This is a genomic window from Caloramator mitchellensis (assembly GCF_001440545.1).
Taxonomy (GTDB): domain Bacteria; phylum Bacillota; class Clostridia; order Clostridiales; family Caloramatoraceae; genus Caloramator; species Caloramator mitchellensis.
This window is the reverse complement of the sequence record NZ_LKHP01000003.1, coordinates 1-115,343: the sequence shown is the minus strand read 5'-3', so window position 1 is coordinate 115,343 and position 115,343 is coordinate 1. Positions and strand designations below refer to the sequence as shown.

Below are 115,343 nucleotides of genomic sequence, written 5' to 3'. Positions count from 1 at the left end.
TGTGACTCAGGATATTCACCTCTAATGTAAATAAATCCCTTTGGTGAATTAAGAATATATGCAGCAATGGTCATTCCTTCAATTAGCATCAAAGGAAGATGGTCCAATATTACTTTATCCTTAAAAGTTCCAGGCTCGCCTTCATCTGCATTGCATATTATATATTTGGGGTTCTTTTGAATTTGATAAGCTTGTTCCCATTTTACACCTGTTGGATAAGCTGCCCCACCTCTTCCTTGAAGTTTTGATTTTTTTATTTCTTCAATTGATTCTATAGGACTTTTGCCCATTGCAATCTTAAGCGCCTCAAACCCTCCGACAGAAACATATTCTTCTATGGAATCAGGTTTTATCTTTCCTGCATATTCGGTAATTAAATTTAATGTTTTCGTCATTAGTTTCCCTCCGTTTCAATAATTAAATTGAATTGTTTCTGTAATCCATAACTATCTGTTGAATTTTTTCTTTATTGAGATTTCCATAGACTTTTTCGCCTATTTTTATGGCTGGGGCAACATCACATGCTCCAATGCAGCTTGTATATTGAAGCGTAAACAAATTATCTGGTGTCGTCTCACCCATTTTAATATTTAAAATTTCTTCAAATTCCTTCACAACATCTTTAGACTTATTTACATGGCAAGGTGCGCTTTTGCAAATTTCTATAACATATTTGCCCCTTGGCTTGATTGAAAACATCGAGTAGAAGGTAATAACGTCATATACCTTTGTGTATGGTATTTTAAGCTCCTCAGCAATTAATTTAGCCCATTCCATATCGATGTAGTTTCTGTCCGTAAGCTTCTGAACCTCTAGAAGAATCATAACAAGCTTTTCTTTTTCCCTTTGATACTTCTCAATAATTCCCATGATTTTTTCTTTGATTTCTTGATTAACCATACTGACACCTCCTGTTTTTTTAGACATTTTGGGGACAGTTCATTCACAAATTAAACTTTTTGATTTACCAATTTTGTAATTTTAGACTTTGAAAACTTCACTTTAAATTCTCGCTTGTTAAAAAAATAATTTTTTATCGCATGCTAAAAGGCTCTGATTTCTGAACTGCTTGGCCAAGTTAATAATTTAAATGAACCGTCCCCATTAATAATTTTCGAATTATCGTTAATTTTTTATCTTAATTTTTAAATTATTTTAAATATTCTGTAAATTATATCCATAAATATAGGGACAATTCAAATAGCAAATGAACTGTCCCCAATCTCATGTCAATCATAAATCAAAAATTTATATTAGAAATGAACCGTCCCCAAGCTTTCCCATGCTTATTTGCTGAGTTTCATGCCTTCCTTTAATGCGTTGATGTTCAATTCATGCATCTTTGCGGGAAGGTTTTCTTTAATAACAGCCTCCCAGTCGAGGTTTTCAACTCCGAGTGCTTTTATAAGTGCGCCAAGCAGAACGATGTTTTGTGCCTTAATGTTGCCAAGGTTTTCTGCCACTTGAGCAGCGTTAAATACAACCACATTTTCGACTGTTTTCTTGAGCTTTTCAATTATATTATCTGGGTAAGTTTCTTGCCCAACCAAAACGGATTGCGGATATATTTCATAGTCGTTAACGACCAAAGTGCCACCCTTTTTAAGATATTTTATCCATCTTGCAGCTTCCAGCTTTTCAAAAGACACTATTACATCCGCTTCTCCATCTCCTATAAGCGGTGAATATACCTTTTCGCCAAATCTTACCTGCGTAGTTACGCTGCCGCCTCTTTGAGCCATGCCATGAACTTCGCTCATCTTAACATCATATCCGTATTTTACAAGCCCCTCGGTCAATATTTTTGATGCAAGTATTATTCCCTGTCCTCCAACACCTACGAATAATAAGCTCTTTATCATGTTACTCACCTACCTTTTCCATTGCGTCAAATTTACATACCTGCATACATACGGTGCATTGGTTGCACATGTCCTTATCTATTGTAATCATACCGTTTCTATTTGATATTGCAGGGCAGCCAACTCTCAAACAAGCCTTGCACTTTTTACACTTATCCTGATTTATCTTCACGTATTTGCCTGCTCTTTTCTTCATAACATCCTTCAATAGAGCGCATGGCTGCTTTGTTATAATTACAAAAGGTTCGGTTGCATTGTATGCATCCTTAACCGCCTTTTCTGTTTCATCAAGCTTGTAAGGGTCTACCACTCTGATGTTTTCTTCCTTTATTCCAACAGCTTTAACAATTCCCAATATATCTATAACAGGCGCTATATCTCCCTTAAGTGTTTTACCTGTTCCTGGGTTTTCCTGATGCCCAGTCATTCCAGTTATGCTATTATCGAGTATAACCGAAACAATTGGGCTGTTATTATAAACAGCATCCACAAGCCCGGTTATTCCTGAATGGAAGAATGTTGAATCGCCAACAAATCCAAATATCTTATTCTTTCTTCCGCCCATCATAGCCGCTTTCTCAAATCCTATCGCAGCTGAAATTCCTGCTCCCATGTCGATAACTGTGTCGGTAACATTAAGAGGCGGCATCATCCCAAGAGTATAGCAGCCAATATCTCCTGTTGCAATTATATCCTTGTGTTTGCTTACGGCATAGAATATTCCTCTATGAGGACAACCAGGACACAATACAGGTGGTCTATTTGGAACGTTTATCTCAACATTATATAATTCCTTTTCGCCTGTCCCTAAAAGCGCTTTTCTTATTATGTCTGGGTTCAATTCGCCACAAATAGGAATCAATTCTTTACCTGTGCACTCTATACCCATCGCCTTAACGAATGTTTCGATATATGGCTCGTTTTCTTCTATTATATAAAGCTTGTCTACCATGCTTGCAAATTCTTTTATTAATTTATCAGGAAGCGGGAATGTGAATCCAAGTTTTAAGTATGACGCATTTTCTCCAAATACTTCCTTTGCATATTGGTATGAAACGCCGCTTGTTATAATACCAATCTTTGTATCTCCCATTTCGATTCTATTAAGCGGAGTATTGTTTGAATATTCCTGTAGTTTTTTTAATCTTTCTTCTACTTCAACGTGCTTAACTCTTGCATGTCCAGGAATCATAACGTATTTTTTTATGTCCTTTTTATATTCCTTAACCCCAACCTCAACTCTATCTCCAAGTTCCACGATAGATTTTGAATGAGCGATTCTTGTTGTAATTCTGAATAAAACGAGCGTATCGAACTGCTCGCTAATTTCATATGCTATTTTAATATAATCTTTGCACTCCTGGCTGTCGGATGGCTCAATCATAGCAACCTTTGCATGCTGTGCATATAGTCTGTTGTCCTGCTCATTTTGCGAGCTGTGCATTCCTGGGTCATCAGCAGATACTACAACAAATCCTCCGTTAACCCCTTCGTAGGCCATAGTAAACAGCGGGTCTGCTGCAACATTAAGTCCAACGTGCTTCATCGCAGTCAATGCCCTTGCCCCTGCAATCGATGCTCCTGCCGCAACTTCAAATGCCACCTTTTCATTTGGCGACCATTCTGCGTAGATTCCATCGTAAAGTGCTACATTTTCAAGTATTTCTGTGCTTGGTGTCCCTGGATATGCCGCCGCAACTGTGCAGCCGGCTTCAAAGACGCCTCTTGCAATGGCTTCGTTGCCCGTCATAATTTTTTTCATCTTGACTCCTCCTCAATTAGAATTAGCAATTAAACTTCCAAGTGCTATTGAATAAAGCTTTGATTCGTGCGTGTCTGCCCTTGAAACAAGAACAATAGGGCATTTTGCTCCAACGATTATTCCTGCTGATTTTGCCTTTGCAAAATATGTCAAGCTCTTACCGAGCATATTTCCAGATTCGATGTTTGGAACAAGAAGTATGTCAGCTTCACCTGCAACTGGGCTTTTTATACCCTTGTGAGCTGCTGCTTCCTTTGAAATTGCGTTGTCAAGAGCAAGCGGCCCATCTATTACGCAATCTTTAATTTGTCCTCTTTGGTTCATCTTTGAAAGTATTGAAGCATCTATTGTAGCCTGCATGTCAGGATTTACAACTTCAACAGCACAAAGAGGTGCAACATGGATTGGGTTTATGTTAAGAGCTTTTGCAACCTTAACAGCGTTTTGCACTATTTGAACCTTTTGAGTTATATCAGGATAGGTTACCATCCCGCCGTCGGTTAAAAGAATTAGCTTGTGGTAGGTTTCAACGCTATAAACCATAACATGGCTTAAGAGGTTGCTTGTCCTAAGACCAATTTCCTTATCAAGCACAGCTTTTAAAAGGTCAGCCGTTCCTATAAGCCCCTTCATCAAAAAGTCTGCAATACCCTGGGATACTAATGATACTGCAACCCTTGCGCTTTCTTTTAAATCTTTAACGTCTATTATTTCATAGTTGTTCAAATCTATATTATTTTCGCCGGCTATTTTTTTGATGTCTTCAGCGTCTCCAACTAAAACTGCATCTATAAGTCCAAGGCTTCGAGCGTTTTCCACTGCAAGTAAAACTTCAATATCGTTTGCAGCTGCAACTGAAAGCTTCATTTTTTTACGACCTTTAACCGCTTCTAATAATTCGTCAAAATTCTTAATCATAATCACGCCTCCCTTCACTACAATTATATTCTATCAAACATTTTTAATTTTCGCAAAATTTTTATTTGTTAAATTATTAAAATATTATACTTTTTAATTAAAATGCTATAAAATATATTTGAGGTGATTTAAATGGGAGAAGCAATTTTGAATTATTTTATGCATAATGGGAAAATTTATGAAACTTTGTTATTCAATGAGATTTATAAAGAGGTGAATCCTGCTATATATGAGGTTATTAGGATAATGAATGGAAAGCCTCTTTTTTTTGAGGAGCATTTTGATAGGCTGAGAAATTCAGCGTGGCACTTAAACAGGGATTTGGATATTAATTTAGAGGATTCAAGAGAAAAAATATATAATTTGGTGACGATAAATGAAGTGATGAATAATAATATAAAAATTGTTATAAACAATCTTGATGATCCTAATGTTTATTTGTATTTTATAAAATCGGAATATCCGACCGATGAGATGTATAGATTGGGTGTTAGGACTATTTTATATGAAGCAGAGAGGAAAAATCCCCATGCAAAGGTGATTTATAAGGATATGCGTGAAGAAATTAATATGAAGCTGAAGGAAACTGGCTGTTATGAGGCGCTATTGATGAAAAAAAATGGTGAGATAACCGAGGGCAGCAGGTCGAACTTGTTTTTTATTAAGGGAAATAAGGTTTTTACTGCGCCGACGAGGGATGTTTTGGTGGGCATAACTAGGCTTAAGATAATGCAATTGTGCAGGGAAAAGGATATTGAAGTTGTTGAAATGCCAATTTATGTTGATTCGCTGGAATATTTTGATGCTGCATTTTTAACCGGGACATCTCCGAAGGTTTTACCAATTAGCCATATTGGGGATTTGAAATTTGATGTAGAATGCGGATTGTTAAGGGAGATTATGAAGCTTTATGATGAGAAGATAGATAAATATATGGGGACGGTTCATTAAATTTATGAAAAATGCTTGTTCTATTTTTTAAGTTTGGGGACAGTTCATTTGTTTTATGAACGTGGACAGGCATTTCGAGTTTGAGGGACAGTTCATTTGATTTATGAATATAGACAAGCAATTCTAATATTTCAAATGAACTGTCCCCCATTATAGAATAAATGATGCCTTCAAAGCAAAAACTAATTTTGGAGGTGCATTTTATGATTTGTGCTGAAGTAACTGTTTATCCGTTAAAGCACAACAATCCTGAAAGCGTTATTAACAACTCAATTAGAGTCTTACAAAATGAAAATGTAGATTATAAAGTTGGCTCAATTTCTACACATCTGCATGGACGAGAAGAGGATGTTTGGAGAGGATTAAAGGAAATGTTTGACACAGCTCAAGAAGCTGGAGAAGTTAACATGGTTGTAACGATTTCAAATGCTGCTGATTGATATTGTTATCCGGGAATTAATTTTTTTCCCGGATTTTTTTGTGAATATTGCTCTTCCATTAGGGGGACAGTTCATTTGTTATATAAAAAAGATTGTGGTAATTATAAAGATAAAATTAAGGGACAGTTCATTTGTTTTATGAATATAGACAAGCAATTTTGATATTTCAAATGAACTGTCCCCAAACTATTGTGCAAGAATTTAAATAAATGCTATAATTACTATAATCAATCTGAAAGAGGTGGGGTTATGAGGAAAACTAATGTAACATTGTATATTGTGGCGGCTGTTTGTTGGTTAGGCGCTGCAGCGTTTGTTATAAAAGCAAACAATATCAAAATGGGCATTTTATATTTGGTTTTAGCAGCAATGAACTTTGTATTAGCTTATGTTTCAAACAAAAAGCTTGGAGCTTCAGAAAACAAAACGAAGCTTAGAAAATGAAAATTTTAGAATTTGATTTGTTAGTTGTTATTTATTCCATTTATTTTCACGAATATGAAGCTATAAACGGGTTACAATATATAGTGTAAAGGGGACGTAGCAGTTGAGCTAAGACTTATATATGATCCGAAAGGGTCGTATATGGGTCGACCAAAGGTTGCATGTGGGTCCTGGCAGGCTCACATGCAGCCGGAGGGCAGATTCTGCATGGTAGGGAAAAGCTTTATTGCAGTCGAACTTAATTTGATTGTAATAGGGTTCCAACCTATCATGCAGGGTCGAGCAAAGATTATCCAGGGTGTCGTAGGCTTAATATGGCTTAGGTTCTAGCAATCTACTAGTGCTAGTGCTTGCATGCAGCCGAGAGGTTGCATGCAGGTGCGTAGATATCCTGGATGGTCGAACAAACCATCATTATAGGTGGTGAACTGCTCTATCATGGTCGGAAGATCATGGTTGGGTAATAAGCTATCTATAGTGGTGCAAGATAGATTGCTACGTGCCCTTTATTATTTTTTGCTTGAAAAGGTTTATGGGGACAGTTCATTTAAAATATTTCTTTGGACAAGAATTTTTAAATTTATTAATGAACTGTCCCTAAAATTTTATTTATTGCCCCCTCATCAGATGACTGAGCAATCATTAATATTTGTCTCATATGCCCAATCATCGAAGCAATGTTTCTCGTCTATCAGGAGCATCGTTCATCCTATATTTTTCAATATATTTTTGAAAATCCCAGCTTTCAATAAACTTTTTTGCACTAGTATAACCAGAGTTGAAAAGCTTAAGTTTTTTTGAAGCAGACAAATCAAAGTCTATCGTTTTAACATCCATACTTGGTATTGTTATAGTTCTTACAAAATCTTTGTTTTTTATATATCGCAAATCGTTTTCTTCAATCATTGTAGCAATAATATCTAAAGTATATCTTATTATATTGCTCCCATCATTCTTTTCCTCTGTCAAATTAGGTTCAACTAACTTAAATCCAAATGTTGGCCATCTTGGAACTCCTTCGACATCAAAAATCCACACTGGAAAATTGCTTAATACACCTCCATCAACAATATATGAAAATTTGTGATTATATTCTAATTTGACAGGTTTAAAAAAGAAAGGTATGCTAATACTCATTCTTACAGCTTTAGCTATATCAAACTCCATTGGGTCTATGCCATATTTTTTCAAATCATCAGGTAAAACCAAAATTTCCTTTTTTGTAATGTCTGTTGCAATTATTTTTAATAAAAATTCACCGTCTTTATAAACATCTTTAAATTTCCTTACTCCTTTGACTTCAAGCAAAACGCTAATCCAATCTTCAAAATAGTCCCCTGAATAAACTCCCTTTTCAAAAATAATACCTGCTGCTGACCCTACAATTGGTATCGACTGAATTGAATCTTTGTCTAATATTCTCCTAAAATCAAAATTCATTAGTATTCGCTTGATTTCATAAGCACTATACCCGGCCGCCAACAAAGCGGCAATAATAGCGCCCGCAGACGTTCCTGCAACTTTTTTTACTTTGTATCCAATGTCCTCTAGGTAACACAATGCTCCAACTATTCCAATCCCTTTAACTCCCCCACCTTCAAAAACTGCATCGAAAAACATTTAATCACCCATCTTTTTATCTATTCACATATTAAAATATGCAAATTTTTAAAATTTGACACCACAGGGACAGTTCATTTGAAAATTAACTTTCTAATAATCTGATTTGTGTGACACTTATGTTCAAATGCTAGGGACAGTTCATTAAAATCTTAACTTTTTAGGTTGTTAAAACTTATAAAGATAATTCATGCCAAATTAATAGGGGGACAGTTCATTTGGAATATAACTATTTCTTGCTTGTCCGAACTAATTTTACAAATGAACTGTCCCCATAAAAAAATTCCCATGAAAAATTCGTTTGCATTTCATCGCTGCTTGTCTAGATTTATAAAAGAGATGAACTGTCCCCCATAATTTCTTATGCTTGTCTAGAGTAACATAGTTAATGAACCGTCCCCGCAGAGAGTAATCCCACAGAAATCCTCCATATATTCCACAAAGCATGTCCTGAGTAATATAACAAATGAACTGTCCCTACGTAGCCCAAATATTCCCCATATAAAAAGGAATATTAACTTTTGTGTAGAATAATTTATATTAAGATAAAATTTGGAGGTGGGGAGATGAAGAAAAAAAATTTCGCAGGAATTATCATGGCAGTGATTTTTATTTTGAGCAATCTCATTTTTTTATTGCCATTAAGGCAAACGTTTGCTCAGTCTAAAACAAAGTTAATAATTCATTACGCCAAGGACCCAAACACAGATAAGGATTGGAATCTGTGGATTTGGCCCTTTGGTCAAGAAGGCAAAAAATACGAGTTTACTAAAACAGATGATTTTGGACCTTATGCGGTTATTGAATTCCAAGAAAAGTATGACAAAGTGGGTTTTATTGTCAGAACGGATAATTGGGATAAAGACGTTGCAGAGGACAGATTTATCGAAAAATTTAATAACGGTATTGCCGAAATTTGGCTATTGCCTGGGGACCCTCAGATTTATTATTCTAAACCTAATACCACAGCTTTTAGAAAAACAACTTTAGGAGAAAAAACCAAGGTTACGGTTCATTATTATCGTTACGATGGAAATTATACTGGTTGGAACTTATGGGTTTGGCCCTTCGGGAAACAAGGCTCAGGCTACAAATTTACATCTGAAGATAAATTTGGCAAGGTTGCGACATTCTACGTTGAAGGAACAGAAGGGGTTGATAAAATTGGGATAATAACAAGGCGAAGCACGGATGATAATCAATGGGCAGAAAAGGAGTTTGGGGACAGGTTTATAACTAAATTTAATCAGGACGGTTCAGCAGAAATTTGGCTCGCACAGGGCGATGAAAGAATTCACTACTCACCTTCCGAAATTGACTTAAGTCCTAAATTAGTTTCCGCTACCATTGACGATATAAACATTATAAACGTTGAAACTAATATACCTTTCACTATAAAGAATGATAAAAAAGAAGATGTTTCTGTTAAAGTTGATGGAAAATCACTTGATATTTTAAGTGTTGAAATAGACAAAAACTCAATTATGCAAAATAACACTTCAAGAAAACTTTCAATTAAGCTTAAAGACAAGCTCCCACTTGACAAGGTCATTACTGTAGAAAAAACTGGCTTTTTAAAAATAAATGCAACCTATGGAAGGGTTTTTAACTCTAGCGAGTTTGATAAACTTTACTTTTATGATGGTTCTGACCTTGGAGCTAATTATACCCAAAGCAGCACATCGTTTAAGTTATGGGCTCCAACTGCTTCAGATGTCAAACTTGTATTTTATGAAAAATGGGACGATAAACAAGGCAAAGAATTTAGTATGCAAAAGCAAGATAAGGGAATTTGGTCATACACATTCAATGGTGATGCAAATGGATTTATATATACCTATAAAGTTAGAATAGGCAACAATTGGAATGAAGCTGTAGACCCATATGCAAAGACTGTTACAGCCAATGGAGACAAAGGAGTAGTTATAGACCTATCAGCAACAAACCCTGATAAATGGGAGCCAAATAAAAAGCCAACACTAAAAAACGCTGTTGATGCAATAATATATGAACTTCATGTTAGGGACCTTTCAATGCATCCTCAGAGTGGAATAACAAACAAAGGAAAGTTCCTTGGCCTTTCCGAAACTGGAACAAAGGGGCCTAATGGGACTTTAACAGGACTAGACCATATAAAGGATTTAGGTGTAACACATGTTCAACTATTACCTATATTCGATTACGCAAGTGTCGACGAAACATCGAATAAACCGCAATTTAACTGGGGTTATGATCCTAAGAATTATAACGCTCCAGAAGGTAGTTACTCAACTAATCCTTTTGACCCAATAGCTAGAGTTAAGGAATTAAAAACTGCTATACAAACTCTACATGATAATGACTTAAGAGTTATTATGGACGTTGTTTACAACCACATGTTTAGTGCAGATGCATCAAATTTCAATAAAATTGTGCCTGGCTATTTCTTTAGGACAGGAGCCGACGGAAAACTTACCAACGGTTCTGGTTGTGGAAATGATACTGCTTCGGAAAGAAAAATGATGAGAAAATTTATAATCGATTCTGTTACTTACTGGGCAAAAGAATACAATATAGATGGATTTAGGTTTGACCTTATGGGACTTCACGATATCGAAACCATGAATGAGGTAAGAAAAGCCCTTGATAAGATTGACACATCTATAATTATTATAGGCGAAGGATGGAACTTAAACACTGCTCTTTCACTAGAGGAAAAGGCATGTCAAAAAAACGCATACAAGATGCCAAGAATCGCCCACTTTAACGATACAATAAGAGATGCAATTAAAGGCAGCGTATTCGACCATGCTGATCCTGGTTTTGTTAACGGAAAAGAATATACAGAGTTCAAGGTAAAATCGGGCATTGTTGGTGGAATTGAATATTCCGGCCAAATTTACACCTGGGGCAGAATAGAGCCCGATCAATCCGTAGTTTATTGCGAAGCACACGACAATAACACTCTATACGATAAGTTGAAATTTACTAATCCAGATGCTTCTGAAGAGCAGATTAAGGCAATGCACAAACTTGCCGGGGCAATAGTTTTAACATCTCAAGGAATACCTTTTATACATGCCGGCCAGGAATTTATGAGGACAAAGCAAGGTAACGATAACAGCTACAATGCAAGCGATGAAATAAATATGTTGGATTGGATGAGAAAGGCTGAAAATATGGATGTTGTTGAGTATTATAAGGGACTAATTAAACTTAGAAAAGAACACACTGCATTTAGAATGACAACATCTGAAATGATTAAATCCCACCTTAAATTTTTAGAAACTCCCAAAAATGTAATAGCATATACTCTAGGTGATAACGCGAATGGAGACTCTTGGAAAACAATTGTTGTCGCCTTCAATGGTAATGACAGCAAAGCTTCGATAAAGCTACCATACAGCGGAAAATGGGCGGTTGTCGTAAACGGAGAAAAATCAGGAACAGATGTAATCGAGACATTCAATGGCAGTAATCTAACGCTTCCAGCTAAAACAGCTTATGTATTATATTACAAAGGTAAAGACAACACGGTTTTATACTCCGCTATAATAATTGGGCTAATAACTGGGGTCGCTGCAGTATATTTTTCAAAGAGAAAGTAAGGTCTGGGGACAGTTCATTTGAAAATTAACTTTCTTATAATCTGATTTGTGTGAAACTTATTTCAAATGTCCAGGGACAGTTCATTAGAATCTTAACTTTTTAGGTTGTTAAAACTTATGAAGATAATGCCGAATTAATCAGGGGACAGTTCATTTGGAATATAACTATTTTTGCTTGTCCAAACTAATTTTTTAAATGAACTGTCCCCATAAAAAAATTCCCATGAGAAATTCGTTTGCTTTTCATCGCAGCTTGTCTAAATTTACAAAAGAGATGAACTGTCCCCCATTATTTCTTATGCTTGTCTAGAGTAACATAGTTAATGAACCGTCCCCATGGAAATCCCACAAAAATCTCCCATATATTCTGTTAAAGCATGTCCTGAGAAATAAAACAAATGAACTGTCCCTATGAAAACAAAGTAGCATGTCTAGATTAATAAAACAAATGAACCGTCCCCATATGACTGTCCCCATATGAAAAAAACCCCTAAATGATAGGGGATTCGGTTTCTTTGCACCAGCGGGTCGTCTGGCAAATACTAAGGTTTCTAGGGCAAAAACGGCACATACACTGTAAATCATCAGCGCTGCAATTGCCAGTTTTATATTCATTGCATTTTTTACAGTTGCTGTTTATTATTCTTTTTATTTCTTGCATATTCAACCTCCACATGTTAAATATTCTTAATATTTTTGTCACATAATTGTCACAAAAAAGGAGTAATATAAAATTGGAAAATAGTGAAAGGGGGTATATCATGAAAAGAAAAATTGCTTACATGGTATCGGCACTATTAATTGTAACATCTTTAGGCTCAGTTGCAAGCGCTAAATCAGCGTCGTCTAACAAAAATCTTCTATTCAAGACTAAAACTTTTGTAGCAAAAGAGTTCAAAAACAAAGATGGAAAGATGTTCTTTAAATTCAAGACAAGATGCGATGTTGCTAATCCGTTTGGTGAAAAATTCAATAATTTAACTTTGGAGCAGAAGAAGGAATTAATCAAGAAACACTTTGAAGAAAAAATTAACCTCGCTGTTAAAAACGGTAGATTAACCCAAGAGCAGGCTGATAAAATTTTAAAGGAATTCCAGGAAAAGCTTAATGCTTGGGATGGAAAAACACCTATGATGTTTAAAGAAAGGCTCGGCGGAAAATTTGACGTTAATTTTGACAATTTAACTCTTGCTGAAAAGAAAGATTTGGTCACAAAGCATTTCCAGGATAAGCTCAACTTCCTAGTAAAGAACGGGAAAATTACCCAGGAGCAATCTGATAAAATGCTAAATGAATTAAAAAATAAGCTTAATAGCTGGGACGGAAAAAGAGAAACACTAAGAGAAATTAAAAGGAGTATATGGGAGCTATATAAACCTTCAACATCTACTACTAAATTATAAAAAGTGCCATCTTACAATGGCACTTTCTTTATATTTAATATTTTCCATTTAATCCCTTCACCCGCAAGTATAAAAATAACTTTAAGATTCTACAAGTAAAATCATCACATGCTAAAGTTCAAAACAAATTGCCCAAAATACAAATCAAGGTGAGGTTAATCCTCACCCATATATTAAATCTTTACTCAAACATTATCTTCCCATACCCTGGCATCGGCCACAGCTTCTCCTCCACCAATGTTTCCAGGTTATCAACGGCATCCCTTAAATTCTCCATCTGAACAAAAACTTCGTCCCTTACAAACCTTGCCTTACAATATGAATCATCCTCAAATTTATCCGCCTTCTCTATTAGTTCAGCAAGCTTAGCACTATTTTCATCAACAGATTCAATCTGCTTTGCTACCTCAATGAATTTATTCTTTATAACATCCAATCCAATTCCCAATCCAGTTTCATTTATTGCATTATATGATTTTGCTATATTTTCAGCATACTTTATTACCACAGGATAAATATCCTTTGTAACAATGTCAACCATAGTTTTAGCTTCAATCAGCACCTGTTTAATATAGGTCTCAAGCAGAACTTCATATCTTGAATGAATCTCAGTGCTATTCAAAACCCTATGCTTTTCAAAAAGCTCTATTATCTTGTCGCTAACATAATATTTTGCAGCATCGACAGTAGATTTTAAATTAAGCAATCCTCTTCTTTCTGCTTCTCTTACCCATTCTTCCGAATACCCATCACCATTGAATATAATTCTTTTATTGTTTATTGCAACTTCCATTAATATATTTTTTACTTCCTTAACAATTTCGCTATTGTCTACCCTCTCCAACCTGTCTGCAAATTTGCAAAGTTCTTCAGCAATTATAGTATTAAGCGCAGTAACAGCATCGGATATGGACGCCGAAGAAGGAACCATTCTAAATTCAAATTTATTCCCCGTAAACGCAAAAGGCGAAGTTCTATTTCTATCAGTCGTATCCTTTTTCAGAACAGGCAATGTCAAAACTCCCGTTTCAAGCTTTTCTCTACCCTTTGAGCCTATTATTTCACCCTTTTCTATCTGCTCCCATATATCAGTCAATTGCTCCCCTAAAAACATCGATATAATAGCCGGCGGTGCCTCACTTGCTCCAAGTCGATGGTCATTTCCCGTGCTTGAAGCAGAAATTCTTAAAAGCTCTTGATACTCGTCAACCCCTTTAATAAATGCTGCTAAAAACAACAAAAATTGAAGATTATCATGAGGAGTCTTTCCTGGGTCTAGCAGATTAATTCCTTCATTTGTTACAAGCGAATAATTAACATGCTTTCCTGAACCATTCACACCTTTAAATGGCTTTTCGTGTAAAAGACAAACAAGCCCATGCCTATTAGCAACCTTCAAAAGTGTCTCCATAATTATCTGATTTTGGTCAGCTGCAACATTTGCATTCGTGAATATTGGTGCAATCTCATATTGATTTGGAGCAACTTCCTTATGCTTAGTTCTTGCCGAAACCCCAACCTTCCAGAGCTCCTCGTCAATCTCCTTCATGAAAGCTGCTACCTTTTCATTTATACTTCCAAAATAATGGTCCTCGAGTTCCTGCCCTTTAGGCGGCTTTGCACCAAACAAAGTTCTACCAGCATAAACTAAATCCTTGCGTTTCTTATATATTTCTTTATCTATCAAAAAATACTCCTGCTCGGCTCCAACCATAGGAACAACTCTAAGAACACTCGTATTTCCTAACAATTTAAGCACCCTTACTGCCTGCTTAGAAACTGCCTCCATAGACCTTAAAAGAGGTGTCTTCTTGTCAAGCGCCTCTCCTGTATATGCACAAAAAGCAGTCGGAATATATAAGGTCGCTCCACCTTCATCCTTAACAACAAAAGCATAAGATGTGCAGTCCCATACAGTATATCCTCTTGCTTCAAACGTTGCTCTTATACCACCATTTGGAAAACTTGATGCGTCAGGTTCGCCTTTGATAAGCTCTTTTCCCGAAAATTCAGTGATTGCATTGCCTTCTTTATTAGGAGATATGAATGATTCCAATTTCATGGCTGTTCGACCATTCATCGGCTGAAACCAGTGTGTGAAATGAGTTGCACCCTTTTCGATAGCCCAATCCTTCATCGCGTTTGCCACAACCTCAGCAACCTCTGCTTCAAGTGGCAGACCTTCATCTATCGTTTTTCTCAGCTTACTATAGATGGATTTAGGAAGTCTCTCCCTCATAACGATGTCATTAAAAACATTAACACCAAAAAACTCTGTAATAGTTGACATTGCATCATCCCCTTTAAATTATTAAAATCGAATATATTTATATTATTTAAAATTATGATTCAAACTATGTCGAATTTTATAAAACATTGTTCTAAATACTTTGCATAAAACACATATAAATATAATAATATTATAATATGCAAATTTCAATGTATAATTTATTAATTTTTTGAAAATTAGAGTTAAAAAAAATTAGGATTGCAAATTGCAATCCTAATTTTATGATAATCTTATTCTCTTTCCCTTTGTTGCTTTATTATGAAGCTTAGGTATTGTCAATGTCAAAACACCGTCTTTGTAATCCGCCTTTGCTTCTTCTGATTTTACTTCAGATGGAAGGGATATAACTCTTGAAAATTTACCGTGATACCTTTCACTTCTTCTAATGGATTCTTCATTATACTCTGCCGTCCTTCTAATTTCACCACTGATTCTTACCTCGTCGTCATATACAGTTATGTCCAAATCTTCTTTACTTATTCCTGGTATATCTGCTACAACTTTAACTTCATTTTCCGTTTCAAAAACATCAACCCTCGGTCTTTCATAAAATTCTATACTTTTGAAAACATCATCTACATCTCTTCTCAATCTTTCCAAATCATTAAATGGATTAAATGGTATCAAACTCATTATATCACCTCCATTTTTAGTATTTTACGTTCTCAAAAATTTTAAACATAATTAAACGGCCATTTTATTACTATATTTCCCACATCTATCCCCAAAATACCCTATAATCCTGTTATCGCACTTTAAAACTGCAACTTCACACATATTAGGACATCCGTTACATTCAAAACTAGCGGTAACATAATTTTCTTCGGCAATTTCAAACCCCTTAAAATATGTTCTGCCAGCCTTTTCAACGGTCTCTCTTGCAAGTATTGCAGCACCAATTGCTCCCATCATATTGTAATGCTCCGGAACAACTACCTCAATATTCAAAGCCTTCTCAAAAGCTCTTTTCATACCCTTATTAGCAGCAACACCACCCTGGAAAAATACCTTTTCTTTAATTTCTTTACCTTTTCCAACATTGTTTAAATAATTTCTAACAAGAGCCTCACAAAGGCCTCCAACTATGTCCTCAACTGAGAATCCAAGCTGCTGCTTATGAATCATATCTGATTCAGCAAAGACAGCACATCTTCCGGCTATCCTTACTGGATTTTCCGACCTTAAGGCATAATCCCCAAACTCCTCTATTGCAATCTCCAACCTCTCTGCCTGTCTATCAAGAAATGAACCTGTCCCTGCAGCACAAACAGTGTTCATAGCAAAATCAGTTATTATCCCATCGTTGAGGGTAATTATTTTCGAGTCCTGCCCTCCTATTTCAATAATTGTCCTAACATCTTTATCGATACTTAAAGCAGCAACAGCATGAGCTGTTATTTCATTTTTCACTACATCTCCACCAATTAAAAAAGCTGCAATATTTCTTCCGCTTCCAGTTGTTCCAGCAGCATAAATATCTTTGCTTTCAACTTTTTCTTTTATAATCTTAAAACCTTCAAGTATAGCCTTAATCGGTCTGCCCTTTGTCCTTAAATAAAGGCTCTCGATCACATTATTATTTTCATCAATAACCACGATATCAGTGCTAACAGAGCCAACATCAACTCCTAGACAATACATGATTCCTTCTCCTTTCTAAAAGGTCTATAAATGCCTCAAGCCTTGTCTGATATCCAGCTTCACCGGTCATCTCATCAACTACAAGACTTAAAATAGGAAAATTCTTATCCCTCGATACCGAAGGCAAAATTGACTTTGACACAATCTCTGGCATGCAGCCTAATGGGAAGATTTGTATTGCCCCATCAAAACCCTCCTCATGGGCAAGTATAGACTCTCCTATACACTCCTGACCATGCCCACCAACGCCATACGGAAGATAATCCTTAGCAGATTTTCTTATCTTTTTTGCAGTTAAACCAAATGGGCTCAAAATGACTGTATTATAAAACCACCAACTTGGACTTAAAGTTCTCTTTGAGTGGACTCCCAATTCCATCAGTTTATCCTCGATGTATAAATTAGAAAAGGGTTCAATAATGGTATAAATTTCACCAATGATAGCAACTTTTAATGGATTTCTATTCTTCTCAATTTGGACATTATCCATCTTAATATGATATTCCTTTAAAATTTCAATTGCTCTTTTAGGGTTGTTAGTCCTTAAAAGCTCCTTTTTGCATTCGTTCAATATTTTTTTGCAATCCCCTTTATTTATCTCGTATCCTGCCAATTTATGCGCCTTCGCCTCTAAATCATCGATAAGCGTAATTATTTTATATGCATTCATAAGGGCCATATATTTTTCATGCTTTTTCTTTGGACTAGCATCAGTAATCTTTTTTATTCTCCTTTTTAGTTCATCAAATCCAATATCGGAAGGCATATCAAAAACAATAAAATCAAGGTTATGCCCAATCTTATTCAATAATTTCATTTGAAGTTCACCATATTCTCCAAAACGGCATGGCCCACAACTTCCAGTTAATATAACTGTATCAGCGCCTTGTCTGATGCTTTGAATATAATTCCCAAGCATAATTTTAAATGGTAGGCAAATCTCCTCTGGTGAATAAAGAGTTCCAATTTCAAGAGCTTCTTTATTATTTAGCGGTGGAATTACATAATCTATCCCAAGTCCATCAAGCAAAAACTTTGCAGCAATATATACATTGCCCATGTGCGGAAAGGTTATTTTCAAGCCATTTCACCTCTTTTCCTTTTCTTCCTCTGAAGCATATCTACAAATGCCTCGATGCGTGTATCAAACCCTGCTTCCCCAGTATGTTCATCTATTTTAAGAAGTAAAAATGGAAACTCATCTATTTTATTCTTAATTAACTCAATTATTACTGAATCCAAACCACATGCAAAAGATGAAAGATATATTATTCCGTCAATTAAATTGTTATCAATAGCACAAGAAACAAATCCATAATGCTCCCTTGCAAATGTCCAGAACGGACGTTTAAAAAGCTTTTTAACTTCATTATTCTTAACCTCATCATCTATCTTTTCCTGGGTAATAACTCCAACACCAAATCCATGTAACTTTTTAATTAAATTCATATTAATAAAATCATCATAAATATTATATTGATGACCAACCAATGCAACTTTTAATTCAAAGTCATTATCATCGATGCCTTCATCATAGTGATTTTGAGCTTCAATAGCCCTTTCAAACGCTACATTTATTTTATTGATATTTTTTGTAATCATCCTACCAGTATCGTAAGCCCAATTATAAAACTTATCGATTGAATATAGGTAAATTGGAGATTTTGTAATTCTAGGGAGTCCTTCTATATTGTGATATACCATTTCAGGAATTCCACAGAATTTTGGGCAGATAAATTCTCTTTCTTTAATCTGCATAATCCTTGGCACAACAATTAAATCGCATTTATCTTTTATTTTAGCTACATGTCCATGGAAAATCTTTACAGGTAAACAAGCCTCATCAACACAAAGTTTAACCCCCATATCAAGGACTTCTTTATTTGTATCCGGAGATACTAATACCTCTGCCCCCAGCTCCTCAAAAAATGTGTGAAAAAACGGCTTATACTTGTAATACAAAAGCCCCTTTGGTATTCCAACTATCATTTAATCACCTGCTTTTTAAAAAAACTTACACCTATTTATTATTGACAAAAATATAAAAATTATTCACCGTCTCTGGGGACAGTTCATTCAATTTATTACAATTTTACTTCTTAATAATAAAAATTTAGGGACAGTTCATTTAAAATATTAACTTTTAGTGATTACCACAAAAGTAATATTTGAAATGAACTGTCCCCATATTATTTTAACTTTAGCATCACAGGGCAGTGGTCGGAACCTAAAACATCAGTTAAAATTTTTACATCAGCAACCCTCTCAATTAAATTATCTGAAACAAAATGGTAATCAATTCTCCAGCCAACGTTTTTCTGCCTTGCGTTAAACATGTAGCTCCACCACGTATATTCAATTTTTTCTGGATAAAGATATCTATAGGCATCGACAAAACCTTTATGCAAGAATTTATCCATATATTCTCTTTCAATCGGTAAAAACCCCGAGCTTTTCTCGTTTGACTTAGGATTTTTTAGGTCAATTTCGTTATGAGCTGTATTGTAATCACCACAGATTATCAATTTCTTGCCTTGGTCTAATAATTTTTTACTATAGTCCATAAGGGCATCGTAAAACCTAAGTTTATAATCAAGCCTTTCATCACTCATCTTACCATTAGGAAAATAAATATTGAACAATGTAAAATCATCATATTCAGCGATGAGTATTCTCCCTTCTCTATCGAATTCATCAATTCCAATTCCATATGCAATCTGATTAGGTTCAGTTTTCGAAAAAATTGCCACTCCACTATAACCCTTTTTCTCAGCGTAGCTAAAATATGTATAATATCCATCTAAATTTTTTATTTCATCATCTAGTTGGTCCTCTTGAAGCTTTGTTTCTTGAATGCATAGAATATCTGGATTCTCGCTACTCAAAAAATCAAAAAATCCCTTCTTTGCAATAGCTCTTAAGCCATTTACATTCCACGTGTATATTCGCATAATATTCTCCCCTTTTAAGCGTAATTAGAAATAATTTTTACCATATTAAAATTTTATCAGATATTTTATATTAATCAAAGACGATATTTATTTTCTGATAATATTTTTTATCTATAACTTCAAGTCAATTGTTTACTTGTTAATGAACTGTCCCCTAAATTTCGCATTAATAAAAATAAATATTATCTTGTTCAAAGTTTAAATACAAATGAACTGTCCCCTTGAATTTGCTTGTCCAAAATTTAAAACTTTAATGAACTGTCCCAGTAAAGCATATAATTTAGTAACAAAAATATATATTTTGAATATATTAGTAGTGAATTATTATTTTGGTGGTGCTATGGATGTCGTTTTCATCAAGGGAGTTGTTAGCACGATTAATTAGATGTGAAGCTGAAGGAGAAGGCGAAATGGGTATGAAGGCTGTAGCATCTGTGGTTATGAATCGAGTGAATGTCACCTATGGTGAATATAGAAGAGTTGGCCAAGGAGATTTAAGAAAGATTATTATGCAGCCCCGCCAATTTACCTGCTGCATGACCAAGGTCTATGGACAAATTAATTACCAAAACATTTGGGCCAAACCTCCAACTGATTATCATTATTGGATAGCAGATTGGGCCTTATCTGGTCAAAAACTCCCTGGAGTGGGTTTTGCACTATGGTATTATAATCCATTCAAACCTAATTGTGCATATTTCTTTCCTATAACAAAGACTGGAAGATATGTCACAAGAATTGCTCAACATTGTTTTTATAATCCTACTGAATTGTATGCTCAAACTTAATATAATAATTAATTTTAAGGGGGTCTATTATGTCTAAAAAAGAAACACAATCAAATGAATTTAAGGAAATGAACTATTTAAATCCTCCAATCTACAACCCATACTTTAATTGTCCGTTTGAATATTATAGACAACAGCCTTTTGATGCTGTCCCAGCAGAAGATTCACAAATGGAACCAACGCTCAAGGATATCGCTTATACGCAGGCATGGCTTAGAACGCAGGTTGGAAAAAGAGTTAAAATAGAATTTTTAATTGGAACACAGATGTGGATTGATAAGGAAGGAACTTTGCTTGAAGTTGGTATTAGTTATGTTGTCTTAAGAGAGTCAAGCACAAACCATAAAGTAATGTGCGACCTATATTCAATAAGATTTGTAACAGTTTTCGATTAAGGCTTGCAGATGCAGGCCTTTCTTACTTTTAGTGTGACCCTTTTTTGTCCCTTGCTGCACAAAGTTGAAGATTTATAAACGAAAAGTAAAGGTAACTGATAAGTAGCACTTAATGGACTTGTGACTTGAGACTTTTGAATTTTGAATTTTGCATTTTGACTTGAGACTTGTGGCTTAAGATTGAGATTAAAAAAGAAAATTAAGTGTTCATTGGCTTTGTCCTAATTGTCAAACAAATCAAGAACTCAAGAAATCAAGTGAATGTCACTAACCCCCATGAAGATTTCATGGGGGTTGTCCTAATTGCCAAACAATTCAAGAAATCAAGAAATCAAGTGAATGTCACCAATGATTATGCTTTAACTGTATTTGCTTGTTCAGGCTTTATTTTTTCCATTGTAATTCCTGTGAAGCCGTAGAACATTGAAACAAGTGGATTTACGTAGTTTAATACTGCAAATGGCAGGTATGCAAATGGGTGAACGCCTAATGCTCCCATCATAAACGCACCGCAGGTGTTCCATGGAATCAGTGGTGAGGTTAATGTTCCTGCATCTTCAAGACATCTTGAAAGGTTCTTTGGAGCAAGGCCCTTCTTTTCAAATGCACTCTTGAACATTCTTCCTGGGATAACAATTGAAAGATATTGGTCTCCAGCAACTATATTTGTAAATATACTTGAGAAAATAGTTGCTGATACAAGTGCTCCAACGCTGTCGGATGCGCTAAGAAGCATCTGAGCCAATTTTTCAAGGAAACCTGCCTTTTCCATTATACCACCAAATGTCATAGCACAAAGTATAAGCGAAACAGTATACATCATGCTCTGCATTCCACCTCTTGTTAAGAGGTCGTCAACTATTTGGAATCCTGTTTCTGAAACATATCCATCGTTTAATACTGACAATATATCCCCAAATCCTTTTCCTTGGAAAATAAGTGCGAATATTGCACCTAAAACAGTTCCAGATAACAACCCTGGAATTGCTGGAACCTTCTTAACAACCATTATAATAACCACGATTGGTGGAATTAAAAGCCAAATGCTAATGTTAAATTGTTGGCCAAGGGCTTCAAGAATCTTATTTATCTGTGCAACGTCAAGCTCTCTTCCTGCAAATCTTGACCCAAGAATAGCGTAAACTACCATTGCAATCAAATAGCTTGGACCAGTTGTGAATATCATGTGTCTTACGTGGTCAAATAGTGTAGCTCCCGCCATTGCTGGTGCAAGGTTAGTTGTATCAGAAAGAGGTGACATCTTATCTCCAAAATATGCACCTGAAACAACTGCACCTGCTACCATTGGTAGTGGAATTCCAAGACCTTGTCCAACACCAATAAGTGCAATACCAACTGTTCCTGCAGTTGTCCATGAACTACCTGTAGCAAGTGATACTATACTTGAAATAATCAATGTTGCTACAAGGAAAATCCCTGGCGATAAAATCTTCAAACCATAGTAAATCATCGCTGGAACTGTTCCTGATAAAATCCATGCCCCAATAACAGTTCCTATTATCATTAGAATAATAATAGCCTGCATTGACATACTAATTGTATCAATTATTCCCTTTTCAATATCTCCCCATTTTAAACCAACTCTAAGAGCCATTAAAGCTGCTACAATTGATGCGATAATAAGCGGGATGTGTGGACTTGCTTCATACTTGATGATAGAAAATGATAAAATTGCAACTAGGAAAATTACAGGTATCAAGGCTTCCCAAACCTTTGGCTGTCTAATTTCTGATTGTCCTTTTTCCATTGTATTACCCCCCTATAAATTAGCTTTTTTAATATTTTATCATTAAAATATATCAATTTCAACAATATTTAAAAAATTTAAAAACATCAATTAAATAAATACTTGAAAAATCAATATGTTTCTTTGCTTTTTCGCTTATTTTACATAGAATAGCGAATTTTTTTGGAAATCAATATCCCTTGTTTAAATCAACTATATTAAGTAACTGCTTTTTTTCGACATACCTCTTTAAATTTTCATAAATTAAATTAAATCTTCTTTCGTTTCTCATTTCTGATATCCATGAATTGTGAGGTGTTATATATACATTATCCATGTCCCATAATGGGCTGTTTTCTTCGAGTGGTTCTTTTTCAAAAACATCCAGGGCGGCTCCTTTTATCTTACCGCTTTTTAAATTATTAATCAGTTCAACTTCATCAACAATATTTCCCCTTGCTATGTTTATAAAATATACTCCGTCCTTCATTGCACTAAACCTATCCTTGTTAATTAAGCGATATGTTTTATCAGTTGCAGGCATGGTAATAACTACAAAATCACATTCCTTTAGCATCAAATCTATTTCATCTGAACTATAGCATTTATCAAATCCTTCAACATCTCTTCCAACTGTATTTAACCCCAAAATTTTAACTCCAAACGCTCTAAGCCTTTTGGCTGCTTCAGTTGCAATGCTGCCTGTCCCAACAAATCCAATTGTTTTACCATATATTTCTATCAAAGATGTGTCAACCTTCCACTTTTTCTCCTGCTGCCTTTTAAAAAATCCATAGCTATTTCTTGAAAGCTGAAGTATATTCATTACAATCCATTCTCCAATCGGAATACTATAACCACCTTTGTTATTTGTTAAAATTATTCCCTTATCATTAATATAATCAAGAGGCGCCTGGTCTATTCCAATGCTTGAGAGCTGTATCCATTTAAGACCTTCCATCATCTTAATATCAAGAGTTTCAAATGGATTATAGCAGACCAATACGTCAACATCCTTTAAATCTTCAGTATAAAAAAGGTCCTTCTCATCTTTAATTAACACTTCATAACCAAGTTCTCTAATCTTGTCCATCTTATCTTTACCATAATCATAGGTTACTAACGCCTTCATATCAAATTCCTCCCTGAAAAATTTTTAACGTTTTAACTAAATTATACTATATTTTCACTATCTTCTGCCTAATGTATAAGATACTACTGCTTGCATTATATAACTGTATTAAATACTCATCAAAAGCTAAAAATAATATCGTAATCGATAAATTTCGACAAAGAAAGGAGAATTTATATGGCACAACTTAATCAGATTGAACTTCAGAATTTAAGGCATCTTATAGGACACCACGATACAGCTGCACAAAAGTTTGACTCATACGCTCAAATGGCAACCGACCCACAGGTTAAGCAGGTATTCACTCAAGCAGCTCAGAGTGCAAGAAATACTAAGCAAAAGCTTACTTCATTCTTACAATAAGGAGGAGTCGAAATGTTAAACGAAAAAGCACTTGTTAACGACGCACTTAGCATGATAAACAGCAGCTTAACTTCATATTCGAATGCTATAGCGCAATGCACAAACGCCCAATTAAGAAGCACCCTCCAACAAATTAGAAACAGCGACGAACAATTCCAATGGGATTTATACAAACTTGCTGAACAAAAGGGTTATTATAAGCCAGCTAGACCTGCTGACACAGCCGACATTCAACAGGTTAAATCAGACCTTGGAACATTCTAAAGGAGTGGCTTCCACTCCTTTATCTTTTTGGAGGTAGCGGCCCAAAATATTGATAATAATAGCAAAGAAGTTTGCCATTATATAATTTTCTATTCCTATCAGCCCTTTTGCCAAAATGCCTTTGAAATTCCGGGTGAGCAGTTAATATGAAAAAAGACCAAGTCTCAAGTTCTGAAAAAACTTCACCCATTTTTTTGTAAAGCTTTTCAACTTCTCTCTTTTCCATCAATCTTTCCCCATAGGGCGGATTTGTAATAATTACACCATATTTCTTTTTGGACCTGAATTCGTCCATAGAAAGTTTTTGAAAGGCTACTAAATTTTCCACTCCAGCCTTTTTAGCGTTTTCCCTTGCTACCTTTAAAACCTTACCATCGATGTCAGAACCCAATAACAAAAACTCCTTATCGTTTATGCTCTCCTTTGCAATCTCTCTCTCCCGCCTCCACAAATCAGCATTTGAACCAGACCACTTTTCTGCAGCAAACTCTCGGTTTAATCCAGGTGCAATGTTTTTCCCCATAAGCGCTGCTTCAATTATTATTGTTCCACTTCCACAAAACGGGTCTGCAAGTATTCTATCAGGAGTCCATCGGCTAATGTATATAAGGGCTGATGCCAAAGTCTCCTTTAAAGGTGCCTCCCCAGCAAGCTCCCTGTAACCCCTTTTGTGAAGCCCTAACCCCGAAGTATCCAGCGTCAATGTAGCTATATCCTTCAATAGCGATATTTCAATTTTATATGTAGGCCCATTTTCCTCAAACCACTCTATTTTATATTTATTCTTCATAGACTCTATAATTGCCTTCTTTACAATAGCCTGGCAGTCTGAAACGCTAAAAAGCTGAGACTTAACAGATTTTCCGACAACATGAATGAAAGCATCCTTTGGAAGAATGTCTCCCCATCTTATAGATTTAGTCCCCTGAAACAAATCTTCAAAGGTCAGCGCTTCAAATTCCTTTATCTTGATAAGCACCCTATCGGCACACCTTAGCCACAGGTTGCACCTTACTACCGCCCTTTCATCGCCCTCAAACTCAACTTTGCCGTTTTCAACCCTCAAATCCTCGTATCCTAATTTTCTAATTTCATCCGCAAGTATTCCTTCTATTCCAAATGCACATGTAACTATAATGTTGTATTTCATACAATCGCTCCTCTTGTAGTATTGAAAATATTAAAACATATAATAACATAATTTTCTATTTTAATAAAGCATAATATTAATATAATAGCTATCTGTTAACTTTTAAAAGCCCCATGAGTGATTTCACAGGCTTTTGATAAATACCGTTTTGAAATCATATCATGGGGCTACATTAAATTTACAGAATCAATACTTTGTAATATTACAAATTGTTCCTGATAATCATAGCCGAATAATCATACAGCTTTTTAATATAATTGATTATATCATAATCGTTTGACTCAGACTTAGTATTCATATCGAACATCTTGTTCTGGGATTGAAGATAAATTTTATCCCTATAGATAAAACTTCCATCAGGGAAGATTACATATTCCTTGGATTTGTTGAATATATCCTCTCCAACATATTTACTAAGTGAGAATCCAAACAAATCAGCTACGGTTGGTGCAATATCTGCCTGCCCTGATACAGTGCTTACTTCACCCTTTACTTCAAAATCAGGGATGTGCATTATAGACACCACCCTCTGATTGTTTGTCCAGTCTATATCGTCGTTTATTTTCTCGCCTATAGCCTTTTCAAGTTGTTCCTTATTACCATAAGGGATAGCATAGTGGTCTCCATAAAAAATCACAACAGAATTATCCCAAAGTCCAGTTCTCTTTAATTCATCAACAAACTCACCTATGGCCTTGTCTGTATAGTGGGCGCTCTGAAGATAATTTCCAAGAAGTGTCCCATCTAAATTGCCAACATCAAAATCTTTAAACTTTTTATCGTTGAAGGGGTAGTGGCTGGAAATAGATATTAAAAAGCTATAAAATGGTTTCTCGTAGTTTTTCATCTTTTCTACAGCCTGTCTGAAAAAACTTTGGTCAGAAAGCCCTATTCCAACCATTTCATCGGCATTGAATTTATCTATACTTTCAAATTTATCAAATCCAAGAGTCTTATACACAGTTGCTCTATTCCAAAAGCCTGCATCATTTCCATGCATAGCTGAAGTTAGATATCCCTTTTCCTTTAACTTGTTTGCAATAGACTCATATTTATTAAATGGGTATAAATAATATACAGCACCGCTTGGAAGTGGCAATAGCCCCGTATTTGCAGCAAATTCTGCGTCGCTTGTTCCACCATTAGATATCTCGTGATAAAAATTTGAAAGATATATCTCTTCATTCTTTAATCTGTTTATATTAGGAGTTACCTCGATACCATTTATCTTTTTGTCTATCAGAAAGTGTTGAAATGCTTCAATTTGGACTATTATCAAATTTTTGCCCTCATACTTTCCATAAAAAGCCGGCTTGTTATTATTTTTTTCCTGAAGCAAATTATTCAGTTCCTTTGCCTGAGCAACATTTAAGGTCTTCATAAAATTGTTCTCATTCGAAAACTTCCTAAAATCAAAATAATGATATCCAAGTATTCCGGTATTTTGCACGATAAACTTCTTATCATACATTGCAGTTAAAACCCACTTGTCCTTCTTCCTTGCAAGATAAAATGTAGAATTAAGCATAAATATTCCACAAAGCAGAAGGGCAAATATTCTAACTGCTTTATCCGAGAAATTCTCCTCTTTAAATTCAATCTTTGAAATTAGAATTATAATAATAATATTCAATATTACTTCTAATGCTAAAACAAAATATATGGGCTTAAAAAGGTATGCAAGCGAATCTGCTACTTCCCCTAACTGCCCAGCGTGTCTTAGTGAAAAGAAGGAAAAGAAATTTTTGTAATAATCAAAGTAGAAAAGGTCAACCGCCAATATGAAGTCTAAAACTATATTAATCAATGCTAATATTCTGATTTGATTTTTCTTTTCAAAAAACATAGGAAATCCAATCAGTATCATTATAAATCCTGCATTTGCCAAAATCGTTCTGAAGTTAGTTCCCATGTCGGTTATTACGTTAAATCCAATCATTTTTGAAGCAAACAATGCTGCAAATAGAACATAATAAAAATATATATTTTTAAATAACTTCAACCTCTTCACCCCTTGTCTAATTGTTCAACAAGCTGTTTAAACTCATCATTATTTACCGTTCTGCCGTGTATTGTATGCGTCCAATTTTTTTGATTTCTTCTTATCAATCCTAAAAGGCTTATTGGTATCCAAGAAAGACCAAATAATGGATATACTAAAAGTCCAAGTATCCTTTTGAATGGTATTTTTTCTATTAAAAGAATTATAATTGGCAGTCCATATCCAAAGAATAAGCTGAAATACCAGTATTGCGCTGGCAAAATAATCTTTGAAAAATAAAGTCCAGGGAAAAATATCTTTAAAACAGCAGCCATAAGCACAAATCCGTATACCAGAATTCTGGCTGGCTGAATTAAATATATGAATGCATCAAACGCTGCAAAGCTTCTATCCTTTAAGCTTTTTTTGATTAAAGGATAGGAATATCTAAAGGCACAGTCCCAGTGCCCCTGAAGCCATCTAACCCTTTGCCTGAAGGATGCCTTAAATGTTAAAGGTTTTTCATCATATACCCTTGCGTTGTGCTCCCAAACAGGCTTTATTCCTCTTAAAATACACTTCATGGTAAACTCCAAATCTTCGGTTAAGCTCATGGCGTCCCATCCGATTTCCTTTAAAACATCGGTGGATACCACAAAGCCTGTCCCACCTAGCGCAGCGTAAAGATTAAGTTTCTTTCTTGCAAGCTGGAACATACGATTCATAGTCCAATATGCAAGTGCGTAAGATATTGTAATCCATGTATCATCTGGATTCTTGCTGTCAAGGTATGCCTGAATTACCTTGTGCCCTTTTATTAGATTATTGTTCATCTTCTTTAAAAAGTTTACCGAAACAAGATTGTCGGCATCAAATATTGCTACTGCATCGTATTCTTTATCCATTGAAAACAGCTTTTCCAAAAACCACTTTATCGCATAACCTTTGCCTTTTTCCTTATCGTTAAATCTTTCAAAAACAATGGCTCCCATTTCCTTTGCTATATTCGCTGTGTTATCGCTGCTATTGTCGCTTATGACAAAAATATCATAAAGCTCCCTTGGATAGTCCAATAAATTCAAATTGTCTATAATCTGCCCTATTACCTTTTCTTCGTTGTGAGCAGCTATTGCAAGTGCAAATCTTTTTTGAGGCCTTTTATCCTTTCTACTTTTTTCAGGAAAAAGACCAAAAATCGATATTATATTGTAGTAATATGTCAGCAAAATTATATAAATCTGAAATAAATAAAAAGCCCAAATAAAAAACTTTTCCATCATTATCCCCCTTTAAAGATTCAAAATTGTTCTTATAAGAAAAGTGGCTATTCTTCTTAGCCTAAATATTCTAACAGGTTGTCTAAAAGTTCTATACAGCCACTCTAATCCAAGGTCAATCATCCATTTAGGCGCCCTTTTAGCGCTGCCTGACAATACATCAAAACTTCCTCCAACTGTAACCAAGTATTTTGCCTTTATCCTATCTTTGTTTTGAAGTATAAACTTTTCCTGCTTTGGACATCCAAGCCCAACAAACAAAAAGTCTGCACCGCTGTTATTGATATCAGCTATAATTTTATCCAGCTCATCATCATTAAAATATCCATGGTGAAAACCCGTTATTTTAGCTCCAAACTCTTCAACCGCCCTTTTAGCAGCCCTTTCTACTACGTAGGGTCTGGCCCCTAAAAAGTATATTTTGTAATCCCTATCCTTAGAAATATTTAATATCTCATATAAAAAATCAATTCCAGCTATCTTTTTAATGCTTATCCCTTTAACAAGTCTTACCGCGTAAACAGTTCCAATTCCATCAGGAATAAACATAACATCGTCATCAAACTTAATTTTATTTTTGTTAATGCACTGGACTATTTCAGGATTTGCTGACAATATCACCCTATAATTTAAAACATCCAATTCATTGATAAGGTCATGCAATGAATTCGCATATATATTCATACCAAACATTTCCACAAGCATACTATCCCCACCTTACCAATTAGTTTGTAATTAATTTTACTTTCTATTTCGACAAATTTCAACAAGAAATATATAGAAAAACACCCCAAGACTTGAGTTTAGTAAATCAAACCCAAATCTCAGGGTGTCTTTGTATTGTTAAAAAGCTAATAATTATACATCAATTCCCCATATATCCTCAGCGTATCTTTTAATCGTGTTATCGCTCGAGAATATCCCTGATGATGCGACATTTATAATCGCCATCTCGTTCCATTTGCTCTTATCCCTGAATAGATTATCAATCTTCATCTGGGCATCGGCATAGGCGTAAAAGTCCTTAAGCACAAAAAACTCATCGTTGTTGGTTATAAGATGGTTGTAAATATTCATAAACTCACTGCCTGGGACATCCAAATATCCGTTCATCAGCTGGTCGATAACTCTTTTTATTCTTTCATCTGAGTAATAAAGCTCCAATGATTTGTAAGAGCCATTCTTATAGAGCTCAATGACTTCATCTGCCGTCATTCCAAAAATAACTATATTTTCATCTCCAACAGCTTCTTTTATCTCAACATTTGCACCATCAAGCGTTCCGATGGTTATAGCACCGTTCATCATAAACTTCATATTTCCTGTCCCCGATGCTTCCTTTGAAGCTGTTGAAATCTGCTCGCTGACATTTGCGCAGGGTATTATCTTTTCCGCTAAAGATACGCCATAATTTTCTAGAAAAACAACCTTTATTTTATCATCAATATCCTCATCATTGTTAATCTTGTTTGCAAGAGTATTTATAAACTTTATTATTTCCTTTGCCAGGACATACCCCGGGAATGCCTTTGCGCTGAATATAAATGTCCTTGGATAAATATCCAAATTCCTATTCTCCTTCAGCCTGTTGTAAAGGTCTAAAATATGAAGAGCGTTTAAAAGCTGCCTCTTATATCCGTGCAGTCTTTTAGCTTGAATATCAAAAATAGAATCGGGGTCAACGTTTATTCCATATCTGTTTTTAATAAACCTTGAAAGTTCAATTTTATTTGATTGTTTTACTGCTTCAAACTTTTGTTGAATAGATTTATCCTTTGCAAACTTCTTAAACTCAATCAATTGATTTGGATTTTTAATCCATCCATCCCCAATTGTCTCGTTTAATAACCTTGCTAATTTTGGATTGGAATCTAATAGCCACCTTCTATGGGTAATTCCATTTGTCTTGTTGTTAAACTTTCCTGTATAATACTCATTAAAAAGCTTTAATTCCTGTTCCTTTAATATTTTAGTATGCAGTTTTGCAACACCGTTTACAGAATGGCTTCCTACAATAGCCAGATTAGCCATTTTGACAAATCCATCCTTAATAATCAGCATCTCATCTATTCTTTTCCAATCATCCTTATATTTTTCAACAAGCTCCTGGCAAAATCTTCTGTTTATTTCCTCAACTATAGTCCAAATCCTTGGAAGAAGGGATTTAAACATATCGACTGACCACTTTTCAAGGGCTTCTGCCATAATAGTATGATTTGTATATGCCATGGTATTAACGGTTATATCCCATGCCTCTTCCCATGTCAAATTTTCCTCATCTATTAATATCCTCATAAGCTCAGGAATAGCAAGCGCAGGATGTGTGTCGTTAATATGAATAGCACAATATTTTGCAAAATGTTTAATTGGCTTTCCCTTTTTCTTATAGGTTCTGACTATACTTTGAACACCAGCGCTTACAAAGAAATATTCCTGCTTAAGTCTTAGCATCCTTCCCTTTTCTGTCCTGTCGTCTGGGTATAGAACGCTTGTAATCGATTCAACAGAATATTTATACTCCATTGCCCTTGCATAATCTCCCATTGAAAAACTTGAAAAATCAAACTCGCTTCCAACGGGCTCAGCGCTCCAGAGCCTTAAGGTATTAACTACATTGTTGCCATACCCAACAACGGGAACATCATATGGAACGGCAAGGACAGATTCGTAATTTTCATGGATTGCCTTCAGCCTTCCATCAACAATATCAAACCTTACGTTTCCTCCAAAATTAACTATTACCGCCCTGTCTGCTCTTCTAACTTCCCACACATATCCATCCTTCAACCAGTTGTCGGGCACCTCTACCTGATATCCATTAACAATCTTTTGTTCAAACAAACCGTATTTGTATCTGATACCATTTCCGTGCCCCGATATGCCAAGGCTGGCCATGGAATCTAAAAAGCAGGCTGCAAGCCTTCCAAGTCCTCCGTTTCCAAGCCCTGCATCCCTCTCCTCCATTTCGAGTTCTTCGAGGGACAATCCTAAATCATCTAAAGCTTCCGCAACCAAATCTCTAATTCCAAGATTTATCAAATTATTTTCAAGAAGCCTTCCAATTAAAAACTCCATTGAAAAGTAATAAATTTGTTTTACATCGCCTTTTATATACTTTTTATTTGATTTTAGCCAGTTTTCAAATGTATATTCCTTAATTATTTCACCAAGGGCAACATATTTATGCAGCCTTGAGGCATCCTTTATATCCTCAGCAAAAAGAGATATTAATTTCCTTTCAAAATCGGACTTTATCCTTTCCTTATCCAATTGCATTAAACTGTTCCCCCAATACTGTTGTATAGTTCTATATATAATTTAGCCGATTCATCCCAGCTGTTGTCTGATTTCATTGCGTTTACTACTAAATTGTCAAATGCGTCCTTTTGATTGTAATAAACAGTGACTGCATATCTTATTATATTCAGCATTTCATATGCATTGTAATTTGCAAATGAAAAGCCGTTGCCCTCGCCTGTGTATTCATTATATGGCTTTACCGTATCCTTAAGACCACCAGTCTCACGAACGATTGGAAGGCTTCCATATCTTAATGCAAGAAGCTGCCCGATTCCGCAAGGTTCAAAAAGCGATGGCATTAAAAACAGGTCGGAAGATGCATATATCCTTCGGGATAGTTCTTCGCTGAATCTAATATTTGATGAAATCTTAGACGGGAATACCCTTGAAAAATACTTAAATGCTTCTTCGTAAATATAATCTCCTGTCCCAAGCAATACAAACTGCACATCCATCTCCAGTATTTCCTGCATTACCTGTGCGATTAAATCAAGCCCCTTTTGCTTTGTTAGCCTTGTAACCATTCCAATCATCGGGATATCAGGATTAACAGGAAGGTTTAGCTCCCTTTGAAGCGCCATCTTGTTTTCCTTCTTGGCTTCTATATTGTTTGCATCATAATTCCTGTATATATACTTATCGGTCAATGGGTTATAAACTTCATAGTCAATTCCATTTACTATACCTAATAATTTATATGAATGAGCACTCAAAAGCCCCTGAAGTCCTTCTCCGTAAAAAGGCGTTTTAATCTCTTCTGCATAGGTATTGCTGACCGTTGTCACCTTATCAGAATAAATTATACCTGCCTTCATCAGTGAAACTCCATCATAATATTTGAGCCTGTCATCAGTGTAATAATAATCATCAAGACCTAAAAGGTCCCAAAGTATTTTTTTATCAAATACTCCCTGATACCTTAAATTATGAATTGTAAATATCGATTTTATATCTTTATGGTTAGGACTGTTGCTATAGGTTGATTTCAATAAAAGAGGAACGGCTCCAGTGTGCCAATCGTTGCAGTGGATTACGTCAGGAATAAAATCGATATAATTTATCGCTTCCACTACAGCGCGGCTAAAAAATACAAATCTTTCATCATCATCAGAATATCCGTATGCCCCACCACGTTTAAAATAATATTCGTTGTCGATAAAGTAAAAAGGAATACCATCGTATTCTAAATATTCAACACCACAGTATTGATTTCTCCAACCAAGTTGAACATTAAAATGGCCGATGTGCTTCATCATGAGCGAGTATTCGTATTTTATATCCCCATACTTAGGCATAATAACCCTTGCATCAATTCCAAGGCGTCTTAAGGCCCTTGGCAGCGCATATGCAACATCAGCAAGTCCGCCTGTTTTAAGGAATGGATAGGATTCAGATGTAGCAAACAGAATATTCATTAGCAATCCTCCCTCACAGTTCAATTCTACTTCCCTTTTCAATTACGATTGGGTATTTATTGTCACCAATCAGCACCTTGTCATCCTCTATTATTACATTCTTATCCAGGATAACATTCTTTAGTTTTACGTTCTTGCCTATCGTGCATCTTGAAAAAATAATTGAATCGATTATTTCTGCCCCTTCTTCAATTATTACTCTTCTTGAAACTATACTATTTGTTACCATTCCCTTTACAATGCTTCCACTTGCCATTATCGAATTGGAGACGTTAGCTCCATTTAAATATTTTGTTGGAGGTGAATCATAGGATTTAGTATAAATGTTTCCGTTTCTTCCGCACAGTTCTCTCATTATTTCATAATTTAAAAAGTCCATCGATACTTTATAATATGATGAAACGGAATTTATGCAGCCTAAATATCCTTCAAACTCATATGCCCTTATATCATGTTTTTGAACATTTTTATATACATATTCCATAACACTTGAGCATGTTCCTTCCTGCATGCAGCTGTAAACTGCCTGGATGAAAAATTCCTTGCTCATTATAAAAACCTCTGCCGAAACATTCATTTCGTTGTCAAGCCCAATATTTCTTCCAACGCTTAATACTTTTCCATTTTCATCAAGGTTAAGTATATCGCAATTTGTATACATGTCGCTATTCTTTACCCTTTTTGAAACAATTGTAACATCAGCTCCGCTTTCTTCGTGGAACTGTGCAACCTTTTCAAGATTTATATTCATAATCATCCTTGAACGAGCAAGAATTACCTTTTCTTTTCTGCTTCTATAAAAATATTCCATGTTATTCTTAAAGACCTTTATATCATCGTGAATCATACCCCTTAGAGTGTGGTTGAATATATAAAGACCATCTATTTTTCTATTAAGGTCCCATGGTTTCCCTGTTCCTATATGGTCAACAAGAGAGCGCGAATTCGTCTCAACAAAAATGCCTACGTTGGTTAAACCGGCATTAACCATGTTTGATAGAACAAAGTCTATAACCCTATACCTGCCAAATATAGGGATAGAAGCAAGCGGCCTGTTTAATGTAAGGCTTCTAATATTGCTTTCATCCTCGTTTAAAACTATTACACCCATATAATCTCTTAGCATAAAATCACCCCATCATTCCTTTAGCATGTTTTCTTTTACATCTTTTTTCTCTGGGACAAGTATTATATTTTCCCCATCTCCAACAACTACTTTTTCCCTTATCCTTGCACCATTTCCAATAACGCATTTATTTATAACTGCGCCGTCTTCAATCCTTGCGTCCTGTAAAACCACTGAATCCTTCACAACTGCATCTTTGCCTATATAAACTCCCCTCGAGATAATGGAATTTTCCACCTCTCCATAAATTGTGCATCCGTCGACAATCATAGAATTTTTAATAGAAGCCTCAGGACCTACATATTGAGGCGGAAGTGAATAATCGACAGCGTAAATCTTGTTTATGCTTTCATATAAATCAAGTGTTGGGTCTTCCTTTAAAAGGTCCATATTAGCCTCCCAATAGCTCTCAATAGTTCCAACATCCTTCCAATAACCTTCAAACCTGTATGCGTAAAGCTTTAACCTTGCATCAAGCATTTTAGGAATAATATTCTTCCCAAAATCATTTGACGATGTTGGGTCCTTTTGGTCTTCCCTTAAAAACTGTTTTAATCTGTTCCAGTTAAATATATAAATACCCATAGAAGCCAATGTGCTTTTTGGCTTTTTAGGTTTTTCTTCAAACTCGTATATCCTTCCATCCTCATGTGCGTTCATAATTCCAAAGCGGCTTGCTTCGTTTAATGGAACATCGATTACCGCAATCGTTGCGTCTGCATTTTTCTCCCTATGATAGTCAAGCATTTCGTTGTAATCCATCTTGTAAATGTGGTCGCCAGATAGCACCAAAAGATATTCAGGGTTATAATAATCTATATATGTCATGTTTTGATAAATGGCATCAGCAGTTCCCTTATACCAATTTCCACCCGCCTCGTGCTGATATGGAGGAAGTATTCTTACTCCTCCAAACTTCCTGTCAAGGTCCCATGTCATTCCAATTCCAATATGTGCATTTAGTATAAGAGGCTGATATTGCGTCAAAACTCCAACAGTATCTATCGATGAATTTGCACAGTTGCTTAATACAAAATCTATTATTCTGTATTTTCCTCCAAATGGAACTGCAGGCTTTGCATTGTTTTTAGTAAGTGCCTTTAGCCTTGTTCCCTGCCCTCCAGCAAGGACCATCGCTATAATCTCTTTTTTTGCCATGATATCACTCCTTCTCCGGTTTTAAAAGTATAATTGAATATGGCGCAAGTTTAATGCTTATACTAAAGTCTTTTCCGTGCCATGAATCATCTACTGATTTTATGCTGCTTGAGTTAATAAAATTACTTCCACCATAAATATCCTTATCACTGTTTAATATTTCCCTATATTTTGTCTCAAAGGGAACGCCTATTTTATATTGTTCATAATTTCCGTCTGAAAAATTAATAACAACTACAATATGGTCCTTTTTGTCCTTTGCATACCTGATATACGAAATTACGCTCTGATGGTTGTTATCGGCATCTATCCATTCAAAGCCCTCCATTTTGTGGTCGAGCTCCCATAGGGATTTGTTTTCTAAATAAATATGGTTGAGTTCCTTTACGAATCTAAATAGAGCGTCGTGAATTGGATATTTTAAAAGGAACCATTCTATTTGTGAATAAAATCTCCATTCGATAAATTGTGCAATTTCGCCTCCCATAAACAAAAGCTTCTTTCCTGGGTGTGTCATCATATAGCCGTATAAAAGCCTAAGGTTTTTAAATTTTTCCTCGTAATCACCCGACATTTTGTCAATCAATGATTTTTTCCCGTGGACTACTTCATCGTGGGATAAAGGAAGTATAAAGTTTTCCGAATAAGCATACATCATCGAAAAAGTCAAAAGATTGTGATTATTTTTTCTACTGAATTTATCATAATTCATATATTTTAAAGTGTCGTTCATCCATCCCATATTCCACTTAAAGCTGAATCCCAGCCCTCCTTCATAGGTTGGATATGTAACCAGAGGCCAGGTAGTTGACTCTTCAGCTATCATAATGGGGTTGTCTATGTTTTCATATATTGTCTTGTTTAATTTTTTCAAGAAATCTACAGCATCAATATTTTCATATCCGCCGAATCTGTTTTTAATATCAAGATTAGGTTTTCCAAAGTTTAGATAAAGCATGCTTGCAACCGCATCAACTCTTAATCCGTCTATATGAAATTCTTCAAACCAGAACATAGCGTTTGAAATAAGAAAGCTTTGAACATGCTTTTTACCATAATCGAAATTTGCAGTTCCCCAGTCGTAGTTGTCCCCAAGCCTTGGGTCGTCGTGCTCATAAAGATGACTTCCATCGAAGGCGTATAGTCCATGCTCGTCCCTGCAAAAATGCCCTGGAACCCAGTCGAGTATTACTCCTATACCGTTTTGGTGCATTCTATCAACAAAATATTTAAAATCCTGTGGCTTTCCATATCTACTAGTTGCAGCATAGTATCCTGTTATTTGATATCCCCATGAGGCATCTAACGGATGTTCCATTATAGGAAGCAGTTCTATATGGGTATATCCCATTTCCTTAAGATATGGAATCAATTCATCTGCACATTCTTTGTAATTTAAAGGTTCACCGTCTCTCATTTTCCATGAACCAAGATGAACTTCGTAAATATTCATTGGCGATTCAAAATAGTTGATACTCTTTCTATTTAACATCCATTCATTATCATTCCAGTTGTAGTCTATATCGCATACTATGGAAGCTGTATTAGGTCTTAATTCTGAATAAAAGGCATAAGGATCTGCCTTTAAAACTTTATTCCCGTCAGACTTAATTATTTCATATTTATACATTTCTCCTTCATGTAGTCCTTCGATTAATAGCCACCAAAAGCCTGTATCTAAAACTTTAAGCATCTTATGTTCTTTTCCGTCCCAGCCATTGAAGTTTCCAACAACCCTGACTTCCTTAGCATAAGGTGCATAAAGGCAAAATGCTACTCCCCTTTTACCGTTATGCTCTATTAGTCTGCTTCCTAAAAACTCATATGCACTATAGTGCTCACCATTTATATATCTTTTTATATCAGATAAATATATTGAATGTTTTCTCCTTTGCATCCTTTAACCCCCAATCCCAAGTATATTTTTATAACTTTATCATAAATTTTTATAATTTTCCATATTTCTAACTAAAAATTAACTCAAATTCTATCTCGTCTTCTATTGGAATATCATAATTACCTAAAAGAGGTATTTGAGGTTTTATCTTTCTAGCCTCATTTACAGCCCCTTTATATACTGAACTCAATTTAAATCCATTTTTTTGATAGAATTTGATTGCTTCTATGTTATCGTTCGTAGTTATAAGGAACAGTCTTCTGCAGTTATTTTCCTTTGAAATCTGAATTATTTTTTCTATCAGCATCCCTCCTATTCCTTTGCTTTGTTCCACGCTCTCTAGTAAAACAAGTTCGCATTCTTTATTTTCTATTGAATAGGCAGCAAAGCCCTGTATCTTTTCGCCCACTTTGGCAATAATTACAGGAAGATTTAGCACATTGTATGCTTTACCTTTTGAAACTATAATCTCTGAACCCCAATTATCTTTTATTATTTCTTTAAGGAAATTTTTATCTTCTTCTGAAGCTTCTTTTATCTGAACTATTTTATTTCTGTCTTCAAATATATTCTCAACAAGTGTTTTTAGTTCTTTGTACATATTTTTATCTTCAAGATCATTTAAAACTTTTACTAGATTTTCATAATACCACTTCTGTTCATCATATCCTGCATTAAATTTTTTCCACACCCTATCTCCTATTCGTTTGTAATCCTTAAAGGTACTTCTTATATTGCTCAATTTATCTGCACAAATTAGCATCTTGACATCTAAATTTGCATTTTTTATAAAGTCTATTGTATGCTTTTTTCTTTCCATCCAGGTATTTATCTCTTCTTCTTTGGATAAAACTTTTTTCGATTGAACTTTGTATGGTTCTGATGCTGCAAGTATGAGATCAACTACCCTTGAATTGAAGTTTTGCTTAAGATATGATAACAGAATCTCTCTGTCTCCCTTTGTATCTTCTATAGTATCATGCAGAAGAGCTGCATTTAGAATATCATCGTCTGCCCCATTTTCATATAAAATAATTGCCACTTCAATAGGATGAACAATATAGGGAATATCTGAACCCTTTCTTATTTGTTTCTTATGAACGTCCCATGCAATTTTAAGTGCTTTAAAATCCATAAAAACACCCCGCTGCATTGCCAATTTTTGTTTATTATATTAATTTTATAGCCAAATTACAACCCCTGCAATAAATTTTTTAAAAAATTTCTTTCCCCTAGGCTGTATCAAAATATTCCTAAATGCTGTGGTTAGTTTCTGTTGAAAAGCCCCATGATATGATTTCCAAAAGGCGCCTCTCATGAACCTTAGTAACTCTTGCTTTTCGACTTTTCAAAAGTCCGTAATTCTGCTCAGGACGAGCAGAGCCGCGTGGCCTACAGGACGTAGGCTCACGCGGGTAGGACTTTTGAAAACAAAGAAAAGCTTAGAGTTACTTAGGTTTTTTGAGCGAAGCCTGGGAAATCATTCATGGGGCTAAACTATAACTTTCAGAAAATTTTTTAAATATTTTGATACAGCCATATTATTAGTAACCGAAGGTGGTTTTAACTTCCTTGAGCATTTTTCTGATGGGAAGGTTGTATGGGCATTTGGATTCACAAAGCCCGCATTCTCTGCAGTCGGAGGCATGTCCATTTAAAGCTGCATATCTTTCCTTTGCCCATCCCTTTAGGTCATAGTTTTGGTGGTAGGACCTTAAAATGAAACTGAATGGTATATCTATATTTTGAGGGCAGGGCGCACAGTAGCCGCACCTTCTACAGAAATTATTGTCCATTTCATTAGCTATTTTATCGCAAAGTTCCAGTTCAGATTGTTTCAGCGCTGCACCACTTGCCCTTGCATTTTCAACAACCTCTTCTATGCTTGCCATTCCTGGAATAACCGTCGATATAAAATCATCCTTCAATATAAATTTAACTGCAAGCTCACCGTCTGAAAGAGCCCCTCCAGCCATCGGCTTCATTGCAATAACTCCTATATCTTTTTCTTTGGCACGTTTAAAAACATCAGTTGCCTGCCTTTCAATTATATTATATGGATACATTATTGTTTCAAAATAATGGCTCTCAACAGCAACCTTTAACACATCAAGGCTGTGTGCTGTTATACCAATATGTCCAATCTTTCCTTGCTTTTTAGCTTCAACTAAAGCTCTATACGCTCCGTCTTCAGCTAAAACCTGTTCGTATATGCTCATTTCTTTTATATTGTGCAGTTGGTAAATATCAATATAATCAGTTCTAAAATTTTTTAAGCTAGTTTCAATATCCCTTTTCATATCGTCGTAGCTTCTTGCCATAGATTTTGTTGCAATTATCCATTTTTGTCTTCTTCCCTTTAGTGCATTTCCTATATATTCTTCGCTGCAAGTATATCCTCTGGCTGAGTCCACAAAGTTTATCCCATACTCCTCTGCTTTAATTAAAACTTTTGCTGCTTCATCCTGAGTTAGTTTTTGTATCGGAATTCCTCCAAACCCAACTTCCGATACCATTAAGTTAGTCCTTCCAAGCAATCTATATAACATATTACCCCACCTTTAAATAGATTTGTGGCTTTATTTAATTATATATTTTATTTATTTGACTGTCTATTCGAGTAATGTATAATATAACTAGGATTGGAGTTGATGTTATGAAAAAAATTGTTTTAATTGCGATTGCGGTTGCTTTGTTATTGTCGTCCTTTTATTTTTATAACCAATACAAAGAAAATATGAAAACATACCATAAATCCGATGTTTATTTTACAATAAAATCAGGAGATACATTGTCAAAAATAACTGATGAATTATTTAACAAAAAAATAATTAAATCTAAAACATTCTTCAAATTATATACAAGATATAAAGGTCTTGATACTAAGCTAAAGAGCGGCAGCTATTTGATTAAAGCTGGAATTGATATCGATGAACTTCTTAAAAAATTATCATCAGGAAAATCGGATTATAAAATAATAACAATTCCGGAAGGATTTAATCTTCATCAGATTGCACAGAGGCTCGAAAACAATGGATTTATTAAAAAAGATGAGCTTTTAAACGCCAAAATTTCTGATTATGATAAGGCTAATTTATTTGATAATGATAAAAAAGTATTTTATGAACTTGAGGGGTATTTATTTCCCGACACATATTATATCCCCTATACAGCCCAAAGCACAGAGGTTATAAGCATTTTATTTAACCAATTTGCCAAAAACTACAGTCAGGAATTTAGGAACCGTGCAAAGGAGCTTGGACTTAAAAACAGCCAGATTATAACCATAGCTTCTTTAATAGAAAAGGAAGCTGCAAACGACGATGAAAGAAAAAGAATAGCTGGGGTTATTTACAATAGATTAAGGCTTAATATGCCTCTTCAAATAGATGCTACAGTCATTTACGGAATAACCAAGGGAGAAAAAAATATCCCAAGATTGTATAACAAAGATTATCAATACGAATCGGTATACAACACATATAAATTTACCGGGCTTCCACCCGGCCCAATCGCAAGCCCAGGCATTAAATCAATTGAGGCAGCACTATACCCTGAAGAGCACGATTATCTGTATTATGTTTATACCGGTGAGGGCCATGTATTCAGCAAAACTTATCAGGAACATCTAAAAAACGTTAACAAATATATTAAATAAACTGCAAATAACAAAAGCCCCTAAAAGGACTAACTCGGCATCTATCTTTAATCTTAATGCCGAGTTTATTAATACTTTGTGGGCTTTTAATTTACTTAGACAAATCTGAAAATTCTACGTGCACCTGCTCGAGGTAGTTTTTCTCCGAGTATGATGCTGCACTTTCATCTTCTAATGTTATGTCAGGCAGGGTAATAATAAATTTTGTTCCCAAGCCAACTGTGCTTTCAACTTCTATTGTCCCGGCGTGCAAATCTATAAATTCCTTTACAAGAGAAAGTCCAATACCGCTTCCTTCGTTCTCGCGTGTTAGCGTTGTGTCAACCAGCTTAAATCTATCAAAAACTTCATTAAGCATTTCTTTAGGAATCCCAATACCATTGTCGCTGATTGTCAACTGAACTTTTCCTGGTATTTCCCTTATGTCTACTTCTATCCTTCCATTATTGTTTGAAAATTTAACTGCGTTAGACAATAAATTAAGAATAACTCTTTCTATTTTGTTTGTATCACAGGCTATTACCTTTTCTTCTACTTCGGTGTTAAATATCAATTCTATATTTTTGCTGCTTAAATAATTTCTTGTTGAATTGCATATTTCCTCAACAAGATAAACAATGTCTACATTTTCAGCATTGAGCGTTAAAAAGCCAGCATCTGCCTTTGTTAAATCAACAATATTGTTGGTTAACCTCAAGAGCCTATATGTGTTTTGTTTCAAAATAGGGAAAAATTTATCAAAGTTGTTGACAAATTCAGTCGTTTCATTCTTGTTTTTAAACATCTCCATTAGCTGAACTATTCCGTAAATGACGTTTAGAGGTGTCTTTAACTCGTGTGAAACATTTGCCAAAAATTCGCTTTTCAATCTCTCGTATTCAAGTTCCTGGGCTATTTTTTTGTTTTCATGTTCCATTCTTATCTTTTCGGTAATTTCCCTACAAATAAGTATAGTTCCAACTTTCACATTATTTTCTTCTATTAAAGAGCTGTGTATAAATTCAAACCATATGTATTCTCCATTTGAATTTAGCAGTCTAAATTTTCTCTTATCAATCACACCTTTGCCATCCAGTAGATTTTGAAACTCTTTTTTTGCTTCCTCCAACTCATCCTGGTGAAAATATTCACTAAGTTTTTTGCCTATCATTTCTTCTTTCTTAAATCCAAGTATTCTCTCTGCTGAAGAATTTAGATATGTAATCGTTCCCCCTAAATCCGTCATGCATATAAAATCCTCGACCCCGTTTAAAATGTTTGAAAGCATCATCTCATCATCGTCAATTCTTCTTGTCATTTCAACTATGTCTGTAATGTCGTTTAAAATAGCTGTTAAGAATCTTCTCTCTTTATGTTTTACAAGGTAAAAGTGAATTTTGAGCCATAACTCTTTTCCATATTTATTATAAATAAATTTCTCGATGAAAAGTTCCTCATTCTTTTTTAAATGAGTTGTAATTTCATCCTTGTTGAAGTTGAAAATATCAAAAATATTTTTATCAACTATTTCATCTTTAACTATCCTGTAAAACATTCTGTTAGCAAGAATTAATTTACCGTCTTCATCCGCAAGCAGCACAATATTTGGGCTGTTTACGAACATCTTATAGAATACATTTCCGTATCCTAAAATGGAGACTTCTGATTCATTAATATTCACAAAACCACCTTCATTCAACAACAATCATTACCACCTATATTTATTCAACAAAATTTACGTTTTTCCTGCAATTAAAAAATCGCAAATTTCAACAAATTTTTTCCCTAAATAGTGAATATTTTCAAAATTTTCTAAACTGTCCTTCGCTATTTTGAATGATGGAAGGATAAATTTACCTTTAATTATTAATCATTAGAATTTTAAACATATTCGTTTTTTCGACGTAATAGTAAAATATTTTTCTTCATCGCTAATGGTTATATATGGCAAAAACTATTGTAATAATGGTCTAAATTTTATATACTTAATAGGACTAAAAATTCGAGGGGAGATAATATGTTTTACTTTGATGCTCTCAGCAAGATAAATAAAGGAGGATTTTGGGACATGCTTGTTATCGATGGTGTTGTTGGTGTAGGAAAAACCACCCTAATGAAAATTTTGAAGGAACAGGGTTATATTCCTTTTGAAGAACCTGTTTTTGACAATCCAATTCTTGAGAAATTCTACTATGACAGACATAGATATAGCTTTCCGCTGCAGATATTTTTCTTAAACAAGAGGTTTAAGCATATCAAGGAAGCTTCAATGGTAGATAATGCTGTTATGGATAGAAGTATTTATGGAGATGTCATTTTTGCAAAGATGTTAAAGGACAGCGGAGAAATGAGCCAGGAAGAGTTCGACCTTTACATAGAGCTTTTTGAAAATATGATTGAACACTGCCATCCTCCAAAGCTTATGATTTATCTTGAAATATCAGTTGATGAAGCAATAAGAAGAATTAATCTTCGCGGCCGTGATTATGAAAAGATAGTTGAAAGGGAATATTGGGAAAAATTGAACAAAAACTATAGAGAATATTTTGAGCAATATTCAATTTCGCCTATTCTTAAAATTAATGTAGACAACCTTGATTTTGAAAACATCCCTGAGCACCGCCAATTTGTCCTTGACAAAATAAGTGAAGCTTTAGGAAAATAAACCAATATCAAGTCTAATTATAAATCCCATGAATTATTTTTAAGACTTAACTCATTCGAAGTCCTCAAAAAACAATTCATGGGATTTTTATTCAAAATTTTAGACGGATATTTCTATTAAATTTATTTATTGTTTGCACATTCTTTCTATAAAGTATTTATGAAACTCCAAACTATCGCTAAGCTCTGGATGAAATGCTGTTGCGAGCATATTCTTTTGTCTTGCTGCAACAATCTTTCCATCTATCTTGTGAATTATTTCAACATTACCCGATAATAATGTGCTAATATATGGAGCCCTTATAAAAATTAGCGGAATAGACTCGTTTGAAATATTCTCAAGTTTGCTGTTTACAATAAAACTGTTTATCTGACTACCAAATGCATTTCTTTCAACTTCAATATCCATAACACACAAATGTCTTCTTCTGTCATTCTTAATTTCCTTTGCAAGAAGAATCATCCCTGCACAGGTTCCCCAGACGGGAAGTCCATTTTTTATCAATTCTACAAGCTTATCTTTTATTCCATTTTCAGAAATTATTTTACCTATTGTAGTGCTCTCTCCTCCTGGTAGAATAATCCCATCAATTTCATCTAATTCTTCCTTCTTTTTTATTTCAATCGCCTCAACATCCAGTGCTTTAAGATGGTTTATGTGTTCAATCACTCCACCTTGAACAGACAAAACTCCTATATTCATTTTACCAGCCTCTTTCAGCAAGATTGTTTTTAAGCTCATTTATCTCAATTCCAAACATAGGCTCTCCTAAATCCTCTGAGATTTCTGCCAGAACATTTGCATCTTTATAATATGTTGTAGCTAAAACAATAGCCTTTGCTCTTTTTTCTGGATTGGATGATTTGAATATACCTGAACCAACAAATATTCCTTCTGCTCCAAGCTGCATCATTAGGGCAGCATCCGCTGGCGTTGCAATTCCCCCAGCCGCAAAATTCACAACCGGAAGCTTTCCTTCCCTCCAAACATATTCTACAAGATGATATGGGGCTTCCAACTCTTTAGCTATTGTCATAAGCTCTTCAATTGGAGCATTCTTTACCTTTCTTATGTCATCCATTATCTGCCTAATATGCCTTACAGCCTCAACAACATTTCCTGTTCCGGCTTCGCCCTTTGTTCTAATCATAGCAGCCCCTTCTCCTATTCTTCTTAGGGCCTCTCCTAAATTTCTTGCGCCACACACAAAAGGAACTTTAAAATCCCATTTGTTGATGTGATACTTATCATCTGCTGGAGTTAAAACTTCGCTTTCATCGATATAGTCTATTTCTAAAGCTTCAAGTATTTGTGCCTCTACTATATGTCCTATTCTCACCTTTGCCATTACAGGAATTGAAACTGCTCTCTTTATTTCCTTGATAAGTTTAGGGTCAGACATTCTTGCAACCCCACCCTGTTTTCTAATATCGGCTGGAACTCTCTCTAGTGCCATAACAGCGCATGCACCTGCCCTTTCAGCAATTTCAGCCTCCTTAGCATTTGTTACATCCATAATCACCCCGCCCTTTAACATCTTAGCAAGGTCTGCGTTTAATTTGTATCTTTCCATATTGCCCCTCCTTATTGTATCGATACATTATGTATCTTCTAAATTCAAAATTATTCTAACATTAAATTTTATTATGTCAATATTGTTGCGTTACAATTTAATTGTAATTTTTTTTGAACATTTTGAATAAAATGTATTTTTTTAGTAAAAATAATATTAAAAATGTTGAGGGAGTTTAAATATGCTGTGGAATAAGTTTAATAGTAATAAGAACAATAAATCAAGAATTTCTAATTCATTAAACGAAAATATAGATAAAATAAGAGAAATATTTAAAGAAGATAAAACATTAGTTTGCAGGTTTTTACAGAAGAATAATACTAAGTTTTGTATAGTTTATATAAATGGATTGGTTAAGGAAGACTCTATAACAAGCGATGTAATCAGCAAAATATTGTATAGCGATTTTATAACAAATGATAACGATTTAGCTGAGCAATTAACCAAAACTATTCTATCATCTTTATCAATAGAATTAAGCTCAGATTTTGAATATGTAATAAACTCCATCCTTAATGGCAAATCTTCTCTTTTTATTGATGGTGAAGGAAAATCAATTTTAATCGATGCCAGGGGATTTTCAACGCGTTCAATAGATGAACCTGCATCTGAAACTATAGTAAGGGGTCCAAGAGAGGGTTTTAATGAATCTATTATTACCAATCTTTCGTTGATAAGAAGGAGAATTCCACACCCTGACTTAAAATTCATATTTAAAGAAGTGGGTAAATACACCAAAACAAACATATGTATTGCTTATATTTCCAGCATTTCTTCTGAAGGTATTCTGCAAGAAGTTTTAAAAAGACTTGATGCTATCGAAATAGACTCTATTTTGGATTCAGGATATATCTCAGAGCTTATATGTGACCATCCATTCAGCACATTTCAAACTATAGGCTATACTGAAAGACCGGATGTTGTCTGCAGCAAAATATTAGAAGGCCGTATTGCAATAATTGTAGACGGCTCTCCCTTTGCTTTAACTTTACCATACCTATTAATTGAAGCATTCCAATCAAATGAAGATTATTATTCAAGCTGGTTATTTGCTTCATTTAACAGGCTTATACGAATATTAGGTTTTTTTCTTTCCACCACCATACCTTCTTTATTTATTGCTCTTTCTAATTATCACCAGGAATTGCTCCCAACACCCTTGCTTCTTAGCATTGCTGCTGCAAGAGAAGGGGTTCCATTTCCAACTGTTATAGAAGCATTTGGCATGATATTTGTTTTCGAAATATTAAGAGAAGCTGGAACTAGGCTCCCAAAACCAGTGGGTCAGGCTGTCAGCATAGTTGGAGTTCTTGTTATTGGTGAGGCTGCTGTAAGTGCAAGATTTATTAGCGCTCCAATGGTTATTATAACTGCTTTAACAGGAATAACTGAATTTTTAATACCTCAATTAACAACTTCTATAATAGCATATAGATTTATAATACTTTTTTTTACAGCATTTTTAGGTTTTTACGGAACAATGTTTGGTTTGTTTACTATGTTTATTCAATTATTTTCAATGAAAAGTTTTGGGGTTCCCTACACACTACATGCTGTTTCAATAGATTTTCAGAATATTAAAGATACTGCCATAAGAGTTCCATGGTGGGCAATGAAGTTGAGGCCAATTTTAATAGGTGCTAAAAATAAAGTTAGAAATACTTCTATAAATCCTATGAAGGGAAAGGATAACGGTGAAGTTAGTTAAAATTATTATTTTGACATTAATTGTGTTATTATATTCCTCTTGCTGGAACTACAGAGAAATAGATAAGATTGCGCCTGCCGCCGGAATATCATTTGATTATGATGAAGATAAAAATGTTTATTCTTTGACAGTTGAAATTGTTACATTAAAAACTGCTGAAAATGGAATCCAGCAAATGCCTGAATATTTTACTTCTGAAGGTGAAACAATATTTGATGCAGTAAGAAACATAATTGCAAAATCAGGAAAAAAAATTTACTGGGCACACTCAAAAACTGTTTACATAAGTGAAAAGATTGCAAAAAGAGGTATTATAGATGTTTTAGATTTCATTGAAAGGGACGCTGAAGTTCGCTCAGATATGAAGATAGTCCTTGTTAAGGGTAAAAAAGCAGGCGATATATTTAAAGCAAAAACAGAATCAGAAAAGATAGTTTCATTTCATATTGATGAAATTCTTGAAAACTCAAGAAGTGTTTCTAAATATCCTAATATAGAACTATGGGATTTGATAAATCAAATACAGTCAGATGCATCTGCTGCGATTTTGCCCGTCGCTTACATCGTAGAGGATTTTGGAAAAGAAGTTGTAAAATTATCTGGATGTGCTCTTTTAAAAAAAGCAAAGCTTATTGGTTTCCTTGATGAAAGAGATACTAAAAATTTACTTTTTTTAAACAATAAATTATATGGTGGAATAATCCCAATAAGGAATGTTTTAGGAACAAACAGCAACGTTTCATTTGAAATATATAATTCCAAAACAAAAGTTAATCCAAAAATCAATGATGGTAAAATAACCTTTTACGTTGTTGTTTCAATAGATGTTTCTCTTGCTGAAATTTCAGGTGAAATTAATTTTATAGAAGAGAAAAATCTTGAAAAATTAAAGGAATTTGCAGAAGAATATATAGAAAAAGATATCCAGGCAACTTTTTATAAAATAAGGGATATATATGCACTGGATGTATTTGGCTTTAGCAAAAATACTAAAATTAAATATCCAAAATTTTGGAAGGAAAGTAAAAACGAATGGGTAGATATTTTTATGAGTTCTAGTATAGATGTATCCGTTAATCTTAATATATTTGGCAGTGCAACAACCAATGATATAATTAAGGTGGGAAAATAAAATGGCCAAGGTTTTAGCCACAATAATAGCTTACATTTCTTTTTTTCTATTTGATTTCTTTGTTTTATTCCATAAAAAGGATATTAAAAAATTTTTTGTTTATTCGACATTGTTTTTGACAGCATTTGTTCTCAGCATTTTGATATCCCTTGGTATTAGAATTATTAGCCTAGATTTATTTATAAAGAAATTATTTTTTGATTGAGGATGGTTTTATGAATAAAGAAACAATATCAATAAGGCAAGCAATAAATATTATGTCTATGTTCATAATAGGAAGCTCTGTAATAGTTGGTGTAGGTGGAGAGGCAAAAAACGATATTTGGCTGGCTCTTTTAATAGCAATATTTTTGTCCTTAGTATTAACATATTTTTACTCTCAAATACTCATGCTATTCCCAGGAATTGATTTTGTCAACATTCTAAAACAGATATTCGGAAAGTTTTTTGGAAATTTTATATCTGTTTTATTTGTTTGGTTTTCATTTCACTTAGGTTCACTGGTTTTAAGAGATTTTGGAGAATTTGTTAAGACAGTCGGTCTTCCAGAAACTCCAAACTCAATAGTTATTACATTTGCAGCAGTTTTAGCAATCTTCTCCGTAAAGAAAGGAATTGAAACAATAGGTAGAGCCTGCGAATTTTTATTTGTTTTTCTTATATCCGTCTTATTTATTACCGTTCCTTTTTTAATTCCTAAAATGGATACTAGTAACCTTCGCCCTTTTCTGTATAATGGCATAGGTCCTGTTTTAAAGGGTTCTTTTAGTTTGCTCTCCTTTCCTTTTGCTGAAACAGTAGTTTTCATTTTTCTTTTGCCTTACACTAACGAAAAAAAATATTACAAAGTCTTCTCCTATTCTATAATTATCACTGGATTAATATTACTAATAACATCATTAAGAAATATAATGGTTGTGGGAGCTGATTCTCTATCTCGAAGTTATTTTGCATCCTACAGTGTAGTCAGCAGAATAAAAGTTGGTGAATTTTTCCAGAGAATAGAGAGCTTTGTTGCAATTGCTTTTTCATTCTATGCTTTTGCTAAGATAAATGTTTGCTTGTATGCTACGTCTATTGGACTTTCTAAGATACTGGGTTTTGATGATTATAGATTTTTAGTAACCCCCTTAGGTATATTAATGATAAATTATTCAATCATTTCATACAATAATATAATGCAGCTTTTTGATTGGGCAGGTAATATATGGCCTTATTATGCATTTCCTTTTCAGGTTGTTTTTCCTTTATTTATTTTTTTCTATGCTAAATTATACAAAAAATATAGATAAAACAATGCATAATAATCTATTGCAATGTATAATTATTTATGATAAAATTCCTCTTAATATACTGCTTCTGGGGGTGAAGTAATGTCAATCGTTGTTCAAAAATATGGTGGAAGCTCTGTTGCTACTCCTGAAAGGATAAAAAAAGTTGCACAAAGCGTTATAGATAAGAAGAAACAAGGTAATGACGTCGTCGTAGTAATTTCAGCTATGGGCGATACTACTGATGAACTTATTGACCTTGCAAAGAAGATAACTGACCATCCCGATAAAAGGGAACTTGACGCTCTTTTGGCAACGGGAGAAATGGTTTCAAGCTCTCTGCTTGCCATGGCAATAAAATCAGAGGGATATGATGCAATTTCCATGAATGCGTTTCAAATAGAATTGTTAACCGATGGAACTCATGGTAAATCACTAATTGAAGATATTAATGAAGAAGCCATTTTATCGAGATTAAGCGAAGGCAAAATTGTTGTGGTAGCTGGATTTCAGGGAATTTCGATGGAGGGTGATATCACAACACTTGGAAGAGGTGGTTCAGACACCTCCGCAGTAGCTATCGCTGTTAAGTTAAATGGAATATGTGAAATTTATACAGATGTTGATGGGATATACAGCGTGGACCCAAGGCTTTATAAGGAAGCTAAAAAGATTGATGAGATTAGTTATGAAGAAATGCTTGAACTTTCAAGCCTTGGTGCACAGGTAATGCATTCAAGGTCGGTTGAACTTGCACAAAAATATGGAATTCCAATTTATGTTGGACTTAGCTGCAGCGATATTAAAGGAACATATATTAAGGGGGTTGAAGAAGTGGAAAACAAGCCAATTACAGGTATTGCAGTATCTGACAGCGATGTTGCGATAACTTTAAGAAATATAGAATTTGATACAAACCTTTTATCAGACATATTTGAGGCGGTTGCCAGCAAAAAAATAAACGTAGATATGATTAGCCAAACTGCCCCAATCAATGATTTAGTTAACATATCGTTTACCATACCAAAGGATGATTTAAGAGAATGTTTGAGCGTTATAAAGCCCTTTTATACAAAGGAAGATATAATAATCGATGAAGACATCACTAAATTTTCTGTTGTAGGGATTGGAATGAAAACCACTTCAGGAGTTGCCTCAAAGATTTTTAAGATTTTCAAGCAAAACGACATTGAGGTTAAGATGATTACAACTTCTGAGATAAGAATAACATGTGCAATTAAACAGGAAGATAAATTAAAAGCTGTCAATTTGGTTGCAAGGGAGTTTGGACTATAGTCCAAACTCCCTTTAACTTCAAACATCATTTCTTATTATATCCTCATAGGTTTCACGTCTTACAATAAGGCGGTGCTCGCCGTTGTTTACCAAAACAACAGCTGGTCTTGGAAGCCTATTATAATTGCTTGCCATGGAATAATTATAGGCACCTGTGCTTAAAACCACAAGTATATCTCCACTTTCAACCTTCGGAAGCATAATGTCTTTTATGAGTATATCTCCGGATTCACAGCATTTGCCTGAAATAGTTACTAACTCTTCCTCCAACTGAGTAATTTTATTTGCAATTAGGGCAAGGTATTTAGCCCCATAAAGCGGCGGTCTTGGATTGTCCGCCATGCCTCCATCTATGCTTATATATTTTCTTATATTAGGTATTTCCTTAATTGCTCCTATAGTGTATATAGTAAACCCAGCCTCGCCAACTATCCATCTTCCTGGTTCTATTATTACAACTGGTCTTTTTAAGTTTAGTCTGCTAAATTCCTTAATAACTGTCAAATTAATATCATCAGTGAAATAATTAATAAGTTTTCTTGAATCATCTTCGGTATAAAATATACCAAATCCTCCTCCAACGTTTATTTCGTCAATTTCATAATTAAATTCATCTTTTATATTCTTTATAAATTCAGCAAGCACTTTAACCTCTGTAATATAAATATCCTTTTGGTGAAGCTGCGAACCTATGTGTGCATGTATTCCCTTTAAATTCAAGAATGGGCTCTCAAGAACGTTCTTTACTGCATTTAGCGCCGCACCGTCATAAAGAGTAAATCCAAACTTTGAATCAACCTGCCCTGTTTTTATATAGTCGTGTGTATGCCCATCAATCCCTGGATTAACTCTGATTTGAATATCTATAGTCTTGTTCTTATGATTTAATATTTTATTTAAATTTTCGATTTCGAAGAAATTGTCAATAACAATTCGTCCAACTCCAAAATCAATTGCCATTTCAAGCTCTGATAATGATTTGTTATTGCCATGGAAAATTACTCTATCCATTGGAAAATCTACGGATTTAGCAGTGTATAGTTCCCCTCCAGATACAACATCAAGCCCTAATCCTTCCCTGTTTATTATTCTGCACATTTCCTTGTTTAAGAATGCCTTGCTTGCGTAAACTGCTCTGCCGCTGTATTTATCCATATGATTTTGCTTTATTTCTCTGCATCTTCTTATTATTTCAACCTCATCAACTACATACAAAGGCGTTCCATAGTTTTTTGCAAGCTTAACAGCATCGACATTTGAAATCGTTAAATTTCCTTTTTCATTTATAGCAAGCGAATTATACCCAAACATGTTGTCCTCCTTGTAAAATATTTTATGAATAATAATACATAATTTTTTATAATTTTTCAAGTATAAATTTAGGACGGCCTCAAAGTTGAGAACCGTCCCCAATCATATTTTAATACTATTGCCTCCGTCAGCCTTTGCCTCATACATGAGTTTGTCTGCCTTTTTGATAAGTTCTTCAATATTGCTTCCGTTTTCAGGATAGCTGCTAACTCCTATGCTTAAACTCGGGATTATTATTTTTCCGCTGAATTCAATAGGTTCGTTTAATACCGATAGCATTGCCTTCCCTCGTGCCATTATTTCATCCTTTTCATAATCACCAGTTAAAATTATTATAAATTCATCTCCACCTATTCTGGCAGGGACGTCGTCTTTTTGTAAAATATTTCTGATTCTTTTAGTAGTTTCAATTAGAATAATATCCCCGGCTTCATGACCAAAGCTGTCGTTTATATGTTTAAACTTGTCAAAATCAAGATATAGTAGCGCAAATTTTCTATCTTCATTAATCAGCTCTTCTATCTTATCAAGCAAAAATTTTCTATTATAAAAACCCGTTAAATAATCATGCGTTCCGTAATATTTAACTTTTTCCTCAGCCCTTTTCCTCTGCTCTATTTCTTCAAGCAGCCTGTTGTTTAAATTTGTAAGGTCAGAATTGTTTCTTAAGAGCTCATCGTTATTAAACATCAAATTATCGTTGGAACTTTTAAGTTTTTCATTTAATCTCGTCAATTCTTCTGTTTTTTCTTCAACAAGCCTCTTTAACTTTAAATTGTTATGTTTTAGTAGCAGTATAGTTATCAAAGCAATTGAAAGTGATGCAGCGAATAATATTATAAATCTGATAAATATTAGTTTTTTGTCAAAATAGTTTTCACCAAACCACTTAAAATATAGTGTATTATATAGACCATCTTTTCTTACTTTTCTCAATGTGCTATTTATTTCTTTTAATAATTCTTTGTTCCCCTTTTTAACTGCTATACAATAATCCAATGTTAACACAGGCTTCCCTACAATTTTTATTTTATCCTGCAAATCATATTTTTGAATCATGTATAGTCCAGCAAGCTTTTGACCTATAAATACATCTGCATAACCATTCTTCAAAAGATAAATTGCCTCTTTTTGTGTATCCTCTCTTATAACAAAAGCTCCATTTAATAGATGGCTGTATTCATCCATTGAACCTTTTTTTTGAATAACCACTCTTTTTTGTTTCAAATCCTTCAGGGATTTGATTTCATTTTCATCACTTCTTACAAACATAACCTGTTCATTAGTCAATATTGGATCAGAAAAATCATATTTTTTCATTCTTTCTTTTGTCTTTGTCATTCCTTGTATTGCGTCTACCTCTCCATCTTCAAGTGATTTTAACGCTTCATTCCATCTCAAAGGTATGAATTTAACCGAAGTTTCAGAATTAAGCTCAATAGCCTTCATAATATCAACATTAAAACCAACATAATTCCCCACTTCATCTATATATTCAAATGGGGGAAGATTGTAATCTCCGGCTACTTTTATCACTCTGTGGTCAGCTCTAACATTGCTAAATATCATTAAAAACTGCAAAATCAAAAGGAATGCAATTCTTATCAATTAAATTACCCCGCAATCAAGAATATTTAATTAATTATATCAATTACTATTATATCGTGTCAAATTTAATCGAATTTTGCTGTATATATAATTGCATTTTTCAAAAAATATTATTAGTCATTGTGGAGGTGATTCAATGAAAGATAACAACCCTGATCTGAAAAACCCTATATCTATACTTCCAGAAGACAAATACATCAATGTTTTATACGACCAAAATTCAAGAGCAATAATACCAAAGGAGTTAAGTCAGATGTCGGAGCTTGGTCCTATAGGATTTGCTTTGATGAATATGGGGAAAAGACCTTTGACAGAGGATATTGACAAACGTTATTAACCTAACTAAATAATGTCAAAAATTAAATAAAAATTATGAAAATAATCCATAATTATCTTTTAAAAATTATTTTCCTTTGCTATAATATAAGAAAATATAATATTGAATAATAAAAATTATTATGTCTAAACTAAAATTTAGATAAGAAAAAGGAGGTCGAATTATGCCAAGAAAAACTCAAACTATGGACGGCAATACCGCTGCCGCTTATATATCCTATGCCTTTACTGAAGTTGCAGCAATATACCCTATTACTCCATCTTCAACTATGGCAGAACTTGTAGATGAGTGGTCAGCGAAGGGCAAAACAAATATCTTTGGTCAAAGGGTGAGAGTCGTTGAAATGCAGTCAGAAGCAGGTGCAGCTGGTGCAGTTCACGGTTCGCTTCAAGGTGGTGCATTGACTACTACATATACCGCTTCACAGGGATTACTTCTTATGATTCCTAATATGTATAAGATAGCCGGAGAGCTTCTCCCTGGTGTATTCCATGTAAGCGCAAGAGCTATAGCTGCTCATGCTCTATCAATATTCGGTGACCACCAGGATGTTATGGCGGCAAGACAAACTGGATTTGCATTGCTTGCTTCATCAAATCCACAGGAAGTTATTGACCTTGGTGCTGTTGCTCACCTTACAGCAATTAAATCAAGAGTTCCATTCCTTCATTTCTTTGATGGATTTAGAACTTCACACGAAGTTAAGAGAGTTGAACTTCTTGAATACGAAGAACTTGAAAAACTAATTGACAAGGAAGCATTAAAGCAATTTAGAAATAGAGCGCTAAATCCAGAACACCCAGTTACAAGGGGAACTGCTCAAAACCCAGACATCTACTTCCAAGGAAGAGAAGCTGCTAATAAATATTATGAGGCTGTTCCAGACCTTGTAAACGATTATATGAAGGAAATAAACAAGTTAACAGGAAGAGATTACAAGCCATTTAACTACTATGGACATCCACAGGCTGAAAATATAATAATTGCTATGGGTTCTGTTACTGATACAATAGAAGAAGTTGTTGACAATTTAAATTCAAGCGGAGAAAAGGTTGGTGTTCTAAAGGTTCATCTATACAGACCATTCTCAGCTAAATACTTCTTTGATGTATTGCCAAAGACAGTTAAGAGAATAGCTGTTCTTGACAGAACTAAAGAGCCAGGTTCACTTGGCGAACCATTATATCTTGACGTTGTTAAATTGTTCTACAACGAAGAACAAAAGCCATTGATAATCGGTGGAAGATATGGACTTGGTTCAAAGGATACAACACCAGCACAGATACTTGCTGTTTTTGAAAACTTAAGAGCTGATAATCCAAAGAACAACTTCACAATAGGTATAGTTGATGATGTAACTCATACATCACTTCCTGTTGGAGAAGACGTTGATACAACTCCTAAGGGAACAATCAGCTGCAAGTTCTTTGGTCTTGGTTCCGACGGAACAGTTGGTGCTAATAAGCAGGCTATAAAGATTATTGGTGACCATACTAATCTTTATGTTCAAGCTTACTTCTCATACGACAGTAAAAAATCCGGTGGTTCAACTGTATCCCACTTAAGATTTGGCAAGGAGCCAATTAAGGCTCCATACTTAGTAAACACTGCAGATTATATAGCATGCCACAATAGTTCCTATGTATATCAATTCGATTTACTAAAGGGACTTAAAAAAGGCGGAACATTTGTGTTAAACTGCCCATGGAGCGTTGAAGAGTTACACGAAAAATTGCCAGCATTTATGAGAAGATATATAGCACAGAACAACATCAATTTCTATATAGTTGATGCAGTTAAGATTGCTCAGAGCATAGGACTTGGCGGAAGAATAAACATGGTTATGCAATCAGTGTTCTTCAAGTTATCAAATGTTATTCCAATAGAAGATGCTATTAAATACCTCAAGGAATCAATAGAAAAGACTTATGGTAAGAAGGGTGCGAACATCGTTGAAATGAACCATAAGGCAGTTGACCTTGGAATTGAAAATATAGTTAAGGTTGATGTCCCAGCAGATTGGGCAAATGCTTCAGATGAAAAAGTTGAAACTAAGGATGAACCAGACTTTATAAAGAATGTATTAAGGCCAATGTCAAGGCTTGAAGGTGACAACCTTCCAGTTAGCACATTTGTTGGTGCTGAGGACGGAACATTCCCTAACGGTTCAACTGCATATGAAAAGCGTGGTATAGCTGTAATGGTGCCAGAATGGCAAATAGATAAATGTATACAATGTAATCAATGTTCAATGGTATGTCCACATGCCGTTATCAGACCTTTGCTTCTCGATGCTGAAGAAGTTAAGAGAGCTCCTGAAACATTTAAGACAAAGCAAGCAATGGGTAAGGGATTTGAAAATCTTCAATACAGAATTCAAATTAGCCCATACGACTGCACAGGCTGCGGCAACTGTGCTGATATATGTCCAGCCCCAGGAAAGGCTCTTATTATGAGACCTGCTGAAGAACAATTTGAAAAGGAATCAGCAAATTGGGAATTTGGAACTACAGTTACTTATAAGGATAACCTAATGGATAAGAAGACTTTAAAGGGCAGCCAGTTTGCACAACCATTATTCGAATTCTCAGGTGCATGCCCAGGTTGCGGAGAAACTCCATACGTCAAGTTAATAACTCAGCTATTTGGAGATAGAATGATTATAGCAAACGCTACAGGATGTTCATCAATCTACGGTGGAAGCGCTCCATCAACTCCATATACAAAGAATGCGCTTGGTAAAGGACCTGCTTGGGCTAACTCACTATTCGAGGACAACGCTGAATATGGCTTTGGTATAGCAATGGCTTACGCTCAAACAAGGGATAAGATTGCTGAATTGATGCAGCAGGCATTGAACGAAAATATTGCCGAACCTTTCAAGGGCGCATTCGAGGAATGGCTAAAGTCTAAGAACAATGGAGAACTTTCAAAGGTTGCTGCTAACAAAGTAAAACAAGCGTTTGAAGAAGCAAGCTTTAAGGGAAATACAGTTCTTGAAGAGATTTACGATAGAAAAGACTATCTTGTTAAACCATCTATATGGATACTTGGAGGAGACGGATGGGCATACGACATCGGATTTGGCGGACTTGACCATGTAATAGCTCAGGGTGTAGATGTAAATATACTTGTTCTTGACACAGAAGTTTATTCAAATACTGGAGGTCAATCTTCAAAATCAACTCCAACGGCTGCTGTTGCTAAATTCGCTGCTGCTGGAAAGAATATTAGAAAGAAGGACCTCGGCATGATTGCAATGAGCTATGGTTATGTTTACACTGCACAGGTTGCACTCGGTGCAAACATGAACCAGACTATGAAGGCATTTACGGAAGCTGAAAACTATAACGGACCTTCATTGATTATTGCTTACTCACCATGTATTAACCATGGTATTAAGACAGGTATGGGAACAACAATTAATCAAGAAAAGAAGGCTGTTGAGGCTGGATACTGGCATCTATACAGATACAATCCAGAACTTAAGGAACAAGGCAAGAATCCGTTTACACTCGACTCAAAGGAACCAACTGCAAGCTTCAAGGACTTCTTAATGGGAGAAATAAGATATGCTTCGTTAATAAACGCATTCCCAGAAAGGGCAAACGAGCTGTTTGAAGTTGCAGAAAAGAATGCAAAGGAAAGATACGAAAACTACAAAAGGCTTGCATCGTATCAATATTAATAAAAAATAATCCCCAGTTTGGGGATTATTTTTTATTTTCTTCTACATATTCTTTAGCATTTTCAACATCAATAATGTCTGGAAAAGGAACATTAGATTCCGGCTTTGTTCCCTTTATATTCGCCCAGGCTGCAGTTTCGTGCTTTTCAACAGCCGGCCTTTTAAAAAATCCCTTTAGTTTATCCTTCCACATAGCTTTCCCTCCCTCAATAATAGTATTTGCAATTTTAATTTTGTTAAACAAATTAGTAATATTTTTAAACTTTCAATATTAAACATATAATAAGAAATTTAATGGAGGTTTTGCTATGAAAAGGCTTTACATGATAGCCTTTATACTTGTATTGATAGGTGCTATAAACTGGGGACTTGTAGGATTTTTGAAGTTTGACCTTGTAGCAGCACTTTTAGGGGCTGAAACACTGCTTTCAAGAATTGTTTATGCGCTTGTTGGCTTATCAGGGCTTTTTGTAATTTATCACGACCTTATTAAAAAATAAATCATCAATAAAACCCCATGATTTGTTATCATGGGGTTTTATTAAATCACCTTGCTAAAATAGAATTTATCTTGTCAATAGTTGCCTTTCCTACTATTCCTAAGGAAGGCAATTTGTTTGCCTTTTGAAATGCCTTCACTGCTGTTTCGGTTGCTGGCCCAAACTTTGTTGTAGGAGTGTTTATCTTCAAATAACCAAGTTTAATAAGTGCCCTTTGAAGTTCCTTTACATCTTCTCCTACTGCTCCCCTTTTAAGCGTTCTTGTGTATATTAATTTACCAATTTTTGTTTGGCTGTTGGTTGTGTTTCCCCTTGAAGGTGTTTGAGTATTTGAAGCCACCCTTGGAAGAAGTATATTTATCTTATCAATTGTAGCCCTTCCAACTATTCCTAAGGAAGGCAATTTATTTGCCTTTTGAAAGGCCTTCACCGCTGTTTCGGTTGCTGGCCCAAACTTTGTTGTAGGAGTAGTAATCTTCAGATAGCCAAGTTTAATAAGTGCCTTTTGAAGTTCCTTTACATCTTCTCCTACTGCTCCCCTTTTAAGCGTTCTTGTGTATTTAAGTAGGCTAATGGTATCTATAGGCTTAACTGGTTCTTCAATTTTACTCTCGCTAGGTTTAGTTTCAATCTTTTGGACACTAAAATTCAATTCCTTATAATCATCATATTCATTGCTGCTCAATTTATCCTTTATTTTAACAATTAGTTTATATTCTCCATCTTCTGTTGGCGTAAATTCAAAAATATTGCTGTCGCTCTTTTTACTCTGAATTAGTTTTTCCTCTTTAAAAATATCAAAAGTATATTCGCATCCTAATACCGAACCATTCAGCTTTTCAACATTTAGGCTTACCTTGTTCCCTACAATAGCTTTATCCGTAGTCAAAGAAATGTTCTTAATAGCAGCTGGTTGATATACGTTGATTTTCTTGCTTATAAATTTTTCATATTCATTATTTGAACCTTGATATTTTATATATAATATAGCTTCATATTCACCTTCTCTGTCAGGAACAAAGTTATATGTCAAATTATTGCTAAAACCGCTGTCGGACAAAATTTCTCCCATGCGTTTAATTTGTAATTTAAAATCATATAACTCAATGTTTGACATAGCACTTACCGTTATATCAACTGCTTGTCCTACAAACGCAAATTCTTTTGACAAATTAAAGTCAAAATCCTTAACCTGAGCAAATGCTAATCTTTTATTGTTATCATACTGTTCGTAGTATTTTAAAATTGACTCAACTACTTTAGTAGAAATGCTACTCTGCATAGTAGGGTCCAAAAGCTTTTGCCTTTCTTCTGGGTTTGTTATAAATCCAAGTTCAAGCAAAACCGATGGAGTGTTTGTGTATTTTGTTACGTAAAGATTTGAATCCTTTGCCCCTCTATTTTTAAAACCTAATGAAGCTAAATTGTTTACGATTGTTTCAGCAATTTTCTTGCTCTCTATTGCCTGCCATGGTGTTTTGCTGAGGATAATACTAACCTTGCTCTTTTCAAGTTTAACCTCCTGTCTGTCAACAATAAAATATACGTATTCAGCCCCATCGATTATTTCTTCCCTGACATATTGATATTTATTTCCTAAATACTCTACATATCTGTCATCTGTTATATATGGTCTTGATGTGCTGTAAAAAGTTTCAACACCGCTTACTGTGGTATTTGTATTTGCATTATTGTGTATGCTTATAAAAAGGTCTGGATTTATTGAGTTGGATTTGCTTGTTCTATCCTGAAGCGCAACGTATACATCCTCTTCAGGCAGTCTTGTAAACAACACCTCTGCCCCATAGGCTGTCAATAGTTCAGCTATTTTTCTTGCAAACGAATTATTTAAATCCTTTTCCCTAACATTTCCTGCAACCGCCCCCGGGTCGCTTCCTCCATGACCTGGGTCGATTACTATTTTTTTACCCGTCAAAACTCCAGCAAAAACTATATTTATATTAAAAGTAATGAGCAATATGACACTAACTATCCAAATTTTAAATTTCAATAGTCCCACCCCGATTAATTTATTTTGAAAAAAGATGTGAAGATAATTAGATTATACAATATTTTGACAACATATGATATATAAATTAGACGAAAAAGATAAAAAAATGTTTCAAGATTTTAAAAATCTTGAAACATTTTTTTGCTTTTATTTATACATCATAATACATTTGAAATTCCATTGGAGTCGGAACAGGGTTTATCTTAACCAGTTCTTTATTGTATTTATAATTTATCCAACTATCAATAAATTGCTTTGTAAATACTCCGCCCCTTAAAAGATATCCATAATCACCCTTTAATGCATCAAGTGCCTCATCAAGTGATTTTGGAAGTCCTTTAATTTTTTTCTTTTCTTCTTCTGAAAGGTCGTAAATGTTTACATCATAAGGCCCATATTCTTCCTTAACAGGGTCTATTTTATTAATTATACCATCTATTCCAGCCATCAATAGTGCTGAAAAGGCAAGGTATGGATTGCAGGTTCCATCGGATGACCTGAATTCAAATCTCTTCTTTTCAGGATTTTTAGCATATCCCGGTATCCTTATTACAGAGCTTCTGTTAGATGTAGCAAAGCAAATTGAAACAGGAGCCTCAAATCCTGGAACTAATCTTTTATATGAATTTGTGCTCGGGTTTGTAAATGCTAAAAGCGATGGCGCATGTTTTAGCACTCCACCTATGAAGAACATGGCTTCTTTGCTCAAACCTGAATATCCATTTTCATCAAAGAATATATTGTGTCCATCCTTTTTCAGGAGCATATGAACGTGCATTCCGCTTCCCGCTTCACCGTAAATAGGCTTTGGCATAAAAGTTGCTGTTTTTCCATGAAGCATCGCAGTATTTTTTATAACATATTTTGCAAGCAATGTTGCGTCAGCCATTTTAAGCATTTCGCCAAGTTCCACTTCTATCTCAACCTGAGCTGCTGAGCCTACTTCGTGGTGATGATATTTAACAGGAACACCCATCTCTTCAAGCCTTAAGCACATATCGCTTCGCAAATCGTTTGTGCTATCGTATGGAAGTCCTGCGTGGTATCCTCCCTGGAAACGAACTTTATAGCCTTGATTGTTTTCTGCGCTTGTATTCCAATGGGCCTCAAAACAATCTATATCTACTGCCTGTCTATTGCTATCAACATTATAGCTGATATGGTCAAACACATAAAATTCATATTCAGGCCCTACTATAAACTCATCGGCTATATTTGACTCCTTTAAGAATTTTTCAGCCTTTTCTGCAATATATCTTGGGTCTCCTTCAAATCTATCAAATTTTTTATTAATCTCATAAATATTTGCAATCATGCTTACAGTCGGAACTTCGCAGTATGGGTCGACAAATGCAGTTGTCAAATCAGGAATAAAAACCATGTCGCTGCTTTCGATGACAGCATAGCCATAGCTTGAACCATCAAATCCTATTCCATCAGTAAATACCTTTTCGCTTAGCCTTGAGGCAGGAATGGATAGGTGATTCCACTTTCCTGAAATAGTAACTATTTTGAAATCAATCATTTTGATTTCGTTCTCTTGAATAAATTCTTTCAAATCATCATATGTTTTGAACATAAAATTTCACCCCCATACCACAAGTATAATGCTAAAATTTCAAAATTTCAACAATTTTCTTAAAATTTTAGTTGTATAATGTATCTATCTCAAAAACTTTAAATATTAACCCCATGAATGATTTCCAAAGCTTTGCTCATTTCACCAATACACTTTAGCTTTTCTTTGTCTTCAAAAGCCTAAAGCTAAGTGTTGCTAAGGTTAATGAGGGGTGCCTTTTTAATTCATTCATGGGGCAAAAAATTAAATCTATTATATGAATTTATTTAAATATGGTAGGCAACAGATACCTTATTTATTAAATATTATCGACTCATTGATGCTTTTTAAATCGTTGCAGCCTGTTAAAATCATCGCCGATTTTAATTCGTTTGCTATTTTATCCACATAAAGCCTAACGCCTTCAGCACCGCCGCCAAAGGATGCAGTTACAAACGGTCTGCCAATTAATACGGCATCGGCGCCAAGCGCAAGCATCTTTAAAACATCGACACCGCTTCTAACTCCACCATCAGCTAATATCGTTATTTTGCCCTTAACTGCCTTTGCAATTTCAGGAAGAACTTCAGCAACACCAGGGGTGTGGTCCAATACTCTTCCTCCGTGGTTTGACACAACAATTGCAGAAGCGCCTGCTTCTACTGCAAGGTAAGCGTCTTCAACAGTCATTATTCCCTTTAATATGAATGGCAGTTTTGTGCTATTTACAAGCTCCTTTATTTCATCAAGAGTCTTTGGGCCTACTGGTTTTCCATGAAGAGCAAGGGTTATAAGCCCTGCTGCGTCTATATCAACACCTACTGCAAATACTCCTGCTTCTTCAGCCATTCTTATTTTATTTATTACATTCTTATTCTCCCATGGTTTAATTATAGCTATACCTTCGCCTCCTGCCTTGCTAAGCTCCTCAAGGTTAGTTGGAAGGAATGCGTCAACAGCAGTATCACCTACCATTGGATAAATGCCAGCATCAAGGCATCCTTTTATTACCCAGGAAATATATTCTCTTTCTGTAAACTTGCCACCCATATTTAGAGTTGTTCCTGAAACTGGAGCAGCAAGAACAGGAACTCTTAGTTTCTTGCCAAAAAGCTCAATTGAGGTGTCAGGATTCTTAGCATCATGTATAAGCCTCATGTTTAGCTTTACTTTTTTTAGCGACTCATAATTTTCAATGAAGGCTGAACCAGTAATACTTCCTCCCATTCCAGGAACTTCTCCTGCACAAACAACCCCATTGCACTCCCGGCAAACTCTGCAGCTTCCATTTAAGTTTTCTCGTGCTGTCTTTAGCATTTCTTTATAGTCCATTTTTTCTCCCCCTATCAAATTCTATGTGATTCTATTATTTGACCATTTTCTATGTTTATGAAATTAATTTGTCCATCCTCATAAATCGCTATGCTTGGTTGCCCATCTCCCTTTGGAATTGATACGCTGCCTGGATTTATATATGTAATTCCATTTATCTTCTCGAACTTTCTAACATGTGTATGCCCTGTAACTACTAAATTGGCATTATAGGACTTTGCTAAATTTTCAAGCCCTGCCTCGTCATGATTGTGTCCGTGTAAAGTTATTATTCTAATCCCGTCCTTTTCATAATATATAACTGGCATGAGTGAAAACCCTAAAACCATTTCATCCACTTCTGCATCGCAGTTTCCCTTTGCGATGAGTATTTTTGTATTTTTAATCTCATCCGCAAGTGGCAGTGGGTTGTATCCTTCCATAATAGGATTTCTTGGACCATGATATAATATATCACCAGCACATAAAATGGCGTCGGCATCCTTTAGGTATTTTAGAGCCATATTAAATTTTTCAGGATAACCGTGAATATCGCTTATAAACCCAATCTTCATAATATCACTCCCCTTTTATTTTGCTCATTATGATAATATTATGATACTTCCCATTTCTATAATACCTGTCTCTCAGCATTCCTTCAACTACAAATCCAAATTTATTATACAGCTCAATCGCAGTTTTATTTTCTTCAGATACTCTAAGGTGTATAAGATGCATGTTCATATCGTTGAAAATAAAATCAATAACTACGCTAAGCGCATCCTTTGCATAACCTTTCCCTCTGAAATTTTTATCATATATTGCAATTCCTATTTCACAATTTCTATATTCCCATTTTATATTGTCTATTATTATTAGCCCTATCGGCTTTCTGTCTTCATTTTCAATTATAAAAACTTTTTTATTATGCTCTTCTCCTTCAAGCGTAAAATTATCGCAGTATCTCTTGGAAATAGGATAAATAATATCAAGGTGTTCGTTTGTTTCTCTATCGTTGAGCCAAGCTGATAATATTCTGGCATCTTCCATTTCAATTGCTCTTATATAGGTTTTGTTTCCCTTTAACATCACAAGTCGGAATCCCGACCTTCACCCCGCTTTCCTTAAATATCAATTCATTATCTCAACTGGTAATTTATGTTGAACTTTAATTAAAACATATGAATATTATACCATATTTTGAAACTTTAATTAGCCTTTTATTAAATACAATTAAAGTAATTTTGCTATCATTAATAGAGCCTCAAAAATCTAAAGGCGGCATTTTAATGATAAAATGAGCCCCACAAATTTGTGAGGCTCTGAAGCATTACTTATTCTTTCTTATATACATATATATAGGTGCACCAATTACGGTAACTCCTATTCCAAGAAGTGCTCTTGATGGGCTTGCTGTTATTGTGCTGAAAAGTATAAATATACCGCCTGCAATTCCTATTATTGGAACGATTGGGTATAGTGGAACTGTATATGGTCTTTTGAGGTGCTTAAACTTCTTTCTAAGAATGAATACACCTGCTACAGCCATAGTAAAGAATATCCATAATACAAATACAACTAAATCAGTTAAAGTGTCGAAAGAACCTGTCATTATATATACTACACCAACAACAAAAAGATAAATTATTGAATTTATTGGCGTTCCTGATTTTTCATTTAGCTTTGAGAAGAATCCCTTGAAAGGAAGCAATCCTTCCTCCGCCATAGCATAGGGAACTCTTGATGCAGTCAATATATATCCGTTTAATGCACCAAATATTGAGACTAATATTCCAAGGGATATAAATGATGCACCAAAATTTCCAAACATAACAACTGCTGCGTCCGATGCTGCCTTTTTAGAAGCAACAACCTGGTCAAAAGGTAATACATTCAATACTGCAAGGTTGACTGATAAATAAGCTACTAAAACAAGTCCAAGCCCTAATATTATTGCCTTTGGTAGGTCCTTTGCAGGGTTTTTTAATTCTCCAGCTATATTTCCTACGTTAATCCATCCGTCATAGGCCCAAAGCGTTCCAAGTATTGCAAGACCAAATCCTCCTGCTGTGCTTGTGCTTGAAACCATTGGAGTAAATCCATGAGCCGTTCCCTTTATAAGTCCGAAAATAGCAATTACAAATATAGGAACTAATTTGCCAATTGTTGCAACTGTTTGTATTTTGCCTCCAAACTTAGTCGAAATAACATTTGCTGCTGCTAAGAAGAACAATATGAATATAGCAAGCAGTTTTTGCTGCATTTCTGTCATTGGGATAAATGTTGTAGCCTGTGTTGCGAATATAATAGCAAGAGCTGCAAGTGAGCCTGGGAAGTAAACTGTTATCTGCACCCATCCTAAAAGGTATGCCCAGAAATCACCGTATAATTCCTTTAGATATGCGTAAAGCCCGCCTGTTTTTGGTATTGCTGCTGCAATCTCTGCAACTGTAAGCCCTGCTGCAATCGTTATAACCCCTCCAACTACCCAAGCAAGTATTCCAAGCCCTGGTGCTCCAGCGTTTTTAGCAACTATCGCTGGCTTAAAGAATATACCAGAGCCAATTACTACACCAATAACTATTGCTATTGCTTCAAGTAGTCCTAACTCCTTTTTTAACTCCTTCTTTTCTTCAACGTATTCAAGTTTTCTTGCCTCCAATTAACTCATCCTTTCTACTATATCCTTTATTGCAGCAACGTCAGTTTCATCAATTACTTCTACCCCGTTTTTTATTAGTAGTTCAGAAGTTATCCCATTTCCATCAATAAGTCTTCCCTCAAATGTTCCATCGTAAATTTTTCCACTTCCGCAGGATGGGCTCTTGGCCTTTAAAATTGCAGCTTTACAATTAAACGTTCTTGCTATATTTAAAGTTTCATAGGCTCCTTTTACAAAAAATCTTGTTACATCCTCTCCCTTTTTGTTAATAACCTTTGCCTTTCCCTCCAATACATCCTTTGCGCTTCCACCCACTATCTCAGATGGATGCCTTGGGGTAGACATACCTCCAAGCTGCTCTGGACATACTGGGACTAACTTGCCCTGTTTTAACAATTCATATATGTATTCATTTAAATTGTTGTTTCCGTCGTATTTACAATTTACACCGCAAAGGCATGCACTAACTAAAATCATACTGCAACACCTCTTTAAAAATTCAAACAAGTCATAATTATATAACAAAAATCCACTATTGTAAATAGGGCTGCCGCAAAACTGGCTAACCCTTATTATAGGATTTAACTTTTTTGAGCCTCATGAAATGATTTCAAAAGGCGCCTCTCATGAACCTTAGTAACTCTTGCTTTTCGACTTTTCAAAAGGCCGTAATTCTGCTCAGGACGAGCAGAGCCGCGTGGCCTACAGGACGTAGGCTCACGCGGGTAGGCCTTTTGAAAACAAAGAAAAGCTTAGAGTTACTTAGGTTTTTGAGTGAAGCCAAGGAAATCATTCATGAGGCTCTAGATTTAATCTAATTTAAGGTTTGGCTTGTTTTGCGGCAGCCTGCAGCCTGACTTTTATTTTAATTCAACGACAGTAACACCGCTGCCTCCTTCGTTGAAATCTCCAATCCTAAAGCTCTTTACATATGGATGATTCCTAAGTTCCCTTTGAATTCCTTCTCTTAATGCTCCGGTTCCTTTTCCATGAATAATGGTTATTTTGTTTATCCCTGATAAATATGCATCATCGAGGTATTTATCAAGATTATACATTGCTTCATCTATTGTCTGACCCCTAAGGTCGATTGTGCTTGAAATGTTTTGTGCCTTTTCCTTGATTATCTTTGTGGTTCCAAGTTTGGCTGCTTCTTTTTTGCTCTTCTCTTCCCTTAATAATTTATTTAGAGGAACATTAAGCTTCATAACACCTATTTGAACCTGGACCTCACCTTTGCTGTCCGGCATGGTCAATACAGTTCCCTTTGCCTGAACGGTTGATACAAAAACTTCTTCACCAATTTTTACTTCCTCAACCGGCTGCATGCCTGCCCTCATTACCATTTCATCATCGTTTGATTGAGTCTTTGTAATCCTTTCGTTAAGCTTTCTTCTTGCTTCTTCAGCTTCTTTAATTGAGGCAGCGTCGACAGCTTTTTTTCTAAGTTCATTAAGTTCCCTGACTATTGCATCAGCCTCTTCCTTTGCCTGTCTTAAAATCCTTCTTGCTTCTTCCTGTGCCTTTTTAATTTCCTTTTCCCTTTGCAAATCAAGTTTGTATTTTCTTTCTGAGTAGTCCTTTTTTAGCTCCTGCGCTTCTCTTTTTATCCTATCTATCTCGTCCAGCTCACGTTCAACAAGCATAGTCTTGTTTTGAAGGGCTTGTATGACATCCTCGAATTTAGCAACGTCCTTTGAAATAAATCCCCTTGCCTTTTCAATAATATGTTCATCTAACCCAAGCCTTTTTGAAATTTCAAGCGCATTTGATTTTCCAGGAATGCCTATAAGCAGCCTATACGTTGGCCTTAAAGTTTCAACATCGAATTCAACGCTGGCGTTTTCAAAACCCTGCTTTTCCATGGCAAAAACCTTTATTTCACTGTAATGCGTAGTTGCAACAAGCTTTGCTCCCTTATCGTAGAAATATTCAAGAAGGGACATTGCAAGTGCCGCACCTTCGACAGGGTCTGTTCCAGCACCTAGCTCATCCACAAGAACTAGTGATTTTTCGTTTACATCGTTTACGATGTTTATTATATTCTTCATGTGGGATGAGAATGTTGAAAGGTTTTGTTCAATGCTCTGTTCATCCCCAATATCTGCATAAATCTTTTCAAATGTAGAAACCTGCGAGCCATCGTTACATGGGATTGCAAGCCCGGACATCGCCATAAGGGTCAAAAGCCCTGTGGTTTTTAATGTTACTGTCTTACCACCTGTGTTTGGCCCTGTTATAACCAGCGCCTTATAGTTCTGCCCAAGCCTTATATCTATTGGAACTACCTTATCCTTATCGATAAGAGGGTGCCTTGCTCTTTTAAAATTTATTATTCCCTTGTCGTTAACCTCAGGAATAGAGCATTCAAAATCAAGCCCAAATTTTGCCTTTGCCATTAAAAAGTCAAGGTATGCAATGTTTTCGTTGTCATAGTTAAGTTCATCGGCATTTTGGCTTACCTTTTCAGAGAGCTCGCTCAAAATTCTTTCAATTTCAGCTTTCTCCTTAAGTTCAAGTTCCTTAATCTCGTTGTTTAGTTCAACAACCGGCATAGGCTCAATAAAAAGGGTGGAACCGCTGGAGGACTGGTCATGAACAAGCCCCGGGACGCTTCCCTTAAACTCTGCCCTAACAGGAATTACATATCTACCATTTCGCATCGTAATAATCGGGTCCTGTAGATATTTAGAGTATCCATGTAGCATGGATTGTAGCTTTTCTTTTATCCTTAAATTTTTGTCCTTAATAGCACGTCTTATGCTGTATAGTTTTTCGCTTGCCCTATCGCTTATTTCCTCTTCGCTGATAACTACCCTTTCTATATCATCCTGCAGATGCTTTATATAAATTAGACCTTCTATTATTTCGTTTATAATTGGGTAGTTTTCTCTTTTTGCACCGTCTGAAAAGAAAGTTTTCAGCCTTTTGGTAACCCTTAAAACATCAGCAACCTTTAATAGTTCTCCTGGATTTAATACAAACCCCATATTTGCTCTTCTTACCGTTTCGCTTATATCCTTAACGCCTTCTAATGGCAGACTCCCCCATTTTAATACTATTTCATAGCTCTCCTTAGTCTCATCCAGCCTTTCAATAACCTCGCGTATATTTGAAGAAGGCATCAATTCCAAGCACATCTTTTTTCCAAGGTTTGAAACTGCTCTATCAGAAAGCATTTTAATTATCTTATCAAATTCAAGTATCCTAAATGTCTTTTCATTCATAAAATCAACTCCTTATTGAACCCCTCTATAGAAATGTCCCTTTGTTATGTCATTTTTATTCTTCTCTAATATACCTATTGCTAATTGGCTAAGTGTAAAATCTCCTTTAATTCCTCTTGATATTGCATCCTTATAAGCTGAAACTATATTTTTAACATCATGTGCATCCTCGTCTAAAAACTCAAGAACCCAGTAGTCGCTATTAAGACTTAAAAGGTCCTTTATATGTTCAAGCACTATAGTTTTTTTTGAATTATATATATGGCTTCTGCAATATATATCAGTAGCTATTGGGAATTTCTCGCCCATCCTATCCTTTAAATAGTGTATTTTGTTATTGCATACATTCGGACATGTTTCCCTATTATATCCTTTGCTGCTTCCAATTGGGCAGTATCTGCTGACCATAAGTTTTGTTCTTCCATAGACGGTTATCATAGTATTGCCTTTTGTGTTCTCAATAAGATTTTTAATTTCTTTAATGTTTAATTCATAAGATATAAGTGCCGCTTTATTTTCAAACAAATCAACAGAAAAAGAATTGAATATATTAAAGCCCTTATCAAGGTAAACATCATATTCTATTTCTTTAAGCGCTTTATAAAAGCCTATGTTTCCGCACAGAGCACAATTGAAACCTTTACTTTTAAGCTCTTTTGCTCTTTGTTTTAGGGCATCGAATTCTTCGATTATAATTTCTGAAAAGTAAGGGGCTATTTTTTCTTTGTGCTGTATAAGGCCTTCTATATCTTTGCTGTTTATTCTTAATCTGTCTCCTCCAAAGAATACAATATCTGCACCCGCTTCTATTGCTGCTCTTGCAACATCTATTCTGCCGGTTTTAACTGCAACCTTTGGGATGATTTCCTTTTTATTTTTAGAAAAGTTAATATTTATATCAACCCTTTGCTTTTTGTTTTGAAGTTTATCTAACAGCTTTTCAATGGCGCTGCGTCTTAATTCGTTTATCTGTGATATAGGAATCATCAGACCCTCTTGCATTTCCACTTCCAAATCTTCAAAATAAAACGGCGTATCCTTGGTCTTTGATAGGGATTCAATCACCTTTTCCCTTGTTGTAGGCTTTGATATTGCCCTTTGAGGTGCTTCGCCTAAAACTTTAACCTCTACGTCGTCTTTTTTAATGGTCAGCACCACTTTCTCTAAGTCTGCTTTAAAACAACCATTTATAGGGACCTTTTTTATGCACTTTCCTTCAAAGCTCTCCCTTGCCCTTTCAATGAGCTTTATATCCTGGGTTTTATATATTTTATCTCCCTTTTTAGCCTCTTCAAAGTATATCTTAACCTCATCACCCCTGTTGGCTGATTCTACTTCTTTTCCGTTCTTATATATCTTATTCACTGGAACTCCTTTGCCGGTTCCAAATATTTCAATTCCATCGCCTAAGTTCAATTTATCTTCAAGTTTGATTATAACGAATTTCCCCTTTTTGTCCAAAACCTTTCCAAGTGCTGTTCCCCAATTTTTTGGGTTTTGGTAGCTCATCATTTCTGGCCCCTGATTTTCAAACAAATATGCAGTTGTAAATCCACCTCTGTTGAAAATGCTCATTATGTTTTTCTTATCTTCTTCATCTAAACCATTATCGATTGCTTTTCTGTAGGAAGATACAACTGTTGCAACGTATTCCGGTCTTTTCATTCTACCTTCAATTTTTAAAGACTTTACCCCTGCCTTTATAAGTTTATCTATATGTTCAATAGTCCATAAATCCTTAGGACTTAATATATAGCTTTTTTCGCCACCTTCGAGGGAATATTGCATTCTGCAAGGCTGTGCACAGCGCCCTCTGTTGCCGCTTCTTCCGCCTATCATACTGCTAAAAAGGCATTGTCCTGAAAAGCAAATACAAAGGGCTCCGTGGATGAACACTTCAATCTCGGCCTGCGTGTTTTTGCATATATATTCTATTTCACTAAGGCTAAGTTCCCTCGCAAGAACCACCCTTTTAACTCCTAATGAGTAGAGATGATTTACGCCATCTAAGTTGTTGACGCTCATTTGTGTGCTGGCGTGGACCTCAAATTCAGGAAGTATTTCCTTTAATAATTTTAAAAAACCAATGTCCTGGACTATAATCGCGTCTACCCCTGATTCATATAAAAAGGCAGCGTAATTAAGGGCATCATTAAGCTCCTCATTTTTCAAAAGAGTATTTAAAGTTACATAAACCTTAACATCATAAGCATGGCTAAATCTAACTGCATCTATTATTTCCTGTCTATCAAAATTTCCAGCATACTGCCTTGCTGAAAATTCTTTTCCTCCAATATAAACAGCATTTGCTCCATTTATTACTGCAGCCTTTAGACTTTCAAAATCTCCAGCCGGTGCCAATAGTTCTACCATATCCAAGCCTCCCATACAAAAAATAGGGGATTAACCCCTATTGTAAAAGCTTTTTTTATTAAAATCTCTTGCCTCTTTCAATTCCTTCTTCAGCCTAACTATTTCAATTTCACCCTCAAGCAGCTTATCCTTTAACTCCTCAATATCGGATTCCTTTTGATTTACTTCGTTTTCAAGGCTCTGCTTTTGCAATGTTAAATCATCTATCTGCCTTTGCAGAGCGTCTAACTGTTCGTTATAGGTGTCGACGGTCATACTAACCTCTTGATAATGGGATTTAAATTCTTCTACGGTAGTTAAAAGCTCTTGATTTTCCTGTCTTAATTTATTGTTCTCATCAGAAATAGAATTATACATTTCAAATAGCTTTTCGTATTCCCTTTCAAGCTCCTCGAGCTTAATTTTAGGTTCAACTGAAACCTGCTTAAGAGTCTCAAATTCCCTTCTCAATTTGAACAATTCATCAGCAATCAATATAGCAGCAAGCGCTGTCGCCGATGTATTGGAATGGTTTAAATTAGAGCGCAGTATTTCCTTTATTTTTTTATCGACAAAATTGCCGATAGAAAATAGATATTCCTCAGGCTCATTGCCTGTCAATGTATATTCAATTCCATTTATCTTAACATTTACTTTATTTTTACCCATATCAAGCACCCTTTCAAATAAGCTGCATTAATTATATTTTATCATTAATTTTAATTTTTTCACTATAATTTTTTGTATTTTTATAAATTTTTTGGTGATTTTTTTGTAAGGGATAATTTATAAGCATTATAATTCCCATGAATGGAATTAGAGTCTCCTTCTAAATCATTCATGGGAACTGATAATTTATCTGAGCTGAGCGCCAAGTTTATTTGAAAGGGTTTCAACTATCTTGTTGAAAACAGGGTTTATTTCATCGTCAGTTAATGTTCTGTCCTCAAGTCGGAATATAATTGAATAAGCTACGCTCTTATAGCCATCTGGAACCTGCTTACCCTTGTAAACGTCGAAAAGTTTAACCTCTTCCACCAAGCCTTTGCCTATCTTCCAGATTATATTCTCAATTTCAGCAACGGCAATGTCGTCCTTTACAAGAACTGCCATATCTCTATCGATTGCAGGATATTTTGGAAGTGGTTTGTATTTTCTTTCAAACTTAGCTGCTTCGAATAACGCCATAAGGTCTATTTCAGCAGCATAAACCCTATCCTCGATTCCATACTCTTCTGCAACCTCTGGGTGAATCTCACCAAACACTCCCGCATCCTTTCTTCTAACTAAAAGCCTTGCGCATCGTCCTGGGTGGAATGTTGGGTTTTGTTCGTCCCTTTCAAAATCAACCTTATCTATTCCAAGAAGATTTATAATATTTTCAACAACTCCCTTAAGGTCATAAAAATCCGCCTTACCCATCATTGCAATGCCTAACCTTACAGGTTCATTTGGAAGTTTATCATCAGTCGGATGGTATGTCTTAGCAACCTCAAATATTCTAACTTCCTTGTTATCCCTTGCATTGTTAACCTCCAATGTCCCAAGAAGGGAAGGAATAAGTGTTGTTCTCATCACGCTGAAATCTTCCCCGAGAGGGTTTAAAATCTTTACAGCATTTCTTAATGGACTGTTCTCTTTTAATTTAACTCTATCGAACACCTTAGGGCTTACAAATGAGTAGGTATTTGTTTCAAAAAATCCCGATGAAACCATAGTATTCCTAATCAAGTTAACAAGCTTTTGTTCCTTTGTATACGCAGCTTCAACTGCCTCTCCCTTAATCTTTACAGTCGGTATTGTATCATACCCATAAAGCCTTGCAATCTCTTCTGCAACATCTTCCTTTATCTTTACATCCTGCCTGAAGGTTGGAACTTCTATCTTAAGTATTTCATCTCCTTCAACCTTCATTCCAAGATACTTTAGCATATTCTTCATATCTTCTGCTGAAATATTAATTCCAATAAAATCATTTATCCACTTGCTGCTAACTTCCATATAATAAGGCTCAAGTTTCTGTGGATAAATATCTATTTTACCACCAACTACTTCACCAATGCCGAGAGTTTCAATAAGGTGGCATGCCCTATCTAGCGCTGCATCTATTATATTTGGGTCCAAGTCCTTTTCAAATCTTGAAGACGATTCGGTCCTTAAACCTAATTTCTTTGCTGTCAATCTTACATTAGTTCCATTGAAGTTTGCACATTCAAATACAATAGTAGATGTATCTTCCTGTATTTCAGAGTTTTGACCTCCCATAACACCGGCAACAGCAACAGCCTTTGCTCCATCCGCAATCACAAGCATTGAATCGTCAAGGGTTCTTTCTATTCCGTCAAGAGTTGTGAATTTTTCACCTTCTTCTGCTCTTCTTACGATTATCTTTTTACCTTCGATAAATCTATAGTCAAATGCGTGCATTGGCTGACCAAGTTCAAGCATTACATAGTTTGTTATGTCAACTATATTGTTTATAGGCCTAACCCCTGCGTCCATCAATCTTTGCTGCATCCATTCGGGTGAATGACCTATCTTTACATTTTTTACAACCCTTGCAGCATAGCGTCTGCACAAATCATCCTTTACTTCAACTGATAAATAATCATTTATATTTTCGCTGTTTTCATTAAAACCTGTTTCAACAGCTTTTAATGGTTTTCTAAATGTAGCCGATGCTTCCCTTGCTATTCCGTAAACTCCAAAACAGTCTGCTCTGTTTGATGTTATTTCAAAATCGATTATGCCGCCATTAAGTCCAAGTATTTCCTTTATGTCAACTCCAAGAGGTGTATCCTTTGGAAGAATCATAATTCCGTGAACCGAATCATCCTTTGCAATTCCAAGCTCGGCTTCTGAACATAGCATTCCGTTTGATTCTATACCTCTTAATTTTCCCTTTTTAATTTTGACCCCGCCTGGCAATGTTGAACCATGAAGTGCAACAGGAACGGTATCGCCTTCCTGAACGTTTTCTGCACCAGTAACTATTTGAATTGTTTCATTCCCAACGTTAACCTGGCAAATTCTTAGTTTATCTGCATCAGGATGTTTTGTAATTTTTTCAACATATCCTGTTACAACCCTGTCTATTTCCTTTCCGTATTCAATTACCTCTTCAACCTTTGAACCTGACATTGTCAATGCATCTGCAACTTCTTTTATACCTTTATCTAAATCAACATATTCTAACAGCCAATTATATGGAACCTTCATGCTATCCCTCCTTAAAACTGCTTTAGGAATCTTATATCGTTTTCATATAATAGTCTAATATCATCTATTCCATATTTAATCATAACTATTCTATCAAGCCCCATTCCAAATGCAAAGCCGCTGTAAACATCAGGGTCAATTCCGCCCTTTCTTAATACATCTGGGTGAACCATACCGCATCCTAATATTTCAATCCATCCTGAACCTTTGCACACTCTGCAGCCTTCTCCACCGCATACAAAGCATGAAACATCCACTTCGGCCGATGGTTCGGTAAATGGGAAGTGGTGTGGTCTGAATTTTGTTCTTGTGTTTTCTCCGAAGAACCTCTTAGCAAATGTTTCAAGAGTTCCCTTAAGGCTCGCCATAGTAATTCCCTTATCAACAACAAGCCCTTCGATTTGATAAAATATAGGCGAGTGGGTTGCATCCACTGCATCAGACCTGTAAACTCTACCTGGCGCAATAATTCTTATAGGCGGCTTTGTTTTTTCCATAGTTCTTATCTGTATTGGTGAAGTTTGAGTTCTAAGAACGAGGTTTTCGCTAATGTAGAATGTGTCCTGTTCATCCCTTGCTGGGTGGTTCTTAGGAACGTTAAGCGCCTCAAAATTATAATAATCAAGCTCTATCTCTGGTCCCTCTGCAATTGAAAATCCCATACCAAAGAATATTTCCTTTATCTCGTCTAACACCTTGTTTAAAGGGTGGATGTTTCCAATCGAATGTCTTTTGCCCGGCATTGTAATATCTATGTATTCGGATTTAATCTTCATATTTCTTTCTTTGTTTTTGATTTCATTTAATGCATTTTCAATCTGGTTTTCAATTTCTTCCCTGACTTCATTTGCAATTTTGCCCACAATAGGTCTTTCTTCAGGGCTTAAAGCACCCATGCCGCGAAGTATCGTTGTAAGACTTCCCTTTTTTCCAAGATACTTTACCCTAATCTCATCGATTTTCTGGCTATTGTCAGCCGATTTAATCTCCAATAATGCTTCTTCTTTAATCTTTTGAAGCTGCTCTCTCATTTTTTAGCCTCCTTTTACTAAATTTTGACGAATACTAAAGTTAAATTGTCAAACAAATCAAGAACTCAAAAAATCAAGTGAATGTCACCAATAAAAAAGCTCCCAATCCCAAATAGGGACGGGGAGACCGCGTTACCACCCTAGTTGAACGCACAAGCGTTCCACTCATTCGTATAACGGCTGTGCCGCCAGCAGCCTACTTAATTTCAGCTGTGGAACTTTGGAGCGAAGGTTCATTCGGTTACATTGCAGGGACGCTCTCAATCGCGGCATCCCCTCCCTGTGCACATCGCCGGACTACTGGACTCCTTCATCGTTTCGCATCTTAATATCATTGTGGAATATTTTATCATAACTAATAATTTTAATCAATATTCATTTTCTCATTTGATAATTCTTTGCCTTACAACCTCATATAAAAGTATTGAAGACGCCATGGCTGCGTTTAGTGACTCTGCTCTGCCTATCATAGGTATCTTTATTTTATCCGTTGCAAGCTCTATGTGGCTTTGTGGTATCCCATTTGCTTCGTTTCCTATGATTATTGCAGTTTTCTGTTTAAAATCAAAGTCGTATATATAACTTTTAGCAGTCAGGTCAGTAGCATATACTTTGAAGCCCTTTTGTTTTAATATATCTATTGAAGTTTCGAATTCATCTATATAAATTACAGGCAGATGAAATATCGAGCCCATCGTTGAGCGCAAAGTTTTAGAATTATACACATCAACTGTCCCTTTTACTATAATTACAGCGTCGGCTCCAGCAGCATCTGCTGTTCTTATTATTGTTCCAAGGTTTCCAGGGTCCTGAACCCCGTCTATTATTACTGCAAAATCCTTTAAAACCTCTAAATCATAATCAGTCTTTATACAAACTGCAATAATGCCCTGTGGCGTTTCTGTGTCCGAAAGTTCTTTTATCACTGCATCTTCTACTTCATATTTAGGGCAATTTGCATCTAATATTGATGAGTATTTAGAAGAAGCAAACTTTCCTGAGTAGAAAATATATTCTACCTTGTTTTCATTTAACGCCTCTTCAACAAACCTTGCACCTTCTATGATGAATTTTCCTGACTCATCCCTGTATTTCTTCTGTTTTAATTTTAGAGTATCTTTAATAAGTTTATTGTTTTTGCTGAGCATAAAATCAATCCTATCTTAATTTATCAGATTCAAATTTTCTTATATTATCCGTTTCAGAGATTACAACAAGTATATCACCTGGACGAATGACGTCATCCGCCTTAGGCGAGATGTTAATGTCGTTGCTCCTTTTAATTGCCATAACATTGAATCCGTATTTGTTTCTCATATCGAGTTCCCTAAATGATTTATTGTGCCATTCTTCAATTGCTGCAATTTCCATAATATTATAGTCCGGCGAAAGTTCTATATAGTCGAGTATATTTGATGAGCAAAGATTATGCGCAACTCTAACTCCCATATCTCTTTCTGGGAATACCACCCTGTCTGCGCCAATCTTATATAAAACTTTTGCATGAAGTTCATTGTGCGCCTTTGCTATAACATATTTTATTCCAAGTTCCTTTAAAAGAAGCGTAACCATTACGCTTGATTGAATGTCACTGCCTATTGTCACAACTGCAACGTCAAAGTTCCTAATTCCTAAAGACCTTATTGTAGCTTCGTCTGTAGCATCAGCCTGAACAGCGTGAGTTACATAATCTGAAATGCTCTGAACTGTCTCTTCATCGTTATCTATTGCCATTACTTCATTTCCTAATTGATATAATGTTTTGGCAACGCTTGAGCCAAATCTTCCAAGTCCAATCACTACGAATTGCTTAGATTTCATAAAATGACCTCCTAAATTATCCAACCAATATTCTATCTTCAGGATATTTTACGCTTTTGCTTGTCATCAACTGTTTTCGTGCAAATGCAAGTGCAAGAGTAAGTGGTCCAACTCTGCCTACATACATAGTCAACATTACCACTACTTTTCCTATATTAGTCAGTGTAGATGTTAAGCCCAAGCTAAGTCCAACTGTTCCAAAGGCTGATGTTGCTTCATAAAGAAATTCCATAAAGTCGCCGCTTTGGGTTATTGAAAGGACCATAGTAACTCCAATTACCAGCATAAAGCTTATAAAAGTTATTGCAATAGCACGATATACAACTTCTTTCGGAATTCTTCTATTAAACATTTCAGTATCTTCTCTACCATGAATGACAGCATAAACCGTCATAATTATCAGCATTGCAGTTGTCGTCTTGATACCACCGCCTGTAGAGCCTGGCGACGCACCGACAAACATTAATAATATTGTAAGGAACTTGCTTGAAGTTGTCATATCCGGAAGATTTATTGTATTAAATCCTGCTGTTCTTGGAGTAACTGAGGCAAACAAGCTTGATAGTATTTTGCCCTTGAATGACAATGCCCCAAGAGTATTAGGGTTGTTGTATTCAAGAACAAAAAACATTACTGCCCCTGTCGCTATCAAAATTGCCGTCGTCAAAAGGACAACCTTTGAATGCAGCGAGAATTTTTTCATGTTTTTATGGTTAATTATTTCGGTAATAACTCCAAATCCTAATCCGCCAACTATAACAAGACCCATAACTGTTAAGTTGATTACCGGATTTTCAACATACGGCGTTAAGCTTTTAAAATCGCCAATCAAATCGAAACCTGCATTGCAAAAAGAGGATATGGCATGGAAAACTCCGTAATATATTCCCCTTTTCCAACCGAATTCAGGAACAAATTGCGTTGATAAAAGAATGGCCCCAAGCCCCTCTATACTGAAGGTAATTCCCATAATATAGATGGCAAGCTTAACAATACCCTGTATATTAAAGGCGTTAAATGCCTCCTGCATAACCAGCCTTTCTTTAAGGGTTATTTTCCTTCCAAGGACAATTGCAAACAGAGTTGCAAAGGTCATGAATCCTAACCCGCCTATTTGAATTAATAAAAGTATAATAAATTGTCCAAATGTGCTCCAGTGCGTTCCGGTATCTACAACAACAAGTCCTGTAACGCATACAGCAGAGGTGGCTGTAAAGAGACAATCTATAAAAGGTGTAGATGTTCCGTCTGCAGAGGATATAGGCAATTTCAAAATAAGTGCCCCTAAAAGAATAACTCCTGCAAATCCGAGCGCCAATATTTGCACAGGCTGTAGCTTGTATATTTTGACGCCTTCCTCGCTTTCTTTGAATAGCATACAAAGTCCTCCCGATATTTAGTTTATCTAATACAATAATATATTATAGCACTTTTAAATTTTTTTAAAAATCACAAAGAGGCCTAAAAAAGGCCTCTTTTGGTTAAATTAGCTTAAATTATGCATTTAGTTTTGACTTTGCTAAGTTTACTAAGTCAGCAAATGCTGCTGCGTCGTTTACCGCGATATCAGCAAGCATTTTTCTGTTTATTTCAACTCCAGCAAGCTTAAGACCGTTTATAAGTCTTGAGTATGATAATCCATTTGCTCTTGCTGCAGCATTAATTCTTGCTATCCAAAGCTTTCTGAAATCTCTCTTCTTAAGCTTTCTTCCTACGTAAGCATAAGCTAAGCTCTTCATTACCTGTTGCTTTGCAATTCTATATAACTTGCTCTTTGCTCCAAAGTATCCCTTAGCAAGCTTCATTATCTTTCTACGTTTTTTATGAGCATGAACGGCTCTCTTTACTCTTGCCATATTTCTTACCTCCTTCTAGTCGATTATGCGTAAGGCATTAACTTTCTCATTTTCTTGATTTCTGTAACGTTTACGAATGCAGCCTTTCTAAGCTTTCTCTTTCTCTTTGCACTCTTCTTAGTCAATATATGACGATGATATGCGTGTGATCTTTTGAATTTTCCTGATGCAGTCTTCTTAAATCTCTTTGCCGCACCTCTATGTGTCTTCATTTTTGGCATTGTGATTTCCTCCTCTCGTTTACTGTTTCTTAGGGCTTAATATCATTATCATACTTTTGCCTTCAAGCTTTGGCTCTTTTTCTATAACACCCACTTCAGAGACCTTTTCAAAGAATCTTCTAAGAACTTCTTCTCCTAAATGGGAATGTTCTGCTTCTCTTCCTCTGAATTTAACAGTAACTTTAACCTTGTCGCCATCCTTTAAGAACTTCTCTGTATTTTTAGCCTTAACATTAAGGTCGTGTTCATCTATGTTTGGAGTAATTCTCATTTCCTTTATGTTTATAACTTTTTGCTTTTTCTTTGCTTCCTTTTCCTTCTTCTGTTGCTCGTAAGCAAACTTACCGTAGTCCATAATCTTGCATACAGGTGGTTTTGCCTGTGGTGCAATTAGAACTAAGTCTAACTGTTTTTGTTCAGCTAATTTAAGCGCCTCTTTAGTAGCCACTATTCCAAGCTGTGAACCATCGCTATCGATGAGTCTAACTTCCTTTTCACGAATTTCTTCGTTGATTAAATGTTGTTTATTAATAACATTCACCTCCTAATTTTTTACAAAACAAAAGCGGATGGTAGTCCCATCCGCATAGTATACATTACGACCTATAACAACCCTACTGCCAGCAGCGTAAGGTGAGAAGCGGATGGCTTCTGCTTATACTTTAATTAGAATACCACTAAAAACTCAACTTGTCAATAGTTTATTACACATTGCTAATCTTTTTATCTATTTCTTCTGTAATCTTTGAAAGGAAAGCTTCAAATTCCATTGAACCTAAATCGCCTTCTCTTCTTGATCTTAAAGATATATTCTTATTTTCAACTTCCTTATCACCAAGTATAATCATATATGGAACCTTTTGAAGCTGAGCTTCTCTTATCTTGTAGCCTATCTTTTCGTTTCTTAAATCTGATTCAACTCTTATGTTCATTTCCTTTAGTTTTGCTTCAAGTTCCCTTGCGTAATCATTTGCTCTGTCAGTGACTGGAAGTATCTTAACCTGAACAGGTGACAGCCAAGTTGGGAATGCTCCAGCATATTGTTCTATAAGAATTCCTATAAATCTTTCAATGCTTCCAAATATAACCCTGTGAATCATTACTGGTCTGTGCTTTTCTCCATCTTCACCTATATAGTGTAGGTCAAATCTTTCTGGCATTTGGAAATCAAGCTGGATTGTTCCGCACTGCCATGTTCTTCCTAGGCAATCCTTCAGGTGGAAGTCTATCTTTGGACCATAGAATGCACCGTCGCCTTCGTTAACCTTATAGTTTAGTCCGGCTGAGTTTAGAGCCTCAATAAGTGAGTTTGTTGCGTGTTCCCAATCCTCATCGCTTCCCATCGAGTTTTCAGGTCTAGTTGATAGCTCTACGTGGTATTCAAATCCGAATAATTTATAGACATAGTCGATAAAGTTTATAACTCCCAAAACTTCGTCCTTTATTTGTGATGGAAGCATGAATATATGGGCATCGTCCTGAGTAAAGCATCTAACCCTCATAAGTCCATGGAGAGCTCCTGATATTTCGTGTCTGTGAACAAGTCCAAGTTCTCCAAGCCTTAATGGAAGTTCTCTGTAGCTGTGCATTGTGTTCTTATATACTAATATTCCACCCGGGCAGTTCATAGGCTTTACTGCAAAATCCTGTTCATCTATCTTTGTAAAATACATGTTTTCCTTATAGTGGTCCCAGTGCCCTGAGCGGTGCCATAATGCTTCGTTAAGTATTATAGGAGTTTTAACTTCCTTGTAGCCCCTTTTAACGTGTTCTTCTCTCCAGAAGTTTTCAAGTTCGTTTCTTATAACCATTCCCTTTGGAAGGAAGAATGGGAAACCCGGACCCTCCTCCATTATTGCAAACAATTCAAGTTCCTTGCCTATTTTTCTGTGGTCTCTCTTTTTAGCTTCTTCTAATAGGTTTAGATATTCTTCAAGTTCACTCTTTTTAGAAAAAGCTGTTCCATAAACTCTTTGAAGCATCTTGTTCTTTTCGTTTCCTCTCCAGTATGCACCGGCAACTGATAAAAGCTTTATCGCCTTAACCTTGCCAGTTGAAGCAACATGAGGGCCTGCACATAGGTCGACAAATTCACCCTGCTTATAGAATGAAATGTTTTCCCCTTCAGGGATATCCCCTATAAGCTCAACCTTGTAGTTTTCGTCCCTCTCCTGCATGAATTTAATAGCAGCGTCCCTTGGAAGTTCAAAACGTTCAATTTCTAAATCTTCCTTAACTATCTTTTCCATCTCCTTTTCAATCTTCTCAAGTATTTCAGGAGTTATTGGAAAATCTGCATCAAAATCGTAGTAGAATCCATTATCGATAGCAGGACCTATAGCAAGTTTAACATCCGGGAAAAGCCTTTTTACTGCCTGCGCTAAAATATGGGATGCAGTGTGTCTTAATGATTCTCTACCACCTTCATCCTCAAAGGTCAATATCTCAAGGCTGCAGTCCTTATCGATTACTGTGAAAAGTTCCTTAACCTCTCCATCGATTTTAGCTGCAAGGGCATTTTTGTAAAGTCCCATGCTTATCTTTTTAGCTACGTCTTCTGCTTTAACTGGTGCTTCAAATTCTAACACCTTGCCATCCTTTAAAGTAACATTAATCATAATTACAACCTCCTTCTAAAGTATCTAACTGTTTATATACGACAAAAAAGCCCTTCATCCCTAATGGGACGAAAGGCCTATCTTCCGCGGTTCCACCCAAATTGGTATAAACCCAACTTGATGCCTTAACGCGGCAAACGCCAATCCATACTCTCGATTGATTTCCGGACGGAGCTTCGGGGTGGTTTTCAATCTCTAATGCTAAGGAAACCTTTCAGCCGGTGAGTCTCCCTCTCTGATAACACATCAAGACCTACTCTTCCCCATCAACGCTTTTACCTTTTGAATAATTCTACAACTAAAATCTAAAATTGTCAATATCAAACTATCTGTCCAGACCTTATTATTTTGCAATCCTCACAGGTATCGCAGAATATAGTTCGCTCCAAAAATATATTTTTAATCGTCTCAATTATTTCCTTGTTTCTGCAGTTTTCAACCGAGTGAATTATGAGCTGCCTTGGGGCACAAGTAACAATAATGCTCAAAAGTATGTCATCAACGGTTGTATCATTGTTTTCATTAAAGACTTCAAAATCCGCAAACAATTCACGCGTGATATTTAATGAGTTGCCGTCTTTTAAGGTATAGTCCCCATTTTGATTTATATATATGTTAAGAACATCGTATTTGCTCTCCTGTATTTCAACAAAATACCTAAGCAGCTTTATAAATTCATCGTATTCCCTTTCCACCATGTATTCTTCAATCATCCTATCGAGTATCTCACTAATGTCATCCTCTAAATTTTTCAACCTAAACTTAACAAATCCATCTATTATAATCTCATTGCTCTCCTGCAGGTAGTCCTCTATTTTTTTGTAGATTTCGTTTCTATGTTTCATACTTGTTATGACATCGTTAACAGGTAGAATACCTGTTCCCATTATATATGAACCGCATTTTTGCTTTATATCCTCCATCTCTTCAGGAGAAAAATAACCATAATTTTGCCTTATAAGCTTTTCTAGTATCTTCATTTCATAATTTTTTGATATATATTCATAAATAATATCGGTTGCATAACTTAAAAACAAATCTCTATAATTATCAAAATTCTTAATATCCTTTTCACTGTCCTTTAATAACAATTTTATATAATGATATTCCGCAATATCGTTTTCCACCATGGCAATGTTTATTTCGTTGTTTCTTAAATATGTGCACAGCTCATTAAATTTATCGTTAATGTTGCTACTTTCATCGGCAAATCCAATTGATAAGAGAAGCACTATTATCACTCCCTTCAAGTTTAGTATATGTGGCATAGCGCAACATATACAGGGAATTTTTACTTCAATATAGAATATTCCTTCAGAGGGATAATAGTTCCATAATCAATCAGGTTAGTTTCGGACAGTTCCAAACAATAAATACCGTATTTTGACATAAACCTTCTGATATTGCTTTCATCGGGATGGAATCTTAAATTGCCATAAAATGCTAATTTGTCTTGTGAAACAAATCCACATGCTCCTCCAATAAACCCATGATTTAACCCCTTAAGTTCTATAAACCCCGCTTGAATCAATAAGACATCTAATAAATTTTGAACCATTTTTTTTGCAATTCCTTTATCAGAAGTAATTACAGAATTTTGTGCAATTATAGCGATGGAACATTTTGAATATCCTTGTTTAACATCGATTATATCGATTTCACTTTTTACAAGTTCATCCAAAAGTATTTCATCAGTAAATCTTTTATTACAGACTGCCCATTTTCCTATTCTTGCTACGTTATAGGCTACATCATCAGGATATTGGTATCCAACAGCTTTTTTGCCTATTATTAACTTGAATCCTTCCTTTTCAAGTTCATAGTAAAGTTTATTTGGGATGTTTGGAGGCACAACTATTTTATCCTCTCCAATATGATGAAGCATTATATCAGGATGATAGGAAATTGCATCATATGTATCTATTTTCTCTGTTTTTATAAGCCTAATATTTAATTTATTAAATTGTTTTTCTATTTCGCTGTTAATTCTGCCGTCGACTGCTGCAAGTGAAACATTTCCTTGAGGCAGGTTAGGAGTTTTTATAAATCTTTCCAATTTAAACAAGCTCCCTTCTTCTTTTAAAAAGAACAAAAAAACCTATAAATCCAATTATTCCACTTATTATAAATGCGTTATTTGCACCAGCATATTTTGCCAAAGTTCCTGCGTATAAACTTCCGATTGGTGTTAAACCTCCAAAAACAAGAGAATAAACGCTCATAATTCTACCCCTCATTTCATCGGGTGAATTAAACTGCAATATGCTGTTTGAAGTTGTATTAAACGATATCATAAAAAGTCCAAGAACTACCAAATTCAATATAGATAAATTATAGTTCTTTAAAAGTCCAAGTATGATTAAGAATGCAGAAAGTCCAAATGACCCCATAAGCTGAAAATACAGCGCCTTTTCCTTGCTTGCCCTTACAGCTACAAATATGGCCCCTATTAATGCCCCAAGACCTAATGACGATAATAGCATCCCATAGGCCTTTTCCTGCATCATTAGATAATCCTTTGTGTATATAGGAATCAATACATTAAAATTCATGCAAAATGTTGGAATTATAACAAGTGATATAATTGTATATAAAAGTTTTGGGGTCTTTTTTATATATTTTAATCCTTCTTTTATATCAGACAATGGGTCCTTTATCTGATGCCTTGATGGGATATCCTTCATCTTCATCATCAAAAGCCCCATCAAAACTGCTAAAAAGCTTATTGCATTAAATAAAAAGCACCATTTCGCTCCAAAATCAGCCATCATCTTTCCCGCAACTGCTGGCCCTACCAGCCTTGCAGCATTAAATGCTGCAGAATTTAATGCGATTGCGTTTAAAAGATGCTTTTTGCCTTCAACAAGTTCAACAACAAAGGATTGTCTTGTAGGATTGTCAAGCGCCTGAATAGTTCCTATGAAAAATAATATAATTAGAATCAAAGGATATGTCAAACGATTAAAATATAGTAAAATATAAAATATAAGTGCAAAAACTAAAAGCATGCTTTGCGTGAAAATGAGTATTTTTCTTTTTGGGAATCTTTCGATTATAAGACCTGCGAAAAGCGAAAATGCAAATAGCGGTGTGAATTGAACGGCCGTCATAAGCCCTGATAAAAAACCGTCTCGCGTCATAGAATAGACAATCCAGTTAAGAGCTGCATTCTGCATCCATGTTCCAATTAAAGATATAACTTGTCCTGTCCAGAACAATTTATAATTTCTATGTGTAAATGCTGGAAAATATTCTCGAATTATATGAACCAAGCCACTCAACCCCTTAAAATTATTATCACCCCTAAAATAATTGTAACATTTTTCTGATGCCTCAATCAACAATTTTTATTTAGGCTTAACCTTTTCAAAGTAACTTAGTTTTGTAATATCAATGACAGCTTCAATTCGATAATTTAATATATTAATTCATCTCTATTAATATCCTAAATAATAAAGGATGGGCATTGATAATTTGCCCACCCCTAATATTGACATAGAACCTAAACAAATCTATAATACGCTTCATAATAGCCTCTCATGAACCCTTTCTACTCTTTCTCATCTGCTTTTGAATATCCCTCAATTCTACTCAACATTTTGAAATAGCCGGCCTACAGGACGTAGGTTCAAACATATAGTCCCTTTAAAAACATTACATAGATATCCTGATTCAGTGAGAAAGAAAGAGAAATCATATCATGGGGCTTTGTCCAAATTGACAAACAATTCAAGAACTCAAGAAATCAAGTGAATGTCACTTACTTTGCATCATGCTCTTGATTTTCATGAGCCTTGTTAGTGTTCCACGTTCGTTTTCATCAAGTTTCATTGAAATATACTTGATAGTTTCCTTTAACTGTGGAATCATAACGTATTCAAGCGCGTTAACACGTCTTCTTGTCTTTTCAATTTCGTCAGCCATGAGCTGGCAGGACTTTTCAACTTCTGCAAGTTCCAATAGCGAAGGAAGTATGTCGTAAAGCTTTTTAATAGCAGCGTCAAGCTCCCCTGTTGTTGTTAAAAAGCCGTAGGGATATATGCTCGCGTTTTCCTTACCTTCTCTAACGAAGTTCATAATTGGAACGTTAACGCTCATTATATTTTTCTTTGAAACATCTAATTTTACAGTTTCGGCTGGCATTATTATTGCCTCTTCGAGTGCAGAAGAGCCCATGACAGCCTTTGCCATCATGAAATCCTTTAGGGATTTTGTAAGCTCCTCCTCCACTCTTATTCTTAATTCGTTATTCTTCTTAACAAGGTCGATGAATTTTTTCATCAACTCGTCCTGTTTATCCTTTAATAATTTATGACCTCTAACTGCAACCTTTAGCCTTTTCTTTAGACGGCTAAGCTCCATTCTTGTAGGGTTAACATTAAGTCTCATTAAATTTCATCCCCTTTTTTGGGAAGGTATTTGTCGATGTATTCAACTCTAATTCTCTTAAGTTCTGTTCTTGGAAGTATTGAAAGGAGCTCCCATCCAATGCTTAATGTTTCTTCAATAGTTCTGTTTTCATATTCACCCTGTCCAACGTATCTCTTTTCAAATTCTTCAGCAAACTTAGCGTAAAGCTTATCAGTATCTGAAAGAGCAGCTTCACCTAATATAACTGCAAGTTCCTTTGCCTGCTTACCTTGTGCGTAAGCTGCAAATAGCTGATTCATTGTATCAGCATGGTCTTCTCTAGTCTTGCCCTTTCCAATACCCTTATCCTTAAGTCTTGAAAGGGATGGAAGAACGTCGATTGGTGGGTTTACACCTCTTCTGAATAATTCTCTGCTTAGTATTATCTGTCCTTCTGTAATATATCCCGTAAGGTCAGGAATTGGGTGAGTTTTATCGTCTTCTGGCATTGTCAGTATAGGAATTTGAGTTATAGAACCTTCTTTGCCTTTAATTCTTCCTGCTCTTTCATATAGAGTTGAAAGGTCAGTGTATAGGTATCCTGGATAGCCACGTCTTCCTGGAACTTCCTTTCTTGCTGCTGAAACTTCTCTTAGAGCTTCGCAGTAGTTTGTCATGTCCGTCATTATAACAAGAACGTGCATTCCCTTTTCGTAAGCTAGATATTCAGCAGTTGTAAGCGCCATTCTTGGAGTAGCAATTCTTTCAATAGCTGGGTCATTAGCTAAGTTCATGAAAAGAACAGCCCTATCAATCGCACCTGTTTTCTTAAAGTCTGATATAAAGAAATCTGCTTCTTCAAATGTAATACCCATTGCTGCAAAAACAACGGCAAACTTGCTGTCGGCACTTATAACCTTAGCCTGTCTTGCTATCTGTGCTGCAAGCCTTGCATGTGGTAGACCTGAGCCCGAGAATATTGGAAGCTTTTGTCCTCTAACAAGAGTATTAAGACCGTCTATAGCAGAGATACCTGTTTGAATAAATTCTGACGGATAATCTCTTGCAACTGGGTTTAATGGGTTACCATTTATATCCAGCCTCTTTTCAGGTATTATCTTTGGTCCTCCATCCTTTGGTCTTCCAAGTCCGTCAAATACACGACCTAGCATATCTATAGATACACCAAGTTCAAGAGTTTTTCCAAGGAATCTTACCTTGCTACCCATTAGATTAATTCCAGCAGAACTTTCAAATAGCTGGATGAGCGCTTTATCTCCGTTTATTTCTAGCACCTTACCTCTTCTGATTTCACCTGACTGTGTTTCTATTTCAACTATTTCATCATAAAGAGCACCTTCAACTTCATCAACAAGCATCAATGGTCCTGCAACTTCTCTTATAGTTCTGTATTCCTTAAGCATTTAGATTCCCTCCCTCTATAAGAGATTCGATTTGATTTCTTAGCTCAACAAATATTTCATCTATTTTTTCCATTTCTGTCTCAGGAACATATTTTGCTCTTGCAATTTTTTCTCTTACAGGAAGGGCAATAAGTTTGCTCAAGTAAACCCCTGCATCTAAAGCTTTTTGTGAAAGATGATAGAAATCCAGTATTAAATTAAGCATCTTGTGCTGCTTTTTAAGTGAAGCAAACGTATCAACATCATGGAATGCATTTTGATGTAGATAGTCTTCCCTTAATGTTCTTGCAGCTTCAAGAGTTAATCTATCCTTTTCGGAAAGCGCATCAATACCTACAAGCCTTACGATTTCTTGCAATTCATCCTCTTCCTGAAGTATTTTCATTGCTTCACTAACCATGCTTTGCCAACCTTCATATCCAGCCTTTTCTATATATGGACCTATTTTGTCCATGTAGAGTGAATAGCTAAGTAGCCAATTTATTGCAGGGAAGTGTCTTCTATATGCAAGCTGTGCATCAAGTCCCCAGAAAACTTTTACTATCTTCAATGTTGCCTGAGTAACTGGTTCCGAAAGGTCTCCACCTGGAGGTGAAACTGCGCCTATAACTGTAAGTGCACCTATTCTCTCATCTGAACCGTTGCAGTAAACCTTACCTGCTCTTTCATAGAATTGAGCAGCACGTGAAGCAAGGTATGCTGGATATCCTTCTTCACCAGGCATTTCTTCAAGACGCCCAGACATTTCTCTTAGAGCTTCTGCCCATCTTGATGTAGAGTCTGCCATTATTGCAACTGAGTAGCCCATGTCTCTAAAGTATTCAGCAATCGTAATACCCGTATAAATTGATGCTTCTCTGGCTGCAACAGGCATGTTTGATGTATTTGCAATTAGAACCGTTCTTTTCATCAATGGCTCCCCTGATTTTGGGTCCTTAAGTTCAGGGAACTCCATAAGAACGTCTGTCATTTCATTTCCACGTTCTCCACATCCAATGTATACAACTACTTCAGCATCCGCCCATTTTGCAAGCTGATGCTGAACAACCGTCTTTCCACTTCCAAATGGTCCTGGAACGCAGGCTGTTCCACCCTTTGCAACCGGGAAGAAGGTATCTATTATTCTTTGGCCGGTTAACATTGGTTCTTCAGGAGTAATCTTTGACCTGTATGGTCTTCCCTTTCTAACTGGCCATTTTTGCATCATTGTAAGCTCAACTATATCGCCGTTTTTGGTCTTAACCTTTGCAATAGACTCTACAACAGTAAAATCGCCTTCGTTAATTTCAACTATTTCACCCTCAACGCCATTTGGAACAAGTATTCTATGTTCAATAAGGGTTGTTTCCTGAACCTTTCCTAATATGTCACCAGCAACAACCACATCTCCTAACTTCTTAATAGGTTCAAAATGCCACTTTTTCTCTCTATCAAGAGAAGGAACGGCAATACCTCTTGTAATGAAGTCGCCTGCAACGTCCATTATCTTATCAAGAGGTCTTTGAATACCATCGAACATGGCTTCTATAAGTCCTGGCCCTAATTCAACGCTAAGTGGTTCTCCTGTTGACTCAACAGGCTCACCTATTCCAAGACCGGATGTTTCTTCGTAAACCTGTATTGAAGCTTTATCTCCACGCATTTCTATTATTTCGCCTATAAGTTTAGCGTGACCTACTCTGCAAACGTCAAACATTTTAGCATGTTCCATTCCCTCTGCAATAACGAGTGGTCCCGATACTTTTATAATCCTTCCCGCCTTCAAGACTATCAACCTTCCTTCTTTGATAAAATATCAACTCCGACAGCTCTTTCTACATTGTCTTTTATTTTCTGCATCCCTATTCCAAGACTGCCCTGGCTTCCTGGTATTAGTATAACAGCAGGGAGAAAGCTGTTTTTGTATCTTTCAATAGTCTCATCTATTTCTTTAGCAACAGTTTCAGTTACAAAAATAAGACCATATCCTTCCCTTGCCATCAGGTCAATTTCCCTTTGTGCCTCCTGTGGAGTTTCAACTGATTTTACAGTCATTCCAAGCGATAGAAAAGCAATTACCGCGTCTTTTTCCCCGACAACTCCTATCTTATACATAAACATCACGCAGCCTTTCTCTTATAACGTCGGGTGATACATTGTTCTTCTTCCCTGTCAAAACTATTCTCAATAACCTGTTTTCGTTTTCCTTAGCGATTAGAAAAGCTATAAGTGGGTCTGGCCCGAAGCTTACAAATTTTGAATTTTTAATTATATCGATTATATAATTATCGCCATACTTTTCAATGCTTCCTATATCGCCGTTTTTAATATATTCTTCTATCGCACCCTTTACCCATTTGAAATGCTCCGAGTGCATTATCCTGTTTGCAAAACTATCCAAGCTATCGTTAAAGCTGTTCATATAGTGGTCCATATCAAGATTTCCACCGCTAGTATATACCTTTGCAAACAATTCCCTTTCCCTATCCTGAACCTTTATCCTTATAAAGGCCTTTATATTTGTCATATCAACTATTAGTTTGACTATTTTCTTTAGATATTCAAGACCAGATTCCTCTGCAATTTCCTGCATATATTTTAAAATACCCTGGTCGATTATGATATCTATATCCTGAGGATTTTGGGTATTCTTAAATTCTGCGATTGCCTTTTCAACATAGAACCTTAGTGTTTTGTTCATTTCCCTGAAATTTTCTTCCTTTAGCATTATTTTTAAGTTATCTAAAGGAATAGTTCCAATGTTTATCAAAAGCCTATCGCTATCGAAATTTGAAAACTTGGCCTTTATCAATGTTTTTATGTTGTGGCCATCGTATCTTGCAGCTAATACGTCCACTACTTCTTTAGACGGGCTTAATTTTCTCATTTCAACATATAAATCCTCAAGCGCTTTATAAAGCCCTGCCTCATAATCAAAACTTAAATACTGAGCATATTGTGAATCCTGAAGAATCCTAATTGCGTCATTGAAATCCTTGGATTCAATTATTGTTTCAAATTTAGCTCTGTCGAGCAATTTTGTTTCTAAAGCCTTTATTCTTGCTATTGCTTGTGCAAAAATAGTTAAATCCATTCCTTCCCCTCCTGTCCTTTTAAATGGAGGAATTAAAATATTATGTTTGCAATTTCTGTTTCTATTTCATCTCTTAAATTTCTTATTATCGATTCAATTGTGCAGTTAATCTCCAAGCCCTTTCTTCTCATGATGAAGCCTGAGCTAATATTGGCAGTATCAGGGCTTAAAGTTATGCTGCCCATCTTTCCATTTTGAACCAATATGCTGTTTATTTCAGCTATAAGGCTGTTATCTATTCTTTCCTTGTCCTTTGCTGAAACAACTATTTCTTCATCTCCAAATTCTACGTTGTTTAATATTATCTTCTTTATAAATTCCTTATAGGAATTTATATCCATTGAATTAATCTTCTGTATAACTAAATTGAATACGTTGTCTATAGAATCCTGCTTTTGCTTTAGCATCATATCTCTAACCTGCATTTTAGCCTTAGAGATAATTCTTTCCTTTAACTCTTTTCCTTCTTTTTCTGCCTTTTCTTTTATTTCTTCTATTATCCTTTCAGCCTTTAGGTTAGCTTCCTTTAATATTTCATCAGCCTTAGCATTTGCTTGGTTTTCTATTTCAAGTGCCTTAGCTTTTGCATCACTGAGAAGCCTTTCCTTTAAATTATCTATTCCGGCCATTTTAAGCACTCCTTCATATCTTTATGTTAACAATCATCAATATTGAAGTAATAAGAGCAACTACGGCATAAGTTTCAACCATTACGGCATAAATAACACCATTGAACATCTTTTCTGGTCTCTTTGCTAATATTTGAATACCTGCAGCTGCAGTTTTACCCTGTGATATAGCTGAATATAAACCAACAAATGCCATTGGCAGACATGCCATTAATAATAGGAATCCCTGTGAAAGTGTTAATGGCTTTAAGCCTCCACCAAGAAGTCCAACTCTTTGTAAAACTATAAGAGCTGTAATAAATCCATAGAAACCTTGTGTTCCTGGGATAACCTGGAGTATAAGTGATTGACCAAACTTTTCTGGGTCTTCTGTAATTAAGCCTGCAGCGCTTTCACCAACTATTCCTACACCCTTAGCTGACCCTATACCTGCCATTAAAGCTGCTAATGCTGCTCCAAGTAGGGCTAATATAGCTCCACCATAAACCTTTAAAAATTCAACGAATGTTGCAAAATTTTCCATAGTTAATTCCTCCCTTATTCAACCTTAATAAATTTAGTTTTTATTCTTAAAGGCTCAAATGCCTTTCCGCCACCTTCATAGAACTTTCCGAAAAATTCAAGATACTGCAATCTTGATGTGTGAACATAAACTCCTAAAAGTCCTATTAAAAAGTTAAAAGTATGTCCTGCTATGAATATAATTGGTCCAAATATTAAAGCTGTTATGCCCCCTCCTAATAGTTCAATCAAGAGGTTAAAAGACCACCCTATCAAACCCGATGCAAGTCCTAATGCTAAAAGACGTGAATAGGAAAGTGCATCTCCTAAGTATCCTGTAACTCCGTATAGTGAATAAAATCCTCCAAAGAACTTACCGACTATTGTTTTGTTTTCTCTACCATGAGTTAAAAGTATTATAGCAGCACCCAATATTGCAATTATTTTTGCAATATTTCCTCCGCCTAATCCCATCCAAATAAGACCTGAAAGCAGTAAATACCATGCACCTACATCAAAGAATGCATCTTTAACCTTTCCATCCCTTATAAGCCTGTATGCTTTAACTCCAAGTCCTACATATAGATGTATCAAACCAAAGACAATTGAGAATGTTAAAACATCCATTGGTCTGTCAACTGGATTCAGCCATAGTGGAGTTATTGGAATTATTCCTCCAAAGAAGCTGCCGTATAAGAAACCAAACAGTATAGTTGGAAAACTGCAGTAAAGTATTAACTTAGCAAGTTTCTTTAAATCACCTTCGACGCTTGTAAACTTTAATAATACAATACTTACAGCCATCATCATAAGCCCGTAGCCAATATCCGCCATCATCATTCCAAAGAACAATAGGAAAAACGGTGTTAAAATAGGCGTCGGGTCAACTTCATTAGTCTTTGGAAGAGCATACATTGAAGTTACAACTTCAAACGGTTCAACAATCCAACTGTTTTTCAGCTGAACCGGTGCGTTTTCCTGGTCTCCATCTTCCAAATCGATGTAAATATGTCTGAATTTTGTGTAAATTGCATTTGTAGCCTTCTCTACTTCATTCTCGGGTATCCATCCAGTAAATATAACGGTCTTATTGGTTCCAGCAACCTTTGCCTTTGCCTGTTCTAACAGCAATTCTGAGTAGATGTAGTCATAAATGCTCTCAACTTCATCTATTTTTTCAGTAAGCTTCTTAGCCTCGAGCTTTAACTCGTTTTCTCTTGCTTTAAGAGCTTGGATTTCACTGTTAAATTCATCAATCTTTTGAGATGGTGTTTTATCAAGCTCGATGTTTAGCTTTGTATAACCATATTTTTTTAGCACTTCAAATACTTCGTCGTAAATATTCTTGTGAACAATTGCAAATAGGTTCACATCGCTTTGTTTTTCGTTGATAATTTCAAAATAAGCGTCCTTGAACTTTTCATTAAACTCCAATAAGAAGGAGTCCTTAAACTTCTTATTGATAGTTCCTATGAAATAGCTTATATTTTTTAGACCCTCAAGAATTACTAAATTGACATCAAGGTTAATCCAATCGCTGTATTGGATTATCTGTGATTCAATCTTCGAAATCCTCGAATTTACTGAATTGATTTCATCTTCAATAGATTTGCATTTTTCATAGATTTCTTCCCAGTTAACATGTTTATTCAGATTCTCAAAATCCTCCAAGCTAAGGACCTTCTTTTTAGTAAATAAGCCCTTTTTAACATCTGAATATGCCTTTAAAAATTCATAGGTAAATTTAATTTTAGAATATCTGTATTCAGCTTCACTGTTCACCTTTTCAGTTTTAAGTTCAACATCTTCTAGCTGCTCTTCTATATTAATAAGTTGAACTGTTCCTAATCTTTGAATCAGTTTTAACAGTCCATCCCTATCTTCTTTCGGAGCAACTATGCTTATTTTTTTCATTCTAACTATCGCCATGGCTATTCACTATCCTCTCGATAACCATATTTACAGCCTTATCCAATTTATCAGGTGGAACATTTTTTACTTGCTCTATTGATTTGTTTCCCTCTTCAATAATTGGATTTGCTTCAACCTGCCCCTCGTTTTCATACTTCGATAAAATTTCATCATGCATAATGTTTGCTCTTTTATGAGCATCCTTGATGATATTATCTGCCTGTTCTTTTGCATTTTTAATAATTTCCGTGGCTTTTAATTGGGATTGTTTAACAATTTCCTCTGACTGTCTTTCAATTTCTGATACTTGTCTAACAACTTCAAGTGCCAAGTTATCACCACCTTTAATGTAGATTAAAAATTTTCACCCAATTATAATTATACTATAGACAAATAAAAACACCAAGTATCAAATTAATTTAATTTAACAAAAAATTCGATAAAATACTTTGTTAAAGTTTTAATTTATCGAATTTTCTTAATAGTTTAGTTTTGAATAATAATATTTTCTATAGATTGGGTTGAAAATTACAATGCCTTCTTTTTTTATATATTTTCCATTTAAGAACATAATATTAGTATTTATCGCCAACATTTTTTTTAATTCCTTCTTTTCCATGAATATAAGGTCATCAATTAGTTCAATTGTTTCCACTGCAATTTCCCTTTTCCTCAAAAACTCTGGAAGATGTGATTTTTTAGTAGTCAAAATATAGTCGTGTATCATGAGGTCAATTAAATATTTTTCTTCCTCATATTTTTTCAAATACCCTAATAAATATTCAAATTTTGAACTCAAGTCGTGATTTTTATCAAAATATCCTGATTTATCAAGATAAAGGGTCAGTCCTTTAAAGAAATCAAAGTCAGAATTTTTATTTGCAAAGTATCCAAGCGTTATTTTGAAAATGCCGCTGTTATAAAAGGTTTCAAATACATCTTCAAATTTAAGCAGAAAAACTATTTCTTCTAAACTTAATGAATTTGTTCTTAAAACCTGATATGGAGGGTATTTTGAATATTTTATGCCAAATTCATTTGTTTCAAGGCTAATTGGAGAACCCTTAAGAACCTTTAAGAATCCAATCTGAAGAACATCCGGTCTTAGAGCCATTACTTCATCAAATGACCTTTTGAAAGAATTAATATCCTCTCCAGGAAGTCCAACGATTAAGTCCAAGTGACAGTGTATATTTCTATGCTCATTGAGCTTAATTATGTTGCTTTTAACCCTATCGAAATCCATGATTCTATTTATATTCTTTAACACTTCAATATTTGTTGTCTGAACTCCAATTTCAAATTGGAACAAATCTTCGGGTGCACTTTTTAAAACTTCTAGGCATTCATCGTCCAAAAGGTCGGCCGCAATTTCAAAATGAAATTTTGTCCCTGAAGCATTTTCGATTAGAAATTTCCATATTTCAATTGCAAATCGTTTGTTTGAATTAAATGTTCTATCCACAAATTTAACAAGCCTTACATTGTTGTCAATAAAGAATTTTAAGTCTCTTTTAACCCTGTCTAAACTAAAAAATCTAATTCCTTTAATAGTCGATGATAAACAGTATTTGCAGTTAAAAGGGCATCCTCTTGAGGCTTCGTAATATAGAATTCTCTGAGGCAAGTTTTCATATGGGAAGGGTATTATATCTAAATTTTCTATAAGTTTTCTTGGTTTGTTAACCTTTATTTCGCCATTCTTTAGAAACGCTAATCCGTCAACAGATAATAAATCTTTATTTTCCCTAAGATGGATAAGAAGTTCCCTAAAGGTTTCCTCCCCTTCTCCATATATAACATAGTCTATAAAGCTGCATTGCTTTAATACATCCTCTGGGTCATATGAAACCTCAGGGCCTCCAAGTATTATCTTTATATTCTCATCTATTTCTTTTAATATGCTGCAAACCTTCAATGTGTTTTCAATGTTCCAAATATAACATGAAAATCCAACGACATCGTATTTTTGATTAGCAATGTCAATGGCAATATTGAATGGATTTTCATTTATTGTGGTTTCATAAATATCAACCTTAAAACATTTTGCATATTCTTTTAAATATCTTATTGCAAGGTTTGAGTGAATGTATTTTGAATTAAGTGCTGCTAACAGTATTCTCATTTGCTTCCTCCGCATTTTTTGCCTCAATGTAGAAAATAATGCTATCGTCATTTTTGTTTAAAATTTCAAAACCTTCTCTCTGGAGCAATTCAATTATATCTCTACACTCAAGCGTAAAAAGGCTATGTCTAAATTCTTCATCAAGTGTCTTTATTCTGTTATTTTTGTTTATTATTTTTATGTTGATTCTTTCAAATGGCTTTAACCTTTTATAGTCAATATCCCAGATGACTACTTTTCCGTCTTCTTTGAGATTTCCCTTTATACTTCTTATAAGTTTTTTAGCATTTCTTTTATATTTGTTTAGCGATAAGAAAAAAATGACATAATCAAACTTGCCTAAATTGTTGTCCAATCTTTTTAGTTTGTAAAAATCTTTTTGATAATCGTTGTTAATAATCTCTGAAATAGCTGTATTTCCTTCATAGGAAATATCTAAAATATCCCCCTCAAATCTTTTGCGGCTCAAATCCAGTATAAAACATTTATCCCCCATAACCTCACCTACTATTTTTTCTTCTTTTCGACAGAAAAGCCAAACTTCCCAATATGCTCACCCGTAACGGCATATTTACCATGATTATACATCAAAAGATTTGCCTTATCCAGATGCAATTTTCCATTTTCATCCATATATTTTTCGTCCACATTAACAGCAACCACTTCAGCGATAAACATATGGTGAGTTCCCAGTTCTAATATTTGTTTAACCTTGCATTCAAGAGCTAATGGACATTCTTTAATAATGCTTGCCTCAACCTTGCTGGCCTTTTCTTTTGTAAGGTTTAGTATTTTAAACTTATCCACTTCTCTACCCGATTTAACTCCACAATAGTCTGTCGCAAATGCAATGTCTTTATTAGGTATGTTTACCACAAATTCTCCTGATTTTTTTATAAGTTCATAGCTATATCTTTCTGGCCTTACAGAAATAGAAAGCATAGGAGGCTCTGAACAAACTGTCCCTATCCATGAAATTGTAATTATATTTTCTTTATCCTCGTATTTCGAAGTAATCAAAGCTGCAGGAACTGGATATAGCATAGTTCCTGGCTTCCAAATCATTCTTGCCATTGTCACCCATCCTTTTCTAATGTTTACCTTCATTTATTTTAATAATATCATTATAATATTTCAACATAAACCCGGCTGTGCTTTTTTGAGCTTGTATCAGTATTTCAGATGTAATTTTATAATATCTGTCCTCACGGTTATTTATGTTCTTAAATTTCATATAAGTTTCGATTGCCTTGTCAGCATTAGATTGAATAAATGATTTAATGTTATCGAGATAAATTCCACCTTCTCTTGCTTTAAATATATCATGCAGCAAATAAGTCTTGATAACCCAAAGTTCATATCTTCTATGGCTGTCAAGCAGTTTTACATTAACATGCTGTGGAACAGTCATATCCTGAAGTATATGGGCTGCACAACCAAAATAAAACATAGATGCTTGGACTTTTCCTTCCCTATATAATTTTATAGATTTAGTATAGTAATATGTAATCTCTTTTAGTGCATTGCTTGCACCATAAAGTCCTCTTTCACTTTCCGGGTTATAAAAATGATTGCTGCTCTTAAAATCCTGGTCAGCCCAAACTACACCAGAATTTATATCATGCATATAGTTTTTTAAAAAATCATGTGCAGCTAATTTTCCATCTTTCCTTAAAATTTCAAGAGCCTCTTCAGTTATAAATTTATGAACTTTGCATTCTGTCTTGATTATTTTCTTTTTAATAGGGTTAACTGCTTTCAATACATTCCTCATCAAAAAACCGTAGGAATTTTCTATATGACCCATAAAATCACCCCTAAAAGCAATTATCAATTATATTATGACATAAAATAAAAAAAATATCCTCCATTTCGGAGGATATAAAGATGATTTTTTATGATAAACCTTACGTAACTGCTTTCACACTATTACTATTTTAGACTTCATTCGACATTTTGTAAAGAGGGTATTTAAAAAATTTTTCCACTATAGTATAATATATTTGCTAAAAAAAATTAACAATATTAATGGGGTTTTTTAAATCTATTATTTTCAAGGAGGTCTCATTATGGTAGACGAAAGAGTAAAGGTCCTCGCAAGAAATTTAATCAATTATTCCTGCAGAGTAAAAGAAGGCGAAAAGGTTTTAATTGAAACTATTCACCTTGAACTTCCTCTTGTTACTGAACTTGTAAAGGCTGCTTATGAAGCAGGTGCAATCCCTTTTGTTACTATTAAGAACAAGACTGTTGATAGAGCAATATTAATGGGTGCAACTGAAGAGCAGATGAAGATGATGGCTAAATATGAAGCTGCAAGAATGAGCGACATGGATGCTTACATAGGATTAAGGTCAGGAAACAATACTTCAGAATTATCAGACGTTCCATCAGAAAAGCTTGGTTTATACAACAAATACTTCTGGCATGAAGTTCACGGCAAAATAAGAGTGCCAAAGACTAAATGGGTTGTTTTAAGATACCCATCACCTTCAATGGCACAGCTTGCAAACATGAGCACTGAAGCTTTTGAAGATTTCTACTTCAATGTTTGCAACCTTGACTATTCAAAAATGTCAAGGGCAATGGACCCGCTTGTTGAGTTGATGCAAAAAACTGATAAGGTTAGAATAGTTGGTGAAGGAACAGACCTTACATTCTCAATCAAGGGAATTCCAGTTGTAAAATGCGATGGAAAGATGAATATTCCAGATGGTGAAGTTTACACTGCACCTGTTAAGGACAGCGTAAATGGCTATATCACCTACAATGCACCTTCAGAATACCAAGGATTTACTTACGAGAATATTAGACTTGAATTTAAAGATGGAAAGATAGTAAATGCAACTGCAAACAACACTGAAAGAATCAATAAAGTATTTGATACCGACGAGGGCGCAAGATACGTTGGTGAATTTGCAATTGGTGTTAACCCATACATCAATAAGCCAATGAAGGATACTCTTTTCGATGAAAAGATTGCTGGTTCAATCCACTTTACTCCAGGAAGTTCATATGACGATGCTTTCAATGGAAACAAATCAGCAATACACTGGGATTTAGTTTACATCCAAACTCCAGAATACGGCGGAGGAGAAATATACTTCGACGATGTTCTAATAAGAAAGGATGGAAGATTTGTTCTTCCTGAATTAGAAGGCTTAAACCCTGAAAATTTGAAATAATATAATTCTATAATTAAAATAAGATATAACTTTAGCCCTATGATATGATTTTTTAAAGTTTCTCCTTTTTCCGAGCACATATGCTTTGCATTTTATGCATGAGCATTAGTCACTGCGGTTGAAGGGTAGTCATTTAATAATCGTTTCATAGGGCATAATTATTTTTATTTCGAATAAACGCTTCATGAAAATTTATTAAGTTTAAAGCTTTGTTTTTTAGTATACAACTTATTTATTCATAAAAACATCATATCGTTCATATTATTCAAGTAGAGTAATCAAAAGGGCATATCATGAAGGTTTCAAATTTTTATAAAAACACCGCAATACTAGTTATTTCAAATGTTGTAACGGGAACATTAAATTTTTTGTTTTCTATAATTCTTTCAAGAAGCATAGGTCCTGAAGGAATGGGGATTTATCAGCTTGTTATGCCATTATATACTATGTTTTTATTCATAACAGGCGGTGGTATAACAGTTGCTGTCTCAAAAATAGCAGCAGAGAAAAAGGCACTTGGAAGACTAAGAGAACTATATAAAACTGTTAATATCCTATGCATATTTGAATTTATTTGGTCGCTGCTCGTTGTAACAATTTTGCTCTTCATTTCAAAATTTATTTCAAATAATATAATAAAGGATGCAAGAACCTACTATAGCATATTAGCTTTTTTGCCGGCATTAATAATCGTTTCTATTTCTTCTGTTGTAAAGGGAACTTATTATGGCATCCAAAGGGTTATTGAGCCCGCAATAATCGATGTATTTGAAAAAATTGTTAGAATAGCTGTTATGTTTCCTCTATTAAACCTGGTTAAAAATATAAGCCTGGAACTTTCGTGTGCATCTGCAGTCCTTGCACTAAGCTGCGGTGAAGCATCAAGTTTAGTCTTGTTTTATATATTCTATTCTATATATAAAAGAAAGCATAGGACATTTGAAAAAACCGATAATTCGCTTCAGTTGTTGTTTAATACGCTTAAAATTTCTACCCCACTTGCCTTTAATGGAATATTTTCTACAATTTTCAGCATGATTATTGCAATAATTATCCCATTAAGGCTTCAGGTCGCAGGATTTACTCATCAACAATCGCTTTCAATGTTTGGAAAAGTTACTGGCATGGCTTTAAATATAATTTTCTACCCTGCAATTATATTAAATTCGCTTAGCGTAATATTGATTCCTTCTATTTCAGAAGCACTTGTTCAAAAGGATTACAGGACAGTAAACAGAAGAATTTACAAGGCATTAGATGTATCAGCACTTGTATCATTAGCTTCAATGATTATTTTAATAAATTTTCCTGAAAAGATTGCGCTTACATTTTACAAAGATGCCTCAATTGCTCCAATGCTTAAATTTTTAGCATTTGGTATGCCCCTTGTATATATCGAAATAATAAGCTTTTCAATCTTAAACGCTCTTGGGAAGCAAAAGGAAATAATGATTAATTCGCTTATAATATCCTTATCGGATTTAACAATACTTTATATTTTACTTGCCATTCCAAATATAAATATTTACGGATATGCAATTAACTTTATAATTTCAGCCATTTTGGGGATTGTTTTAAGTTGGATTATTGTTTTATCAAACTATGAATTTAAATTTAATATGCTATCATTTATTTTTTCACATTCCATAGCCTTTTTTATAACATTATTGTTAACAAAATTTATATATATAAAATTATCTAATATATACTTGTTAATCATTTCAGTCTACATTACGTATATTATTCTTAAAGAATAAGGCAGTTTCAAAGTATATCTTGAAACTGCTCTCTTTCTAGATATATGTATACTTATTTTTAAAAGTCTTTAGATTATATGACAGGCTACATAATGGCCCTTCTTTATTTCAATAAATTTAGGATTTTCTTCAATGCAAATTGGAATTGCAAAACTACATCTATTGCAGAATACGCATCCCTTTGGAGTATTTATAGGCGAAGGAACATCCCCTTGCAAAATAATTCTATCCTTTTTTATTTTGGGGTTTGGTATTGGAACAGCTGATAGCAATGCTTTTGTATATGGGTGCAATGGCTCTTCAAATATATCCTCACTATGTCCCATTTCAACAAGCTTTCCAAGATACATTACTCCTATTCTATCTGAAATATGCCTTACTACGCTTAAATCATGTGAAATAAACATATATGTCAAATTTAATTTTTCCTTTAATTCCTCAAACAAATTTATTATCTGGGCTTGAATTGATACATCAAGAGCAGATACCGCCTCATCTGCAACAATGAATTTAGGATTTGAGGCCAGTGCCCTTGCAATGCAAATTCTTTGTCTTTGTCCTCCACTAAACTCATGGGGATATCTTCTTATATGGTATGGACTTAGCCCTACAAGTTGCAAAAGCTCCTTAATTCTATCAAGCCTCTCTCCTCTGCTCATTTTTTCATGAATCAGGAGTGGTTCTCCTATAATATCGCCAACTGTTTGCCTTGGATTTAAAGAAGAATATGGGTCCTGGAAAATGAGCTGCATATTGCGTCTCATTAATCTTAATTCTTCTTCGTTTAAATTAGATATATTTGCCCCATCAAAATATATTTCTCCTTCAGTTGGTTCGATAAGTCTTAATATTGTCCTTCCAGTTGTTGATTTGCCGCATCCCGATTCTCCAACTATCCCCAGAACTTCCCCTTGATTGATAAAAAAATCAACACCATCAACAGCCTTAAGGTAATTAACCGTTCTATTAAAAAATCCGCCTTTAATTGGAAAATATTTTTTAAGACCTTTAACTTCAATAAGCCTACTCATTTTTTTCACCATCCTCATAGATAAAGCATCTTACAGCTCTATCTTCCGAAAAACGTTTAATATTAGGTTCATTTTTATAACAAATTTCCTTTGCATATTTGCACCTTGGGGAAAATCTACAACCCTTTGGCATATTTAAAGGATTTGGAACAACTCCTGGGATAGACTCAAGCTTCCCCTTCTTCCCTTCTACTGAAGGAATTGAATTTAAAAGTCCTTTTGTATACGGATGAAGTGGATTTTCAAATATGTCGTGAACAGTCCCTTCTTCAACTATTTTACCTGCATACATTACAACAATTCTATCGCATGTTTCTGCAACAACCCCTAAATTATGAGTAATGAGCATTACTGCTGCATTGAATTCCTTCTTCAACTCATTCATGAGTTCAAGAATCTGTGCTTGAACTGTAACATCAAGTGCAGTTGTAGGTTCATCTGCTATTAAAAGTTTAGGGTTGCAGGCAAGTGCCATTGCTATCATTACTCTCTGTCTCATTCCTCCGCTTAATGTATGCGGATATTCATTGACTACCTTCTCAGGAGATGGAATATTAACCTTTCTTAGAAGTTCTATCGACTTTTCCCACGCGGTATGTTTATCCATTTTCTGATGAAGCATAAGAACTTCACTAATTTGATATCCTATCTTGAAAACAGGATTTAAAGATGTCATAGGCTCCTGAAAAATCATGCTTATTTTGTTTCCTCTTAATTTTCTCATATCCTTAATTGGAAGTTCCAGTAAATTAGTTCCCTCAAAAATAATTTCACTTTCTTCGAGTATTTTTGCCTGCACAGGTGGGACGAGTCTTAATATCGAAAGTGAAGTAACGCTTTTTCCGCAACCTGACTCTCCAACGAGTCCCAGAGTCTCGCCATGTTTTATATAAAAATCAACTCCGTCAACAGCTGGAACAACCCCATCCTCTGTATAAAAATACGTTTTTAAATTTCTTACTTCAAGCATCTTTCCCACATTTAACACCCCCTACTGTTTTAGTCTTGGGTCGAGGGCATCTCTAAGACCATCGCCAAAGAAATTAAATGAAAGAACTGTTATAAAAATAAACATTCCAGGATAAAACGCCTTCCATGGGGCGTTAAGCATTGTATCCAACTCCTGAGCATTAGTAAGCATATTCCCCCATGTAGGAGTGGGAGGCTGAACTCCAAGTCCAAAAAAGCTAAGAGCTGATTCTGTCAGTATTGCCCCGGCAATCCCCATAGTTGCAGCAACGATTATGGGAGCCATAGCGTTTGGTAATATATGAACAAATATTATTCTCAATTTTTTAGCACCAATTCCTCTTGCTGCCTCAACGAAGTCCCTCTTTTTAAGTGTCAAAAATTCTGCTCTTACATATCTTGCGATGCCAGTCCATCCCGTAAGTCCTATAACTATCATAACGTTATATATATTAGGCTTAAACACCGCCATGACGGTTATTAAAAGCAACATAGTTGGTATCGACATCAGGGCATCAACTATTCTCATCATGATGTTATCTACCCATCCGCCAAAGTATCCTGCAATAGCTCCCCATATCGTCCCTATTAAAACATATATCCCAACCGAAACAAATCCAACAGTCAATGAAATTCTTCCTGCATAAAGGCATCTTGAAAAGACATCTCGTCCAAGCTCATCTCTCCCAAAATAGTTAGGTTTAAATAAAACTTCTTCACCATTCATATTTATATCCTTATATGGTTTGTAGGTCGGAGCCTTATCTACAAATAGAATATCATCTGGAGTGCCAGCAGGGTCATAAGGTGCTATAAGTGGTGCAAATATTGCTGACAGATAAAGAACAATTAAAACTATTAATCCCAAGACAGCTAATTTATTCTTTCTAAATCTTCTCCAAAATATTTTAATTTTTTTAGAAAATGTATCGCTAAACTCATAACTTTCCGCTTGATTGATATCCGTTTTATAATTTAACTCAGCCATATTATCACCCCTAATACTTGATTCTTGGGTCAACTATTGCATATAGTATGTCTGCAATTAAGCTTCCTATAACAACTAAAGCAGATGAAAACATAGTAACTCCCATAATAACTGGATAGTCCCTCATGAATGTTGCTTCAACCGCTAATCTTCCAAGCCCTGGCCATGAAAATATTGTTTCAGTTATAACTGCACCGCTGAAAAGACCTGGAATAATCAATCCCAGCATAGTAATAATTGGCAAAAGAGCATTCCTGAGTGCATGTTTATAAATAACTATTCTTTCAGAGAGGCCTTTGCTCCTTGCCGTTCTAATATAATCCTGATTTATAACTTCAAGCATTGAGCTTCTCATATATCTCATTTTAGATGCCATACTACCCATAGCAAGAACAGCAGAAGGCAAAATCAAATGCACTAATCTATCGGACAATACAAACTCATCAAAATTGCTTCTCATCCCGCCCGAAGGCAAAAGCCTTAATTTCAAGCTAAATAGCAATATAAGCATAAGTCCAAACCAGAAACTTGGTAGTGAAACTCCTATAAATGATAATGTGGAAAAGGCATAATCATAGGCACTATTTCTTTTTATCGCAGAAATAATTCCAGATGGGATTGCTATTAAAAATGAAATGATTGTTGCCACAAGTGCCAATATAAGAGTATTCGGCAATCTTTCCATTATCAGCTCCATAACTGGCCTGCTATGTAAAAAAGACGTTCCAAAATCCCCTTTCAAAACATTTTTCAGCCAAATCAAATATTGAACATAGATTGGCTTGTCCAATCCAAGATTTTTCTTTACCATTTCAACATCAATAGGACTTGCAACTTCTGGATTAATGAACATATTAACGGGGCTTCCTGGAGCTAATTGAATTATAAAAAAGCTTATAACCGAAATGATTAATAGCAGTGGAATAGCATGTAATATTCTTTTTATAATAAATTTAAACATCGTTTCACCCCCAACTTGATTATAATTAGGCTGTCTAAATTTATTTCATCTTAGCAAAGTTTTTACTAAACCCCATGAATGATTTCTTAAGGCTTACTCGTCATACATATGCTTTCGCTTTTCAAAGTTACAAATAGTTTCGCCTTAAAAAAATCATTTCATGGGGCATCTTAATGCTTACAAATTTTAATTGCCTTCTTACATTTAATTAGCAGCCTGCTTATTTGTCAATTGTCCACTGCATGTATCCTTCGTTAATTCCAAGCAAATCTACAACCTTAACATTTTTAACTCTCTTATTAAAGCCTTGAGCTCCTCTTCTATATACAATAAATGTCATAGGTTGTTCTTCTGCGACTATCTTTTGAACTTCGGCATAATATTTCTTTTGAAGATTTACATCAAATGTCTTTCTTGCCTCATCTAACAGATAGTCAACCCTTGCATTCTTGTATCCACCTCTGTTGAAATATCCTTTATCTGGGTCGCTATGATAGAATACTGTCTGGTCTCCGTCAAGTGCAGTTGTAAAGCCTCCAACATATGCATCAAAATTTCTTGGATTTACATATTTATTTAGGAATGTATTCCACTCAAGTATTCTCGGTTCTACTTGAATTCCTAATAGTTTTAACTGACTTTGAATATATACAACGAGTTTTTCTCTCATTATATTTCCCTTATTAGTCAATAACACAAATTTAAACTTTACCCCATTCTTTTCTCTTATACCATCTTTACCAACCTTCCAGCCTGCCTGGTCGAGAAGTTGCTTTGCCTTAGCAAGGTTATAATTATACTTAGGAACATTTGCTGAATATGCCCAAATCTTTGGATGATATGAGCCATCTGCAACCTTTCCTATACCTTTGTATATTCCGTTTACAATAGCCTGTTTATTTGTTGCATAACTAATAGCCTGCCTTACCCTTTTATCTGAGAAGTATGGGCTCTTTATATTGTAAAGTATGCAATCAAAAGCTAATCTATCGTAAACAAATACATTAAGATTTTGTTTTGTTTTCATTCTTGCTATGTCTGATTCAGGAATATATACCCAATCTGCTTCTCCTGTTTCAGCCTTTACCATAGCGACTGCCTGTGAAGGAGTGATTGTAAATATTATTTTATCAACCTTTGGTCTTCCACCATAGAAATTAGGATTAGCCTCAAGAACAACTCTTTCTGCAGGTTTCCATTCTACGAACTTAAAAGGTCCATTACCTATAGGCTTTTTGTTGTATTCGCTTTGTTTAACTTTTGTTCTATCAACATTTTCCCATAGGTGTTTTGGAATAATATACCCAAAAGTAAAGTTTGGAATCAAAGCTGAATCAGGTTCCTTTAATTTAAATACAACTGTATACTTGTCTGGAGTTTCAATTTTATCTATTTTTTCAAAGTCTGTATATCTTGGTGAATTGACTCTTTTATCCAGTATAAATTCATATGAGAATTTAACATCTGCAGATGTTAATTCAACTCCATCATGCCACTTGATTCCCTTTTTAAGTTTAAATGTTATTGTCTTTTGGTCCTTTGAAATTGTTGGCATAGCTTCAGCCATATCTGGTATTATCTTTGTATCCCAGTCTCTTGTTAAGAGACCTCTAAACAAAAATCCAGTCACTTCAGATGAAGCTGAATCTGATGATATTGCAGGGTTTAAGTCAATCGGATCAGAAAAAGTTGCATAGTAAACTTCGTTGCCCTTAGCTGGCGCTTTTGCAATTGCATTTGGAGCAACAAGGGTTAAAACCAATAGAAAACTTAAAATTAGGGATACTAATTTTTTCATACCTCACTCCCCCTTACCAGTCTGTTCTTTCAATTGAAATTACTTTATATCCTTCTAATGGATCAACAGTAAATATTATTTTATCTGACGGAACTAAATCAATAAGTCTTATAAACTCTCCATTCTTATTCTTAATCGCTGCAGCATCTGAAACTACCAATGTATCCTCAAATGCAATTTTTCCATATTTATATATTGCAACTTTAATAGTCTTCTTAGCATTATTTACCTCAACTATTCTTGCAGGAACATCGTTATAGAAAGCATCAATATAGATTATTTCGCCATCAAGATTAGTTCTAACATATGCATATGTTCCTCTATATATTGCCTTTTGTAGGGTTGTTTCCTTGCCATTAAGTTCTACATAACAATCCTCTGAGATTGGGAATGCATTAAATTCAACAGCGTCGATTTGATACATCTTCTTTTGGTATGAAATTTTAATTAGATTATTAACTTCTTCATCTGTTAAATCCTTATCAGTAAAGTCCTTCTCAAAATCGATGTAATAATTATTCTTTTCCTTAACTAATTTTGCTTCATCATCTGGAGCAGTTTTATCAAATTCCTTATCAGAGGCTATAACCTTTATATCCTTGCCATTAACAGTTAATTTAATTGTGTCTTGTAGCACTTCTATTTGCCCAAGTCCCAACCTTTTGTTGTTCACATAAATAAAGCTTGTTTCATCAACTGCCTGCAATTCTTTTACGTTAGCTAAAGCACCACTTACAAGATTTGTCCTTGAATCAAGCTTAGGTGCTGCAACAGTTGGAGCTACTGGGTCGTCAGTTTCGTTTTGCCTAATATCATTAACTTCTAATCCTAATGTTCCTCTTCCTTCTATGCCAGGTGTAGGGATATCTAAATAGCTGATATATTGTGGAACATTTCCCTTTAGTGCTAACTTAAACTTAACCTTTAGTCCTTTTTTAATTGTTTCAGAAAAATCTACTGTATTTCCTAAACTGTAAACCTTAGTTTGACTTGTTACCTTATAGCTAACTGCTTTTCCATTTTCCAAAACAGTTAGGGTTGACGAAGAATAGTTTTTAACTATGCCTACCTTTAGTGCACTTTCGGTTATTTTTGTTGTGCTTTTAGCAAAGGCATTTGTTGAAAGGCTTAAAGTGAATACAAATACCGTCAAAACAAAGTAAGCAATTTTCTTTAACATAAACTCCCCTCCTTTAATTGTTAAAATTTAACATTATTATAATATAATTCTATTATTAATCAAAAATTCCTTCTTTTTGATTGTTAATTTTTGATAATTTGTTTTTTATGTTTTATTTATATGTTTATTGAGGCTGACAAAAAAATATTCCAAACAAAAAACTGCTAATTAGTTTAGCAGCTTTTTGTTTGGAATCAATATATCATCCTGTTTATCCCATGTTCAATTATAGTATCCATCGCCATATCAAAATTAAATTCATCATCTTTAACTTTGCAGTTTAGCTTAATTAAAGCTTCCTTCCCTTTAGAAAAATTTTTTATCTCTAATTCAAATCCATTGACATTTTCTTTTATATGTAAGTCATCTTTAATTCCTGTTAATATAGGACATTCTATTAATATTCCTACCTCACCCTTTTCATTTTCATATCCAACCACGTTATACCTTACGCTCTTTTCTTTGTCAGAAAAGACTATGTTAAAGCTCATCAAATCCCTCTTTATGGGATGTTCTATTGATTTAATGCTTTCGATTTCGTATCGTTCAAGTCCGTCTACTTTTCTTTGAATATCTTCTTTAATGCTTTGAAGTTTATTCATCCCTTACCTCCTCGTATTTTATGTTTTTTTGTTCCAATATTCTTTTAAAATCATCAGGCATTTTTGCTATTATTTCTATTTCCTCATCATTCCTTATTTTTGTAAGCTTAAGCCTGAATGCATGAAGCGCCTGCCTGTTTATTAAATTGCTTTCCCTGCCATAAAGTGTATCACCTAAAATAGGGTGTCCTATATGACTTAAATGCACCCTTATCTGGTGGGTTCTTCCGGTTTCTAATGTCAATTTAACAAGTGAAATTTCATCGCTGCTGCTCAAAACTTCATAGTGAGTTACTGCCCTTTGACCATTTTCCATGACGCATCTTTTAACAGAATCAGGGTATGGCCTATCTATAGGAAGGTCTATGGTTCCAAAACCTTCCATTTTGCCTTCAACAATAGCAATATATTGCTTCTCCACCTCATTGTTGTCGAACTTTTTAGCCATAGCCTGATGTGCAAACTGACTTTTGGCTATTATTACAAGTCCTGAAGTATCCCTATCCAGCCTGTTTACAAGCCTTACAATTGACCTTTGCCCCGTCTTTTCAAAATAATACATAACTGCATTAGCAAGAGTTCCGTATGGATGACCCTTAGTTGGATGAACTACCATAAATGGCGGCTTATTAACAACCAATATATCCTCATCCTCATAAACAACATTTAAAGGGATATCTTCTGGAATTATATCCTGCTCCTTGTTTTCTTTAATTAATATTTCCACCCTGTCGCCTTCCCTTAAAACATCATTAGCCCATGCAGGTTTGCCGTTTATTAATACTCCATCATTTTTAGTCAATTTTTTGATTAACCTTGTTGAAAATTCCTTTTCGAATTTAAGAAAATTATCAAGCCTTTTCCCAGCATCCTTTTTTTCAATATTAAATTCCATCTTACTCATCATAATACTCCCCATCGATTGCCTCAAAATTTATCTTTTGCGTAATGCTCGAGCAAAATTGCATTATATCAACATAATCCTCGGCTTTACCGCTTATCTCAATTTCAACCCCATCTTCTATAAAATTTATTATTATATTTTCACCCTCTGATTTTACAGTGTAGCCCTTAAAATTCTTGTTTGCCTTTTTTTCATTTAGAATAATATTCACATCATCCTTATTATAATTAAGCCTAAGAACATTTTCTTCCTGAATCCTAATTATTTCTATTTTGATTAAACTATAATCGCCGCTTATGCTAATCTTAGGTATAAAACTGATATATTTTAAAGCGTCTTCTATGTTTAAAAAATATGCAGACTCACAGCCGTCGTAGGCGAAGTTTTTCTGAGGCAATGAATCTACTCTAAACAAATTGTCATCGATTGGCTTATTAATCGATACATACTCAAATGTGCTCAAAGACACAATCGAATTATTTATAAAATACTCAATCTTATAAGGCAGACTGATTCCTTCATGTTCGAACGTCCAAATTTTTTTGACATATTTCGTATCATCGATATTACAAATAAACGAAAAAATATTGTAAGTAATATTTCCCTTTGTTTCATATCCTTGAAACTCAGTCTTCGAATCATAGGGCATACTGAAAGCGTCGAATATATCCAGCTCTATTTTAGGAATGGTCTGCCTAACAATTATTTTATCTAATCTATCGTTATAATAAACATAATTATACCTGTTAATTATTTCAACCTCGTGTAAATCATCTAATTTTTCTATCCTAACCTTATCTGGATGCGAATAATATATTTTTTTCTGCAACTCAAATTTTCCGTCCCATTCGCTAAAGCTCACCCTTTTTTCAATGTAAACAATGCTTTTTATCTGATTTGAATTTATTTTTTCTAAAACTTCAACATCTAAATCGCTTTCAAAAGCTATAACCAATATCAATATAAAGCTCAGCAATAAAATAATTTTTTTCATAACATCTTCATTAAGATTGCTTTATTAAAATATATTATTCGCATAGTTTAATTAAAACTTAAATATCTCATTTTTAATCTTTTTATAAGCCGGAGGTAAATTCATTGCAACAACGTGATTGTTAAGGTATTCAAGTTTACCCTTCATATTAGTAAATACAATTTTATTTGCAATCAACAATTGATTTGATAGACCGTATTTGTTATATAAGATGCTGTTTAACTTTTTAACTCCATACTTAGGGTCTCCTAAAATTGGGCAACCTAAACTTGCAAGGTGCGCTCTTATCTGATGGCTTCTTCCGGTGATTAAATCTATTTCAACCTCTGAATAAGTCCCTACAGTATCTATTGTTCTTATCTTTGTTATTATTTCCTTTGAATCCCTCGTTTTCTCCTTTGAAACCATAACTTTGTTATTCAGCCTATCCTTTGAAAGGTATGCAATATAAGTTCCATCTTCAACCTTTCCCTTTATAAGAGCTGAATAATATTTTTTAATGTTTCCATCCCTTACGGCCTCGTTTAGCTCTTTAAGCGATTCATAATTTTTAGCATAAATTACAAGCCCTTCGGTGTTTCTATCCAGCCTGTTGCAAGGCGATGGAGAAAATGTCTTCTCTTCTTCTGGTTTATATTCTCCCTTATCATAAAGATAGGCAAGCACCATGTCCGTTAGAGTAAACTCATCCCCTTCATCAGGGTGAACAAGCAAATCTACTCCCTTCTCAGCTACAAGAACATTTTCATCCTCATAGGCAACCTTTAAATCAAGATTTTGTATCTTAAGGAATTTATGTTTCTTCTCCTTTTTATGCTCTTCCGGTTCAAATTTAAATAAAACCACATCACCCTCATTTAATATGTATTTTTCACTGCTCTTTTTGCCGTTTACAACAATCCCTTTTGTTCTTATATGTTTATAAATCATGCTAAGAGGCATATTTTTAAGATATTTTCTTAAAAACTTATCAAGTCTTTGCCCTGCTTCATTTTGTGTTATAACTATTTCCTTCATAATTTCGACCTCCTTTTGGTGCCAGGCACTTAAGATTAAGTTTCTTAATTTATTATTGTCATTATATAACAAAAAAACACTTAGTGCCAGCCTATTAACAAAAGACATCCCTATGTAAAATACATAGAGATGTCTTTTGTTGTTCGTATTAAATTAGCTGCATCCACCGCCGCCGTAAAGTGAGTCTACTGAAAATCTCTTTCCAAAGTAAGTGTTTCTATAATCAATGATAAACCCTGGAGTATATTCAACCATTTCGTCATCAAGAATTATATTAACACCTTCAACTTCAAAAACCTTGTCGCCTTCCTTTGGCACATCCAGTGCCATTCCGTAGCTTGGACCACCTCATCCAAAACCTGCGATATAAACTCTAATCCCGTGGTTTTCGCCTTTTTCTTGTATTTTTTTCTTAAGCTCCATAGCAGCATCTGCTGATATTTTAATTTGCATATTATCCCTCCATTTTTATACCCTTTACAGGTATATTATATTACATATTATGAATTATTTCAACAAAATGTTAAAAAAACACCCGGATTACCGGGTTATTTTAATTCATTCTTATTCTTTAATTTATTCAACATAGCGTCTTTATTCTTATATCCAACTATGTTATCAGAAAACGAAACTAATCTAACATCAGTAAGACCTATTCTATCATCATTAAGGTCAATTCTTTCTTTATCATCCCTTGTTTCCATAATATCACTCCTTTCAACATTAATTTATAAATTGTGTCAAAATTTGTTTTTTTGACTATTATATATTAAGAAAATATCCTGCATGAACAACTAACCCAAGCGAATTTTAAGGGGGTGAAACTATGTTTAATAATTCAGCTTCATTACTTGCATTGCTATTCTTATTCTGTTGTGATGGTGGTGGCTGTAGAAGAAAATGCAAAAGGAGATGCAGATGCTGTTAAATTTTAATAGTAAATTGAGCCTATATCACATAGGCTCAATTTCTTTTTCATCTGTTCTTTGCTTTCTAGCTTTCTTTTCTCTGTCTTCATTTTTCTTAGCTTTTTTGTTTTCCTTGTCCTTTGCCATATTCAACTCTCCTTTCGCTATCTGAATTTATTTTAGCCACATATTTTAGTTTTATACATTTTCAATTTATTTTTATTGTTTTTGCAATATCATTGTAATAAAATATCCTTAAGCGTTTATTTAGGGGGTAATGTTATGCTCGGAACTATTGTCAATTTCTTTTCAATTATCGTGGGCAGTTTATTGGGTTTGGTATTCAAAAAAGGAATGCCTGAGAGAATTAATGAAACCATCATGAGCGGCCTTGCACTTTGTGTTTTATTAATTGGAGTATCTGGAACTTTAAAATCCCAAAATATATTATTGATTATCTTTTCTATTGTTATAGGTGGAATCGCAGGTGAATTAGTAAATATAGACAAACTTTTAAATAATCTTGGCGATTTTATCGAGGGTAAATTAAAGGGTAAAGGCAATGTTTCAGAGGGGTTTGTAACTGCAAGCCTTCTGTATTGCGTTGGAGCAATGGCAATTGTCGGCTCACTCCAGAGCGGTCTTGAGGGGAATCACAAAATACTATTTGCAAAATCCATATTAGACGGGGTATCTGCAATCATATTCTCTTCCACCCTTGGTATTGGGGTAGTATTTTCAGCTTTTTCGGTATTGATTTATCAAGGCTTAATCACATTGATGGCATCATTTTTAAAGCCCTTGTTAGTAACAGCAACGATTAATGAAATGACTGCAGTAGGAAGCCTTTTAATTATCGGCCTTTCATTTAACATGCTTAAAATATCTAAGATTAAGGTAGCAAATCTTCTTCCTGCGGTAATAATTCCTATTTTATATCAAGTTGTCCTAAATTTTATAAAATAATCACCCAATCAATTTAGCACTTTCATTCTCGAGCATTTTAATCTCATTCTTTATAGAGTCAGGCAAGAGCCTGCTCTTTCTCTCTCTTTCCTGAAGAGAGTTGTATATCTTAATAAACTGCCCTCTTAATACGCCTATGTTTTGTTCTTCACAAAGGCAAATCTCTCTCCATGACAACCTTTCAGCAACCTGACGTGTTAATGGACTTAGGCTGTTAAGTGCTTCTTCCGGCCTGCAATAGCCATATAATCTTATAGCTTTAGTTATTTCTCCCCATGCCTGTCCCGCATCTATTTGTTCACATTTCTTCTGGGTAACATCTGCACATTGTCTTCTGATATCTGAAATCGTGGGCGGAAATGGACTTTCTAGAATAATCTTTTTTATTGCAATCTGAACAATTTGATAAGGAATATCCTGAAGCATCTCAAACCACAGCTGCTGTTTAAATTCATTCACCTCAAATTTATCATATGCTGCAGATAAAACAGCAAAAATTTTACCAACTTCAAGTTTAGTCAAATACGCTCCCTCCCCTTTCTATATTTTCTTCGTTTGATTTTTTTATAAGTTCAATAGCCTTTGCTATGTTTTTTGGAATATCACCATTTTTAGTATCTGGAACCCAATCTATATATTCCTCAAATGGTTTATCTGGTCCTAAAAAGGTAGCAGCAAGCTTTATATATTTCTCCTCAGTGCCATTAATCCTGCAGTGTTCTGCATAATTAGTTGCCGCCTTAATCATTAAATCGGGAATTTGATTTTCTTTAACTCTTGCTTTCCACGAACGAAATGCCCTTTTCTTCTCCCTTTTTCTCGGGTAAATGCTCCAAAAAAGCTCAAACTCATCAGAATAATCTTCTCCTTTGCCAGAACTTTTTTCATTCTGCGCTCCATCGCTATTTTGCGACTTCTCAGCCGGGGATAAAGATATATTCTTGTCGTTTGTTATCTTGTTAATTGTTTTTTTGTTTTTTGTTATATTGTGTTCTTCCGATGTTTCTTGACTGTTCACTTGCTGCTCAAAATAAAATTGATTTTGATACGCTTCGTAGTTTTTAATGCCTATTATAGTTCCAGTTCTAACCTTTTCCAAATCAATCATTTCATCGCTCTCTAAAAGCTTTAAAAATTCGTCCACTTGCTTTCGGGACCATCCCCACTTTTCCGAAAGTCTAAGTTCAGATGTATAAAGTGACCCCCTTGGCATAACTACAAATTGCCCTGAAATCAAAGCCTTTTTATCATCAAAGTTTGCATTCATCAGCAAATCAACCCACGCTTGTCCTTTACTGAAAGGCTTTATTTCCCACAGCCATGAATCTTGTATTTTTCTATGCAGGCAAATCCAACCTCCAAAGTTCATTTGCTCACCTCCTGTAAAAATATTTCAATACATAACTACAGGATTGTCCTAAGTATTTACACAAACAAATTAATTCTATTTGATTATTTGAAATATTTATTTGAAACTATGCCAAACGTTGCAAGCTGAAGTAAAAGGTCGCATTAAAATTCGGATTTTTTTGTAAAGGTGGTCCTATTTTGACACTTACATATAAAACACATCAACTAAACATAGTAGCAAAATT

101 protein-coding genes and 3 other annotated features (1 of these 104 running past the window's edge) are annotated in these 115,343 nt (G+C 35.0%); of the genes, 21 read left to right on the top strand and 80 right to left on the bottom strand.

Features of this window, described 5'->3' with window-relative positions; genetic code table 11:
• From ABG79_RS03655 to ABG79_RS03635, 5 genes are all read right to left on the bottom strand, one after another.
• Positions 1 to 395: the beginning of a complex I 51 kDa subunit family protein gene (locus ABG79_RS03655; RefSeq protein WP_057977250.1), read on the bottom strand. The gene continues 901 nt to the left of window position 1, outside the view; 395 of the gene's 1,296 nt are visible here — the first part of the coding sequence; its start codon is at positions 393 to 395; the stop codon falls past the left edge of the window.
• Positions 396 to 417: 22 nt separating this feature from the next.
• Positions 418 to 900 carry an NADH-quinone oxidoreductase subunit NuoE family protein gene (locus tag ABG79_RS03650; RefSeq protein WP_057977248.1) on the bottom strand — a complete coding sequence of 161 codons (483 nt, stop codon included), beginning with the start codon at positions 898 to 900 and terminating at the stop codon, positions 418 to 420.
• A 386-nt stretch (positions 901 to 1,286) separates the two neighbouring features.
• Positions 1,287 to 1,862 (bottom strand): indolepyruvate oxidoreductase subunit beta, encoded by a 576-nt coding sequence (locus tag ABG79_RS03645; protein ID WP_057977246.1) that lies wholly within the window; start codon positions 1,860 to 1,862, stop codon positions 1,287 to 1,289.
• 1 nt (position 1,863) lies between these two features.
• The gene (iorA, locus tag ABG79_RS03640; RefSeq protein ID WP_057977244.1) at positions 1,864 to 3,624 is read right to left on the bottom strand and encodes an indolepyruvate ferredoxin oxidoreductase subunit alpha; all 1,761 of its coding nucleotides are present in this window, start codon (positions 3,622 to 3,624) and stop codon (positions 1,864 to 1,866) included.
• Between the two features lie 12 nt (positions 3,625 to 3,636).
• Complete coding sequence (locus ABG79_RS03635) at positions 3,637 to 4,542, bottom strand: phosphate butyryltransferase (protein ID WP_057977242.1); 906 nt, start codon at positions 4,540 to 4,542, stop codon at positions 3,637 to 3,639.
• Between the two features lie 132 nt (positions 4,543 to 4,674).
• Between ABG79_RS03635 and ABG79_RS03630 the strand changes: the two genes are divergently transcribed.
• The 3 genes from ABG79_RS03630 (at position 4,675) to ABG79_RS03620 (ending at position 6,377) form a co-directional block, all read left to right on the top strand.
• Positions 4,675 to 5,493, top strand: a complete 819-nt coding sequence (locus ABG79_RS03630) for an aminotransferase class IV (protein ID WP_057977240.1) — start codon at positions 4,675 to 4,677, stop codon at positions 5,491 to 5,493.
• A 203-nt stretch (positions 5,494 to 5,696) separates the two neighbouring features.
• Complete coding sequence (locus ABG79_RS03625) at positions 5,697 to 5,933, top strand: YkoF family thiamine/hydroxymethylpyrimidine-binding protein (protein ID WP_057977239.1); 237 nt, start codon at positions 5,697 to 5,699, stop codon at positions 5,931 to 5,933.
• A gap of 249 nt (positions 5,934 to 6,182) precedes the next feature.
• Complete coding sequence (locus ABG79_RS03620) at positions 6,183 to 6,377, top strand: hypothetical protein (RefSeq protein ID WP_057977236.1); 195 nt, start codon at positions 6,183 to 6,185, stop codon at positions 6,375 to 6,377.
• Between the two features lie 666 nt (positions 6,378 to 7,043).
• On the opposite strand, the gene ABG79_RS03610 is transcribed toward ABG79_RS03620, so the two are convergent.
• Positions 7,044 to 7,997 carry a patatin-like phospholipase family protein gene (locus ABG79_RS03610; RefSeq protein ID WP_057977232.1) on the bottom strand — a complete coding sequence of 318 codons (954 nt, stop codon included), beginning with the start codon at positions 7,995 to 7,997 and terminating at the stop codon, positions 7,044 to 7,046.
• A gap of 566 nt (positions 7,998 to 8,563) precedes the next feature.
• On the opposite strand from ABG79_RS03610, the gene pulA reads away from it, so the two are divergent.
• Both pulA and ABG79_RS03600 read left to right on the top strand, forming a co-directional pair.
• Positions 8,564 to 11,584 carry a type I pullulanase gene (gene pulA, locus ABG79_RS03605; protein ID WP_057977230.1) on the top strand — a complete coding sequence of 1,007 codons (3,021 nt, stop codon included), beginning with the start codon at positions 8,564 to 8,566 and terminating at the stop codon, positions 11,582 to 11,584.
• A 761-nt stretch (positions 11,585 to 12,345) separates the two neighbouring features.
• A complete protein-coding gene (locus tag ABG79_RS03600; RefSeq protein ID WP_057977228.1) occupies positions 12,346 to 12,987 on the top strand; it encodes a hypothetical protein in 642 nt (213 codons plus the stop codon).
• A 181-nt stretch (positions 12,988 to 13,168) separates the two neighbouring features.
• Here ABG79_RS03600 and ABG79_RS03595 read toward each other — a convergent pair whose 3' ends face one another.
• From ABG79_RS03595 to ABG79_RS03570, 6 genes are all read right to left on the bottom strand, one after another.
• Positions 13,169 to 15,277 carry a glutamine synthetase III family protein gene (locus ABG79_RS03595; protein ID WP_057977226.1) on the bottom strand — a complete coding sequence of 703 codons (2,109 nt, stop codon included), beginning with the start codon at positions 15,275 to 15,277 and terminating at the stop codon, positions 13,169 to 13,171.
• Between the two features lie 219 nt (positions 15,278 to 15,496).
• The gene (locus ABG79_RS03590; RefSeq protein WP_057977223.1) at positions 15,497 to 15,910 is read right to left on the bottom strand and encodes an Hsp20/alpha crystallin family protein; all 414 of its coding nucleotides are present in this window, start codon (positions 15,908 to 15,910) and stop codon (positions 15,497 to 15,499) included.
• A gap of 51 nt (positions 15,911 to 15,961) precedes the next feature.
• Positions 15,962 to 16,918 (bottom strand): acyl-CoA dehydratase activase, encoded by a 957-nt coding sequence (locus ABG79_RS03585; protein ID WP_057977217.1) that lies wholly within the window; start codon positions 16,916 to 16,918, stop codon positions 15,962 to 15,964.
• Positions 16,899 to 17,999 (bottom strand): hypothetical protein, encoded by a 1,101-nt coding sequence (locus ABG79_RS03580; RefSeq protein ID WP_057977214.1) that lies wholly within the window; start codon positions 17,997 to 17,999, stop codon positions 16,899 to 16,901. The genes ABG79_RS03585 and ABG79_RS03580 overlap by 20 nt, the downstream gene beginning before the upstream one ends.
• Positions 17,996 to 18,907 (bottom strand): acyl-CoA dehydratase activase-related protein, encoded by a 912-nt coding sequence (locus ABG79_RS03575; protein WP_057977212.1) that lies wholly within the window; start codon positions 18,905 to 18,907, stop codon positions 17,996 to 17,998. The genes ABG79_RS03580 and ABG79_RS03575 overlap by 4 nt, the downstream gene beginning before the upstream one ends.
• A gap of 200 nt (positions 18,908 to 19,107) precedes the next feature.
• On the bottom strand, positions 19,108 to 19,869 hold the full coding sequence (locus ABG79_RS03570; protein ID WP_057977210.1) for an exodeoxyribonuclease III: 762 nt from the start codon (positions 19,867 to 19,869) through the stop codon (positions 19,108 to 19,110).
• Between the two features lie 344 nt (positions 19,870 to 20,213).
• Between ABG79_RS03570 and ABG79_RS03565 the strand changes: the two genes are divergently transcribed.
• Positions 20,214 to 20,657: a cell wall hydrolase gene (locus ABG79_RS03565; protein WP_057977209.1), complete on the top strand. Its 444-nt coding sequence runs from the start codon at positions 20,214 to 20,216 to the stop codon at positions 20,655 to 20,657.
• A gap of 29 nt (positions 20,658 to 20,686) precedes the next feature.
• Positions 20,687 to 21,052 carry a hypothetical protein gene (locus tag ABG79_RS03560; protein ID WP_057977207.1) on the top strand — a complete coding sequence of 122 codons (366 nt, stop codon included), beginning with the start codon at positions 20,687 to 20,689 and terminating at the stop codon, positions 21,050 to 21,052.
• A gap of 352 nt (positions 21,053 to 21,404) precedes the next feature.
• Here ABG79_RS03560 and nhaC read toward each other — a convergent pair whose 3' ends face one another.
• Together nhaC and ABG79_RS03550 are read right to left on the bottom strand one after the other, a co-directional pair.
• Entirely contained in the window at positions 21,405 to 22,820 is a 1,416-nt protein-coding gene (nhaC, locus tag ABG79_RS03555; RefSeq protein ID WP_200956790.1) for a Na+/H+ antiporter NhaC, read from the bottom strand.
• 169 nt (positions 22,821 to 22,989) lie between these two features.
• Entirely contained in the window at positions 22,990 to 23,931 is a 942-nt protein-coding gene (locus tag ABG79_RS03550; protein ID WP_057977205.1) for a phosphoglycerate dehydrogenase, read from the bottom strand.
• A 177-nt stretch (positions 23,932 to 24,108) separates the two neighbouring features.
• Between ABG79_RS03550 and ABG79_RS03545 the strand changes: the two genes are divergently transcribed.
• Both ABG79_RS03545 and ABG79_RS03540 read left to right on the top strand, forming a co-directional pair.
• A complete protein-coding gene (locus ABG79_RS03545; protein WP_057977203.1) occupies positions 24,109 to 24,294 on the top strand; it encodes a hypothetical protein in 186 nt (61 codons plus the stop codon).
• A gap of 12 nt (positions 24,295 to 24,306) precedes the next feature.
• Positions 24,307 to 24,558, top strand: coding sequence for a spore coat protein (locus ABG79_RS03540; RefSeq protein WP_057977201.1), 252 nt, complete (start codon positions 24,307 to 24,309; stop codon positions 24,556 to 24,558).
• 19 nt (positions 24,559 to 24,577) lie between these two features.
• Here ABG79_RS03540 and ABG79_RS03535 read toward each other — a convergent pair whose 3' ends face one another.
• From ABG79_RS03535 to ABG79_RS03485, 11 genes are all read right to left on the bottom strand, one after another.
• Complete coding sequence (locus ABG79_RS03535; RefSeq protein ID WP_057977199.1) at positions 24,578 to 25,708, bottom strand: THUMP domain-containing class I SAM-dependent RNA methyltransferase; 1,131 nt, start codon at positions 25,706 to 25,708, stop codon at positions 24,578 to 24,580.
• Between the two features lie 202 nt (positions 25,709 to 25,910).
• Positions 25,911 to 27,710 carry an LTA synthase family protein gene (locus ABG79_RS03530; protein WP_057977196.1) on the bottom strand — a complete coding sequence of 600 codons (1,800 nt, stop codon included), beginning with the start codon at positions 27,708 to 27,710 and terminating at the stop codon, positions 25,911 to 25,913.
• A gap of 5 nt (positions 27,711 to 27,715) precedes the next feature.
• The gene (locus ABG79_RS03525; protein WP_057977194.1) at positions 27,716 to 28,966 is read right to left on the bottom strand and encodes a glycosyltransferase family 2 protein; all 1,251 of its coding nucleotides are present in this window, start codon (positions 28,964 to 28,966) and stop codon (positions 27,716 to 27,718) included.
• Between the two features lie 12 nt (positions 28,967 to 28,978).
• Positions 28,979 to 29,671, bottom strand: coding sequence for a WecB/TagA/CpsF family glycosyltransferase (locus ABG79_RS03520; protein ID WP_057977192.1), 693 nt, complete (start codon positions 29,669 to 29,671; stop codon positions 28,979 to 28,981).
• A gap of 153 nt (positions 29,672 to 29,824) precedes the next feature.
• Positions 29,825 to 32,242: a glycogen/starch/alpha-glucan phosphorylase gene (locus ABG79_RS03515; protein ID WP_057977190.1), complete on the bottom strand. Its 2,418-nt coding sequence runs from the start codon at positions 32,240 to 32,242 to the stop codon at positions 29,825 to 29,827.
• Entirely contained in the window at positions 32,242 to 33,681 is a 1,440-nt protein-coding gene (glgA, locus tag ABG79_RS03510) for a glycogen synthase GlgA (RefSeq protein ID WP_057977188.1), read from the bottom strand. Before glgA ends, ABG79_RS03515 begins: the two co-directional genes overlap by 1 nt.
• A gap of 13 nt (positions 33,682 to 33,694) precedes the next feature.
• Positions 33,695 to 34,807 carry a glucose-1-phosphate adenylyltransferase subunit GlgD gene (glgD, locus tag ABG79_RS03505; protein ID WP_057977186.1) on the bottom strand — a complete coding sequence of 371 codons (1,113 nt, stop codon included), beginning with the start codon at positions 34,805 to 34,807 and terminating at the stop codon, positions 33,695 to 33,697.
• Positions 34,808 to 34,819: 12 nt separating this feature from the next.
• A complete protein-coding gene (locus ABG79_RS03500; protein ID WP_057977184.1) occupies positions 34,820 to 35,965 on the bottom strand; it encodes a glucose-1-phosphate adenylyltransferase in 1,146 nt (381 codons plus the stop codon).
• Between the two features lie 4 nt (positions 35,966 to 35,969).
• Positions 35,970 to 37,862 carry a 1,4-alpha-glucan branching protein GlgB gene (glgB, locus tag ABG79_RS03495; protein ID WP_057977183.1) on the bottom strand — a complete coding sequence of 631 codons (1,893 nt, stop codon included), beginning with the start codon at positions 37,860 to 37,862 and terminating at the stop codon, positions 35,970 to 35,972.
• Positions 37,863 to 37,929: 67 nt separating this feature from the next.
• On the bottom strand, positions 37,930 to 38,997 hold the full coding sequence (locus tag ABG79_RS12225) for a GNAT family N-acetyltransferase (protein ID WP_160318214.1): 1,068 nt from the start codon (positions 38,995 to 38,997) through the stop codon (positions 37,930 to 37,932).
• A 409-nt stretch (positions 38,998 to 39,406) separates the two neighbouring features.
• A complete protein-coding gene (locus tag ABG79_RS03485) occupies positions 39,407 to 40,411 on the bottom strand; it encodes an aldo/keto reductase (RefSeq protein ID WP_057977181.1) in 1,005 nt (334 codons plus the stop codon).
• A 107-nt stretch (positions 40,412 to 40,518) separates the two neighbouring features.
• Here ABG79_RS03485 and mltG point away from each other — a divergent pair, with 107 nt between their 5' ends.
• Complete coding sequence (mltG, locus tag ABG79_RS03480; protein WP_160318213.1) at positions 40,519 to 41,520, top strand: endolytic transglycosylase MltG; 1,002 nt, start codon at positions 40,519 to 40,521, stop codon at positions 41,518 to 41,520.
• Between the two features lie 91 nt (positions 41,521 to 41,611).
• Here the strand turns inward: mltG and ABG79_RS03475 are convergent, their stop codons facing one another.
• Entirely contained in the window at positions 41,612 to 43,180 is a 1,569-nt protein-coding gene (locus tag ABG79_RS03475; RefSeq protein ID WP_152978199.1) for a sensor histidine kinase, read from the bottom strand.
• Positions 43,181 to 43,516: 336 nt separating this feature from the next.
• On the opposite strand from ABG79_RS03475, the gene ABG79_RS03470 reads away from it, so the two are divergent.
• Positions 43,517 to 44,164, top strand: coding sequence for a deoxynucleoside kinase (locus ABG79_RS03470; protein ID WP_057977175.1), 648 nt, complete (start codon positions 43,517 to 43,519; stop codon positions 44,162 to 44,164).
• 126 nt (positions 44,165 to 44,290) lie between these two features.
• On the opposite strand, the gene pdxT is transcribed toward ABG79_RS03470, so the two are convergent.
• Both pdxT and pdxS read right to left on the bottom strand, forming a co-directional pair.
• Positions 44,291 to 44,866 carry a pyridoxal 5'-phosphate synthase glutaminase subunit PdxT gene (gene pdxT / locus ABG79_RS03465; protein WP_057977173.1) on the bottom strand — a complete coding sequence of 192 codons (576 nt, stop codon included), beginning with the start codon at positions 44,864 to 44,866 and terminating at the stop codon, positions 44,291 to 44,293.
• Position 44,867: 1 nt separating this feature from the next.
• On the bottom strand, positions 44,868 to 45,737 hold the full coding sequence (gene pdxS, locus ABG79_RS03460) for a pyridoxal 5'-phosphate synthase lyase subunit PdxS (RefSeq protein ID WP_057977171.1): 870 nt from the start codon (positions 45,735 to 45,737) through the stop codon (positions 44,868 to 44,870).
• A gap of 181 nt (positions 45,738 to 45,918) precedes the next feature.
• Between pdxS and ABG79_RS03455 the strand changes: the two genes are divergently transcribed.
• The 4 genes from ABG79_RS03455 to ABG79_RS03435 all read left to right on the top strand — a co-directional run bounded on the left by ABG79_RS03455 (position 45,919) and on the right by ABG79_RS03435 (position 51,144).
• Complete coding sequence (locus tag ABG79_RS03455; protein ID WP_057977169.1) at positions 45,919 to 47,445, top strand: spore germination protein; 1,527 nt, start codon at positions 45,919 to 45,921, stop codon at positions 47,443 to 47,445.
• On the top strand, positions 47,432 to 48,577 hold the full coding sequence (locus ABG79_RS03450; RefSeq protein ID WP_057977167.1) for a Ger(x)C family spore germination protein: 1,146 nt from the start codon (positions 47,432 to 47,434) through the stop codon (positions 48,575 to 48,577). Before ABG79_RS03455 ends, ABG79_RS03450 begins: the two co-directional genes overlap by 14 nt.
• 215 nt (positions 48,578 to 48,792) lie before the next feature.
• Positions 48,793 to 49,869 (top strand): GerAB/ArcD/ProY family transporter, encoded by a 1,077-nt coding sequence (locus ABG79_RS03440; protein WP_057977163.1) that lies wholly within the window; start codon positions 48,793 to 48,795, stop codon positions 49,867 to 49,869.
• An 81-nt stretch (positions 49,870 to 49,950) separates the two neighbouring features.
• Entirely contained in the window at positions 49,951 to 51,144 is a 1,194-nt protein-coding gene (locus ABG79_RS03435) for an aspartate kinase (RefSeq protein WP_057977161.1), read from the top strand.
• A gap of 18 nt (positions 51,145 to 51,162) precedes the next feature.
• Here the strand turns inward: ABG79_RS03435 and lysA are convergent, their stop codons facing one another.
• Together lysA and ABG79_RS03425 are read right to left on the bottom strand one after the other, a co-directional pair.
• Positions 51,163 to 52,455: a diaminopimelate decarboxylase gene (gene lysA, locus ABG79_RS03430; RefSeq protein WP_057977160.1), complete on the bottom strand. Its 1,293-nt coding sequence runs from the start codon at positions 52,453 to 52,455 to the stop codon at positions 51,163 to 51,165.
• Positions 52,456 to 52,557: 102 nt separating this feature from the next.
• Positions 52,558 to 54,063, bottom strand: coding sequence for a diguanylate cyclase domain-containing protein (locus ABG79_RS03425; RefSeq protein ID WP_057977158.1), 1,506 nt, complete (start codon positions 54,061 to 54,063; stop codon positions 52,558 to 52,560).
• Positions 54,064 to 54,199: 136 nt separating this feature from the next.
• Here ABG79_RS03425 and ABG79_RS03420 point away from each other — a divergent pair, with 136 nt between their 5' ends.
• Entirely contained in the window at positions 54,200 to 54,400 is a 201-nt protein-coding gene (locus tag ABG79_RS03420) for a hypothetical protein (protein ID WP_057977156.1), read from the top strand.
• A 163-nt stretch (positions 54,401 to 54,563) separates the two neighbouring features.
• On the top strand, positions 54,564 to 58,088 hold the full coding sequence (gene nifJ / locus ABG79_RS03415) for a pyruvate:ferredoxin (flavodoxin) oxidoreductase (protein ID WP_057977154.1): 3,525 nt from the start codon (positions 54,564 to 54,566) through the stop codon (positions 58,086 to 58,088).
• A gap of 25 nt (positions 58,089 to 58,113) precedes the next feature.
• Here nifJ and ABG79_RS12220 read toward each other — a convergent pair whose 3' ends face one another.
• Positions 58,114 to 58,281 carry a CDIF630_02480 family spore surface protein gene (locus ABG79_RS12220; protein WP_083490319.1) on the bottom strand — a complete coding sequence of 56 codons (168 nt, stop codon included), beginning with the start codon at positions 58,279 to 58,281 and terminating at the stop codon, positions 58,114 to 58,116.
• A 115-nt stretch (positions 58,282 to 58,396) separates the two neighbouring features.
• On the opposite strand from ABG79_RS12220, the gene ABG79_RS03410 reads away from it, so the two are divergent.
• Positions 58,397 to 58,588, top strand: a complete 192-nt coding sequence (locus tag ABG79_RS03410) for a DUF378 domain-containing protein (protein WP_057977152.1) — start codon at positions 58,397 to 58,399, stop codon at positions 58,586 to 58,588.
• A 46-nt stretch (positions 58,589 to 58,634) separates the two neighbouring features.
• On the opposite strand, the gene ABG79_RS03405 is transcribed toward ABG79_RS03410, so the two are convergent.
• The 35 genes from ABG79_RS03405 to ABG79_RS03235 all read right to left on the bottom strand — a co-directional run bounded on the left by ABG79_RS03405 (position 58,635) and on the right by ABG79_RS03235 (position 98,295).
• Positions 58,635 to 60,599, bottom strand: coding sequence for an N-acetylmuramoyl-L-alanine amidase (locus ABG79_RS03405; protein WP_057977151.1), 1,965 nt, complete (start codon positions 60,597 to 60,599; stop codon positions 58,635 to 58,637).
• Between the two features lie 151 nt (positions 60,600 to 60,750).
• Positions 60,751 to 62,178: a type I glutamate--ammonia ligase gene (glnA, locus tag ABG79_RS03400; protein WP_057977149.1), complete on the bottom strand. Its 1,428-nt coding sequence runs from the start codon at positions 62,176 to 62,178 to the stop codon at positions 60,751 to 60,753.
• A 291-nt stretch (positions 62,179 to 62,469) separates the two neighbouring features.
• Positions 62,470 to 63,489, bottom strand: coding sequence for an alpha-hydroxy-acid oxidizing protein (locus ABG79_RS03395; RefSeq protein WP_057977147.1), 1,020 nt, complete (start codon positions 63,487 to 63,489; stop codon positions 62,470 to 62,472).
• A 14-nt stretch (positions 63,490 to 63,503) separates the two neighbouring features.
• Complete coding sequence (yfcE, locus tag ABG79_RS03390) at positions 63,504 to 64,043, bottom strand: phosphodiesterase (RefSeq protein ID WP_057977145.1); 540 nt, start codon at positions 64,041 to 64,043, stop codon at positions 63,504 to 63,506.
• Positions 64,044 to 64,047: 4 nt separating this feature from the next.
• Positions 64,048 to 64,557, bottom strand: coding sequence for a GNAT family N-acetyltransferase (locus ABG79_RS03385; RefSeq protein WP_057977143.1), 510 nt, complete (start codon positions 64,555 to 64,557; stop codon positions 64,048 to 64,050).
• 241 nt (positions 64,558 to 64,798) lie between these two features.
• Positions 64,799 to 66,130, bottom strand: a complete 1,332-nt coding sequence (locus ABG79_RS03380) for an APC family permease (RefSeq protein WP_057977141.1) — start codon at positions 66,128 to 66,130, stop codon at positions 64,799 to 64,801.
• Positions 66,131 to 66,607: a 2-thiouracil desulfurase family protein gene (locus ABG79_RS03375; protein ID WP_057977140.1), complete on the bottom strand. Its 477-nt coding sequence runs from the start codon at positions 66,605 to 66,607 to the stop codon at positions 66,131 to 66,133.
• A 383-nt stretch (positions 66,608 to 66,990) separates the two neighbouring features.
• A complete protein-coding gene (locus tag ABG79_RS03370) occupies positions 66,991 to 69,357 on the bottom strand; it encodes an endonuclease MutS2 (protein WP_057977138.1) in 2,367 nt (788 codons plus the stop codon).
• A 12-nt stretch (positions 69,358 to 69,369) separates the two neighbouring features.
• A complete protein-coding gene (locus tag ABG79_RS03365) occupies positions 69,370 to 71,730 on the bottom strand; it encodes a U32 family peptidase (protein ID WP_057977135.1) in 2,361 nt (786 codons plus the stop codon).
• A 30-nt stretch (positions 71,731 to 71,760) separates the two neighbouring features.
• On the bottom strand, positions 71,761 to 72,378 hold the full coding sequence (locus tag ABG79_RS03360) for a cell division protein ZapA (RefSeq protein WP_057977133.1): 618 nt from the start codon (positions 72,376 to 72,378) through the stop codon (positions 71,761 to 71,763).
• 186 nt (positions 72,379 to 72,564) lie between these two features.
• Entirely contained in the window at positions 72,565 to 74,928 is a 2,364-nt protein-coding gene (gene pheT / locus ABG79_RS03355; protein WP_057977131.1) for a phenylalanine--tRNA ligase subunit beta, read from the bottom strand.
• Between the two features lie 11 nt (positions 74,929 to 74,939).
• Positions 74,940 to 75,959: a phenylalanine--tRNA ligase subunit alpha gene (gene pheS / locus ABG79_RS03350; RefSeq protein WP_057977129.1), complete on the bottom strand. Its 1,020-nt coding sequence runs from the start codon at positions 75,957 to 75,959 to the stop codon at positions 74,940 to 74,942.
• 111 nt (positions 75,960 to 76,070) lie between these two features.
• Positions 76,071 to 76,282, bottom strand: a binding site (T-box leader).
• Between the two features lie 60 nt (positions 76,283 to 76,342).
• A complete protein-coding gene (locus ABG79_RS03345; RefSeq protein ID WP_057977128.1) occupies positions 76,343 to 77,107 on the bottom strand; it encodes a TrmH family RNA methyltransferase in 765 nt (254 codons plus the stop codon).
• 10 nt (positions 77,108 to 77,117) lie between these two features.
• Positions 77,118 to 77,780, bottom strand: a complete 663-nt coding sequence (locus ABG79_RS03340) for a potassium channel family protein (RefSeq protein WP_057977126.1) — start codon at positions 77,778 to 77,780, stop codon at positions 77,118 to 77,120.
• A gap of 16 nt (positions 77,781 to 77,796) precedes the next feature.
• The gene (locus ABG79_RS03335) at positions 77,797 to 79,158 is read right to left on the bottom strand and encodes a TrkH family potassium uptake protein (RefSeq protein WP_057977124.1); all 1,362 of its coding nucleotides are present in this window, start codon (positions 79,156 to 79,158) and stop codon (positions 77,797 to 77,799) included.
• A 118-nt stretch (positions 79,159 to 79,276) separates the two neighbouring features.
• Positions 79,277 to 79,636 carry a 50S ribosomal protein L20 gene (rplT, locus tag ABG79_RS03330; protein WP_057977123.1) on the bottom strand — a complete coding sequence of 120 codons (360 nt, stop codon included), beginning with the start codon at positions 79,634 to 79,636 and terminating at the stop codon, positions 79,277 to 79,279.
• 23 nt (positions 79,637 to 79,659) lie between these two features.
• The gene (gene rpmI, locus ABG79_RS03325) at positions 79,660 to 79,857 is read right to left on the bottom strand and encodes a 50S ribosomal protein L35 (protein ID WP_057977121.1); all 198 of its coding nucleotides are present in this window, start codon (positions 79,855 to 79,857) and stop codon (positions 79,660 to 79,662) included.
• 19 nt (positions 79,858 to 79,876) lie between these two features.
• On the bottom strand, positions 79,877 to 80,398 hold the full coding sequence (infC, locus tag ABG79_RS03320; protein WP_200956789.1) for a translation initiation factor IF-3: 522 nt from the start codon (positions 80,396 to 80,398) through the stop codon (positions 79,877 to 79,879).
• Between the two features lie 10 nt (positions 80,399 to 80,408).
• Positions 80,409 to 80,520, bottom strand: a sequence feature (ribosomal protein L20 leader region).
• Positions 80,521 to 80,561: 41 nt separating this feature from the next.
• Complete coding sequence (gene thrS, locus ABG79_RS03315; protein ID WP_057977119.1) at positions 80,562 to 82,475, bottom strand: threonine--tRNA ligase; 1,914 nt, start codon at positions 82,473 to 82,475, stop codon at positions 80,562 to 80,564.
• A 61-nt stretch (positions 82,476 to 82,536) separates the two neighbouring features.
• Positions 82,537 to 82,754 (bottom strand) — a binding site (T-box leader).
• A 41-nt stretch (positions 82,755 to 82,795) separates the two neighbouring features.
• Positions 82,796 to 83,707, bottom strand: coding sequence for a putative sporulation protein YtxC (ytxC, locus tag ABG79_RS03310; RefSeq protein ID WP_057977117.1), 912 nt, complete (start codon positions 83,705 to 83,707; stop codon positions 82,796 to 82,798).
• 59 nt (positions 83,708 to 83,766) lie between these two features.
• Positions 83,767 to 84,531, bottom strand: a complete 765-nt coding sequence (locus ABG79_RS03305) for a DUF6873 family GME fold protein (protein ID WP_152978197.1) — start codon at positions 84,529 to 84,531, stop codon at positions 83,767 to 83,769.
• 1 nt (position 84,532) lies between these two features.
• The gene (locus ABG79_RS03300) at positions 84,533 to 85,747 is read right to left on the bottom strand and encodes an MFS transporter (protein ID WP_057977114.1); all 1,215 of its coding nucleotides are present in this window, start codon (positions 85,745 to 85,747) and stop codon (positions 84,533 to 84,535) included.
• 484 nt (positions 85,748 to 86,231) lie between these two features.
• Positions 86,232 to 86,864, bottom strand: coding sequence for a V-type ATP synthase subunit D (locus ABG79_RS03295; protein WP_057977111.1), 633 nt, complete (start codon positions 86,862 to 86,864; stop codon positions 86,232 to 86,234).
• Positions 86,864 to 88,249: a V-type ATP synthase subunit B gene (locus ABG79_RS03290; RefSeq protein WP_057977110.1), complete on the bottom strand. Its 1,386-nt coding sequence runs from the start codon at positions 88,247 to 88,249 to the stop codon at positions 86,864 to 86,866. Before ABG79_RS03290 ends, ABG79_RS03295 begins: the two co-directional genes overlap by 1 nt.
• Complete coding sequence (locus tag ABG79_RS03285; RefSeq protein WP_200956788.1) at positions 88,242 to 90,014, bottom strand: V-type ATP synthase subunit A; 1,773 nt, start codon at positions 90,012 to 90,014, stop codon at positions 88,242 to 88,244. The genes ABG79_RS03290 and ABG79_RS03285 overlap by 8 nt, the downstream gene beginning before the upstream one ends.
• 5 nt (positions 90,015 to 90,019) lie before the next feature.
• Entirely contained in the window at positions 90,020 to 90,349 is a 330-nt protein-coding gene (locus tag ABG79_RS03280) for a V-type ATP synthase subunit F (protein WP_341408293.1), read from the bottom strand.
• On the bottom strand, positions 90,336 to 91,322 hold the full coding sequence (locus ABG79_RS03275; RefSeq protein ID WP_057977108.1) for a V-type ATP synthase subunit C: 987 nt from the start codon (positions 91,320 to 91,322) through the stop codon (positions 90,336 to 90,338). The genes ABG79_RS03280 and ABG79_RS03275 overlap by 14 nt, the downstream gene beginning before the upstream one ends.
• Positions 91,323 to 91,354: 32 nt before the next feature.
• Complete coding sequence (locus ABG79_RS03270; RefSeq protein WP_057977106.1) at positions 91,355 to 91,951, bottom strand: V-type ATP synthase subunit E; 597 nt, start codon at positions 91,949 to 91,951, stop codon at positions 91,355 to 91,357.
• A gap of 13 nt (positions 91,952 to 91,964) precedes the next feature.
• Entirely contained in the window at positions 91,965 to 92,474 is a 510-nt protein-coding gene (locus ABG79_RS03265) for a V-type ATP synthase subunit K (protein ID WP_057977104.1), read from the bottom strand.
• Positions 92,475 to 92,488: 14 nt separating this feature from the next.
• On the bottom strand, positions 92,489 to 94,381 hold the full coding sequence (locus ABG79_RS03260) for a V-type ATP synthase subunit I (protein ID WP_152978196.1): 1,893 nt from the start codon (positions 94,379 to 94,381) through the stop codon (positions 92,489 to 92,491).
• Complete coding sequence (locus ABG79_RS03255; protein WP_057977100.1) at positions 94,368 to 94,694, bottom strand: V-type ATPase subunit subunit G family protein; 327 nt, start codon at positions 94,692 to 94,694, stop codon at positions 94,368 to 94,370. The genes ABG79_RS03260 and ABG79_RS03255 overlap by 14 nt, the downstream gene beginning before the upstream one ends.
• Positions 94,695 to 94,841: 147 nt before the next feature.
• Entirely contained in the window at positions 94,842 to 96,488 is a 1,647-nt protein-coding gene (locus ABG79_RS03250; RefSeq protein WP_057977098.1) for a B12-binding domain-containing radical SAM protein, read from the bottom strand.
• The gene (locus ABG79_RS03245) at positions 96,463 to 96,984 is read right to left on the bottom strand and encodes a methyltransferase domain-containing protein (protein WP_057977096.1); all 522 of its coding nucleotides are present in this window, start codon (positions 96,982 to 96,984) and stop codon (positions 96,463 to 96,465) included. Before ABG79_RS03245 ends, ABG79_RS03250 begins: the two co-directional genes overlap by 26 nt.
• A gap of 11 nt (positions 96,985 to 96,995) precedes the next feature.
• Positions 96,996 to 97,562 (bottom strand): flavin reductase family protein, encoded by a 567-nt coding sequence (locus tag ABG79_RS03240; RefSeq protein ID WP_057977094.1) that lies wholly within the window; start codon positions 97,560 to 97,562, stop codon positions 96,996 to 96,998.
• 16 nt (positions 97,563 to 97,578) lie between these two features.
• The gene (locus ABG79_RS03235) at positions 97,579 to 98,295 is read right to left on the bottom strand and encodes a zinc dependent phospholipase C family protein (protein WP_057977092.1); all 717 of its coding nucleotides are present in this window, start codon (positions 98,293 to 98,295) and stop codon (positions 97,579 to 97,581) included.
• Positions 98,296 to 98,557: 262 nt separating this feature from the next.
• On the opposite strand from ABG79_RS03235, the gene ABG79_RS03230 reads away from it, so the two are divergent.
• Together ABG79_RS03230 and spoVB are read left to right on the top strand one after the other, a co-directional pair.
• Entirely contained in the window at positions 98,558 to 99,673 is a 1,116-nt protein-coding gene (locus ABG79_RS03230; protein WP_057977090.1) for an aminopeptidase, read from the top strand.
• Positions 99,674 to 99,966: 293 nt separating this feature from the next.
• A complete protein-coding gene (spoVB, locus tag ABG79_RS03225; protein ID WP_057977088.1) occupies positions 99,967 to 101,430 on the top strand; it encodes a stage V sporulation protein B in 1,464 nt (487 codons plus the stop codon).
• A 68-nt stretch (positions 101,431 to 101,498) separates the two neighbouring features.
• On the opposite strand, the gene ABG79_RS03220 is transcribed toward spoVB, so the two are convergent.
• The 12 genes from ABG79_RS03220 to ABG79_RS12475 all read right to left on the bottom strand — a co-directional run bounded on the left by ABG79_RS03220 (position 101,499) and on the right by ABG79_RS12475 (position 112,578).
• Positions 101,499 to 102,461, bottom strand: coding sequence for an ABC transporter ATP-binding protein (locus ABG79_RS03220; protein WP_057977086.1), 963 nt, complete (start codon positions 102,459 to 102,461; stop codon positions 101,499 to 101,501).
• On the bottom strand, positions 102,454 to 103,431 hold the full coding sequence (locus ABG79_RS03215; RefSeq protein ID WP_057977470.1) for an oligopeptide/dipeptide ABC transporter ATP-binding protein: 978 nt from the start codon (positions 103,429 to 103,431) through the stop codon (positions 102,454 to 102,456). The genes ABG79_RS03220 and ABG79_RS03215 overlap by 8 nt, the downstream gene beginning before the upstream one ends.
• 21 nt (positions 103,432 to 103,452) lie before the next feature.
• Positions 103,453 to 104,418, bottom strand: coding sequence for an oligopeptide ABC transporter permease (gene opp4C / locus ABG79_RS03210; protein WP_057977083.1), 966 nt, complete (start codon positions 104,416 to 104,418; stop codon positions 103,453 to 103,455).
• A gap of 10 nt (positions 104,419 to 104,428) precedes the next feature.
• Complete coding sequence (locus tag ABG79_RS03205) at positions 104,429 to 105,379, bottom strand: ABC transporter permease (RefSeq protein WP_057977081.1); 951 nt, start codon at positions 105,377 to 105,379, stop codon at positions 104,429 to 104,431.
• 220 nt (positions 105,380 to 105,599) lie between these two features.
• Positions 105,600 to 107,177 (bottom strand): peptide-binding protein, encoded by a 1,578-nt coding sequence (locus tag ABG79_RS03200; RefSeq protein WP_057977079.1) that lies wholly within the window; start codon positions 107,175 to 107,177, stop codon positions 105,600 to 105,602.
• A gap of 13 nt (positions 107,178 to 107,190) precedes the next feature.
• Entirely contained in the window at positions 107,191 to 108,357 is a 1,167-nt protein-coding gene (locus ABG79_RS03195) for a hypothetical protein (RefSeq protein WP_057977078.1), read from the bottom strand.
• A 194-nt stretch (positions 108,358 to 108,551) separates the two neighbouring features.
• Positions 108,552 to 108,959, bottom strand: coding sequence for a hypothetical protein (locus tag ABG79_RS03190; protein ID WP_057977075.1), 408 nt, complete (start codon positions 108,957 to 108,959; stop codon positions 108,552 to 108,554).
• A complete protein-coding gene (locus tag ABG79_RS03185; RefSeq protein ID WP_200956786.1) occupies positions 108,952 to 109,863 on the bottom strand; it encodes an RluA family pseudouridine synthase in 912 nt (303 codons plus the stop codon). Before ABG79_RS03185 ends, ABG79_RS03190 begins: the two co-directional genes overlap by 8 nt.
• Positions 109,856 to 110,857: a hypothetical protein gene (locus tag ABG79_RS03180; RefSeq protein ID WP_057977071.1), complete on the bottom strand. Its 1,002-nt coding sequence runs from the start codon at positions 110,855 to 110,857 to the stop codon at positions 109,856 to 109,858. The genes ABG79_RS03185 and ABG79_RS03180 overlap by 8 nt, the downstream gene beginning before the upstream one ends.
• A gap of 51 nt (positions 110,858 to 110,908) precedes the next feature.
• The gene (locus tag ABG79_RS03175) at positions 110,909 to 111,874 is read right to left on the bottom strand and encodes an RluA family pseudouridine synthase (protein ID WP_057977069.1); all 966 of its coding nucleotides are present in this window, start codon (positions 111,872 to 111,874) and stop codon (positions 110,909 to 110,911) included.
• A 153-nt stretch (positions 111,875 to 112,027) separates the two neighbouring features.
• A complete protein-coding gene (locus ABG79_RS12780) occupies positions 112,028 to 112,327 on the bottom strand; it encodes a HesB/IscA family protein (protein WP_341408292.1) in 300 nt (99 codons plus the stop codon).
• A gap of 95 nt (positions 112,328 to 112,422) precedes the next feature.
• Positions 112,423 to 112,578, bottom strand: coding sequence for a hypothetical protein (locus tag ABG79_RS12475; RefSeq protein WP_160318212.1), 156 nt, complete (start codon positions 112,576 to 112,578; stop codon positions 112,423 to 112,425).
• Positions 112,579 to 113,064: 486 nt separating this feature from the next.
• Here ABG79_RS12475 and ABG79_RS03170 point away from each other — a divergent pair, with 486 nt between their 5' ends.
• Complete coding sequence (locus tag ABG79_RS03170) at positions 113,065 to 113,748, top strand: DUF554 domain-containing protein (protein ID WP_057977067.1); 684 nt, start codon at positions 113,065 to 113,067, stop codon at positions 113,746 to 113,748.
• Here the strand turns inward: ABG79_RS03170 and ABG79_RS03165 are convergent, their stop codons facing one another.
• Both ABG79_RS03165 and ABG79_RS03160 read right to left on the bottom strand, forming a co-directional pair.
• Positions 113,749 to 114,270 carry a replicative helicase loader/inhibitor gene (locus ABG79_RS03165; RefSeq protein WP_057977065.1) on the bottom strand — a complete coding sequence of 174 codons (522 nt, stop codon included), beginning with the start codon at positions 114,268 to 114,270 and terminating at the stop codon, positions 113,749 to 113,751.
• Entirely contained in the window at positions 114,263 to 115,117 is an 855-nt protein-coding gene (locus ABG79_RS03160) for a hypothetical protein (RefSeq protein WP_057977063.1), read from the bottom strand. Before ABG79_RS03160 ends, ABG79_RS03165 begins: the two co-directional genes overlap by 8 nt.
• Between the last annotated feature and the right edge of the window lie 226 nt (positions 115,118 to 115,343).

Coding starts and splice junctions, on each gene's coding strand:
- ABG79_RS03650 (WP_057977248.1), bottom strand. CDS start 900: ATGGTTAATCAAGAAATCAAAGAAAAAATCATGGGAATTATTGAGAAG.
- ABG79_RS03645 (WP_057977246.1), bottom strand. CDS start 1,862: ATGATAAAGAGCTTATTATTCGTAGGTGTTGGAGGACAGGGAATAATA.
- iorA (WP_057977244.1), bottom strand. CDS start 3,624: ATGAAAAAAATTATGACGGGCAACGAAGCCATTGCAAGAGGCGTCTTT.
- ABG79_RS03635 (WP_057977242.1), bottom strand. CDS start 4,542: ATGATTAAGAATTTTGACGAATTATTAGAAGCGGTTAAAGGTCGTAAA.
- ABG79_RS03630 (WP_057977240.1), top strand. CDS start 4,675: ATGGGAGAAGCAATTTTGAATTATTTTATGCATAATGGGAAAATTTAT.
- ABG79_RS03625 (WP_057977239.1), top strand. CDS start 5,697: ATGATTTGTGCTGAAGTAACTGTTTATCCGTTAAAGCACAACAATCCT.
- ABG79_RS03620 (WP_057977236.1), top strand. CDS start 6,183: ATGAGGAAAACTAATGTAACATTGTATATTGTGGCGGCTGTTTGTTGG.
- ABG79_RS03610 (WP_057977232.1), bottom strand. CDS start 7,997: ATGTTTTTCGATGCAGTTTTTGAAGGTGGGGGAGTTAAAGGGATTGGA.
- pulA (WP_057977230.1), top strand. CDS start 8,564: ATGAAGAAAAAAAATTTCGCAGGAATTATCATGGCAGTGATTTTTATT.
- ABG79_RS03600 (WP_057977228.1), top strand. CDS start 12,346: ATGAAAAGAAAAATTGCTTACATGGTATCGGCACTATTAATTGTAACA.
- ABG79_RS03595 (WP_057977226.1), bottom strand. CDS start 15,277: ATGTCAACTATTACAGAGTTTTTTGGTGTTAATGTTTTTAATGACATC.
- ABG79_RS03590 (WP_057977223.1), bottom strand. CDS start 15,910: ATGAGTTTGATACCATTTAATCCATTTAATGATTTGGAAAGATTGAGA.
- ABG79_RS03585 (WP_057977217.1), bottom strand. CDS start 16,918: ATGTATTGTCTAGGAGTTGATGTTGGCTCTGTTAGCACTGATATCGTG.
- ABG79_RS03575 (WP_057977212.1), bottom strand. CDS start 18,907: ATGATAGTTGGAATACCAAAGGGGCTTTTGTATTACAAGTATAAGCCG.
- ABG79_RS03570 (WP_057977210.1), bottom strand. CDS start 19,869: ATGCGAATATACACGTGGAATGTAAATGGCTTAAGAGCTATTGCAAAG.
- ABG79_RS03565 (WP_057977209.1), top strand. CDS start 20,214: ATGTCGTTTTCATCAAGGGAGTTGTTAGCACGATTAATTAGATGTGAA.
- ABG79_RS03560 (WP_057977207.1), top strand. CDS start 20,687: ATGTCTAAAAAAGAAACACAATCAAATGAATTTAAGGAAATGAACTAT.
- nhaC (WP_200956790.1), bottom strand. CDS start 22,820: ATGGAAAAAGGACAATCAGAAATTAGACAGCCAAAGGTTTGGGAAGCC.
- ABG79_RS03550 (WP_057977205.1), bottom strand. CDS start 23,931: ATGAAGGCGTTAGTAACCTATGATTATGGTAAAGATAAGATGGACAAG.
- ABG79_RS03545 (WP_057977203.1), top strand. CDS start 24,109: ATGGCACAACTTAATCAGATTGAACTTCAGAATTTAAGGCATCTTATA.
- ABG79_RS03540 (WP_057977201.1), top strand. CDS start 24,307: ATGTTAAACGAAAAAGCACTTGTTAACGACGCACTTAGCATGATAAAC.
- ABG79_RS03535 (WP_057977199.1), bottom strand. CDS start 25,708: ATGAAATACAACATTATAGTTACATGTGCATTTGGAATAGAAGGAATA.
- ABG79_RS03525 (WP_057977194.1), bottom strand. CDS start 28,966: ATGGAAAAGTTTTTTATTTGGGCTTTTTATTTATTTCAGATTTATATA.
- ABG79_RS03520 (WP_057977192.1), bottom strand. CDS start 29,671: ATGCTTGTGGAAATGTTTGGTATGAATATATATGCGAATTCATTGCAT.
- ABG79_RS03515 (WP_057977190.1), bottom strand. CDS start 32,242: ATGCAATTGGATAAGGAAAGGATAAAGTCCGATTTTGAAAGGAAATTA.
- glgA (WP_057977188.1), bottom strand. CDS start 33,681: ATGAATATTCTGTTTGCTACATCTGAATCCTATCCATTCCTTAAAACA.
- glgD (WP_057977186.1), bottom strand. CDS start 34,807: ATGCTAAGAGATTATATGGGTGTAATAGTTTTAAACGAGGATGAAAGC.
- ABG79_RS03500 (WP_057977184.1), bottom strand. CDS start 35,965: ATGGCAAAAAAAGAGATTATAGCGATGGTCCTTGCTGGAGGGCAGGGA.
- glgB (WP_057977183.1), bottom strand. CDS start 37,862: ATGCAAAGGAGAAAACATTCAATATATTTATCTGATATAAAAAGATAT.
- ABG79_RS12225 (WP_160318214.1), bottom strand. CDS start 38,997: ATGGATTTTAAAGCACTTAAAATTGCATGGGACGTTCATAAGAAACAA.
- ABG79_RS03485 (WP_057977181.1), bottom strand. CDS start 40,411: ATGTTATATAGATTGCTTGGAAGGACTAACTTAATGGTATCGGAAGTT.
- mltG (WP_160318213.1), top strand. CDS start 40,519: ATGAAAAAAATTGTTTTAATTGCGATTGCGGTTGCTTTGTTATTGTCG.
- ABG79_RS03470 (WP_057977175.1), top strand. CDS start 43,517: ATGTTTTACTTTGATGCTCTCAGCAAGATAAATAAAGGAGGATTTTGG.
- pdxT (WP_057977173.1), bottom strand. CDS start 44,866: ATGAATATAGGAGTTTTGTCTGTTCAAGGTGGAGTGATTGAACACATA.
- pdxS (WP_057977171.1), bottom strand. CDS start 45,737: ATGGAAAGATACAAATTAAACGCAGACCTTGCTAAGATGTTAAAGGGC.
- ABG79_RS03455 (WP_057977169.1), top strand. CDS start 45,919: ATGCTGTGGAATAAGTTTAATAGTAATAAGAACAATAAATCAAGAATT.
- ABG79_RS03440 (WP_057977163.1), top strand. CDS start 48,793: ATGAATAAAGAAACAATATCAATAAGGCAAGCAATAAATATTATGTCT.
- ABG79_RS03435 (WP_057977161.1), top strand. CDS start 49,951: ATGTCAATCGTTGTTCAAAAATATGGTGGAAGCTCTGTTGCTACTCCT.
- lysA (WP_057977160.1), bottom strand. CDS start 52,455: ATGTTTGGGTATAATTCGCTTGCTATAAATGAAAAAGGAAATTTAACG.
- ABG79_RS03420 (WP_057977156.1), top strand. CDS start 54,200: ATGAAAGATAACAACCCTGATCTGAAAAACCCTATATCTATACTTCCA.
- nifJ (WP_057977154.1), top strand. CDS start 54,564: ATGCCAAGAAAAACTCAAACTATGGACGGCAATACCGCTGCCGCTTAT.
- ABG79_RS12220 (WP_083490319.1), bottom strand. CDS start 58,281: ATGTGGAAGGATAAACTAAAGGGATTTTTTAAAAGGCCGGCTGTTGAA.
- ABG79_RS03410 (WP_057977152.1), top strand. CDS start 58,397: ATGAAAAGGCTTTACATGATAGCCTTTATACTTGTATTGATAGGTGCT.
- glnA (WP_057977149.1), bottom strand. CDS start 62,178: ATGTTCAAAACATATGATGATTTGAAAGAATTTATTCAAGAGAACGAA.
- ABG79_RS03395 (WP_057977147.1), bottom strand. CDS start 63,489: ATGGACTATAAAGAAATGCTAAAGACAGCACGAGAAAACTTAAATGGA.
- yfcE (WP_057977145.1), bottom strand. CDS start 64,043: ATGAAGATTGGGTTTATAAGCGATATTCACGGTTATCCTGAAAAATTT.
- ABG79_RS03385 (WP_057977143.1), bottom strand. CDS start 64,557: ATGTTAAAGGGAAACAAAACCTATATAAGAGCAATTGAAATGGAAGAT.
- ABG79_RS03375 (WP_057977140.1), bottom strand. CDS start 66,607: ATGATTTTAGTTAGTGCATGCCTTTGCGGTGTAAATTGTAAATACGAC.
- ABG79_RS03370 (WP_057977138.1), bottom strand. CDS start 69,357: ATGAATGAAAAGACATTTAGGATACTTGAATTTGATAAGATAATTAAA.
- ABG79_RS03365 (WP_057977135.1), bottom strand. CDS start 71,730: ATGGTAGAACTATTGGCACCGGCTGGAGATTTTGAAAGTCTAAAGGCT.
- ABG79_RS03360 (WP_057977133.1), bottom strand. CDS start 72,378: ATGGGTAAAAATAAAGTAAATGTTAAGATAAATGGAATTGAATATACA.
- pheT (WP_057977131.1), bottom strand. CDS start 74,928: ATGAAGGTTCCATATAATTGGCTGTTAGAATATGTTGATTTAGATAAA.
- pheS (WP_057977129.1), bottom strand. CDS start 75,959: ATGAGAGAGCAGCTTCAAAAGATTAAAGAAGAAGCATTATTGGAGATT.
- ABG79_RS03345 (WP_057977128.1), bottom strand. CDS start 77,107: ATGCTCAGCAAAAACAATAAACTTATTAAAGATACTCTAAAATTAAAA.
- ABG79_RS03340 (WP_057977126.1), bottom strand. CDS start 77,780: ATGAAATCTAAGCAATTCGTAGTGATTGGACTTGGAAGATTTGGCTCA.
- ABG79_RS03335 (WP_057977124.1), bottom strand. CDS start 79,158: ATGCTATTCAAAGAAAGCGAGGAAGGCGTCAAAATATACAAGCTACAG.
- rplT (WP_057977123.1), bottom strand. CDS start 79,636: ATGGCAAGAGTAAAGAGAGCCGTTCATGCTCATAAAAAACGTAGAAAG.
- rpmI (WP_057977121.1), bottom strand. CDS start 79,857: ATGCCAAAAATGAAGACACATAGAGGTGCGGCAAAGAGATTTAAGAAG.
- thrS (WP_057977119.1), bottom strand. CDS start 82,475: ATGATTAATGTTACTTTAAAGGATGGCAAGGTGTTAGAATTTGAAGCA.
- ABG79_RS03295 (WP_057977111.1), bottom strand. CDS start 86,864: ATGAGACTTAATGTTAACCCTACAAGAATGGAGCTTAGCCGTCTAAAG.
- ABG79_RS03290 (WP_057977110.1), bottom strand. CDS start 88,249: ATGCTTAAGGAATACAGAACTATAAGAGAAGTTGCAGGACCATTGATG.
- ABG79_RS03280 (WP_341408293.1), bottom strand. CDS start 90,349: ATGTTTATGTATAAGATAGGAGTTGTCGGGGAAAAAGACGCGGTAATT.
- ABG79_RS03275 (WP_057977108.1), bottom strand. CDS start 91,322: ATGGATTTAACTATTTTTGCACAAGCAATAGCAAGAATAAAGGCTTTA.
- ABG79_RS03270 (WP_057977106.1), bottom strand. CDS start 91,951: ATGGCCGGAATAGATAATTTAAAGGAAAGGCTTCTCAGTGATGCAAAA.
- ABG79_RS03265 (WP_057977104.1), bottom strand. CDS start 92,474: ATGGAAAATTTTGCAACATTCGTTGAATTTTTAAAGGTTTATGGTGGA.
- ABG79_RS03260 (WP_152978196.1), bottom strand. CDS start 94,381: ATGGCGATAGTTAGAATGAAAAAAATAAGCATAGTTGCTCCGAAAGAA.
- ABG79_RS03250 (WP_057977098.1), bottom strand. CDS start 96,488: ATGAGAATACTGTTAGCAGCACTTAATTCAAAATACATTCACTCAAAC.
- ABG79_RS03245 (WP_057977096.1), bottom strand. CDS start 96,984: ATGGGGGATAAATGTTTTATACTGGATTTGAGCCGCAAAAGATTTGAG.
- ABG79_RS03240 (WP_057977094.1), bottom strand. CDS start 97,562: ATGGCAAGAATGATTTGGAAGCCAGGAACTATGCTATATCCAGTTCCT.
- ABG79_RS03235 (WP_057977092.1), bottom strand. CDS start 98,295: ATGGGTCATATAGAAAATTCCTACGGTTTTTTGATGAGGAATGTATTG.
- ABG79_RS03230 (WP_057977090.1), top strand. CDS start 98,558: ATGGTAGACGAAAGAGTAAAGGTCCTCGCAAGAAATTTAATCAATTAT.
- spoVB (WP_057977088.1), top strand. CDS start 99,967: ATGAAGGTTTCAAATTTTTATAAAAACACCGCAATACTAGTTATTTCA.
- ABG79_RS03220 (WP_057977086.1), bottom strand. CDS start 102,461: ATGAGTAGGCTTATTGAAGTTAAAGGTCTTAAAAAATATTTTCCAATT.
- ABG79_RS03215 (WP_057977470.1), bottom strand. CDS start 103,431: ATGCTTGAAGTAAGAAATTTAAAAACGTATTTTTATACAGAGGATGGG.
- opp4C (WP_057977083.1), bottom strand. CDS start 104,418: ATGGCTGAGTTAAATTATAAAACGGATATCAATCAAGCGGAAAGTTAT.
- ABG79_RS03205 (WP_057977081.1), bottom strand. CDS start 105,379: ATGTTTAAATTTATTATAAAAAGAATATTACATGCTATTCCACTGCTA.
- ABG79_RS03200 (WP_057977079.1), bottom strand. CDS start 107,177: ATGAAAAAATTAGTATCCCTAATTTTAAGTTTTCTATTGGTTTTAACC.
- ABG79_RS03195 (WP_057977078.1), bottom strand. CDS start 108,357: ATGTTAAAGAAAATTGCTTACTTTGTTTTGACGGTATTTGTATTCACT.
- ABG79_RS03190 (WP_057977075.1), bottom strand. CDS start 108,959: ATGAATAAACTTCAAAGCATTAAAGAAGATATTCAAAGAAAAGTAGAC.
- ABG79_RS03185 (WP_200956786.1), bottom strand. CDS start 109,863: ATGAGTAAGATGGAATTTAATATTGAAAAAAAGGATGCTGGGAAAAGG.
- ABG79_RS03180 (WP_057977071.1), bottom strand. CDS start 110,857: ATGAAAAAAATTATTTTATTGCTGAGCTTTATATTGATATTGGTTATA.
- ABG79_RS03175 (WP_057977069.1), bottom strand. CDS start 111,874: ATGAAGGAAATAGTTATAACACAAAATGAAGCAGGGCAAAGACTTGAT.
- ABG79_RS12475 (WP_160318212.1), bottom strand. CDS start 112,578: ATGGAAACAAGGGATGATAAAGAAAGAATTGACCTTAATGATGATAGA.
- ABG79_RS03170 (WP_057977067.1), top strand. CDS start 113,065: ATGCTCGGAACTATTGTCAATTTCTTTTCAATTATCGTGGGCAGTTTA.
- ABG79_RS03160 (WP_057977063.1), bottom strand. CDS start 115,117: ATGAACTTTGGAGGTTGGATTTGCCTGCATAGAAAAATACAAGATTCA.